This is a genomic window from Mesorhizobium sp. WSM2561, from assembly GCF_000513915.1.
GTDB classification, from domain to species: Bacteria; Pseudomonadota; Alphaproteobacteria; order Rhizobiales; family Rhizobiaceae; genus Mesorhizobium; species Mesorhizobium muleiense.
In genome coordinates this window covers 168,457-280,896 of record NZ_AZUX01000003.1, presented here as the reverse complement: position 1 = coordinate 280,896, position 112,440 = coordinate 168,457, and the positions used below count along the sequence as shown (strand labels likewise).

109 protein-coding genes, 1 tRNA gene and 2 pseudogenes (2 of these 112 cut by a window edge) are annotated in these 112,440 nt (G+C 62.6%); 67 read left to right on the top strand and 45 right to left on the bottom strand.

The features are described 5' to 3' along the window. Positions 1 to 132, top strand: the 3' end of a protein-coding gene (locus tag M727_RS0106290; RefSeq protein ID WP_027151956.1) for a single-stranded DNA-binding protein. It extends 384 nt beyond the left edge of the window; 132 of the gene's 516 nt are visible here — the last part of the coding sequence; the start codon falls outside the window, past its left edge; the stop codon is at positions 130 to 132. Between the two features lie 146 nt (positions 133 to 278). Then, entirely contained in the window at positions 279 to 704 is a 426-nt protein-coding gene (locus tag M727_RS0106285) for an OsmC family protein (protein ID WP_023801163.1), read from the top strand. Positions 705 to 778: 74 nt separating this feature from the next. Here the strand turns inward: M727_RS0106285 and M727_RS0106280 are convergent, their stop codons facing one another. Both M727_RS0106280 and M727_RS0106275 read right to left on the bottom strand, forming a co-directional pair. Further along, on the bottom strand, positions 779 to 1,408 hold the full coding sequence (locus M727_RS0106280) for a MarC family protein (RefSeq protein ID WP_027151955.1): 630 nt from the start codon (positions 1,406 to 1,408) through the stop codon (positions 779 to 781). 78 nt (positions 1,409 to 1,486) lie between these two features. Then, a complete protein-coding gene (locus M727_RS0106275; protein WP_027151954.1) occupies positions 1,487 to 2,023 on the bottom strand; it encodes a hypothetical protein in 537 nt (178 codons plus the stop codon). Positions 2,024 to 2,109: 86 nt separating this feature from the next. Between M727_RS0106275 and M727_RS0106270 the strand changes: the two genes are divergently transcribed. Together M727_RS0106270 and gyrA are read left to right on the top strand one after the other, a co-directional pair. After that, a complete protein-coding gene (locus M727_RS0106270) occupies positions 2,110 to 2,964 on the top strand; it encodes an AraC family transcriptional regulator (RefSeq protein ID WP_027151953.1) in 855 nt (284 codons plus the stop codon). A 192-nt stretch (positions 2,965 to 3,156) separates the two neighbouring features. Further along, positions 3,157 to 5,967 carry a DNA gyrase subunit A gene (gene gyrA / locus M727_RS0106265; protein WP_027151952.1) on the top strand — a complete coding sequence of 937 codons (2,811 nt, stop codon included), beginning with the start codon at positions 3,157 to 3,159 and terminating at the stop codon, positions 5,965 to 5,967. A gap of 60 nt (positions 5,968 to 6,027) precedes the next feature. On the opposite strand, the gene M727_RS39725 is transcribed toward gyrA, so the two are convergent. Beyond that, positions 6,028 to 6,180 (bottom strand): hypothetical protein, encoded by a 153-nt coding sequence (locus tag M727_RS39725; protein ID WP_084646649.1) that lies wholly within the window; start codon positions 6,178 to 6,180, stop codon positions 6,028 to 6,030. A gap of 325 nt (positions 6,181 to 6,505) precedes the next feature. Between M727_RS39725 and coaD the strand changes: the two genes are divergently transcribed. The 11 genes from coaD (at position 6,506) to M727_RS0106195 (ending at position 15,671) form a co-directional block, all read left to right on the top strand. Next, positions 6,506 to 7,006, top strand: a complete 501-nt coding sequence (gene coaD / locus M727_RS0106250; protein WP_027151950.1) for a pantetheine-phosphate adenylyltransferase — start codon at positions 6,506 to 6,508, stop codon at positions 7,004 to 7,006. Between the two features lie 75 nt (positions 7,007 to 7,081). Then, the gene (locus tag M727_RS0106245; protein WP_027151949.1) at positions 7,082 to 7,672 is read left to right on the top strand and encodes a peptidylprolyl isomerase; all 591 of its coding nucleotides are present in this window, start codon (positions 7,082 to 7,084) and stop codon (positions 7,670 to 7,672) included. Positions 7,673 to 7,700: 28 nt separating this feature from the next. Continuing rightward, positions 7,701 to 8,213 carry a peptidylprolyl isomerase gene (locus M727_RS0106240; protein ID WP_027151948.1) on the top strand — a complete coding sequence of 171 codons (513 nt, stop codon included), beginning with the start codon at positions 7,701 to 7,703 and terminating at the stop codon, positions 8,211 to 8,213. A 122-nt stretch (positions 8,214 to 8,335) separates the two neighbouring features. Beyond that, positions 8,336 to 9,448 (top strand): tRNA preQ1(34) S-adenosylmethionine ribosyltransferase-isomerase QueA, encoded by a 1,113-nt coding sequence (gene queA / locus M727_RS0106230; RefSeq protein ID WP_027151947.1) that lies wholly within the window; start codon positions 8,336 to 8,338, stop codon positions 9,446 to 9,448. Continuing rightward, entirely contained in the window at positions 9,445 to 10,575 is a 1,131-nt protein-coding gene (tgt, locus tag M727_RS0106225) for a tRNA guanosine(34) transglycosylase Tgt (RefSeq protein WP_027151946.1), read from the top strand. The genes queA and tgt overlap by 4 nt, the downstream gene beginning before the upstream one ends. 178 nt (positions 10,576 to 10,753) lie before the next feature. After that, positions 10,754 to 10,990: an Lrp/AsnC ligand binding domain-containing protein gene (locus M727_RS0106220; RefSeq protein WP_027151945.1), complete on the top strand. Its 237-nt coding sequence runs from the start codon at positions 10,754 to 10,756 to the stop codon at positions 10,988 to 10,990. A 171-nt stretch (positions 10,991 to 11,161) separates the two neighbouring features. Next, positions 11,162 to 12,574: a circularly permuted type 2 ATP-grasp protein gene (locus tag M727_RS0106215; protein ID WP_027151944.1), complete on the top strand. Its 1,413-nt coding sequence runs from the start codon at positions 11,162 to 11,164 to the stop codon at positions 12,572 to 12,574. 56 nt (positions 12,575 to 12,630) lie between these two features. Then, positions 12,631 to 12,990, top strand: coding sequence for a four helix bundle protein (locus tag M727_RS39720; RefSeq protein ID WP_084646647.1), 360 nt, complete (start codon positions 12,631 to 12,633; stop codon positions 12,988 to 12,990). 63 nt (positions 12,991 to 13,053) lie between these two features. After that, positions 13,054 to 13,995 (top strand): alpha-E domain-containing protein, encoded by a 942-nt coding sequence (locus tag M727_RS0106205; RefSeq protein WP_027151942.1) that lies wholly within the window; start codon positions 13,054 to 13,056, stop codon positions 13,993 to 13,995. Positions 13,996 to 14,112: 117 nt separating this feature from the next. Further along, positions 14,113 to 14,907, top strand: a complete 795-nt coding sequence (locus M727_RS0106200) for a transglutaminase family protein (protein ID WP_023801178.1) — start codon at positions 14,113 to 14,115, stop codon at positions 14,905 to 14,907. Positions 14,908 to 14,939: 32 nt separating this feature from the next. Continuing rightward, positions 14,940 to 15,671, top strand: a complete 732-nt coding sequence (locus M727_RS0106195; RefSeq protein ID WP_023801179.1) for a peptidase — start codon at positions 14,940 to 14,942, stop codon at positions 15,669 to 15,671. Here M727_RS0106195 and M727_RS42940 read toward each other — a convergent pair. Continuing rightward, positions 15,559 to 16,509, bottom strand: a complete 951-nt coding sequence (locus M727_RS42940) for a hypothetical protein (protein ID WP_245268485.1) — start codon at positions 16,507 to 16,509, stop codon at positions 15,559 to 15,561. The genes M727_RS0106195 and M727_RS42940 overlap by 113 nt on opposite strands. Before the next feature lie 98 nt (positions 16,510 to 16,607). Then, positions 16,608 to 16,683 (bottom strand) — tRNA-Lys (locus tag M727_RS0106175). 263 nt (positions 16,684 to 16,946) lie between these two features. Here M727_RS0106175 and M727_RS0106170 point away from each other — a divergent pair. Then, the gene (locus M727_RS0106170) at positions 16,947 to 17,513 is read left to right on the top strand and encodes a BA14K family protein (RefSeq protein ID WP_027151940.1); all 567 of its coding nucleotides are present in this window, start codon (positions 16,947 to 16,949) and stop codon (positions 17,511 to 17,513) included. Between the two features lie 61 nt (positions 17,514 to 17,574). Here M727_RS0106170 and glpK read toward each other — a convergent pair whose 3' ends face one another. From glpK to M727_RS0106100, 14 genes and pseudogenes are all read right to left on the bottom strand, one after another. Continuing rightward, complete coding sequence (gene glpK / locus M727_RS0106165; RefSeq protein ID WP_027151939.1) at positions 17,575 to 19,089, bottom strand: glycerol kinase GlpK; 1,515 nt, start codon at positions 19,087 to 19,089, stop codon at positions 17,575 to 17,577. 84 nt (positions 19,090 to 19,173) lie between these two features. Beyond that, positions 19,174 to 20,916, bottom strand: a complete 1,743-nt coding sequence (locus M727_RS0106160) for an ABC transporter substrate-binding protein (protein ID WP_027151938.1) — start codon at positions 20,914 to 20,916, stop codon at positions 19,174 to 19,176. 72 nt (positions 20,917 to 20,988) lie between these two features. After that, positions 20,989 to 21,270, bottom strand: coding sequence for a DUF2160 domain-containing protein (locus M727_RS0106155; RefSeq protein ID WP_027151937.1), 282 nt, complete (start codon positions 21,268 to 21,270; stop codon positions 20,989 to 20,991). 27 nt (positions 21,271 to 21,297) lie between these two features. Further along, positions 21,298 to 22,116 (bottom strand): carbohydrate ABC transporter permease, encoded by an 819-nt coding sequence (locus tag M727_RS0106150; RefSeq protein ID WP_027151936.1) that lies wholly within the window; start codon positions 22,114 to 22,116, stop codon positions 21,298 to 21,300. A 112-nt stretch (positions 22,117 to 22,228) separates the two neighbouring features. After that, the gene (locus tag M727_RS0106145) at positions 22,229 to 23,095 is read right to left on the bottom strand and encodes a sugar ABC transporter permease (RefSeq protein ID WP_027151935.1); all 867 of its coding nucleotides are present in this window, start codon (positions 23,093 to 23,095) and stop codon (positions 22,229 to 22,231) included. Positions 23,096 to 23,100: 5 nt separating this feature from the next. Next, positions 23,101 to 24,171 carry an ABC transporter ATP-binding protein gene (locus M727_RS0106140; RefSeq protein ID WP_027151934.1) on the bottom strand — a complete coding sequence of 357 codons (1,071 nt, stop codon included), beginning with the start codon at positions 24,169 to 24,171 and terminating at the stop codon, positions 23,101 to 23,103. A 13-nt stretch (positions 24,172 to 24,184) separates the two neighbouring features. Then, positions 24,185 to 25,267, bottom strand: coding sequence for an ABC transporter ATP-binding protein (locus tag M727_RS0106135; RefSeq protein WP_027151933.1), 1,083 nt, complete (start codon positions 25,265 to 25,267; stop codon positions 24,185 to 24,187). 28 nt (positions 25,268 to 25,295) lie between these two features. Continuing rightward, entirely contained in the window at positions 25,296 to 26,822 is a 1,527-nt protein-coding gene (glpD, locus tag M727_RS0106130; RefSeq protein ID WP_027151932.1) for a glycerol-3-phosphate dehydrogenase, read from the bottom strand. A 139-nt stretch (positions 26,823 to 26,961) separates the two neighbouring features. Continuing rightward, a complete protein-coding gene (locus M727_RS0106125; protein WP_027151931.1) occupies positions 26,962 to 27,729 on the bottom strand; it encodes a DeoR/GlpR family DNA-binding transcription regulator in 768 nt (255 codons plus the stop codon). A gap of 70 nt (positions 27,730 to 27,799) precedes the next feature. After that, positions 27,800 to 28,405, bottom strand: a pseudogene (locus tag M727_RS0106120) (pyridoxal-dependent decarboxylase); the annotation flags it as partial. Positions 28,406 to 28,503: 98 nt separating this feature from the next. Continuing rightward, positions 28,504 to 29,628 (bottom strand): DNA-processing protein DprA, encoded by a 1,125-nt coding sequence (gene dprA, locus M727_RS0106115; protein ID WP_027151929.1) that lies wholly within the window; start codon positions 29,626 to 29,628, stop codon positions 28,504 to 28,506. After that, on the bottom strand, positions 29,625 to 30,212 hold the full coding sequence (gene plsY, locus M727_RS0106110) for a glycerol-3-phosphate 1-O-acyltransferase PlsY (protein ID WP_027151928.1): 588 nt from the start codon (positions 30,210 to 30,212) through the stop codon (positions 29,625 to 29,627). Before plsY ends, dprA begins: the two co-directional genes overlap by 4 nt. A 146-nt stretch (positions 30,213 to 30,358) precedes the next feature. Next, positions 30,359 to 31,645, bottom strand: a complete 1,287-nt coding sequence (locus tag M727_RS0106105) for a dihydroorotase (protein ID WP_027151927.1) — start codon at positions 31,643 to 31,645, stop codon at positions 30,359 to 30,361. Continuing rightward, a complete protein-coding gene (locus tag M727_RS0106100) occupies positions 31,642 to 32,607 on the bottom strand; it encodes an aspartate carbamoyltransferase catalytic subunit (protein WP_027151926.1) in 966 nt (321 codons plus the stop codon). Before M727_RS0106100 ends, M727_RS0106105 begins: the two co-directional genes overlap by 4 nt. A 158-nt stretch (positions 32,608 to 32,765) precedes the next feature. Here M727_RS0106100 and M727_RS0106095 point away from each other — a divergent pair, with 158 nt between their 5' ends. The 3 genes from M727_RS0106095 (at position 32,766) to M727_RS0106085 (ending at position 35,411) form a co-directional block, all read left to right on the top strand. Then, on the top strand, positions 32,766 to 34,394 hold the full coding sequence (locus M727_RS0106095; protein WP_027151925.1) for a DNA alkylation response protein: 1,629 nt from the start codon (positions 32,766 to 32,768) through the stop codon (positions 34,392 to 34,394). A 127-nt stretch (positions 34,395 to 34,521) separates the two neighbouring features. Next, positions 34,522 to 35,100, top strand: a complete 579-nt coding sequence (locus tag M727_RS0106090) for a hypothetical protein (RefSeq protein ID WP_027151924.1) — start codon at positions 34,522 to 34,524, stop codon at positions 35,098 to 35,100. After that, positions 35,100 to 35,411, top strand: a complete 312-nt coding sequence (locus M727_RS0106085) for a DUF6105 family protein (RefSeq protein WP_027151923.1) — start codon at positions 35,100 to 35,102, stop codon at positions 35,409 to 35,411. Before M727_RS0106090 ends, M727_RS0106085 begins: the two co-directional genes overlap by 1 nt. Here the strand turns inward: M727_RS0106085 and ruvX are convergent. Then, a complete protein-coding gene (gene ruvX / locus M727_RS0106080; RefSeq protein WP_027151922.1) occupies positions 35,378 to 35,863 on the bottom strand; it encodes a Holliday junction resolvase RuvX in 486 nt (161 codons plus the stop codon). The two genes, M727_RS0106085 and ruvX, sit on opposite strands and share 34 nt — an antisense overlap. A 98-nt stretch (positions 35,864 to 35,961) precedes the next feature. Here ruvX and M727_RS0106075 point away from each other — a divergent pair, with 98 nt between their 5' ends. From M727_RS0106075 to M727_RS0106060, 4 genes are all read left to right on the top strand, one after another. Then, entirely contained in the window at positions 35,962 to 36,669 is a 708-nt protein-coding gene (locus tag M727_RS0106075) for a metal-dependent hydrolase (protein WP_027151921.1), read from the top strand. 176 nt (positions 36,670 to 36,845) lie between these two features. Beyond that, the gene (gatC, locus tag M727_RS0106070; RefSeq protein ID WP_027151920.1) at positions 36,846 to 37,133 is read left to right on the top strand and encodes an Asp-tRNA(Asn)/Glu-tRNA(Gln) amidotransferase subunit GatC; all 288 of its coding nucleotides are present in this window, start codon (positions 36,846 to 36,848) and stop codon (positions 37,131 to 37,133) included. A gap of 7 nt (positions 37,134 to 37,140) precedes the next feature. Next, complete coding sequence (locus M727_RS0106065; protein WP_027151919.1) at positions 37,141 to 37,599, top strand: GNAT family N-acetyltransferase; 459 nt, start codon at positions 37,141 to 37,143, stop codon at positions 37,597 to 37,599. Then, positions 37,599 to 39,164 (top strand): amidase family protein, encoded by a 1,566-nt coding sequence (locus M727_RS0106060; protein WP_027151918.1) that lies wholly within the window; start codon positions 37,599 to 37,601, stop codon positions 39,162 to 39,164. Before M727_RS0106065 ends, M727_RS0106060 begins: the two co-directional genes overlap by 1 nt. 35 nt (positions 39,165 to 39,199) lie before the next feature. Here M727_RS0106060 and M727_RS0106055 read toward each other — a convergent pair whose 3' ends face one another. Beyond that, positions 39,200 to 39,955 carry a DUF599 domain-containing protein gene (locus M727_RS0106055; protein WP_027151917.1) on the bottom strand — a complete coding sequence of 252 codons (756 nt, stop codon included), beginning with the start codon at positions 39,953 to 39,955 and terminating at the stop codon, positions 39,200 to 39,202. Positions 39,956 to 40,116: 161 nt separating this feature from the next. On the opposite strand from M727_RS0106055, the gene M727_RS0106050 reads away from it, so the two are divergent. The 4 genes from M727_RS0106050 to M727_RS0106035 all read left to right on the top strand — a co-directional run bounded on the left by M727_RS0106050 (position 40,117) and on the right by M727_RS0106035 (position 43,590). After that, positions 40,117 to 41,520, top strand: coding sequence for an L-serine ammonia-lyase (locus M727_RS0106050; RefSeq protein ID WP_027151916.1), 1,404 nt, complete (start codon positions 40,117 to 40,119; stop codon positions 41,518 to 41,520). A gap of 104 nt (positions 41,521 to 41,624) precedes the next feature. Then, a complete protein-coding gene (locus M727_RS0106045; RefSeq protein ID WP_027151915.1) occupies positions 41,625 to 42,062 on the top strand; it encodes a DUF1489 family protein in 438 nt (145 codons plus the stop codon). 98 nt (positions 42,063 to 42,160) lie between these two features. Continuing rightward, on the top strand, positions 42,161 to 42,892 hold the full coding sequence (locus M727_RS0106040; protein ID WP_027151914.1) for a hypothetical protein: 732 nt from the start codon (positions 42,161 to 42,163) through the stop codon (positions 42,890 to 42,892). Then, positions 42,889 to 43,590 (top strand): DnaJ domain-containing protein, encoded by a 702-nt coding sequence (locus M727_RS0106035; protein ID WP_198032604.1) that lies wholly within the window; start codon positions 42,889 to 42,891, stop codon positions 43,588 to 43,590. Before M727_RS0106040 ends, M727_RS0106035 begins: the two co-directional genes overlap by 4 nt. Positions 43,591 to 43,634: 44 nt before the next feature. Here the strand turns inward: M727_RS0106035 and M727_RS0106030 are convergent, their stop codons facing one another. Then, positions 43,635 to 45,065 (bottom strand): D-alanyl-D-alanine carboxypeptidase, encoded by a 1,431-nt coding sequence (locus M727_RS0106030; protein ID WP_027151912.1) that lies wholly within the window; start codon positions 45,063 to 45,065, stop codon positions 43,635 to 43,637. Between the two features lie 335 nt (positions 45,066 to 45,400). Between M727_RS0106030 and M727_RS0106025 the strand changes: the two genes are divergently transcribed. From M727_RS0106025 to clpA, 6 genes are all read left to right on the top strand, one after another. Further along, a complete protein-coding gene (locus M727_RS0106025) occupies positions 45,401 to 45,730 on the top strand; it encodes a phasin family protein (protein WP_027151911.1) in 330 nt (109 codons plus the stop codon). Positions 45,731 to 45,877: 147 nt separating this feature from the next. Next, positions 45,878 to 46,942 carry an ABC transporter ATP-binding protein gene (locus M727_RS0106020; protein WP_027151910.1) on the top strand — a complete coding sequence of 355 codons (1,065 nt, stop codon included), beginning with the start codon at positions 45,878 to 45,880 and terminating at the stop codon, positions 46,940 to 46,942. Positions 46,943 to 47,057: 115 nt separating this feature from the next. Beyond that, entirely contained in the window at positions 47,058 to 48,083 is a 1,026-nt protein-coding gene (locus M727_RS0106015) for a Fe(3+) ABC transporter substrate-binding protein (RefSeq protein ID WP_027151909.1), read from the top strand. 44 nt (positions 48,084 to 48,127) lie between these two features. After that, complete coding sequence (locus M727_RS0106010) at positions 48,128 to 49,804, top strand: iron ABC transporter permease (RefSeq protein WP_027151908.1); 1,677 nt, start codon at positions 48,128 to 48,130, stop codon at positions 49,802 to 49,804. A 407-nt stretch (positions 49,805 to 50,211) separates the two neighbouring features. Beyond that, complete coding sequence (clpS, locus tag M727_RS0106005; protein ID WP_023801212.1) at positions 50,212 to 50,538, top strand: ATP-dependent Clp protease adapter ClpS; 327 nt, start codon at positions 50,212 to 50,214, stop codon at positions 50,536 to 50,538. Positions 50,539 to 50,544: 6 nt separating this feature from the next. Continuing rightward, on the top strand, positions 50,545 to 53,010 hold the full coding sequence (clpA, locus tag M727_RS0106000) for an ATP-dependent Clp protease ATP-binding subunit ClpA (RefSeq protein WP_027151907.1): 2,466 nt from the start codon (positions 50,545 to 50,547) through the stop codon (positions 53,008 to 53,010). An 87-nt stretch (positions 53,011 to 53,097) separates the two neighbouring features. Here the strand turns inward: clpA and M727_RS0105995 are convergent, their stop codons facing one another. The 4 genes from M727_RS0105995 to M727_RS0105980 form a co-directional block, all read right to left on the bottom strand. After that, positions 53,098 to 53,532 carry an HIT family protein gene (locus M727_RS0105995; protein ID WP_027151906.1) on the bottom strand — a complete coding sequence of 145 codons (435 nt, stop codon included), beginning with the start codon at positions 53,530 to 53,532 and terminating at the stop codon, positions 53,098 to 53,100. A gap of 122 nt (positions 53,533 to 53,654) precedes the next feature. Continuing rightward, positions 53,655 to 54,872, bottom strand: coding sequence for a GNAT family N-acetyltransferase (locus tag M727_RS0105990; protein ID WP_027151905.1), 1,218 nt, complete (start codon positions 54,870 to 54,872; stop codon positions 53,655 to 53,657). A 56-nt stretch (positions 54,873 to 54,928) separates the two neighbouring features. Beyond that, positions 54,929 to 55,657, bottom strand: a complete 729-nt coding sequence (locus M727_RS0105985; RefSeq protein ID WP_027151904.1) for a glycerophosphodiester phosphodiesterase — start codon at positions 55,655 to 55,657, stop codon at positions 54,929 to 54,931. A gap of 7 nt (positions 55,658 to 55,664) precedes the next feature. Beyond that, positions 55,665 to 56,129, bottom strand: a complete 465-nt coding sequence (locus tag M727_RS0105980; RefSeq protein WP_027151903.1) for a RidA family protein — start codon at positions 56,127 to 56,129, stop codon at positions 55,665 to 55,667. Between the two features lie 138 nt (positions 56,130 to 56,267). Here M727_RS0105980 and M727_RS0105975 point away from each other — a divergent pair, with 138 nt between their 5' ends. The 17 genes from M727_RS0105975 to lpxB all read left to right on the top strand — a co-directional run bounded on the left by M727_RS0105975 (position 56,268) and on the right by lpxB (position 73,286). Beyond that, on the top strand, positions 56,268 to 57,095 hold the full coding sequence (locus M727_RS0105975; RefSeq protein ID WP_027151902.1) for a cell envelope integrity EipB family protein: 828 nt from the start codon (positions 56,268 to 56,270) through the stop codon (positions 57,093 to 57,095). Between the two features lie 98 nt (positions 57,096 to 57,193). Further along, positions 57,194 to 58,492, top strand: a complete 1,299-nt coding sequence (locus M727_RS0105970) for a hypothetical protein (RefSeq protein WP_027151901.1) — start codon at positions 57,194 to 57,196, stop codon at positions 58,490 to 58,492. A 101-nt stretch (positions 58,493 to 58,593) separates the two neighbouring features. After that, positions 58,594 to 58,872: a DUF4031 domain-containing protein gene (locus tag M727_RS0105965; protein ID WP_027151900.1), complete on the top strand. Its 279-nt coding sequence runs from the start codon at positions 58,594 to 58,596 to the stop codon at positions 58,870 to 58,872. Continuing rightward, positions 58,869 to 59,480 (top strand): LysE family translocator, encoded by a 612-nt coding sequence (locus M727_RS0105960; protein WP_027151899.1) that lies wholly within the window; start codon positions 58,869 to 58,871, stop codon positions 59,478 to 59,480. Before M727_RS0105965 ends, M727_RS0105960 begins: the two co-directional genes overlap by 4 nt. 177 nt (positions 59,481 to 59,657) lie before the next feature. After that, a complete protein-coding gene (rpsB, locus tag M727_RS0105955) occupies positions 59,658 to 60,455 on the top strand; it encodes a 30S ribosomal protein S2 (RefSeq protein ID WP_027151898.1) in 798 nt (265 codons plus the stop codon). A 117-nt stretch (positions 60,456 to 60,572) separates the two neighbouring features. Then, complete coding sequence (gene tsf / locus M727_RS0105950) at positions 60,573 to 61,496, top strand: translation elongation factor Ts (RefSeq protein ID WP_023801220.1); 924 nt, start codon at positions 60,573 to 60,575, stop codon at positions 61,494 to 61,496. 320 nt (positions 61,497 to 61,816) lie between these two features. Beyond that, positions 61,817 to 62,539 (top strand): UMP kinase, encoded by a 723-nt coding sequence (gene pyrH / locus M727_RS0105945; RefSeq protein ID WP_023801221.1) that lies wholly within the window; start codon positions 61,817 to 61,819, stop codon positions 62,537 to 62,539. A gap of 122 nt (positions 62,540 to 62,661) precedes the next feature. Further along, the gene (gene frr, locus M727_RS0105940) at positions 62,662 to 63,216 is read left to right on the top strand and encodes a ribosome recycling factor (RefSeq protein WP_077384157.1); all 555 of its coding nucleotides are present in this window, start codon (positions 62,662 to 62,664) and stop codon (positions 63,214 to 63,216) included. A gap of 32 nt (positions 63,217 to 63,248) precedes the next feature. Beyond that, positions 63,249 to 63,980, top strand: coding sequence for an isoprenyl transferase (locus M727_RS0105935; protein WP_027151897.1), 732 nt, complete (start codon positions 63,249 to 63,251; stop codon positions 63,978 to 63,980). Then, a complete protein-coding gene (locus M727_RS0105930) occupies positions 63,977 to 64,807 on the top strand; it encodes a phosphatidate cytidylyltransferase (RefSeq protein WP_027151896.1) in 831 nt (276 codons plus the stop codon). The genes M727_RS0105935 and M727_RS0105930 overlap by 4 nt, the downstream gene beginning before the upstream one ends. 134 nt (positions 64,808 to 64,941) lie before the next feature. Next, complete coding sequence (gene rseP, locus M727_RS0105925; protein ID WP_027151895.1) at positions 64,942 to 66,084, top strand: RIP metalloprotease RseP; 1,143 nt, start codon at positions 64,942 to 64,944, stop codon at positions 66,082 to 66,084. Positions 66,085 to 66,301: 217 nt separating this feature from the next. Further along, positions 66,302 to 68,674, top strand: a complete 2,373-nt coding sequence (bamA, locus tag M727_RS0105920) for an outer membrane protein assembly factor BamA (protein ID WP_027151894.1) — start codon at positions 66,302 to 66,304, stop codon at positions 68,672 to 68,674. A 181-nt stretch (positions 68,675 to 68,855) separates the two neighbouring features. Beyond that, on the top strand, positions 68,856 to 69,914 hold the full coding sequence (gene lpxD, locus M727_RS0105915; protein WP_023801227.1) for a UDP-3-O-(3-hydroxymyristoyl)glucosamine N-acyltransferase: 1,059 nt from the start codon (positions 68,856 to 68,858) through the stop codon (positions 69,912 to 69,914). Between the two features lies 1 nt (position 69,915). Then, the gene (fabZ, locus tag M727_RS0105910; RefSeq protein ID WP_023801228.1) at positions 69,916 to 70,374 is read left to right on the top strand and encodes a 3-hydroxyacyl-ACP dehydratase FabZ; all 459 of its coding nucleotides are present in this window, start codon (positions 69,916 to 69,918) and stop codon (positions 70,372 to 70,374) included. A 13-nt stretch (positions 70,375 to 70,387) separates the two neighbouring features. After that, positions 70,388 to 71,221 carry an acyl-ACP--UDP-N-acetylglucosamine O-acyltransferase gene (gene lpxA / locus M727_RS0105905; protein WP_027151893.1) on the top strand — a complete coding sequence of 278 codons (834 nt, stop codon included), beginning with the start codon at positions 70,388 to 70,390 and terminating at the stop codon, positions 71,219 to 71,221. A gap of 6 nt (positions 71,222 to 71,227) precedes the next feature. Beyond that, the gene (gene lpxI, locus M727_RS0105900; protein WP_027151892.1) at positions 71,228 to 72,130 is read left to right on the top strand and encodes a UDP-2,3-diacylglucosamine diphosphatase LpxI; all 903 of its coding nucleotides are present in this window, start codon (positions 71,228 to 71,230) and stop codon (positions 72,128 to 72,130) included. Next, the gene (lpxB, locus tag M727_RS0105895) at positions 72,120 to 73,286 is read left to right on the top strand and encodes a lipid-A-disaccharide synthase (RefSeq protein WP_027151891.1); all 1,167 of its coding nucleotides are present in this window, start codon (positions 72,120 to 72,122) and stop codon (positions 73,284 to 73,286) included. Before lpxI ends, lpxB begins: the two co-directional genes overlap by 11 nt. A gap of 103 nt (positions 73,287 to 73,389) precedes the next feature. On the opposite strand, the gene gltA is transcribed toward lpxB, so the two are convergent. Further along, a complete protein-coding gene (gltA, locus tag M727_RS0105890; protein WP_031255684.1) occupies positions 73,390 to 74,718 on the bottom strand; it encodes a citrate synthase in 1,329 nt (442 codons plus the stop codon). 181 nt (positions 74,719 to 74,899) lie between these two features. Further along, on the bottom strand, positions 74,900 to 76,324 hold the full coding sequence (gene gltX, locus M727_RS0105885) for a glutamate--tRNA ligase (protein WP_027151889.1): 1,425 nt from the start codon (positions 76,322 to 76,324) through the stop codon (positions 74,900 to 74,902). A 103-nt stretch (positions 76,325 to 76,427) separates the two neighbouring features. On the opposite strand from gltX, the gene M727_RS0105880 reads away from it, so the two are divergent. Next, the gene (locus M727_RS0105880; RefSeq protein ID WP_027151888.1) at positions 76,428 to 78,881 is read left to right on the top strand and encodes a ComEC/Rec2 family competence protein; all 2,454 of its coding nucleotides are present in this window, start codon (positions 76,428 to 76,430) and stop codon (positions 78,879 to 78,881) included. On the opposite strand, the gene lexA is transcribed toward M727_RS0105880, so the two are convergent. From lexA to M727_RS0105850, 6 genes are all read right to left on the bottom strand, one after another. After that, positions 78,875 to 79,627, bottom strand: coding sequence for a transcriptional repressor LexA (lexA, locus tag M727_RS0105875; protein WP_027151887.1), 753 nt, complete (start codon positions 79,625 to 79,627; stop codon positions 78,875 to 78,877). The two genes, M727_RS0105880 and lexA, sit on opposite strands and share 7 nt — an antisense overlap. A gap of 104 nt (positions 79,628 to 79,731) precedes the next feature. Beyond that, on the bottom strand, positions 79,732 to 80,937 hold the full coding sequence (gene glp, locus M727_RS0105870) for a gephyrin-like molybdotransferase Glp (RefSeq protein ID WP_027151886.1): 1,206 nt from the start codon (positions 80,935 to 80,937) through the stop codon (positions 79,732 to 79,734). Further along, complete coding sequence (gene moaC / locus M727_RS0105865; RefSeq protein WP_027151885.1) at positions 80,937 to 81,434, bottom strand: cyclic pyranopterin monophosphate synthase MoaC; 498 nt, start codon at positions 81,432 to 81,434, stop codon at positions 80,937 to 80,939. The genes glp and moaC overlap by 1 nt, the downstream gene beginning before the upstream one ends. A gap of 66 nt (positions 81,435 to 81,500) precedes the next feature. Beyond that, positions 81,501 to 82,352 carry an indole-3-glycerol phosphate synthase TrpC gene (gene trpC, locus M727_RS0105860; RefSeq protein ID WP_027151884.1) on the bottom strand — a complete coding sequence of 284 codons (852 nt, stop codon included), beginning with the start codon at positions 82,350 to 82,352 and terminating at the stop codon, positions 81,501 to 81,503. 4 nt (positions 82,353 to 82,356) lie between these two features. Beyond that, complete coding sequence (trpD, locus tag M727_RS0105855) at positions 82,357 to 83,367, bottom strand: anthranilate phosphoribosyltransferase (protein WP_023801239.1); 1,011 nt, start codon at positions 83,365 to 83,367, stop codon at positions 82,357 to 82,359. Next, positions 83,364 to 85,256, bottom strand: a complete 1,893-nt coding sequence (locus tag M727_RS0105850; RefSeq protein WP_027151883.1) for a SurA N-terminal domain-containing protein — start codon at positions 85,254 to 85,256, stop codon at positions 83,364 to 83,366. Before M727_RS0105850 ends, trpD begins: the two co-directional genes overlap by 4 nt. A 145-nt stretch (positions 85,257 to 85,401) precedes the next feature. Between M727_RS0105850 and tpiA the strand changes: the two genes are divergently transcribed. The 6 genes from tpiA (at position 85,402) to M727_RS0105820 (ending at position 91,255) form a co-directional block, all read left to right on the top strand. Then, positions 85,402 to 86,169 carry a triose-phosphate isomerase gene (tpiA, locus tag M727_RS0105845; RefSeq protein WP_027151882.1) on the top strand — a complete coding sequence of 256 codons (768 nt, stop codon included), beginning with the start codon at positions 85,402 to 85,404 and terminating at the stop codon, positions 86,167 to 86,169. Positions 86,170 to 86,474: 305 nt separating this feature from the next. Next, the gene (gene secG / locus M727_RS0105840) at positions 86,475 to 86,933 is read left to right on the top strand and encodes a preprotein translocase subunit SecG (protein ID WP_027151881.1); all 459 of its coding nucleotides are present in this window, start codon (positions 86,475 to 86,477) and stop codon (positions 86,931 to 86,933) included. A 211-nt stretch (positions 86,934 to 87,144) separates the two neighbouring features. Next, complete coding sequence (locus M727_RS0105835) at positions 87,145 to 88,263, top strand: L,D-transpeptidase (protein ID WP_027151880.1); 1,119 nt, start codon at positions 87,145 to 87,147, stop codon at positions 88,261 to 88,263. Between the two features lie 137 nt (positions 88,264 to 88,400). After that, positions 88,401 to 90,038 (top strand): CTP synthase, encoded by a 1,638-nt coding sequence (locus tag M727_RS0105830; protein WP_084646645.1) that lies wholly within the window; start codon positions 88,401 to 88,403, stop codon positions 90,036 to 90,038. 33 nt (positions 90,039 to 90,071) lie between these two features. Continuing rightward, entirely contained in the window at positions 90,072 to 90,611 is a 540-nt protein-coding gene (locus M727_RS0105825) for a DUF1697 domain-containing protein (RefSeq protein WP_027151878.1), read from the top strand. Between the two features lie 341 nt (positions 90,612 to 90,952). Further along, on the top strand, positions 90,953 to 91,255 hold the full coding sequence (locus M727_RS0105820) for a DUF982 domain-containing protein (protein ID WP_027151877.1): 303 nt from the start codon (positions 90,953 to 90,955) through the stop codon (positions 91,253 to 91,255). A 60-nt stretch (positions 91,256 to 91,315) separates the two neighbouring features. Here the strand turns inward: M727_RS0105820 and M727_RS42935 are convergent, their stop codons facing one another. Then, positions 91,316 to 91,843, bottom strand: coding sequence for a winged helix-turn-helix domain-containing protein (locus M727_RS42935; protein ID WP_348627154.1), 528 nt, complete (start codon positions 91,841 to 91,843; stop codon positions 91,316 to 91,318). On the opposite strand from M727_RS42935, the gene M727_RS0105810 reads away from it, so the two are divergent. Beyond that, entirely contained in the window at positions 91,827 to 92,357 is a 531-nt protein-coding gene (locus M727_RS0105810; protein WP_245268483.1) for a cupin domain-containing protein, read from the top strand. The genes M727_RS42935 and M727_RS0105810 overlap by 17 nt on opposite strands. 82 nt (positions 92,358 to 92,439) lie before the next feature. Here M727_RS0105810 and M727_RS0105805 read toward each other — a convergent pair whose 3' ends face one another. Further along, complete coding sequence (locus tag M727_RS0105805) at positions 92,440 to 93,132, bottom strand: TetR/AcrR family transcriptional regulator (protein ID WP_027151875.1); 693 nt, start codon at positions 93,130 to 93,132, stop codon at positions 92,440 to 92,442. Positions 93,133 to 93,254: 122 nt separating this feature from the next. Here M727_RS0105805 and M727_RS0105800 point away from each other — a divergent pair, with 122 nt between their 5' ends. From M727_RS0105800 to M727_RS0105790, 3 genes and pseudogenes are all read left to right on the top strand, one after another. Then, entirely contained in the window at positions 93,255 to 94,280 is a 1,026-nt protein-coding gene (locus M727_RS0105800) for an efflux RND transporter periplasmic adaptor subunit (protein WP_036261595.1), read from the top strand. A 6-nt stretch (positions 94,281 to 94,286) separates the two neighbouring features. Continuing rightward, a pseudogene (locus tag M727_RS35945) lies at positions 94,287 to 95,527 on the top strand (ABC transporter permease). After that, entirely contained in the window at positions 95,524 to 96,195 is a 672-nt protein-coding gene (locus M727_RS0105790; RefSeq protein WP_027151873.1) for an ABC transporter ATP-binding protein, read from the top strand. The pseudogene M727_RS35945 and the gene M727_RS0105790 overlap by 4 nt, the downstream one beginning before the upstream one ends. 68 nt (positions 96,196 to 96,263) lie before the next feature. Here M727_RS0105790 and otsB read toward each other — a convergent pair whose 3' ends face one another. From otsB to M727_RS0105770, 4 genes are all read right to left on the bottom strand, one after another. Further along, positions 96,264 to 97,025 (bottom strand): trehalose-phosphatase, encoded by a 762-nt coding sequence (otsB, locus tag M727_RS0105785; protein ID WP_027151872.1) that lies wholly within the window; start codon positions 97,023 to 97,025, stop codon positions 96,264 to 96,266. Continuing rightward, on the bottom strand, positions 97,022 to 98,782 hold the full coding sequence (locus M727_RS0105780) for a trehalose-6-phosphate synthase (protein WP_027151871.1): 1,761 nt from the start codon (positions 98,780 to 98,782) through the stop codon (positions 97,022 to 97,024). Before M727_RS0105780 ends, otsB begins: the two co-directional genes overlap by 4 nt. Positions 98,783 to 98,935: 153 nt before the next feature. Continuing rightward, positions 98,936 to 101,098: an amylo-alpha-1,6-glucosidase gene (locus M727_RS0105775; protein ID WP_027151870.1), complete on the bottom strand. Its 2,163-nt coding sequence runs from the start codon at positions 101,096 to 101,098 to the stop codon at positions 98,936 to 98,938. 43 nt (positions 101,099 to 101,141) lie between these two features. Beyond that, on the bottom strand, positions 101,142 to 102,203 hold the full coding sequence (locus M727_RS0105770) for a glycosyltransferase family 4 protein (RefSeq protein ID WP_027151869.1): 1,062 nt from the start codon (positions 102,201 to 102,203) through the stop codon (positions 101,142 to 101,144). A 214-nt stretch (positions 102,204 to 102,417) separates the two neighbouring features. On the opposite strand from M727_RS0105770, the gene M727_RS0105765 reads away from it, so the two are divergent. Further along, on the top strand, positions 102,418 to 102,720 hold the full coding sequence (locus tag M727_RS0105765; RefSeq protein WP_027151868.1) for a DUF982 domain-containing protein: 303 nt from the start codon (positions 102,418 to 102,420) through the stop codon (positions 102,718 to 102,720). A gap of 124 nt (positions 102,721 to 102,844) precedes the next feature. Here the strand turns inward: M727_RS0105765 and M727_RS0105760 are convergent, their stop codons facing one another. After that, the gene (locus tag M727_RS0105760; protein ID WP_027151867.1) at positions 102,845 to 103,585 is read right to left on the bottom strand and encodes a helix-turn-helix transcriptional regulator; all 741 of its coding nucleotides are present in this window, start codon (positions 103,583 to 103,585) and stop codon (positions 102,845 to 102,847) included. Positions 103,586 to 103,831: 246 nt separating this feature from the next. Here M727_RS0105760 and M727_RS0105755 point away from each other — a divergent pair, with 246 nt between their 5' ends. Further along, positions 103,832 to 105,583, top strand: coding sequence for a PAS domain S-box protein (locus tag M727_RS0105755; protein WP_245268476.1), 1,752 nt, complete (start codon positions 103,832 to 103,834; stop codon positions 105,581 to 105,583). A 57-nt stretch (positions 105,584 to 105,640) separates the two neighbouring features. On the opposite strand, the gene M727_RS0105750 is transcribed toward M727_RS0105755, so the two are convergent. Beyond that, positions 105,641 to 106,315 (bottom strand): response regulator transcription factor, encoded by a 675-nt coding sequence (locus M727_RS0105750; protein WP_027151865.1) that lies wholly within the window; start codon positions 106,313 to 106,315, stop codon positions 105,641 to 105,643. Between the two features lie 370 nt (positions 106,316 to 106,685). On the opposite strand from M727_RS0105750, the gene M727_RS0105745 reads away from it, so the two are divergent. Further along, positions 106,686 to 107,372 carry a class I SAM-dependent methyltransferase gene (locus tag M727_RS0105745; RefSeq protein WP_027151864.1) on the top strand — a complete coding sequence of 229 codons (687 nt, stop codon included), beginning with the start codon at positions 106,686 to 106,688 and terminating at the stop codon, positions 107,370 to 107,372. A gap of 84 nt (positions 107,373 to 107,456) precedes the next feature. Here the strand turns inward: M727_RS0105745 and M727_RS41390 are convergent, their stop codons facing one another. After that, positions 107,457 to 107,732 (bottom strand): hypothetical protein, encoded by a 276-nt coding sequence (locus tag M727_RS41390; RefSeq protein ID WP_198032602.1) that lies wholly within the window; start codon positions 107,730 to 107,732, stop codon positions 107,457 to 107,459. A 113-nt stretch (positions 107,733 to 107,845) separates the two neighbouring features. Beyond that, complete coding sequence (locus tag M727_RS0105735; protein ID WP_051505534.1) at positions 107,846 to 108,703, bottom strand: 3-keto-5-aminohexanoate cleavage protein; 858 nt, start codon at positions 108,701 to 108,703, stop codon at positions 107,846 to 107,848. Between the two features lie 94 nt (positions 108,704 to 108,797). Between M727_RS0105735 and M727_RS0105730 the strand changes: the two genes are divergently transcribed. Further along, entirely contained in the window at positions 108,798 to 110,120 is a 1,323-nt protein-coding gene (locus M727_RS0105730; RefSeq protein ID WP_027151862.1) for an aspartate aminotransferase family protein, read from the top strand. 10 nt (positions 110,121 to 110,130) lie between these two features. Here M727_RS0105730 and M727_RS41385 read toward each other — a convergent pair whose 3' ends face one another. After that, positions 110,131 to 111,003 (bottom strand): MurR/RpiR family transcriptional regulator, encoded by an 873-nt coding sequence (locus M727_RS41385; protein WP_027151861.1) that lies wholly within the window; start codon positions 111,001 to 111,003, stop codon positions 110,131 to 110,133. Positions 111,004 to 111,121: 118 nt separating this feature from the next. Between M727_RS41385 and M727_RS0105720 the strand changes: the two genes are divergently transcribed. After that, positions 111,122 to 112,105: a TAXI family TRAP transporter solute-binding subunit gene (locus tag M727_RS0105720; RefSeq protein WP_027151860.1), complete on the top strand. Its 984-nt coding sequence runs from the start codon at positions 111,122 to 111,124 to the stop codon at positions 112,103 to 112,105. A 180-nt stretch (positions 112,106 to 112,285) separates the two neighbouring features. Beyond that, positions 112,286 to 112,440 carry the 5' portion of a TRAP transporter permease gene (locus tag M727_RS0105715; protein ID WP_027151859.1) on the top strand. Its footprint extends 2,338 nt past the window's final position, so the window shows 155 of its 2,493 coding nt (coding positions 1-155); the start codon lies at positions 112,286 to 112,288; its stop codon lies beyond the right edge, outside the window.

The window sequence follows — 112,440 nt, the reverse complement described above, 5'->3', positions numbered from 1 at the left end:
GCCGGTGGCGGCAGCAGCCGCGGTTCGGATTTCGGCCAGTCCGGCCCGGGCGAGAGTCTCAATCGCGGCGGCGGTGGCGGCAAGGGTGGCGGCGGTTCGTCGCGCGAACTCGACGACGAAATTCCGTTCTGATCGCTTGGAGCGAGCGGCTCTGCGCGAGCTGACAGCCAGCCACTTGAGGCCACGCATTGGCGTCCCGAAAATCTGTCTCGGATTTTCGGGACGTTGTGCGTTTGAGCGGTGTGCGGTGTGCGGTGTGCGGTGAAAGGACGTATCAGGTGAAAGCACGGGTCAAATGGGTCGAGGAGCGCACTTTCGTCGGCGAGTCCGGTAGCGGTCACAAGGTGGTGCTGGGAACCGCGTTCGGACCGGATGGCAAGACGCCGGGGCCGAGCCCGATGGAACTGGTGCTGCTCGGCACTGGCGGCTGCTCAGCCTATGATGTCGTCCACATTCTCGAAAAGGGCCGCGAGGCGGTCGAAGACTGCGTGGTCGAGCTCGATGCCGACCGGGCGGAGAAGGAGCCGCGGGTGTTCACGCGCATCCATATGCATTTCATCGTCAAGGGCCGAGCGCTTTCGCATGACAAGGTCAGGCGGGCAATCGACCTGTCGATCGAAAAATACTGCTCGGCCTCGGCAATGATGGCCAAGACCGCCGAGATCACCCACGACTTCGAAGTTATTGATACGACGGCGAAGTAGGATAGTGGCGGCGGTTCGTGGCGTGAGCTGGGTGCCGAAAATGACGGCAATCAAGCGCGAGGCCGCTTTCATTTTCATGCTGCCATCAGCGCCTTGACGCCATCGGCGACGAACTGCACGGCGAGCGCCGCCAGGATGACGCCGAGCAGCCGGGTCAGGATCGAGCGGCCGGTCTGACCGAGGATCCGGTCGATGCGCTCGGCCAGCACGAACACCAGGTAAGTGATGACAAGGCAGATCGCGATGATGCCGACAAGGGCTGCCTGCGCGCCAAAACCTGGAAAAGAGCCGGACAGCAGGACGGTCGCTGAAATTGCGCCCGGACCGGCGATCAGCGGGATCGCCAGCGGAAAGGCGGCGATGTTGTGGATCATGTCCTTGGTGATGGCGACGTCGCCGATCTTTTCCTTGCGGTCCTGCCGGCGCTCGAACACCATTTCGAAGGCGATGAAGAACAGCAGGAACCCGCCGGCGACGCGGAACGCCGGCAGCGTGATGCCGAACACCGACAGGATCGATGCGCCGGCGATTGCAAACAGCGCCATCACCAGGAAAGCAATGATCGAGGCGCGGACGGAAACCTGGTTGCGCTCCTCGCGGTTCATGCCGCGTGTCACGGCGAGGAAGAGCGGCGCGAGGCCGGGCGGGTCGATGGTCACCAGTATTGTGACGAAGGCGTTGAACAGGCTGTCGAAGCTCGGCATCTCTGACCCTCCCCGCCGGGCCGTGCCCGAGACCCCAGCATTGGTAGAGCAAAGCGGCGTCAGGGGAAACCGTGCAGGTCAGCTGCTGGCGACGCGTCGCGCCAGGAACTCGACTTCGAGCCGCCAGGTCGCACCATTGTCCTGCGAGCGTTCGCCCAGCCAGCGGAACGAATCTTCGGTGATCCGGGAAAAACTCCAGCGCACCGCGGCGCCGGTGCCGTCGGCGCCTTGCTGGACGATGGTGTCGCCCTCGGCGCGGCCGAGCTGGCGGCTGTAATACTGGGTGCGCGGATCGCTCCAGAAAATATGCCAGGCGTCGACGCCGGGGTCATAGACGCGCAGTGTCGTGCCATAGAAGGTCCATTGGCCGAGCGAGCTCTGTGCGCCAGTGTTCCGCGCGGGCAAGATCCATACGTCCTGGATCGCGCGGCCCTCGAGCACCCAGCCGAAATGCACCTCGCCGCGTCCGGTCAGCACCTGGCCGTCTTCGAGATGGCGCGTGGCATCGAACGTCCAGGCGCCGACAAAGCGGCCGTAAAGGTTCAGTTTCTCGGCAAGGTCTGCGGCCTGCCCGTTGCTGTGCAGGGCTTCGGCAAAGGAGGATGAATTGAACATGGTTTCTGCCCACATTGTCAGGAGACCAGGAAGAATAGGCCCTGGCAGTCTTCTTGCGCTTGGGAAAAGTTGCTATCTTTCAAGGCATGACCACGAGCGTGCATGCACTGGCGTCCGGAAAAGGCTGGCAGGCGTCGGACGTGGTCTGCACTGCCGGCGTCGCTGATCGCCCGTTCGAGGAAGAGCATCGCAACTTCTGCGTCGCAGTGGTGACCAACGGCACCTTCCGCTACCGCGCACGCCAAGGCACGGCGATGCTGACGCCGGGCGCGATTCTGCTCGGCAACCCCCGCACTTGCTACGAGTGTGGGCACGAGCATGGCGCCGGCGACCGCTGCATCTCCTATCACTTCAGCCCGGCCTATATGGAACAGATCGTCGCCTACACGCCGGGCGCGAAGAAGCTGGCCTTCGAGACGCCGCTTCTGCCGCCCTTGCCGGCGCTGGCACGGCTGCTGGCCGAGGCGGAAGCCGCGCGCGAGATGGCCGACATCGAGGCGTTCGAGGAACTCGGACTGCGGATTGCCGGCGCAGCCGTCGCCTCCGGTATCACGCCCGCTGCCCGGTCACCGAGCCGCCGCGATCAGAAACGCGTTGCGGAGGCGGTGCGGCGCATCGAAAAGGATGCCGAAAGGCCGGTCTCGCTCGCCGAGCTTGCAAGCGAAACGGCGACCAGTCCTTACCATTTCCTGCGCAGCTTCCGGCATGTCGCGGGCATGACGCCCTACCAGTTCGTGCTGAAAACCCGGCTGCACAGGGCGGCGGTGCGGCTGCGCATGTCGGACGAGGCGATCTCGACGGTCGCCTTCGAAGCCGGGTTCAACGATTTGTCGACCTTCAACCGCCGTTTCCGCCGCGTGATGGGGGAGGCGCCCGGTGCCTACCGGCTCCGGCGGCGAGGCGATAAATTGCCGAACGCATCCGTGGTTCCGGCTTTGTGAAGCAAAAAATTGGCCTGCCAATGAGCTTTGCCCCGGCGGCCACGAAAGCGCCTCGGCCATATCGTCGCAATCAGTGATATCCTTTTGAAATCACCACAAAAACCGACACTGGAAAACTGCCGCGGACGTTGGAGTTTCGGCCCGGCTTCCTATATAAGCACCGAGTGATTCCCGATTTGATTGTGACCTGATTTGACCGACCAGAAGACACCGCGCGGCGCCGATGGCGGCCCGACCGGCATCGAGCCGATATCCATCATCGAGGAGATGCAGCGCTCCTATCTCGATTACGCGATGAGCGTGATCGTCAGCCGTGCGCTGCCCGACGTGCGCGACGGGTTGAAGCCGGTGCATCGCCGCATCCTCTACGCTGCCCATGAGAGCGGCTACCACTGGAACCGCAAATATGTGAAGTCGGCGCGCCCGGTGGCCGACGTGATGGGTAAATACCATCCGCATGGCGACGCCTCGATCTACGACGCCTTGGTGCGGATGGCGCAGGACTGGTCGCTGCGCGTGCCGCTGATCGACGGGCAGGGCAATTTCGGCTCGATCGACGGTGATCCGCCGGCGGCGATGCGTTACACCGAATCGCGGCTGACCAAGGTCGCGCATGAGTTGCTGGAAGACATCGACAAGGACACCGTCGATTTCCAGGACACTTATGATGCGTCCGGCAGCGAACCGAAAGTCCTGCCGGCGCGCTTTCCGAACCTGTTGGTCAACGGCTCCGGCGGCATCGCCGTCGGCATGGCCACCAACATCCCGCCGCACAATCTGGGCGAGGTCTGCAACGGCGCCATTGCCCTTATCGACAATCCGGCGATCGATCTGCCGGCGCTGATGGAGATCATTCCAGGGCCGGATTTCCCGACCGGCGGCATCGTGCTCGGCCGCTCCGGCATCTACAGCGCCTATTCGACCGGCCGCGGCTCGATCGTCATGCGCGGCCGCGTCAACGTCGAGGCGCGCGGCAACGACCGTGAATCGATCGTCATCACCGAGGTTCCCTACCAGGTGAACAAGTCGTCGATGATCGAGAAGATGGCCGAGCTGGTGCGCGACAAGCGCATCGAAGGCATTTCCGACATCCGCGACGAGAGCGATCGCCAGGGCTACCGTGTCGTCATCGAACTGAAGCGCGACGCGGTCGCCGACGTCATCCTCAACCAACTCTACCGTTTCACGCCGCTGCAGACGTCGTTCGGCGCCAACATGGTGGCGTTGAACGGCGGCAAGCCGGAATTGCTGACGCTGACCGACATGCTGAAGGCGTTCGTCGCCTTCCGCGAGGACGTGATCAGCCGGCGCACGAAATTCCTGCTGCGCAAGGCGCGCGACCGTGCCCATGTGCTGGTCGGCCTTGCCATTGCCGTCGCCAACATCGACGAGGTGATAAAGCTGATCCGCAGCGCGCCGGATCCGCAGACGGCGCGCGAGCAGTTGATGGAGCGGCGCTGGCCCTCGGGCGACGTCGAATCGCTGATCCTGCTGATCGACGATCCGCGCCACCGCATCAACGAGGACGGCACCTACAATCTGTCCGAGGAACAGGCGCGCGCCATCCTCGAACTGCGCCTGCAGCGGCTGACAGCGCTCGGCCGCGACGAGATCGCCGACGAGTTGAACACGATCGGCGACGAGATCAAGGATTACCTGGACATCCTGTCGTCGCGCGCCCGCATTCAGCAGATCGTCAAGGACGAGCTTGCCGCCGTGCGCGACGAGTTCGGCACGCCGCGCCGCACCGAGCTGTCCCATGGCGGGGCGGATATGGAAGACGAGGACCTGATCCAGCGCGAGGACATGGTCGTGACGGTCAGCCATTCCGGCTACATCAAGCGTGTGCCGTTGTCGCTCTACCGGGCGCAGCGCCGCGGCGGCAAAGGCCGCTCCGGCATGTCGACCAAGGAAGAGGATTTCGTCACCCGGCTGTTCGTCGCCAACACGCACACGCCGGTGCTGTTCTTCTCCTCGCGCGGCATCGTCTACAAGGAAAAGGTGTGGCGCCTGCCGATCGGCAACCCGCAGTCGCGCGGCAAGGCGCTGATCAACATGCTGCCGCTGGAGCAGGGCGAACGCATCACCACGATCATGCCGCTGCCCGAGGACGAGACCAGCTGGGGCGAGCTCGACGTGATGTTCGCCACGACGCGCGGCACGGTGCGCCGCAACAAGCTGTCGGACTTCGTCCAGGTCAACCGCAACGGCAAGATCGCCATGAAGCTGGAAGAGGAAGGCGACGAGATACTCGGCGTCGAGACCTGCACCGACAATGATGACGTGCTGCTGACCGCAAGCTCCGGCCAGTGCATACGCTTCTCGGTCAGCGACGTGCGCGTTTTCCAGAGCCGCAACTCGGTCGGCGTGCGCGGCATCGCCATGGCTGCCGGCGACCGGGTGATCTCGATGGCGGTGATCGAACATGTCGATGCGTCGCCGGCCGAGCGCGCCGCTTATCTCAAGCGGGTGGCGGCCGAACGGCGGCTCGCCGCCGGCATTGCGGCGGGCGAGGACGAAGACTTCCAGCTCACCAATGAGGAGGTCGGCGAGGAGACGGAGCTTTCCGACGAGCGCTACGAGTTCCTCAAGGCACACGAGCAGTTCGTGCTGACGGTGACGGAATATGGCTACGGCAAGCGCTCGTCTTCCTATGATTTCCGCCAGATAGGGCGCGGCGGCAAGGGCATCCGCGCCACCGATGTGTCGAAAGTGGCTGAGATCGGACGTCTGGTGGCAACTTTCCCGGTCGGCAATGACGACCAGATCATGCTTGTCTCGGATGGCGGCACCGTCATCCGCGTGCCGGTCAACGGCATTCGCTTCGCCAGCCGCGCCACCAAGGGCGTAACCATCTTCAACACGGCCGACGGCGAGAAGGTCGTTTCGGTGGAGCGGATAACGGAACCGCAGTCGGACGAGGAAGCCGAAGTGAGTGTCGAGGGCGACGCAACTCTGGATACCGGCACTGAAGGCGCTGGCCCGGACAATAACGCCGAGTAGTAGGTCTTGATGGGCAATGCCGGCCGGATGGACCGGCGCCGTCAACCGATAGTGGCCGGTCTAGAAGTGGCGTGAAGGCTTGCGGATACCGAAGCCTCCGAATCGCTTGGCATTGGACTTGGCGCGGACGCGCTCTGCTTCCTGATGCAGCCCGAATACGGTGGCGATCAGCATGGCGATGGTCATTGCGGTGGCGAGCATGTAGATCAGCATGTGCGTGTTCTCCTGCACCTAGCAACGATCAAATGGGGTTTTGGTTTCATCTTCTGAAGCTGCAATCTAATGAACGCTGCGTGAAGCCTTCGTGATCGGCCCATTCATTGGTCGTTCATCTCGGCCAAAAGGTTCACTCAAAGCGCATCGCGATTACCGTGGCTCAGGCGATGCGCTTTGAAGCCCCGTTTGGGTGGATGCCGTTGTTCCAAACCGCTGCGCACCCTCGGGTCAGGCCCCAAAGGCAGGCGTTTGCGGCGACTTGCATTGGCGGCTCGCCGATCGGATTTGCCTTTGCGAGAGAGGCTCGCTAGAAGCACCTGCCATGACCGAACGCATCGCCCTTTATGCCGGCTCCTTCGACCCGCCGACCAACGGCCATCTCGACGTGCTGAAGGCGTCGCTGGCTGTGGCGGACACCGTCTATGCAGCGATCGGCATTCACCCCGGCAAGAAACCGCTGTTCTCGTTCGAGGAGCGGGTCGGCCTCATCGAAGCTGCGACGAAGGCCGAATTCGGCCGCGACGGCGCGCGCATCAAGGTCGTCGCTTTCGACGGGCTGGTCATCGACGCTGCCAGGAAGCAGGGCGCCTCGATCATGATCCGCGGCCTGCGCGACGGCACCGATCTCGACTACGAGATGCAGATGGCCGGTATGAACGAGACCATGGCGCCGGAACTGCAGACGGTTTTTCTGCCCGCCAGCCCTTCGGTGCGAACCATTACCGCCACACTTGTCCGTCAGATAGCCTCGATGGGCGGCGACATTCGCCCCTTCGTGCCGGCGGCCGTGGCTGGCGCACTCACCGCCAAATTTGCGAAATAATGCATGTCGCCCAAACGTGGAACCCGGTTTTGGGGCAACGACATGCGTGAAACAAAGGTTTTCGGAGAAAGATCCATGCAGCTCAAAAGGCTCGCCACCTGTTTTGTCGTTCTTTTCGGTCTTGTGACCGCCTCCGTTTCGGCGTTCGCCGCCGATCCGGAAAACACCATGATCATCACGCTTAAGGACGGCGACGTGACCGTCGCGCTCAGGCCCGATCTCGCGCCGAAGCATGTCGAGCAGATCAAGAAGCTGGTGCGCCAGGGCGCTTATGACAACGTCGCTTTCCACCGTGTCATCGACGGCTTCATGGCGCAGACCGGCGACGTGAAGTTCGGCAACATGAAGAACGGGTTCAGCGCCGACGCTGTCGGCACCGGCGGTTCCGATCTTCCCGACCTGCCGGCCGAATTCTCGAAGACCGAGCGCTATCAGCGCGGCGTGGTCGGGATGGCCCGCTCGCAGGACCCGGATTCCGCCAATTCGCAGTTCTTCATCATGTTCGCGCCGGCGCCGCCGCTCGATGGCCAGTACACCATCGTCGGCAATGTCGAGAACGGCATGGAGTTGGTGGACAAGATCAAGAAAGGCGACGCGGCGCAGAACGGGGTCGTCACCGATCCCGATCGCATGATCAAGGTGCGCATCGCCGCCGACGGCAAGTAAACCCATTTATTTCAAAGGATATTCTGAAATGGCCGAGATCAAGGACCGCGAGAACGCACTCATCATGGAAACGACCAAGGGCAAGGTCGTCATCGAACTGTTTCCCGATCTGGCGCCTGGCCATGTCGGCCGCATCAAGGAACTGGCGCGCGAAGGCGCTTATGACGGCGTGGTGTTCCACCGCGTCATCGACGGCTTCATGGCGCAGACCGGCGACGTGAAATTCGGCAATTCCAGCAAGCCCTCTTTCGCACCGGCGCGCGCCGGCACCGGCGGCTCCGACAAGCCCGATCTGAAGGCGGAGTTCTCCAACGCCAATCATGGCCGCGGCACCTGCTCGATGGCGCGCTCGCAGAACCCGAACTCGGCCAACTCGCAATTCTTCATCTGCTTCGACGATGCCGCTTTCCTCAACCGCCAATACACGGTCTGGGGCCAGGTCATCGAAGGCATGGACAATGTCGACAAGATCAAGCGCGGCGAGCCGGTGCCGGATCCCGACAAGGTCGTGTCGCTGAAGGTCGCGGCCGACGTGAAATGACCTCCTCGGCTGTCGCGGCTATCACTCGGATGCTTGCCGCGGCGGCCGCTCCGGCGCTGGCGACGGGGTCGATCGCTGGCGCCTGGGCGGTGGCCTGCCCGGAATTTTGAGGCGGGATTTTCTTGCGCGTCGAACTTTTCGACTTCGATCTGCCGGAGGAGCGCATCGCGCTTCGACCGGCAGAACCGCGCGACAGCGCCAAAATGCTGGTTGTCAGGCCGGGTGAAGGTCTCGAAGACCGGACGGTGCGCGAGCTGCCGTCGCTGCTCGAGACCGGTGACGTGCTGGTCTTCAACGACACCAAGGTCATTCCGGCACAGTTGAAGGGCATCAGGCGGCGCGGCGAAGCGGCGGCGCAAATCGAAGCCACGCTGCACATGCGGGTGGCGCCGGACCGCTGGCTGGCTTTCATGCGGCCGGGCAAGCGCATCGCCGCCGGTGACCGCATCCATTTCGGCCATGACGCCAATTCCTGCTTTCTCGGCCAGCTCGATGCCACGGTGATCGAGAAGGGCGAGGCCGGCGAGGCTTTGCTTGGTTTTGACCTCTCAGGCCCATTTCTCGACGAGGCTCTGCACGCCGTCGGCCATATTCCGCTGCCGCCTTATATCGCTTCGAAGCGCGACGACGACGAACGCGACCGCAGCGACTACCAGACCATCTATGCCAGGGAGGAGGGGGCTGTGGCGGCACCCACTGCCGGCCTGCATTTCACGCCCGAGCTTTTCGCCGCCCTCGATGCCAAGGGCGTCGAACGGCGCTTCGTCACCCTGCATGTCGGCGCCGGCACGTTCCTGCCGGTGAAAGTCGATGACACCGCCGATCACAAGATGCATGCCGAGATCGGTTCGGTCAGCCCGGAAACTGCCAAGGCGCTGAACGCGGCAAAGGCGCGTGGCGGGCGCATCATCGCCGTCGGCACGACATCGCTGCGCCTGCTGGAGAGTGCCGCGCGGGAGGACGGCACGCTGGCCGGATGGTCGGGTCCGACCGACATCTTCATCACGCCCGGCTATCGCTTCAAGGCCGCCGACATGCTGATGACCAATTTCCATCTGCCGCGCTCGACGCTGTTCATGCTGGTTTCGGCGTTTTGCGGTCTGGAAACGATGCGTGCGGCCTATGCGCATGCCATCGAGAACCGCTACAGGTTCTACTCCTACGGAGATGCAAGTCTGCTGTTCAAGCAGGAGAACGATGGACGCGCGCCCGGTATAGAACAAGGAATTCAATGACTAAAGCGTTCACCTTCAAGGTGCTGGCGACTGACGGCAAAGCGCGGCGCGGCTCCATCACCATGCCGCGCGGAGAAATCCGCACGCCGGCCTTCATGCCGGTCGGCACCGGCGGCACGGTCAAGACCATGTATATGGATCAGGTGCGCGGCGTCGGCTCGGACATCATCCTTGGCAACACCTATCATCTGATGCTGCGGCCGGGCGCCGAGCGTGTGGCGCGGCTTGGCGGTCTGCATGAATTCGCCCGCTGGCCGCACCCGATCCTGACCGACAGCGGCGGCTTCCAGGTGATGTCGCTGTCGAAGCTGAGGAAACTGACCGAAAAGGGCGTCACCTTCCGCTCCCATATCGACGGCGCCGCCTATGAGATGTCGCCCGAGCGCTCGATCGAAATCCAGGGACTGCTCGGCGCCGACATCCAGATGCAGCTCGACGAATGCACCGCGCTGCCGGCCATGGAGAAGGAGATCGAGCGGGCGATGGAGCTGTCGCTGCGCTGGGCCGAGCGTTGCAGGACGGCGTTCGGCGACCAGCCGGGCAAGGCGATGTTCGGCATCGTCCAGGGCGGCGACGTACCGGCCCTGCGGCTGCGCTCGGCGCAGGCGCTGAAAGCGATGGACCTCAAGGGCTACGCGATCGGCGGGCTGGCGGTCGGCGAGCCGCAAGCGGTGATGCTCGAAATGCTCGACATCACCTGCCCGGAGCTGCCGGCGGACAGGCCGCGCTATCTGATGGGTGTCGGCACGCCTGACGACATATTGAAATCGGTGGCGCGCGGCATCGACATGTTCGATTGCGTGATGCCGACACGCGCCGGCCGTCATGGCCTCGCCTATACAAGGCGCGGCAAGGTCAATCTGCGCAACGCCCGCCATGCCGACGATCCGCGGCCGCTGGACGAGGAGAGCGACTGCCCGGCCGCCAGAGACTATTCACGCGCCTACCTGCACCATCTGGTCCGCTCGCAAGAGGCGCTCGGGGCGATGCTTCTGACCTGGAACAATCTTTCCTACTACCAGAAGCTGATGCAGGACATTCGTGCCGCCATCGAAGCCGGTATCTTTGAGGCGCGGGCGGCGGAGATTTCCGAGGGCTGGGCCAGGGGCGATATCCCGGCGATGTGATCGAGCCCTCAGGTGCTCAGCAGAGATGCACGGTTTGCGCCCGCGTACATCCGCCGTTTGGCTGCACTAAAGCTTCCCCCAGGTCGGCTTCTGCCTGAGCGCTGTCCTGATGCTTGAAAGCCGGGCGGCAGTCTGCCACAAGGGCGGCCTAAGCGTGCAAGCTGAGCAGGATCGGGCAATGAAGGCATTTTTCGTGCAGATAAAGTGCGATCTGGGCAAGTCCTATGACGTTGCCGGCGCGTTGGCCGATGCCGAGATCGCCTCGGAAATCTACTCGACAGCCGGCGACTACGATCTGCTCGCCAAATTCTATGTCGACGACGATGAAGACATCGGCCACTTCGTCAACGAGAAGGTGCAGATTCTTCCCGGCATCAAGGACACGTTTACGGTCGTCACCTTCCGCGCGTTCTGAGCGGCGCCTGCCGCCTGCCCGGGCACAAGGCAAAGCCTGACCCAGCCATATCGGCGCTGCCCTAATTTTAGGCAGGTCGCGACATACTGATCGCCAACATCCTCCAAATCATCGATTGCGCTTGATTTTCTCCGGTGACGCCAGTGAAATGGCCTCATAGGGAGTAAGCGATTGGCAGCGTTCGACGAAATGCTTCCGGAAATCTCCGGATTGAGAAAACCGTATTCGGCTTACGATCGCTGGCTGAAGGAGCAGGATCCGGCCAGGCTTACCGAAAAGAAGCAGGACGCCGAACGCGTCTTTCGCAAGACCGGCATCACCTTTGCCGTCTATGGCGAGCAGGAAGCCTCCGAGCGCCTTATCCCCTTCGACATCGTTCCGCGCATCATTTCCGGCAATGAATGGCGACGGCTGACGCAAGGCATCGAGCAGCGTGTCCAGGCGCTGAACGCCTTTCTCGACGATATCTACCACCGCCAGGAGATTTTGCGCGCCGGGCGCGTCCCCAAGGAATTGATCGCCAAGAACGAGGCATTCCTGCCGGAGATGATCGGAGTGCGGCCGCCGGCCGGCGTCTACACGCATATCATCGGCGTCGATATCGTTCGCATCAGCGAGAACGAATTCTACGTGCTGGAGGACAATGCGCGCACGCCGTCCGGCGTCTCCTACATGCTGGAGAACCGCGAGACGATGATGCAGCTCTTTCCCGAGCTGTTCCAGCAGATCAAGGTGCGGCCGGTGGAAAACTATCCGCAGCTCTTGCGCCAGTCGCTGGCGGCAGTGCGGCCGCAAGGCACCAATGGCGCGCCGACCATTGCCGTGCTGACGCCGGGCAGCTTCAACTCCGCCTATTTCGAACATGCCTTCCTTGCCGACCAGATGGGCGTACAGCTTGTCGAGGGGCAGGATCTGCGCGTCGTCGATGGCCACGTCGCGATGCGCACGACCGAAGGCTACAAGCAGATCGACGTGCTTTATCGAAGGGTGGACGATTCTTTTCTCGATCCGCTGACCTTCCGCCCGGACTCGGCACTGGGTGTGCCGGGCATCATGGATGTCTACCGTGCCGGCAACATCACCATCGCCAATGCGCCGGGAACCGGCATCGCCGACGACAAGGCGATCTATTCCTACATGCCCGAGATCGTCGAATTCTACACCGGCCGCAAAGCAATCCTCGGCAACATCCCGACCTGGCGCTGCTCGGAGCCGGGCAGCCTGAAATACGTGCTCGAACATATAGACGAGCTGGTGGTGAAGGAGGTGCATGGCTCCGGCGGCTACGGCATGCTGGTCGGGCCGGCGGCGACCAAGAAGGAATGCGAGGATTTTTCCAAGAAACTCGCGGCAAGACCGTCGAACTACATCGCCCAGCCGACGCTGGCGCTGTCGACCTGTCCGATCCTGACCGACAAGGGACTGGCGCCGCGCCATGTCGATCTCAGGCCCTACGTGCTGGTATCCGATCGCATCCAGATCGTGCCGGGCGGGCTGACGCGTGTGGCGCTGAAGGAAGGCTCGCTGGTGGTCAATTCGTCCCAGGGCGGCGGGACGAAGGATACGTGGGTGCTGGATGATTAGAGTGGGAAGTAGCGAGTAGGGAATAGCGAATAGCGAATAGGGGGTGTGCGACGGCGATCAATTCTTACAGGGACCTGATTGTTTGGAAGGCAGCCATCGAATTGGCGGTAGATTGCTATTCTGTGACGACAGGGTTCCCGAGCAAGGAAGCATACGGAATGACCTCTCAGATAAGGCGCTCGGCGGCGTCAATCGCAGCAAATATCGCGGAGGGTCACGGACGAGAAAATACGGGAGCCTTCATTCAATTTCTGCGCATTGCTCAAGGTTCTCTTAAAGAATTGGAAACGCACCTGATATTGTCCGGGAGAGTGGGCTTGGTGGTTGAGAAAGAGGGTGGTCGGTTGCTTAACCAAACCGAAGAGATCGGAAAAATGTTGCGTTCGAGGATCAGGAGTCTGCAACAAAAGTCATGAAGTGTTATTTCCCCTATTCGCTATTCGCTATTCGCTATTCGCTCGACATCGAGGCAGATTGATATGCTTCTCGGCCGCACCGCCAACGGGCTCTACTGGATGAACCGCTACATCGAGCGGGCGGAAAACATGGCGCGGCTGGTGGATGCCGGGCTGCGGATGGCGCTGACCCGCACCCAGAACGCCTCCGAAGAGTGGAATTCGGTGCTGCTCAGTGCCGGTTCGGACGCTGCCTTCACGCAGAAATATTCCGACTATACCGCCGCCAACGTTGCCGATTTCCTGCTGCGCGACACATCCAACCCGTCGAGCACGATGACGTCGATCGAAACGGCCCGTAACAATGCCCGCATGGTGCGCACTGCATTGACGCGCGAAACCTGGGAAAGCATCAACGAAGCCTGGATGTCGCTGAAGCGCATGCTGGCCAAGCCGATCGACGAACGCGACCTGCCCAGCGTGCTCGACGCGATCAAGCGCGAAACGGCACTGATCCGCGGCTCGTTCTACGGCACCATGCTGCGCAACGAGATCTTCGATTTCTCGCAGCTCGGCACCTATGTCGAACGCGCCGACAATACGGCTCGCATCCTGGACGTGAAATACTACGTGCTGTTGCCGTCGATCTCGTGGGTCGGCTCCACGCTCGACAACTACCAGTGGGAATCGATCCTGCGTTCGGTGTCGGCGCATCGCTCCTATCGCTGGGTCTACGAGACCGACTACAAGCCGAGCAACATCGCCGACTATCTGATTCTCAACGTTCGCATGCCGCGCTCGCTGACCTTCTGCTACCGTTTCCTGACGGAGCATCTCAGATTCCTGGGCGACGATTATGGTGAGCGCCATGCCTGTCATGTGACAGCCGGCAAGACCCAGGCCATGCTGGCCGCCGGCTCGATCAAGGACATATTCGACGCCGGCCTGCATGAATTCCTGGCCAATTTCATCCGCGACAACATCAGGCTCGGCGACGAGATCGCGCAGGACTACAGGTTTTATTGAGCATGATCCCGGAAAGTGGAAGCCGGTTTCCGGAAAAGATCATGCTCGGGGGACGAGCGTGATCCCGGAAGGTGGAAGCCGGTTTCCGGAAAAGATGATGCTCAGGGGACGAGAGCAATGCGGCTGAAGATCACTCACCGGACCGAATACCGCTACGATGCGCCGGTGCACTATCTGTTGCAGCGGCTGCGGCTGCTTCCAGTCAGCGGACCGACACAGACCGTGTTGTCCTGGGCGCTGAAGATCGAAGGGGCGCGCGAAGAGGTGCGCTTCACCGACCATTTCGGCAACGACACGCGGCTTTTGAGCGTCGAAGGCGAGCGCGATTTCATCACCGTCGAGGCATCGGGCGAGGTGGTGACACGCGACACATCAGGCGTCAGCGGGCCACATCAGGGTTTCGCGCCGCTGTGGTTGTTTGGCCAGGAAACGCCATTGACCACGATCGGCGGCGGTATTCGCGAACTCGCGGCCTCGGTCGGCGAGGGGGCCGATATCGAAAGGTTGCACCGGCTGATGGCGGTGATCGGCGAGCGCGTCGCCTATACGATGGGCACCACCAACGCGGCGACCCCGGCCGAGGACGCGCTGGCGCTCAAGACCGGCGTCTGCCAGGACCACAGCCACATCTTTGCCGCCGCCGCGCGGGCCATGGGGTTTCCGGCCCGCTACGTCAGCGGCTATTTGATGATGGATGCGGCGGTCGAGCAGGCGGCGAGCCATGCCTGGGCCGAAGCGCATGTTGCGGGCCTTGGCTGGGTCGCGTTCGACGTCGCCAACGGCATTTCGCCCGACGAACGCTATGTGAAGGTGGCAACCGGCCGTGATTACCGCGATGCCACGCCCGTATCAGGAATTCGACTGGGACAAGCGGAAGAACAGCTTGCGGTGACCGTCACCGTGGAGCAGTAATCCCCGGCAAGATTTGCTGCCAAAGGGATTCGATGACCTATTGCGTCGGCTTGAAGATCGATCGCGGGCTCGTGTTCATGTCGGACACGCGCACCAATGCCGGCATGGATTCGATCTCTACCTTCAAGAAGATGCATGTCTGGGAGCAGCCGGGCGAGCGCGTCATCGTGCTGATGTCGGCCGGCAATCTGGCGACAACGCAAGCTGTCGTCAGCCTGCTCGACGAGCGCACCAAGGCGGTGGCCGATCGCCACGCCACGCTGCTTGAAACGCCGTCGATGTACCAGACGGTGCGGCTGGTCGGCGACACCGTCAAGGAAGTCATCGCCAGTTCGTCGCCGGCGGGCGAAAAGGCCGATTCCTACTTCAATGCCTCCTTCATCCTCGGCGGCCAGATCAAGGGCAGCGCGCCGCGGCTGTTCATGATCTATCCGGAAGGCAATTTCATCGAATCGACCGAAGACACGCCGTTCTTCCAGATCGGCGAGACCAAATACGGCAAGCCGATCATCATCCGCGCCTATGAGAAGGCGATGAGTTTCGCCGAGACGGTGAAACTGCTGCTGGTGTCGTTCGACTCGACGCTGAAATCGAACCTGTCGGTCGGTCTGCCGCTCGACCTGCTGTTCTACGAAAAGGACGCCTTCAAGGTCAGCCTGAAGAAGCGGATCGCCCAGGACGACCAATATTATCGGACGATCTCGGACGGCTGGTCCAATGCACTGAAGGCTGCTTTTGCGAGCCTGCCTGACTTTCCCGAGTGAAAGCCTCCGTTTTTCGTGCTCTTTGATCGCTGGGCTCGATTTGACGGAGAGCAAGATGAATAGCAACGAATTCCGGGAATGGTCGCTGCGCGCGGCCGAATGGGGTGCCGACTACAGGAGCACACTTCGCGAAAGGCCGGTGCGGCCGCTCGTCGAGCCGGGCGAAATCTCCAGAAGCATCGACGTCTCGCCGCCGGAACATGGCGAAACGATGCAGGCAATCTTCGCCGACTTCGAGCGCAAAATCCTGCCCGGCATGACGCATTGGCAGCATCCGCGCTTCTTCGCCTATTTCCCGGCCAATGCCGCACCGGTCTCGGTGGTGGCCGAATATCTGGTCTCGGTTATGGCCGCGCAATGCATGCTCTGGCAAACTTCGCCGGCAGCGACCGAACTCGAGACGCGCGTCGTCCACTGGATGCGTCAGGCGCTCGGCCTGCCGGAATGGTTTTCCGGCGTCATGCAGGATTCGGCATCGTCGGCGACGCTCGCCGCCGTGCTGACCATGCGCGAGCGCGCGCTCGACTGGCAGGGCAACAAGAAGGGCCTGCAGGGCCAGTCGATATTGCGCGTCTATTCTTCCGATCAGGTCCACACCTCCATCGACCGGGCGATCTGGGTGTCGGGCGTCGGTGAGGACAATCTCGTGCGCATTCCGGTTGCCGGCCGCTTCCGCGCCATGGATGTCGCAGCTCTGGAAGCGGCTGTCGTCGCCGACCGGCAGGCGGGCATGCTGCCGGCCGGCATCATCGCCTGCGTCGGCGGCACCAGCACCGGCGGCACCGATGATATCGCCGGCGTCGCCGCGGTGGCGAAACGGCACGGCCTCTATCTGCATGTCGATGCCGCCTGGGCCGGATCGGCGATGATCTGTCCGGAATACCGGCATTTCTGGGCGGGCGTGGAGCAGGCGGATGTTGATTTTCAGGTAAAAAATGGTGAGCGCGCAGGGATTCGAACCCTGGACCTACTGATTAAAAGTCAGTTGCTCTACCGGCTGAGCTACGCGCTCCCGCGGGCTCAGGATGCCGCCCTCGAAATTGCGCGGAACATAGGGAGAGTGTCACGAACGGTCAACCGGAAAAAGAGGCCTCGCGAGCCGGACTTTTCGCGGTCTGCTGACGCCTCGCAAACCGTCTCGACAAGATCGGAGTGGCTGTCTCGCACAAATGCCGAGACCTATTACAAATCAGCAGCTTGCTATTTTTCGCGGAACAATTGCGCAACATCCCCGTTTTTATCGCTACAAGGGACGACGTGTTCAAGGAGAAGACCATGAACAGGATCATGTCGGGCTTGCTGGCGACTGCGCTGTCAGCGTCATTCGCTGTAGCACAAATCGTGCCCGTCAACGCCCAGCCCATCTATGTGCCGCTAGGCCAGAATGTCTCGTCGGATGTCCAGACTGTCGAACACAGACGATGGAGGCGTGGTTTCGACCGCGATTTCTCCCGTCGCGATTTCCGCCGTGAGTTCCGTCGCGATTTCCGTCGCGATTTTTCTCGCCGCGATTTCCGCCGCGATTTTTCTCGTCGCGATTTTGACCGCCGCGATTTTCGTCGTTTCGCCCGTAACGACGATTTCAGGTATTATCGCGGCTATCGCGGCTATCGCTACTATCGTCCTGGCTATCGTCGCTACAACGACTTCTGGTTCCCGCTGGCGGCCTTCGCCACTGGCGCGCTGATCACCGGCGCGATCATCAACAACCAGAGCCGCCGCATCTATCGCGGCGATGCCCACGTGGAGTGGTGCTACAGCCGCTACAGATCTTACCGGGCCTACGACAACACGTTTAAGCCTTACTACGGCCCCCGCCGGCAGTGCATCTCGCCCTATTGATAAGCCAGGGCAGAGTTGAATAAAGCTTGTTGAAGAGCCTGCGCCGGCAACGGCGCAGGCTTTATCTTTTCGGTGCGCGAATCAACAGCGGGCTCAGTGTCCGGCGCACAGCATGGCGCCAACCCGCCAGCTTTGCGGAACGGACCGATGCATCCATGTCCGGTCGAAAACGTCGCTCCAGCGCCCAGCTCCTGGCGAATTCCCTTGTCTTCGGCCAGACGCCCGCCTTCGAGCCGGCCAGCCATGCCGCGCCGAGCGCCGTCGTCTCCAGGATGGTCGGACGGTCGACCGGCGCATCGAGGATGTCGGCCAGCCGCTGCATCGTCCAGTCCGACGCCACCATACCGCCATCGACCCTGAGAACGGTCTTCGCTGACGCGCCCTTCCAGTCCTTGCGCATCGCATCGAGCAGGTCGCGCGTCTGGAAGGCGACGGATTCGAGTGCGGCACGGGCAAATTCCGCCGGGCCCGAATTGCGGGTCAGCCCGAAGATGGCGCCGCGCGCCTCGGCGTCCCAGTGCGGCGCGCCAAGCCCGACGAAAGCCGGCACCAGATAGACTTCCTGGGTCGGGTCGGCGCTCGCCGCCAGCACGCCGCTCTGCTCGGCCTTGCCGATCACCTTGATGCCGTCGCGCAGCCATTGCACGGCAGCACCGGCGATGAAGATCGACCCTTCCAGCGCATAGGTGGTCTTGCCGTTCAGCCTGTAGGCAATGGTCGTCAACAGACGGTTCTTGGAGCGCACCAGATCACTGCCGGTGTTGAGCAGCGCGAAGCAGCCGGTGCCATAGGTGGATTTCATCATGCCCGGCTCGAAACAGGCCTGGCCGATGGTCGCCGCGTGCTGGTCGCCGGCCACACCGAGGATCTTTATCTCTGCGCCGAACAGGCTTTTCTCTGTGATTCCATAGTCGTCGGCGCAATCCTTCACCTGCGGCAGCATTCTTGCCGGTATACCGAGAATGGCCAGGAGCTCGTCGTCCCAGGCATTCTTTTCGATGTTGTAGACCAGCGTGCGCGAGGCGTTGGTGGCGTCGGTAGCGTGAACCTTGCCGCCGGTCAGCCGCCAGATCAGAAAGCTGTCGATGGTGCCGGCCAGCAATTCGCCGTTCTCGGCACGTTTTCTGGCGCCCTTCACCTTGTCCAGCATCCAGGCGATCTTGGTGCCGGAGAAATAGGGATCAAGCAGCAGGCCGGTCTTCCTGGTGAACTTCTTCTCCAGCCCCTGCTTCTTCAATTTCTGGCACAGCGGCGCGGTACGGCGGTCCTGCCAGACGATCGCGTTGTGGATCGGCCTGCCGGTCGCCCTGTCCCAGATGACGACGGTCTCGCGCTGGTTGGTGATGCCGATGGCTGCGATATCGGCGGCCTTTCGCCCGGCAGCAGCCAAGGCTGCCTTGCAGGTCGAAATGACCGTGTCCCAGATTTCCTCTGGATCGTGCTCGACCCAGCCGGAGGCCGGATAGTGCTGGGCAAACTCCTTTTGTCCGCTGCCCACGAGTTTCATGGATCCATCGAACACGATGGCGCGGCTGGACGTGGTGCCCTGGTCGATCGACAAGATGTATCCGGTCATGCTGTCTACCCCTCAGTTACAACGAAGGGAGACGGCTCGCGCCGCCTCCCTGTGGTCTCTTTCCGCTTTGGCGGTTCGGCAAGCCTACTGGGTGGTCCAGCGCTTGATCAGTTCCTCATAGACGATGGTCTCGCCTTTCGGCTTCTCGTTCTCGAGTTTGGCCTTAGGACCGTTCGGCTTGCCCAACCATTCGGTCGGATCTTTCGGCTCGTTGAGTCGCGGACCACAGCCGCCATAGACCTTAGCGGACTCGTCGGCGGCCTGCATGCGGGCCATCGTGATGTCCATTTCCTCAGCGAGGCGGTCCATCGCCTGCTGCGGCGTGAACGCCCCGGAGTTCACGTCGCCGATCTGCTGCCACCAGATCTGGGCGAGCTTCGGGTAGTCGGGCACGTTGATGCCGGTCGGCGACCAGGCGACCCGGTCTGGAGAGCGGTAGAACTCCACCCAGCCGCCGAGTTTGGGCGCACGGTCGGTAAACGACTGATGCCGAATGTCGGAATCGCGGATCAGAGTGAGCCCGACATGGGACTTCTTCAAAGACACGGTCTTAGACACGACGAACTGCGCATAAAGCCAGGCGGCCTTGGCACGATCGGCCGGGGTCGATTTCAGGATCGTCCAAGAGCCCACGTCCTGATAGCCGATCTTCTGCCCTTCCTTCCAGTACGGGCCGTGCGGCGACGGGGCCATGCGCCACAACAAATTGCCCTCATCATCGACCGTGTTGTTGCCTTCCGACTTGGGCTTCACCATGTCGGCGAGGAAAGCCGTGTACCAGAAGATCTGCTGGGCCACGTTGCCTTGGCTCAGCGCGGGCAGCGACTGGTAGAAATCGTAGCTCGCTGCTCCGGGAGGCGCAAAGTTGCGCAGCCACTCATCCCACTTTGCGATGGCATAGACCGACGCCGGACCATTCGCCTCGCCACCGCGCGAAACGCTCGCGCCGACCGGATTGCAGGTGCCCGCCTCCATGCGAATGCCCCATTCGTCGATCGGGATGCCATTCGGCTCGCCGGGGCTGCCAGTGCCGGCCATGGACAGCCACGCGTCAGTCATGCGCCAACCGAGATCGGGTGCGCGCTTGCCGTAGTCCATGTGTCCGAAGACCTGCACGCCGTCGATTTCCTTCACGTCCTTGGAGAAGAATTCGGCGATATCCTCGTAGGCGGACCAGTTCACCGGGACGCCGAGATCGTAGCCATACTTGGCCTTGAACTTTTCCTTGAGTTCCGGCTTGTCGAACCAGTCCTTGCGGAACCAGTAGAGGTTGGCGAACTGCTGGTCCGGGAGCTGGTAGAGCTTGCCGTCCGGGCCGGTCGTGAACTTGATGCCAATGAAGTCTTCGAGATCGAGCGTCGGAAGGGTGACATCCTTGCCTTCGCCGGCCATGAAATCGGTGAGATTCACGGCAAGCTGCAGCCGCGAATGAGTGCCTATCAGGTCGCTGTCGTTGACATAAGCGTCATAAAGGTTGCGGTTGGTCTGCATCTGTGTCTGCACCGCCTGGACGACTTCGCCCTCGCCGAGGATCTGGTGGTTGACCTTGATGCCGGTGATCGCCTCGAACGCCTTGGTGAGCACGGTCGATTCATAGGTGTGTGTCGGGATACCTTCCGACAGCACGTTGACCTCCATGCCGGCGAAGGGTTTCGCGGCATCGACAAACCATTGCATTTCGGCTTCCTGAGCCGAGCGATCGAGGGTCGAAAGGCCATTGATTTCCGTGTCAAGGAATGTCTTGGCTTCGTCCATGCCTGCGTAGGCCTGACTGGCCCCGAGCAGCAGGACTAGTGCCGTTGTCGATGTTAGTAGGTGACGTCGCATGAGGTTCCTCCCATTTCGGTTTCAAGTGCGATCGGAGCGGTCGTTGCGCGGCCGCTCCAACAGTTTCTCCCCCTAGACGAATCGAAAAACGCCGATGGCGTAGACGATCGAGAGGGCGAGTGCCCACCACAAGTTGGGTCCGACAAGACCCAGCCAAGCGAGATGGATGTAGGCGCTGCCTAGCAGCGAAATGAACAGTCGGTCGCCACGCGTCGTGTCGAGGCCGAGAATGCCATGGCGCGGCGCTCCGCCAGGACTGGCCCACTCCCACACGGTCATCCCGACCAGAAGAAGCAGGATCACGCCGAAGAAGGTGGCGGTCTGCCAAGTCCAGGCCATCCATGACAGATCCATCGTCTTTACTCCTTCCCTGCGCCGCCGCTAGACGCGGCCGAGCGCAAACCCCTTGGCGATATAGTTCCGGACGAACCAGATGACGATCGCGCCCGGCACGATGGTGAGCACGCCGGCGGCCGCCAGCAATCCGAGTTCGTAGCCCGATGTGCTCGCCGTCCGGGTCATCACGGCGGCGATCGGCTTCGCGGCGACAGACGTCAGCGTCTTGGCGAGCAAAAGCTCGACCCAAGAGAACATGAAGCAGAAGAACGCCGTGACACCGATGCCGGAAGCGATCAGCGGCATGAATATCTTCACGAAGAACCGCGGCCAGGAATAGCCGTCTATGAAGGCCGTCTCGTCGATCTCCTTCGGCACGCCGGACATGAAGCCTTCGAGAATCCACACTGCGAGCGGTATGTTGAACAGGCAGTGCGCCAGCGCAACGGCCCATGGCGTGTCGAAGAGATTGATGGCCGAGTAGAGCTGGTAAAACGGCAGCGCGAAAACCGCCGGCGGCGCCATGCGGTTGGTCAGCAGCCAGAAGAACAGGTGCTTGTCCCCAAGGAAGCGGTAGCGCGAGAAGGCATAGGCAGCGGGCAGCGCCACGCTGACCGAAATCGCAGTGTTGATAAATACATAGCTGATGGAGCTGATGTAGCCATTGTACCAAACGGGGTTGCTGAGGATCTCGACATAGCTCGCCACCGTGAAACTGCGGGGCCACAATGAAAAGCCGCCGAGGATTTCGTTCGTCGTCTTGAACGACATGTTGAGCAGCCAGTAGATCGGCAGCATCAGGAAGATGATGTAGACCGTCGGCACGAGCCAAAGGAAGCGCGCCTCCCGGCCGCGTCCGCTCATTACGCTCGCCGACTGGAGACCCGCCGCATTCGACGCCGGTGGCGGCGTTGTCTGCTCTCGCATCAAAACGTCGCCCCTTTTATCCCCAAGGCCTTCCTTCACTGATGTCATCTCAGCCCTCCGCTTCGGATTGGGTCATCAGGGTGTAGAAGAGCCACGACACCAGCAGCGTCATCAGGAAGTAGATGATGCTCATGGCCGCCGCGATTCCGAGGTTGAATTCGCCGAGCGCTGCCTTGACAAGATCGATCGACAGGAAGGTCGTGGCATTGCCCGGTCCCCCGCCTGTCAGTACGAACGGTTCAGTGTACACCATGAAGGAATCCATGAACCGCAGCAGCATGGCAATGGTCAGCACGCGCTTCATCTTGGGCAGCTGGATAAAGCGGAACACCGACCAACGTGATGCACCGTCAATCTTTGCAGCCTGATAGTAGGCGTCGGGGATCGAGACGAGGCCTGCATAGGCAAGCAGCACCACCAGCGAGGTCCAATGCCATACGTCCATCAGGACGACGGTGAACCACGCCGCCAGCGGCTGGCTGGTAAAATTGTAGCTGATGCCCATCGCGTTGATAACATAGCCGAGCAGCCCGATGTCCGGCAGCGCAAAGATGTTCCACATGGCGCCGACGACGTTCCATGGGATCAGCAACGGCAGCGACATCAACACCAGGCAGACCGCGACCCATGGGCCGGAACGCGGCATGGCAAGCGCCACCGCCACGCCTAGCGGCACCTCGATCAGCAGGATTAACCCGGTGAAGGCGAACTGGCGCAGGAGCGATGCGTGGAAGCGCGGCGAATTAAGCACTTCCTGGAACCACTTAACGCCTTCAAAGAAGAACAGGTTGTTTCCGAACGTCTCCTGAACTGAATAGTTGACCACCGTCATCAGCGGGATGATTGCGTTGAACGCCACCAGCACCAGCACCGGCAGCACCATGAACCACGCCTTGTTGTTCCAGGTCTTATCCATGGAGTTCAGCCTCCCATCTCGACGCGCCAGGAATCGGCATAGATATTGATGCCGGCCGGGTCGAAAGCGATCTTCGGATCGGCGGGAATGTCCTCGTCCTCGCCGATGATCGCCGCGATGTCGCGGCCTTCGAAACTGGCGCGCACCACCTTGTGGCGGCCGATATCCTCGACCTTGCGGATTGAAACCGGCATGCCGCTGGCGCCAAGCCTGATATATTCGGGGCGGATGCCGAGTTCGATCGCACCGGTGATCCCGGCCCTGGGCGCGCCCGGCAATTCGATCGTCTGGCTGCCGAGCCGCGCGCTCCTGCCTTCGACCGCGACCGGCATGACGTTCATGCCCGGCGAACCGATGAAATAGCCGACGAATGTATGCTTGGGACGTTCGAACAGTTCGGCTGGGGAGCCGATCTGAACGATCTCGCCCTCATACATGACGACGACGTTTTCGGCGAAGGTGAGTGCCTCGGTCTGGTCGTGCGTGACATAGACCATGGTGAAGCCGAAGCGCCTGTGCAGCTGCTTCAACTGCGAGCGCAGCACCCACTTCATATGCGGGTCGATGACGGTCAGCGGCTCATCGAACAGGATTGCGTTCACGTCAGAGCGCACCAGCCCGCGTCCGAGCGAGATCTTCTGCTTCTGGTCGGCGGTCAGCCCCCTCGCCTTTCTCTTGGCCATATCGGCCAACCCAGTCATTTCCAGGGTCTCGCGCACCTTCCGATCGACGTCGGGCTCCGGAACGCCGCGGTTGCGCAACGGGAAGGCCAGATTGTCGTAGACGGTCATGGTGTCGTAGATGACCGGGAACTGGAACACCTGAGCTATGTTGCGCTCCTGCGTCGACAGATTGGTCACGTCCTTGCCGTCGAACAGAAGCTCGCCGTGCGACGGATACAACAAGCCGGAAATGATGTTGAGCAGCGTGGTCTTGCCGCAGCCCGACGGCCCCAGCAGCGCATAGGCGCCGCCGTCCTCGAAGGCGTGATGCACCTCCTTCAGCGCATAGTCCTTATCCGACTTCGGATGCGGCCCGTAGGCGTGGCGGATGTGATTGCAGTCAATGCGCGCCATGTGCCCTCCTCCCTCAAGCCGCCAGCATCTGTGGCGGCGCGGCCGAGCGGCCGTTCGCGTCGAAAACCATGATGTGCCGCGGGTCGATGAATACCTCGATGAGCTGGTCCGGCTCGAACACGAAAATGCCGTGCTCAAGCATGACCCAGCGGACATCGGCGAAATCGAGATGCACAAAACTTTCAGAACCAGTGATTTCGGTGACCGACACCTTGGCTCTCACCGCCACCGCCGACGGGCTCGGCCGGGCAAGAGAGAGATGGTGGGGCTGGAAGCCGATCGTGTAACTCGTATCGGCAATACCGGCGAGTTCAGCCGGCACCGGGAGGCTCACCCCACCTTCAAGAAGGAAGCTCGAACCGCTCTTCTTCAGCACGATCGTGTTGAGCGGCGGATCGGCGAACGTCTTGGCCGTGACGAGGTCGTTCGGCCTGCGGAAGACGTCGATCGTCGGGCCGAACTGGGTGATGCGGCCTTCGGAAAGCGTCGCCGTGTTGCCGCCGAGCAGCAAGGCTTCGTGCGGCTCGGTCGTGGCGTAGACGAAGATGGTACCGGTCGCCGCGAAGATCTTCGGCAATTCCGCGCGCAGCTCCTCGCGCAGCTTGTAGTCGAGGTTGGCGAGTGGCTCGTCGAGCAGCACGAGGCTGGCGTTCTTGACGATGGCGCGGGCCAGCGCGGTGCGCTGCTGCTGGCCGCCGGAGAGGCTGAGCGGCGTGCGGTCGAGAAAGGGCGTCAGCTTGAGAAGGGCTGCGGCATCGCGCACCTCCTTGTCGATCTTTGCCCGCTCGGTCCCGGCCACCCTCAGCGGCGAGGCGATGTTCTCGTAAACGGTCATCGCCGGATAGTTGATGAACTGCTGGTAGACCATGGCGACGTTGCGCTTCTGCACCGGGATGCCGGTGACATCCTTGCCATCGAACCAGACCGAGCCGGATGTCGGCACGTCAAGGCCGGCCATCAGCCGCATCAGGCTGGTCTTGCCGGAAAGCGTCGGCCCGAGAAGGACGTTGAGCGAGCCGTGCTGAAGCGTCAGCGAGACGTCGCGTATATGCTCCATCGCCCCGACCGTCTTCGTCACGTTTCTCAGTTCCAGCATGATGCCTCCTCCCAGGCTTTCTGCATGACTATTCGGCAGCCGCGACATGGCGCCGGCTTATCCCGCGCATGAATTCATCGAGCGCTGCCGCCTGCTCGCGGCTCAGTTGCAGGCCGCGCTTGGTCCTGCGCCACAATACATCTTCGGCCGTCATCGCCCATTCATTTTGAACGAGGTAGCGCACCTCGGCCTCGTAGAGATCGGCGCCAAAGTTGCGGCCAAGGTCGGCATTCGACCTGGCGAGGCCCAGCAGCATCCTCGCGCGAGTCCCGTAAAGCCGGGTCAGGCGGCGCGCCAGACGCGCATCGAGGAACGGATAGGCCGTCTTCAGTTTCGCCACTTCGGCGTCGAAGCCGCTCGCCGGGAAATCGCCGCCCGGCAGCGGCGCGTTTGCCGTCCACGGTTTGCCGCGCTTGCCGAGAAAACCCTCGATTTTCTCGAGCATCGATTCCGAAAGCCGGCGATAGGTGGTGATCTTGCCGCCGAAGGTATTGACGATCGGCGCCGTGCCTTCGCCGCCGTCGGTCTTCAGCACATAATCGCGGGTCGCTTCCTGCGCCTTCGAGGCGCCGTCGTCATAAAGCGGGCGCACGGCGGAATAGGTCCAGACGATGTCCGAACGCTTGACCGCCTGCGCGAAATATTCGCTCGCCGCGGCACAGAGGTAATCGATCTCGGCATCGCTGATCTTCACGTCATGCGGGTCGCCGGAAAAGTCCTGGTCGGTGGTGCCGATCAGCGTGAACTCATCCTCATAGGGGATGGCAAAGATGATGCGGCCATCCTTGTTCTGAAAGAAATAGGCGCGCGGATCGTCGAATTTCTTGCTGATGACGATATGGCTGCCCTGTACCAGCCGGACATTGTGCACGTCGTTCAAGCCGACCGTAGCCGACAGCACGTGGTCGACCCATGGGCCGGCGGCGTTGACCAAAAGCCGCGCCTTGACCTCCTCGGTGTCGCCGGTCTGCGTGTTTTCCAGCCTGACCGTCCAAAACTCGCCTTCACGGCGTGCGCCGACGACTTTCGTGCGGGTTCGGATCGTTGCGCCGCGATCGGCGGCGTCGCGGGCGTTCAACGCCACCAGCCGCGCATCGTTGACCCAGCCGTCGGAATATTCGAAGGCCTTGCGAAACAACGGCTTCAGCGGCTTGCCGGCTGGGTCGTTCGCCATGTCCAGCGTCTTGGTCGCCGGCAGCAATTTGCGTCCGCCAATGTGGTCGTAGAGGAAAAGGCCGAGCCTGATCAGCCAGGCCGGGCGCAGGCCGTTGGCATAGGGCAGCACGAAGCGCATCGGCCAGATGATGTGCGGCGCGTTCTTCCAGAGGACCTCGCGCTCCATCAGCGCCTCGCGCACCAGGCGGAACTCATAGAACTCCAGATAGCGCAAGCCGCCATGGATCAGTTTGGTCGAGCCCGAGGACGTGCCGCTGGCCAGATCGTTCATCTCGGCAAGAAACACCGAGAAGCCGCGCCCAACCGCATCGCGGGCAATGCCGCAGCCGTTGATACCGCCACCGATGACGAAGATGTCATGGATCGGGGATGCGCTCACAAAAAGTCCTCCCGGATTTCGCATTGCAGCATTTTTAGGTTTTTACGAAACCGTGTCGGAATTATTTCGAAATAGGAACGAATGTCAAACGAAATATAAACAGCGGGAGTTGCCGCAACGGCACCATCAACGGTCCCATCTAGGAGAGCGAGGTTTCGATCAGTTGAACCTCTGCTTCCTGGCAGATCTTGCGCACCGACGGGATGTCGCAGCGGTCGGTGATGAAAGTGTTGACCTGCGACAGGTGGCCGATGCGAACCGGCGCCGTCCGCTCGAACTTGGTCTGGTCGGAAACGAGGATGACATGCCGGGCATTGGCGATGATCGCCTGCGCCACCTTCACCTCGCGAAAATCGAAATCGAGCAACGCACCGTCATGGTCGATCGCCGAGGCGCCGATCACCGCGTAGTCGACTTTGAACTGCCTGATGAAATCGACCGCCGCCTCGCCGACCACACCGCCGTCGGAACCGCGCACGACGCCGCCGGCAATAACAACTTCGATGGAAGGATATATACGCATCCTGTTGGCAACATTGATATTATTGGTGATGACCATCAGGCCGGCATGATCGAGAAGCGCCTTGCTGACCGACTCCGTCGTGGTGCCGATATTGATGAACAGCGAGGCGTTGTCCGGTATCAGCCTGGCTGCGGCGCGACCGATCGCCTCCTTCTCGTCGGCGGCGATCTTGCGCCGCGCCTCATATTCCATGTTCTCGATGCCGGACGGGAACAGCGCCCCGCCATGGATACGGGAAAGCAGGCGCTGGTCGCACAGATCGTTGAGGTCCTTGCGGATGGTCTGCTGCGTCACGTTGAAATGCGTTGCCAGTTCGTCTACCAGCACGCGGCCATTGTCCTTGGCCATCTGGATGATCTCGGAATGACGCGGCGACAGATACATCGGTGACCTTCCATTTTCGTTTTCCTTGTCTATAGCGAAAAACGAAAGCGGTGAAAAGGCATGGGGCCGGCTAACGAAAAATGCATGCGGCCAAAGACAAACCTCGACGCAACTTCGCCGACCAATTTCCGGCCAGCCGGCGAGCGATTTCGGTGATGACCTCGAATGCGGTGTCGACATCCGCCGCCGTCGTCTCGAACTGGCCGACCTGAAAGCGGATCGCGACCTGCCCGTCCACCCGTGTCTGCGTCAGGTAGATGCGGCCATCGTCGTTGATCGCGTTGACCAGCCGCAGATTGTGTTCGTCCGAATCGGTGCCGGCCGCCCGATGCCGGAACGAGAACAGCGACAGCATCGGCTCCGAGGCGATCTCGAAATCCGGTTCCCTGGCCAGCCGCTCGGCCAGCCCTTCGCTCCAGGCGACATGGTTGCGAATCCTGGTCCGCAGATCTTCCAGCCCGTGGGCGCGCAGCAGGAACCACAGTTTCAGTGCGCGAAAGCGCCGCCCGAGCGGCACCGACCACTCGGAATAGTTGATGATGCCGTCGCGCCCATGCGTCTCCAGGTAATCCGGCTTGATGGCCAGCGTCCGCACCAGGTCTTCCGGCCGGCGGATGAACTGCACCGAGCAGTCGAACTGCGCGCCCAGCCATTTGTGCGGGTTGAAGACGATGGAAGGTTAGCGTTGCTGTTTCCCGGTCTAAAGCGAGATGCTTCATGACGCCTTGGGTTTTCCAGCGGCGTCGAGCCAGGTTCTCTCGAGGATCGTCTCGATCACACCAGCGAGACATTGCCGCCGGCGTGGCGCTCCAGCCGGCCGGCGAGGTCGAGTTCCAGCAGCACCATGAAAACCTGGGCGGGATGCAGGCCGGTGTGGCGGATGATTTCGTCGATCGCCACCGGCGTTGGGCCGAGCGCTTCGATGACGCGGGCGCGGTCGTCTTCGCCGGGTGGCGGTGTTGCCGAAAAGTCGGGCGGCTCTTCGAGCAGCGGCATCCTTGGCGCCAGTGCGCCGACCAGCGGCGCGATCGCACCGGTAATGTCCGATGCTTCGGTGACCAGGGTGGCGCCGTCCTTGAGCAAGGCGTTGGCGCCCGCGGCGCGCGGATCGAGCGGCGAGCCGGGGACGGCGAAGACCAGCCGGCCCATCTCGCCGGCAAGCCTGGCGCTGATCAGCGAGCCGGAACGCAGCGCCGCCTCGACCACGACCAGCCCCAATGCCGCACCGGCGACAAGGCGGTTGCGGCGTGGAAAATCCTGGGCGCGCGGCTGCCAGCCGAACGGCATCTCTGAAATGATGGCGCCGCCGCGCTCGGCAATCTCGTTGCACAATGCGGCATTCTCGGGCGGGTAGGGCAGGTCGAGGCCGCCGGCCAGCACACCGATCGTGCCTGACGCAAGGCTGCCCTGATGGGCTGCCGTGTCGATGCCGCGCGCCAGGCCGGAGACGATGCCGAAGCCGTCGCGGCCGAGTTCGGCGGCGAGCGTCCGCGCCATCTTGATGCCGGCCAGCGAGGCGTTGCGGGCGCCGACTATGGCGACCGCCGGCAGCCGGAACACCGCGCCTTCGCCCTTGACCGCGAGCAGCGGCGGCGGATGGTCCATGCTTTTCATCAGCGGCGGATAGTCGGCCTCGCCAATGCCGACGAAGCGGGCGCCGGCGCGGCGGGCAGTCTCCAGTTCCGCCTCGGCCTCGGCCATCGTCGGGATGCGGACGCTCTTTCTGGCGCCGCCCGAGACCATCAGCTCGGGCAGCATCTCGAGCGCCGTCTCGGCCGAGCCGAAGCGGTTGATCAGGTCGCGAAAGGTGGCGGGGCCGACATTCGGCGTGCGGATCAAACGAAGCCAGCTCAACCGCTGCCGGTCGCTGAGCCGCGTCCCGGCGGCGCGCTGGCTCACTCCCTGGCTCCGATCTTGTTCTCGGTGCCGGCCAGCAGCCGGGTAATGTTGGCCCGGTGTTTTATGATGACGGTCAGGCTCATCAGCGCGAACAGCCCGGCAATCTCGGGCGTGCTGAGGACATAGAGCGCGATCGGCACGACGATTGCTGCCGTCAGCGCCGCCAGCGAGGAATAGCGGAACAGGAAAGCCATGGCCAGCCAGACGACGGCAAAGATCAGCGCCACCTGCCAGGCAAGAGCGATCAACACGCCGAGATAGGTGGCGACCCCTTTGCCGCCCTTGAAACCGAGCCAGACCGGGAAGAGATGGCCGAAGAAGGCGCCGAAGCCGGCCCAGAGCCCGAGCTCCGGGGCAAAGTAACCGGCGATCAGCACCGCCGCCGTCCCTTTCAGCGCGTCGAGCAGCAGCGTGGCGGCAGCCAGGCCCTTGTTGCCGGTGCGCAGCACATTGGTGGCGCCGATATTGCCGGAGCCGATGTTGCGGACGTCGCCAAGGCCGGCGGCACGGGTGATCAGGAGGCCGAACGGGATCGAGCCGAGCAGATAGCCGAACACCAGCGCCAAGACGATGCCGTAAGCCATTGTTCCCCCGGATATGCCCTAAAGCGCGTCGCGTTTGACCGGCCTCATGCGACGCGCTTTAGGTTGCTGTTTTATGCATGTCGTTATCGCAAAACCGCTGCGCACCCTCGGGTCAGGCCCGAGGGCATGCTTTTGCGCGACATGCATTAGGCCGAAAACACTGTGCGGCCCGCCACCATCGTTTGCAAGACCTTGCCCTGCAGCCGCGCGCCTTCGAAACAGGTGTTTTTCGAGCGCGAACGGATGCCGCTTTCGCTGACGATCCATGGCTCGTCGAGATCGACCAGCGCAAGGTCGGCGACCGCACCCGGCTTCAGCGTGCCGCCGGGCAGGCCGAACAGTCTTGCCGGCGCAGTGGACAACGTCTCAACCAACCTGAGCAGCGTCATATCGCCATTGTGGTAGAGCCGCAGCGCCGCGCCGAGCAGCGTTTCCAGTCCGATGGCACCGGCCGCGGCGTCGGCGAAAGGCAGCCGCTTGGTGTCGACGTCCTGCGGGTCGTGCGAGGATACGATGATGTCGATGGTGCCGTCCTTGACCGCCTCGATCATCGCCAGCCGGTCCTCCTCGGCGCGCAGCGGCGGCGTCAGCCGGAAGAAGGTGCGGTATTCGCCGACATCGTTCTCGTTGAGCGACAGATTGTGGATCGAGACGCCTGCTGTGACTTTGGCGCCGTCGGCCTTGGCCCTCGTTACCGCGTTTGCCGCCATCGCAGTCGAAATCTTGGCCGCGTGATAGGCGCCGCCAGTCAGCCGCGCCAGCGCAAGATCGCGCTCCAGCGGAATGGACTCGGCCTCGCGCGGAATGCCGGCAAGGCCGAGCCAGCTGGCATAGAGGCCTTCGTTCATGACGCCTGACGAAGCGAGTTCGGCGTCCTGGGTTTCATGCGCGATCACGCCGCCGAAATCGCGCGCATAGGTCAGCGCGCGGCGCATCACCAGTGCGCTTGCTATGGTGTGCCGCCCGTCGGTGAAGGCGATCGCGCCGGCCTCGCGCAGCAGGCCGAATTCGGTCATCTCGCGGCCTTCGAGCCCCTTGGTGATCGCCGCCGCCGGAAAGATGTTGACGACGGCCGTATCCTTGGCGGTGCGCAGCACGAATTCGACCAGCGCGACATTGTCGATCACCGGGTCGGTGTCGGGCATCATGACGATGGAAGTGACGCCGCCGGCCGCCGCCGCCACGCTGGCCGAAGCGATGGTCTCGCGATGTTCGCCGCCCGGCTCGCCGATGAAGACGCGCGCATCGATCAGGCCGGGAATGATTGCCTTGCCGGCGCAGTCGATGACATTAGCATCTTGCGGAGCGCCCTGGTTCAAGGCCGCCTTGCCGGCGGCGACGATCTTGCGGCCCTCGACAATGACGGTGCCGACCTCGTCAATGCCGCGCGACGGATCGACGATGCGGGCCCGGCTGAACACCGTTGTGCTCATGCGCCGCGGCCCTCATAATTGCGGCGGGGATCGAGCAGCGCTTCCATCACCGCCATGCGCACGGCAACACCCATCTCCACCTGTTCCTGGATGACGCTCTGCGGACCGTCGGCGATTTCCGAGGCGATCTCGACGCCGCGGTTCATCGGGCCGGGATGCATCACCAGAGCGCCGTCCTTGGCCGCCTTCAGCTTCTCGGCGTCGAGGCCGAAATAGTGGAAATACTCACGCACCGAAGGCACGAAGGCGCCTTCCATGCGCTCGCGCTGCAGCCGCAGCATCATCACCACATCCGCGTCCTTGAGCCCTTCGGCCATCGAACGGGTGACGATCACGCCCATTTTCTCGATGCCGGCGGGCAAAAGCGTCGACGGCGCCACGACGCGCACCTGCGCGCCTAGCGCATTGAGCAGCATGATGTTGGAGCGCGCCACGCGCGAATGCAGGATGTCGCCGCAGATCGCCACGATCAGCTTCGACAGCGGGCCCCTGGCGCGGCGGATGGTCAGCGCGTCGAGCAGCGCCTGCGTCGGGTGCTCATGGGCGCCGTCGCCGGCATTGATCACCGAGCAGCCGACCTTTTGCGCCAGCAGCGCGGCGGCACCCGCCGACTGGTGGCGGATGATCAGGATGTCGGGGTGCATGGCGTTCAGCGTCATCGCCGTGTCGATCAGCGTCTCGCCCTTTTTCACCGAGGAACTGGCCACCGACATGTTCATGACGTCGGCGCCGAGCCGTTTTCCGGCCAGTTCGAACGACGATTGCGTCCGGGTCGAAGCTTCGTAGAACAGATTGATCTGGGTGCGGCCACGCAGCGTCGAGGCCTTCTTCTCCGACTGCCGCGAGATCGCGACCGACCGGTCCGCCCTGTCCAGCAAAAGCTCGATGTCGGCGAGGGAAAGATCGCGGATGCCCAGAAGATGGCGGTGGGGGTAGAGTGGCAGGGACGAAGCGTCGGTCATCTCAAGGCGCTGCTATAGGGTGGAGGACCTTTGGCTGCAAGCACCAGCTTTGGATTGCGGCCTTTCTCCCCGGTATTTTCGTCGCGCTCGTTGCGCGGCTTGGGCTATATCTAGCTGATGGCTTCGGATTCGTGGCCTTGTGATGATAAGGACAGTGTGTGACCGACGACGTGACGAACCAGCCGCCGCCGCTGGCAGGCGGCAACGCCTGGCGAGGCGATCCGTTGCTGATCCAGCTTGCCGAGCGTTTTTCCGACCCGGTGCGCAAGGATGTCGATGGGCTTGGCCGTTTCGTGCTGACGCAGGAGGCGCAGGAATTGGCTCGCCTCGCCAATGTCGAGACGCCGAAGCTCAGGACCCATGACCGCCAGGGCCGGCGCATCGATCTGGTCGAGTTCCATCCAGCCTATCATGCGCTGATGCGCCGGTCGGTGGCGAACGGGCTGCATTCGTCGGTCTGGGAAAATGGCGATGCCGAGATCGGCCGCCGCCATCAGGTGCGCGCCGCCCGTTTCTACCTGACGGCGCAGCTCGAAACCGGGCATCTCTGTCCCATCACCATGACCAGCGCCTCGCTGGCAGCGCTGATGGCAAGCCCAAAACTGTTTCGCGAATGGGCGCCGCGGGTGACGACACGCAAATACGACCAGAGCCAGAAGCCGCCGGTCGAAAAAGCCGGGCTGACGCTCGGCATGGGCATGACCGAGAAGCAGGGCGGCACCGACGTCCGCGCCAACGTCACCAGGGCCGAGCGCGCCGGCAGCAGCTTCTATCGGCTGACCGGCCACAAATGGTTCATGTCGGCGCCGATGTCGGATGCGTTCCTGGTGCTTGGACAGGCGCCGGAAGGACTCTCGTGCTTTCTCGTTCCGCGCATTCTCGGCGATGGCTCGGGCAACGGCTTTCGCTTCCAGCGGCTGAAGGACAAGCTTGGCAACCGCTCCAACGCCTCGTCCGAAGTCGAGTTCGTCAATGCCATCGGCGAGATGGTCGGCGAGCCCGGGGCAGGCGTCAAGGCGATCATGGATATGGTGACGCTGACCCGGCTCGACTGCGCGATCGCCTCGTCGGCGATCATGCGAGCCGGGCTGGCCGAAGCCGTCCACCACACCCGTCACCGCCAGGTGTTTGGAACCAATCTGATCGAGCAGCCGCTGATGCAGCGCGTGCTGGCCGACATGGCGCTCGACGTCGCCGCCGCCACCGCGCTGTCATTCCGACTGGCGCGCTCGTTCGACGAGGCGGCCGGCGATCGCGGCGAGGCGGCTTTTGCGCGCGCCATGACGCCGGTCGTCAAATACTGGGTCTGCAAGATCGCGCCGCCGCTGCTCTACGAGGCGATGGAATGCCTCGGCGGCAATGGCTATGTCGAGGAGGCGCCGCTCGCCCGCTACTATCGCGAAGCTCCGGTCAACGCGATCTGGGAGGGATCCGGCAACGTCATGGCGCTCGACGTGCTGCGCGTGCTGGGGCGTGCACCCGGACTGTTCGAGGAGGTGCTGGCCGGCATCGATCGCGATCTCGGCGCCGGCGGGCGCGGCACCGTCGGTGTGCTCAAGGCAGCAATGCAGGTCGCGGCAACCGATGAGGGCTCGGCCCGTCTGCTCACCGAGCAACTGGCGCTGTCGGCGGCGGCGGCGGAGCTTCGCAGGCTGGGGGCAGGGCGGATCGCCGACGCGTTCGTCGAGACGCGCCTCGCCGGCCAGTGGCGCAACACCTATGGCATGCTCGATTCACGCCATGACGCGCGCATGATCATCGACACGCTCTATCCGCCGGTCACCTGAGAAGGCTTCGGGACGGATTTCCCTCGTCGATCGCTGCTCTGTGGAAAGCCGTTAACCTTAACAAATGGTTTCCATTGCGGTCGCAAGCTGCAAAGCCCACTGTCCTGTTTACCGAAGCAGGAACGCTATGCGGCACATATTGAGCTCCTTTCTGGCCTTGCACTGGGCGGTCGTTTTCGCCCTGCTGGCGTTCATCTGCATCGACGGGAATCGCGGCGTTGCGGCAGCGCTTGGCGTGCTCGGCGTTGCCGTCCAGAACACCCGCTTCGTCGACCTCGAAAACGCTATCGTGGTGGCGCCGCTTGCCGTGGCATTGCTTATCGTCGCGGTGCTGTTCTGCTGGGCTTTTGTCGAGACTCTATTCAGCATCCCGACAAATCCGGACGCCACCGACAGCGTTGTGCGGGTGGCCTTCATCTCCGCCTCCGGCGTGCTGTCGCTGATCGTGGTCGGCGGCGCCGCGCAAGGCATCAACGGGCTGTTCATGGCCGTCGCGGTGCAGCTGGCGGCACTGCTGGCTTCCTATGTCGCCATGCTCGCAGAGCGGCGGTCGGCTTTTGCCGCAGTGGATCCGGGCACCGGCGAAATCCGTGCCGCAGCGCATGTGATGGCGAAGGCGGCGGCGCACAACTCGGCGCTCTCGCGCATTTCCGGCCGGCCGGACACAAACTTGAGGCCGGACACGAACTTGAGGGATGGCCGCTGATGCGCACCTTGTTCGCGCTGTGGGCGGCCCCGCTCGCTCTGTTCTGGGGCTGGTTCTTCCTGTCGCTCAACGACATCAATTTCGGCTATGTCATGCTGAGCCGTCAATTGCATGACCTCGTCTTCCAGCTCTATGGCGAGATGCTTGGCATCGATCCGGCGCTCATTCCCGGCATGGTGGCAAAGGCCTGCATCCTCGACAGCTTGCTGCTGATGGCGTTTTGGGCGTTTCGCCGCCGCCGGGTGATCGGAGGCTGGATCAGGATAATGCGCGAGCGCTATCTCGACCAGGCGTCGACGCCGAGCGCCTGAAGCCGGTCGAGCGCGCCCTGCAGAATAAAGGCCGCCGCGGCCGAATCGATCTTGCCGGCGCGTTTGCGGCGCGAAAAATCCATCTCGATCAGCGTCCGCTCGGCCGCCACCGTCGACAGCCGCTCGTCCCACAAAACGAAGGGCAGGTCGGTCACCCCAGCCATGTTACGGGCGAAGGCGCGGGATTTCTGGGCGCGCGGGCCTTCCGACCCGTCCATGTTGACCGGCAGGCCGAGCACCACGGCCCCGACATTCTCTTTCTCCAGCAAGGCGAGCAGCACTGCGGCATCCAGCGAGAATTTCCTGCGCATGATGACGGGACGCGGGTGGGCGAAGGCAAAGCCCCGGTCGGAAACCGCCACGCCAATCGTCTTGTCGCCAAGGTCGAGCCCGGCCAGCGTCTTGCCGCCGCCGAGCCGCGCCGGCAACTCCTCGATGGTGATGATGCTCAACGGCTTTCCTCGGATACGTCCTCAAAGGACGCTGTGGGACTTTAATTTCACTGCCGGCGTTCTATCCTTTGGCGAAGCAAAAATCGAGGAAGGCTTTCATGAAACTGACCTGGTACGGACATTCCGCATTTCGCGTCGAAACCGCCGACGCGAAAATCCTCATCGATCCCTACCTGATCGGCAATCCGTCATGGACGGGCGGCTGGGAAGGACCGGCGGAAGGGGTCACGCATGTCCTGTTGACCCACGGCCACAGCGACCACATCAGCGGTGCGCTCGAAGTGCTCGGGAAAAGCGGCGCCATGCTGGTCGCCAATTTCGAGGTCTGCATGTACCTGGTCGGCAGGGGCGTCAGCGACAAGAAGATCAATCCTGGCAATATCGGCGGCACGATCGATTGCGGCGGCTTCACCACCACCTTCGTCCAGGCGCTGCATTCCTCGTCGTTCCCGGGCGACAAGGGCCAGAACACCTATCTCGGCAATCCCGGGGGCCTCGTGCTGCATTTCCAGGAAGACAAGACGCTCTACCATATGGGCGACACCGACATCTTTTCCGACATGGCGCTGATCAACGAACTGCACGAGCCGAAGATCGGCATCGTGCCGATCGGCGACCGCTTCACCATGGGCGGCGCGGTGGCAGCCCTTGCCTGCCGGCGTTTTTTTCAGTTCGAGACGGTCATTCCCAGTCACTTCGGCACGTTTCCCATCATCGACCAGACCGCCGACAAGTTTGTCGCGGGGTTGGAGGGATCCGGCGTGAAGGTTGCGTTGCCGGAGATCGGCGGGACAATCACCCTGTAGAGCATGCACCTTGTAGAAGCATGCACCTTGTGGAGCATGCCAAAGGCGCAAGCTGTTCGCTGCGACGGCGTTGCGCTGCCATCGACCTTCCGGGCCGGTTCTCGGCACGATGCATGTTGCGCGGCACGCGCCGCGCCGCTATAGCGCGGACTGGTTTTCCCGAGGCACAAGCAAATATGTCCGTTGATCTGCAGACAGTGAAGCGCGTCGCGCGGCTCGCCCGCATTGCGGTGAGCGAGGCGGATGCCGAGCGCATGACCGGCGAGTTGAACGCCATTCTCGGCTTTGTCGAGCAGTTGAACGAGGTCGACGTCTCCGGCGTCGAGCCGATGACGTCGGTCATTCCGATGGAGATGAAGAAGCGCCCGGACGTTGTCACCGACGGCAGCAAGGCGGCCGACATCGTCGCCAACGCACCGGCCACCGAAGAGAATTTCTTCCTCGTTCCGAAGGTCGTGGAGTAGCGCGCCGATGGCAATCGAGATCGCCATCGAAACGCCGCTGCAGGACGACGTGCGCGGGCTGGTCAAGGAGCTCAACGACACGCTGCTGGAACTGACGCCGCCGGAGCACTGCTCCCACATGACCGTCGAGCAGATGGCCGACAACGACACGACTGTCTTCATCGCTCGCGACAACGGCCTCGCCATCGGCTGCGGCGCGCTGAAGCGTCACGACGGCGCCGTCGGCGAGGTCAAGCGCATGTACACTCGGCCGTCGCATCGCGGGCAGAAGATCGGCGCCGGGATCGTCGAGCGAATCGAGGTGCTGGCGCGCCATGAAGGACTGAAGCGTCTGGTGCTGGAAACCGGCGACCGCCATCCGGCTGCGTGGACCGTCTATGAACGCGCCGGTTTTTCGCGCTGCGGCCCGGTGCTGGACTATCCCGATTCCGGGTGGTCGGTGTTTTACGAAAAGAGCCTTGCCTGATGAGCGACCTGACCCACCTGACGATTTCGCAGGCCCGCGCCAAGCTGCGCGCCAGGGAAATCACCGCAACCGAGATCACTGAAGCCTATCTCCAGGCAATCGAGCGGGCCAATCCGGCGCTCAATGCCTATGTCGTCGTAACCGATGACAAGGCGCGCGAGATGGCCAAGGCCTCGGACGCAAAGCTTGCGAAGGGCGAGGGCGGGTCGCTCGAAGGCATTCCGCTCGGCATCAAGGACCTGTTCGGCACCGAAGGCATCCACACCCAGGCCTGCAGCCATGTGCTGGACGGCTTCAAGCCGCACTACGAATCGACCGTCACCGCCAATCTGTGGGCCGACGGCGCCATCATGCTCGGCAAGCTCAACATGGACGAGTTCGCCATGGGCTCGTCCAATGAGAGCTCCTACTACGGCCCAGTCGTCAATCCATGGCGGCGTTCGCGCGTCGACACGATGGTGATGCCGACCACGCATCAGGGCGATGGCGGCTTTGTCTCGGCCGGCGGCACCAGAACCGCGCGCACGCTGGATAACGCCCAGCTCGTGCCGGGCGGCTCGTCGGGTGGCTCGGCCTCCGCCGTTTCGGCGTTCCTGTGTGCCGGTGCCACCGCCACCGACACCGGCGGCTCGATCCGCCAGCCCGCCGCCTTCACCGGCACGGTCGGCATCAAGCCGACCTACGGCCGCTGCTCGCGCTGGGGCATCGTCGCCTTCGCTTCGTCGCTCGACCAGGCCGGTCCGATCGCCCGCGACGTGCGTGACGCCGCGATTCTCTTGAAATCCATGGCCTCGGTCGATCCGAAGGACACCACCTCGGTCGACCGCCCGGTGCCGGATTACGAGGCGGCGATCGGCAAGCCGATCAAGGGCATGAAGGTCGGCATCCCGAGGGAATACCGCGTCGACGGCATGCCCGATGAGATCGAGGCGCTGTGGCAGAAGGGCATTGCCTGGCTGAAAGATGCCGGCGCCGAGATCGTCGACATTTCGCTTCCGCATACCAAATATGCGCTGCCGGCCTATTACATCGTCGCGCCCGCCGAAGCCTCGTCGAACCTAGCCCGCTATGACGGCGTCCGTTACGGGTTGCGCGTGCCGGGCAAGGACATCGTCGACATGTACGAGAAGACCCGCGCCGCCGGCTTCGGCCGCGAGGTCAAGCGCCGCATCATGATCGGCACCTATGTGCTCTCCGCCGGCTACTACGACGCCTACTATCTGCAGGCGCAGAAGGTGCGCAACCTCATCAAGCGGGATTTCGAAAACGCATTCACTGCCGGCGTCGACGTCATCCTGACGCCGGCGACGCCGTCGGCGGCCTTCGGCATCGCCGACGAGGACATGGCCGCCGACCCGGTCAAGATGTACCTCAACGACATCTTCACGGTGACCGTCAACATGGCCGGACTGCCGGGCATCGCCGTGCCCGCAGGGCTCGACGGCAAGGGCCTGCCGCTCGGCCTGCAGCTCATCGGCCGGCCGTTCGACGAGGAAACCTTGTTCCAGACCGCCCATGTCATCGAACAGGCGGCGGGTACGTTCCAGCCGGAAAAGTGGTGGTAGTGTCGTCTCCCACCTGAAGGGGTGAGGGGCGTCGCCTACCGGCTGTCGGGCCGCATCGATCGGCTTTTTCCCGGACCGGATGTCGGCTCGGGCGGCTGACCGATCACGGCTTGCCGTGCCGCCGAGAAGAACTGGCGACGCACCAGAACCGCCAGCAACAGCAGCGTCGACAACACGAATACTTTTGGGTCGACGAACCAGCCGAGATAGCCGATCGAGAAGAACACGCCGCGCATGCCGGAATTGAAATGTTTTCCGGCCAGCATGTTCATGCGTGCCGCCCGCCATACCGCCGTCTCGCTGACCGGGTTGCGTGAAGCCTCGCCGTGCGGGATCGGCACCGCACCGATCAGAATCGAGCAATAGTTGAACAGCCGGTAGGCCCAGCCGAACTTGAAAAAGGAATAGGCAAGGATCAGCACCAATCCGAACACCTTCATCTGAAAGGCGGAGCGGGACGACGTCGCGCCGAGCGGCAGGTCGCTCAGCACCGAAACAACCTGATCGGAGGCGCCGAGCAGGGCAAAACAGCCGCCGATCGCAATCAGCGAACTGGAGGCGAAGAAGGCGGTTCCCTGTTGAAGGCCGGCCATGATGGCGGTGTCGACAATGCGGACCTCGCGTTCGGCCATGTTCCGCATCCAGGCTTGACGCTGGACGTTCATCGCCGTCGTCAGCGACATGCGCCGGACCAGCTTTCCGTCGGAGGCGAGCGTATGCAGCACCCACACGAAAACGAAAAAACCCAGCGCAACGAGGTCTGCCGTCGACAAATGGAAGGAATCGCCCATGCAACCCTCTTACCACAAGCGGTGGCGGCGCTTCGATGGCGGAACGCAACGATGTCGCTGCCGGAGCAAACAAGGTCGGCAGGTGCAGCGCCGCAATCTTCGAAAGAGCGGAAACATCACAGGAATTCCTATATGTAGATTCCAACAGGAGAGAGCGGCGCGTGTTCCTTTCGGTTTTCGACCTGTTCAAGATCGGCATTGGACCATCGAGTTCGCACACGATGGGACCGATGACGGCTGCGCGGCGTTTTCTCGACGAGGTCGCGGGAGACGACTGGCCACGCCCGGCCGGCGCCAAGGTCGACCGCATCGCCGCCAGTCTGCACGGCTCGCTTGCCTATACCGGCATCGGCCATGGTTCAGATCGCGCCGTCGTGCTCGGGCTTGCCGGCCAGACGCCGCAGACGGTAGACCCCGATCAGGCGGACGGCATCGTCGACCGCATCGCCGCCGAGAAGCGGATTTCGCCGCCCGGGCATCCGTCCTATCGCTTCGACCCGGCCACGGATCTGGTGCTGGATCGCAAGACGCCGCTTTCCGGCCACGCCAACGGCATGGCCTTCTCTGCCTATGATGCCGACGACCGCCTGCTGCTCAAGCGTATCTACTATTCGATCGGCGGCGGCTTCGTGGTTTCCGAGGAGGAGCTGCAGCGGATGAAGGCGAAGGGTTCGGTGACGACGGAAGGCAAGAAGGTTCCATACCCCTTCAAGAACGCTGTCGAGATGCTGTCGATGGCCGCGAAAAGCGGTCTTTCCATCGCCGACATGAAGCGCGTCAATGAAGAGACGCAGATGTCGCGCGAGGAGCTCGACGCCGGTCTCGACGGCATCTGGAGAGCCATGAAGAGCTGTATCGAGCGCGGCCTGTCGCAGGACGGCATCATGCCGGGCGGCCTGAAGGTGCGCCGACGTGCGCGTCAGTTGCATGACAAGCTGCAGGAGCAGTGGCGGCAGAACCGACCCAATCCGCTGCTCGCCAACGACTGGCTGTCGATCTATGCCATGGCGGTAAACGAAGAGAACGCCGCCGGCGGGCGCGTCGTCACCGCGCCGACCAATGGTGCTGCAGGCACGCTGCCGGCGGTGCTGCGCTACTGGCTGCATTTCCACCCCGAGGCCGACCAGCCAAGCATCCGCGATTTCCTGCTGACGGCGGCAGCGATCGGCGGCATCATCAAGACCAACGCTTCGATCTCGGGCGCCGAGGTCGGCTGCCAGGGTGAGGTCGGTTCGGCCTCGGCGATGGCGGCAGCGGGGCTGTGCGCCGTGATGGGCGGCACGCCCGAGCAGGTCGAGAACGCCGCCGAGATCGCGCTTGAGCATCATCTCGGCATGACCTGCGATCCGGTCGGCGGGCTGGTGCAGGTGCCTTGCATCGAGCGCAACGCGCTCGGCGCCGTCAAGGCGGTGACTGCCGCGTCGCTGGCCATCAAGGGCGACGGCGTTCATTTCGTGCCGCTCGATGCCGCCATCGAGACCATGCGCCAGACCGGCCTCGACATGAACGAGAAATACAAGGAAACCAGCCTCGGCGGACTGGCCGTCAATATCGTGGAATGCTGAGCCAAGCCTTGCACTGTGGATTGGCACCGTGGAGGACAGCGGCGCTGTGGAGAAAGTCGATTGGGCCAGTTGACGCCTTCGCGCGCCGGACTAAACCTTGATCCATGTCCCTCAATCTCATAAAGCTCTGCGTTGGCTGCGACAGCGTCGAAGATCTCGAAGAGTGGATCGCCTTCCGCCTCGACGAACGGCGGCGCGCCGGTGAACCGGTCGAGCACTACCACACCACCCGCATGATGCCGACGCGCGGCGCCGAGGTCACCGATGGCGGTTCCCTCTACTGGGTAATCAAGGGCAACGTGCAGTGCCGCCAGTTGATCACCGAAATCCGTCCTTTCACCGATGACGAGGGTATCGGTCGCTGTCACCTGATCCTCGATCCCGCGGTCGTGCCGACTGAATGGCAGCCGCGCCGCGCCTTTCAAGGCTGGCGCTATTTGAAACCGTCGGACGCACCGGCCGATCTCTCCAGGGGCAAAGCGGGATTGGTCGAAATGCCGCCGAAACTCAGGCGCGAGCTTGCCGATCTCGGCCTTCTCTAGGAAGACCCCCAAAATTCAAAGCTGCGGTGATCGCCAGCCCTCCAGATCGCCTCATGCTGGGCTTGCAAGCTGTGTGACAACGCCACATCTTGAATGTCATGAGCGACAAGAAGCAGCCCGTGCCCGCAAAGGCCAATCCTGCGCCGGTCGAATCCCAATCGAGCAGCGGCGAGATCGATGCGTTTATCCGTCAGGCAAGGACGCTGGCTGCGTCCGCGACCGGTACTGGCAGGCTGATCCTTTCCCTCGACGCGACGATGAGCCGCCAGCCGACCTGGGATCTCGCCTGTGCGCTGCAGGGCGAGATGTTCGACGCCGTCGGCAAGGCCGGGGCGCTCAAGGTCCAACTGGTCTATTTTCGCGGTTTTGGCGAGTGCCGCTCATCCGCATTCGTCACCGATACGAGCGCGCTGAAGCAGCTGATGACGCGGATCGAATGCCGCAGCGGCCACACCCAGATCGGCAAGGTGCTCGCCCATGCGCTGAAACAGACGGCGGCGGCCAAGGTCAACGCGCTGGTCTATATCGGCGACGCGATGGAGGAAAATATCGACGATCTGGCGGAAAAGGCCGGCAGCCTCGGCCTGCACGGCGTTCCTGTCTTCGTCTTTCAGGAGGGCCATGATGCCGGCGCGGAAAAGGCGTTCAAGGAAATCGCGCGGCTGTCCAAAGGCGCCTGGTTTCGATTTGACCGGCGGGCCGCAGCAACCTTGGCCAGCCTGCTATCGGCGGTCGCCGTGTTTGCGACCGGCGGGCTGAAGGCTCTGGAGGCCAGGGGCAGGCCGGAAGACCGGCTGATGATCGAGCATCTGCGGAGCGGCAGGAAATGATGGGCGCGACTATCGCATTCGTGGCGTTGCTTTTGGTGCTGCTCGGCGTGGCCATGGTGTTTCTGCGCGCCGACCCCGCGAAACTCGCAAGCTGGATGAAGACAGTTGGGCCTGTCCTGCTGGCGCTGATCGGCGTCGCCGCGCTCCTGGTTGGACGCGCAGGCATCGGCGGCTTGATCCTGTCGACGGCGCTCGCCTGGTATGGCTCGATGCGGATGAAGCGGCCGACGGCGAAACTGGAGCCGGGCAAGTATTCGACGGTGCGCACCGCGGCCCTCGAAATGGAGCTTGATCACGATACCGGCAATCTGGAGGGGCTCGTGCTCGCCGGCCGCCATGAAGGCAAGATGCTAGGCACGATGAGCCTTGCGGAATTGCAGCAGCTTTATCGCGAACTCCCCGGCGACCCGGAGAGCCGCCAGCTGCTAGAGACGTATCTTGACGGCAGATTTCCCATCTGGCGCAAATACGCGGAGGCGAATGGTGGCGACGGGCTGGGTGTTTCGCCAGGTTCGGGCGCCATGACTAAGGAGGAGGCCTACAAGATCCTTGGTCTTGAAGCGGGGGCCGCCGCGGCGGATGTCCGCAAGGCGCACCGCCGCCTGATGCAGCGCCTGCACCCCGATCTCGGCGGCACTTCGTTTTTGGCGGCGCGGATCAACGAAGCCAAGGACGTCTTGCTCTCCAATCACAACTAGTCTCCTTCGACGCAGAATTCTTCCGGGAGATGGTTCGACGCCGCCTACTGGTGGACGGCGTAGCACTCGATTTTCTTTTTCTTCAGGGCGTTGCAGGCTTTCGAGGCGGCAGTCTTCGAGCCAAAGCCGAACCGGGCGCGGTAGTAGGTGACGCCGCCCTTCTCGAAGGCGACGGTGAAGCCCACAGCATCGGCCAGGACCGAAGGCGCCTGTTTGCTCGTCTCGTCCAGGAGAGCCTGGGCTTCGGACTGTTTTGGCGAAGAGGCGACCTGGACTGCCCAGCCGGACGGCACCGATGCCGTGTTGACGGGATCGACCTTTGCCGGTTCGCCATAGGCTGCTGCGACCCGTGCGGTCGCCACATCGTCCGCCGTGGTCGCGGCCACTGTTTCGACCTTCCTGGTCTGAGAGACGGGCCGGGTCTCAACGACAGGGGTGGCTTCTTCAACGACGGGCTCGGTTTCCTCCACCAGAGAGGCAATGGCATCGCCGTCCGGGGCCTCGTTGTACGCCGCATCGTCGTCCGGCCTGCTGTCCGGCGTCGGCGCGTCGCGCTTGGGCAGGAATACTTTCGCCAGCGCGGTGATCGGGTTGCCACCACTGGCCTTGGCGATCAGCATGCCGCTGCCGCGCGACGACGCCTTCGGCAGGTAGGTTTTGATCAATGCGGCCATCTGGTTGTCGCGGCTGCCGCCGGATTTCCCGCCTATGACCACCGCGACGATGCGGCGATCGCCGTCGTCGAGCGAGGAAACGAGATTGTAGCCGGAGGCGCGGGTGTAGCCAGTCTTGATGCCATCGACGCCCTTGATGCGTCCAAGCAGCCGGTTGTGGCCGTTGATGCGCCTGCGGCCGTAGAGAAAGGAACGCTGCGAGAAATAGCTGTAATACTGGGGAAAATGCTCCCGTAGCGCGATGCCGAGCACCGCCATGTCGCGCGCGGTGGTGAACTGACCGGGATTTGGCAAGCCGTGGGCGTTGCGGAAAACGGTCCCCTTCATGCCCAGGGCCCGCGCCTTGGCCGTCATCATGTGGGCGAAATTGGCTTCATTGCCGCCGAGAAGTTCGCCGATTGCGGTTGCCGAGTCGTTTGCCGACTTGGTCACCATCGACAGGATCGCGGTCTCGACCGTTATCGCGCCGCCCCGTTTGACGCCGAGTTTGGTCGGCGGTTCGGCAGCAGCATTGGCCGAGAAGACGACCCGGGAGTTCTTGCCGATCTTGCCGTTCGCCATGGCCTCGAAGGCCAGGTAAAGCGTCATCATCTTGGTGAGCGAGGCGGGATAGCGTCGGCCATCGGCATTCGAAGAGTAAAGCACCTTGCCGGTCTTGGCGTCGATGACGATGGCCGCCGACCTCGCCGCCATGGACGAAGCAGCGCCGGCAACGACGAAGGTCATCGCCAAAGCGAGGATCATGATCGTTTTCAAGGAGGACGCGGATTTGGAGAGAATGCCCGACAACGCCTGACGCACCGATGGTTCCTTTGAATTTTTGTTGCGGTGGAGGCGGCAAAGGGGTCCTGCCTCACTTCAAGCCAAGCTATCGCGGCCAGCGTTACCAATCCGTTTATGGTAACCGCGGCGTTCACCATTTTCTTCGAGCTTGAGCTTTTCTTTATTCGAATCTTAGCCATTTCCCGACGGTTGCGCCGATTTGCTGGCCGGATGGCCGGGCACCCGGTGAAACCCACACTCGGTAAAAAACTTGACTTTTTGTGCAGTGCACAATATATTACTTGCATTGCACAACGCGGCCCGGGAAAAGGCCGCGTCCACCGCTCAAGGGCAACTGGCAAGGGATTGCGTGAATGACCCAGACCTATGAAGATTTCAGCAAATACGGCAAGGAGTTTGCGGATAGCGGCTTGAAGAGCTTCGCATCCCTTTCCAAGGGCGCGCAGGCCATCGCCACCGAGGCGGGCGAGTACACCAAGAAAAGCTTCGAGGCCGGCAGCGCAGCAGCCGACAAACTTTTGTCGGCCAAGTCGCTGGAGAAGGCGATCGAGATCCAGTCCGATTTTGCCAGGCAGTCGTACGAAGCCTTCGTCACCGAAGCCACCAAGATCGGTGACCTCTATGCCGAACTCGCCAAGGAAGCCTACAAGCCGTTCGAATCGATCGTCGCAAAGGCGAAATAATCTCGCTATAAGATGTGAACACGGCCCTTTGGCCAGCAAGACGGACCCGGTCGCGAACGTGCGGCCGGGTTTTTTTCATGGCATTAAGTTTCCAGCCGATCGACGCTGATCTAAACAGCTATGAGCCAGCTTGTCGGAGGGCGAATGATGCATGGGTCGATAAATGATGCCGGCGCTCCGCTAACGCTGGAACACATCAGCCGATGCTTCGGCGACACCCAGGCGCTGGATGACGTTTCGCTTTCGATTGCGCCTGGAGAGATCGTCTGCCTGGTCGGCCAGTCCGGTTGCGGCAAATCCTCGCTTTTGCGGATCATTGCAGGCGTAGATACTGCGGACAGCGGAAGAATTCTGCTCAATGGCATTGAGATCGCGGGCGCGAACAGCTTTGTCGAGCCCGAAGACCGCAACATCGGATTCATGTTCCAGGATTATGCCCTGTTCCCGCACCTGACCGTCGAGGAGAACGTGGCCTTCGGCCTCAAGCGGCTGTCGCGGCGCGAGGCGAGCGCCCGTGCGGCCGAGGTGATCGCCCGAATCGGCATCCAGGCGCTTTCCGGCCGTTACCCACACACGCTTTCAGGTGGCGAGCAGCAGCGAGTCGCACTGGCGCGGGCGCTTGCCCCAAAACCCGTCATTCTCCTGATGGACGAGCCTTTCTCGAACCTTGATCGTGGCCTGCGGGAGCGGGTGCGCGAGGAGACCATTTCAACGTTGAGAGCCTTGGGGACGACGGCGATCCTCGTCACGCACGACCCGGAGGAGGCCCTTTCCGTCGGTGACCGGGTTGTGCTGATGCAGGAGGGGCGGGTTGTGCAGGTCGGGACGGGCTACGATATCTATGATCATCCCAACTCACTCTACGCCGCCGAATTCTTGTGCCCGTGCAACAGGGTAGAGGGCATCTACCGCGATGGCCGGGTCGAAACGGTGCTGGGCACCTTTCCAGCCCGGCTCGATCTTCCGGAAGGCGGCAAGGCGTTTGCCTGCATCCGCCCGCAGGCTGTCTCCCTTTCAGGTCCCGACGAAGGTCTGCCGGCGCTTGTCGTCAACCGCTCTTTTCTGGGTGAGATCGAACAATTGCTGGTCAGGATCGAGGGCGTTGCTGACCTCTTGCGCTTGCGCACCACCAGCCGGATCGATGTAAAGCCGGGGGAGCCGATCCATCTGACCATAGATCCAGGCGGCGTCCTGATATTCGCTGCGGCATAAGTCGCGAGCGCTTTGGTCGCAAAGTAACTTGACTAAATTAGTCACATATGATCGAGCAATTCTCGGGCTGTCAACCAATGCCGGCCGCACCAATCAATTAATGGAGGACCGCTTCATGAAGAGCCTTTCCACATTGCGACTCGCCCTGGTGGGCGGCGTCTTCGCCCTCGCTGGCGGGGCCAGCGCCCTGGCGGCCGAACTGAACATCTACACCACGCGTGAGCCTGGGCTGATCCAGCCGCTGCTTGAAGCCTTCACCGCCTCGAGCGGCGTCAAGGTCAATACAGTCTTTATGAAAGATGGTCTTGCGGAGCGTGTGGCCTCGGAAGGGGAAAGTTCACCTGCCGATATTCTCATGACGGTCGATGTCGGCAACCTCGCCGACCTGGCCGAAAAAGGCCTGACGCAGCCGGTCGAGTCCGATGTTCTGAAAGCCGCGGTCCCGGACAACCTGCGTGACCCGGCCAACAACTGGTTTGCTCTGTCGATGCGGGCCCGCGTACTCTACGCGGCCAAGGATCTCGATCTTGCCGCGTTCAACTACGAGGACCTGTCCGATCCAAAATGGAAGGGCAAGGTCTGCATCCGGTCCGGCCAGCATCCCTACAACACCGCTCTTTTCGCCGATTACATCGCACATCACGGCGCCGAGGCGACGGAAGCATGGCTTGCCGCCGTCAAGGGGAATCTCGCCCGCAAGGCGGGCGGCGGCGATCGCGATGTGGCCAAGGACATTCTCGGCGGCATTTGCCAGATAGGCATCGCCAATTCCTACTACGTCGGACTGATGCGCTCCGGCAAGGGCGGTGAGGAGCAGGTCGCCTGGGGCGACGCGATCAAGGTCGTCCTGCCAACGTTCAAGGATGGCGGCACGCAGGTCAACGTCAGCGGCGCGGCCGTCGCAAAGCATGCGCCGAACAAGGGTGAGGCGGTCAAGCTGCTGGAATATCTGGTCTCCGACGACGCCCAGACACTCTATGCCAAGGCAAATTTCGAATACCCGGTCAAGCCCGGCGCTCCGATCGACCCGACCATCGCCTCGTTCGGCGAGTTGAAAGTCGATCCCGTGCCGATGACGGAAATCGTCAAGCATCGCAAGCAGGCAAGCGAACTGACCGAGAAGGTCGGCTTCGACAACTGATGGGCGATCCGGGCGTGGGCAGTGCTGCGCCCGGTGATCTCCCGATGTCGGATGTCGACCTGCGAAGAGCCTCCACTGTGAAGGTCGCCCGGTACTGGTCCGGGCGACTGTGGTTCATGGCGACCGTGCTTGTCGCTGTGCTGGTGGCCACTCCGGTTCTCGCCCTTATCTGGCAGGCGCTGCGGGGATCGAGCGGGCTCTGGCCGCATCTCCTCGCCTATGTGCTGCCACAGGCCTTCCAGCAGACCACGGCGCTGCTCGTCGGCGTCGGTGTCCTCGTCACGCTTCTTGGCACCTCGACGGCCTGGCTTGTCACCGCCTATGACTTTCCCGGCCGCAGGTTTCTCGAATGGGCGCTGCTCCTCCCGCTCGCGGTGCCGACCTACATAATCGCCTACGTCTATCTCGATCTTCTCCATCCGATCGGCTTGGTCCAGGGTGCGGTCAGAGCCGCCCTTGGCTACACCAGCCCACACGAATTCCGCCTTCCCGACATCCGGTCGATGGCCGGCTGCATCGTACTGCTCGGCTTCGTGCTCTACCCCTATGTGTACCTGACGACGCGGGCGATGTTTCTCACCCAGGCGGCCAATCTGGTCGAGGTGTCGCGCACGCTTGGAAGTGGCAAAGGCGGCGTCTTCTGGCGCGTTGCGCTGCCGCTGGCACGTCCGGCGATCGCCGTCGGCGTCAGCCTCGCGCTGATGGAGGCGCTGAACGACATCGGTGCCTCGGAGTTCCTGGGCGTGAAGACACTGACGGTCTCGGTCTACACGACATGGGTGACGCGGTCCGACCTGCCGGGCGCGGCGCAGATTGCGCTCGCCATGCTGTCATTGGTGGTCGCGCTCGTCACTATCGAGCGTTGGGCGCGCCGTCGTCAGCGTTATTGGTCGAGCGCACAAAAGGCGCGGAATTTCACACCGCATCGTCTCGGCACCGTTTCCGGTCTGCTGGTTTTTGCGCTCGGCCTTTTGCCGGTGTTCATCGGGTTCATCGCCCCGGCGAGCTATCTTGCCGTCGAGGCGTGGAAGCGCGTCCGTTTCGCAGGGCTGTCGCCCCGGCTCTTGTCGGAAACGCTCAACACCGTCACCCTGTCGGCCATGGCCACGCTCGCCATCCTCCTCTTCGGCGTGGTCATCGCCTATACGGCGCGCTCGCTTCCCGGCCGTGTCACGGCGGCTTTGCAGCGGATTTCCACGGTCGGCTATGCGATGCCCGGCACCGTGGTGGCCATCGGAATATTGTTGCCCGTCGCGGCCCTCGATCAGATGATCGACCGAACCGCGCTCGTATGGCTGGGCGCGCCAACCGGCCTGCTGCTGATCGGGTCCGGAGCAGCGCTCGGCTACGCCTATGTCGCACGCTTCCTGGCGATTGCGGTCGGTTCGGTCGAGGCGGGCTTCAGCCGCATTCCGCGCTCGTTCGATCACGCCGCGCGCAGCCTCGGCCAGAATGTGACTGGCACATTCCGGCATATTCATCTGCCGCTTTCGAAACCGTCGCTCGTCGCTGCGGGCTTGCTCGTGTTTGTCGATTGCATGAAGGAGTTGCCGGCGACGCTTCTGTTGAGGCCGCTTAATTTCGAGACCTTGGCGACGCATCTCTACGGCGAGGCGGCGCGCGGGACCTACGAGGAAGCCTCGATCGCGGCACTTGCCATAGTTCTCGTCGGCATCTTGCCTGTCGCTGTTCTCGCTCGTGTTGGACGATGGAAATCCTGAGTGTGTCCGGCCTAAACAGACTCGCTGGCACCTAAAGCGCGTCGCGTTTGACCGGTCTCATGCGACGCGCTTTAGGTTGTTGTTTTATGCATGGCGTGATCGCAAAACCGCTACACACTTTTGCGCGACATGCATTAAAGCGCGTCTGTTGGCTGACGCATCCACGATAAACCGCCAGTGCTCCACGCCTGTCGGATCGTGCCGATGCCCTCGATTTTGAAATCAGGGGCTCTGCTGCCTTCACGATTTCGAAAAATCGGTCAAGTTTGGCCACCTAGCCATATTGTCAGCTAAACAGAAGGGCTTAAAATCATTCATCGAACACCTACATGTCGAACGCGCATGGGGATTCGAAAAGGCAGGGTTACGTGACGACAGGTTTGACTGCCACAACAGATGTGGTGCGGATGCAAAACGGCAGCGACGGCAACGAGACCGGTCGCGGCACGGCCGTCATCACGCGCACCAAAACCAAGACCAAGAAGCCTAGCCTTTACCGGGTCCTCATTCTCAACGACGACTACACGCCCATGGAATTCGTGGTTCACGTGCTGGAGCGTTTTTTCCAGAAGGACCGTGAAGCCGCCACACGCATCATGCTTCATGTTCACAATCATGGAGTGGGCGAGTGCGGGGTCTATACATTCGAGGTGGCCGAGACCAAAGTGTCTCAGGTCATGGATTTCGCCCGACAGAATCAGCATCCGCTGCAATGCGTGATGGAGAAGAAGTGAGGTAACATGCCGGCTTTCTCCCAAGGCCTGGAAAAGGCGCTTCACCAGGCGCTGACGCTCGCCAATGAGCGGCACCACGAATACGCAACCCTTGAACACTTGCTGCTCGCGCTCATCGACGACACCGAGGCGGCCGCGGTCATGCGCGCCTGCAACGTCGATCTCGACGAGTTGAAGCATACGGTTCTCACCTATATCGACACTGAGCTCGACAATCTCGTTACCGGCTATGACGAGGATTCCAAGCCGACGGCCGGTTTCCAGCGCGTCATCCAGCGCGCGGTGATCCATGTGCAGTCGTCCGGCCGCGAGGAAGTCTCCGGCGCCAACGTGCTCGTTGCCATCTTCGCCGAGCGCGAGAGCCATGCCGCCTATTTCCTGCAAGAACAGCAGATGACCCGCTACGACGCGGTCAACTACATCTCGCATGGCATCGCCAAGCGCCCCGGCGCATCCGAGACGCGGTCGCCGCGCGGCGCCGATGACGAGCAGGGCCAGAGCGGCGCCGAGCCGCAAGAGGACGGCGGCAAGAAAAAGCAGCAGCAGGACGCGCTGACCGCCTATTGCGTCAATCTGAACAACAAGGCCAAGGCCGGCAAGATCGATCCGCTGATCGGCCGCGAGTCCGAGATCAACCGCACCATCCAGGTGCTGTGCCGCCGCTCCAAGAACAATCCGCTCTATGTCGGCGACCCCGGCGTCGGCAAGACGGCGATCGCCGAGGGCCTCGCCAAGCGCATCGTCGAGGGCGACGTGCCGGAAGTGCTGCACAACGCCACCATCTTCGCGCTCGACATGGGAACATTGCTGGCCGGCACCCGCTATCGTGGTGATTTCGAGGAGCGGCTGAAGCAGGTCGTCAAGGAGCTCGAGGATTATCCGGGCGCGGTTCTGTTCATCGACGAGATCCACACCGTGATCGGGGCAGGAGCGACGTCTGGCGGCGCCATGGATGCGTCGAACCTGTTGAAGCCGGCGCTGTCGTCCGGAACGATCCGCTGCATCGGTTCAACCACCTACAAGGAGTTCCGCCAGTTCTTCGAGAAGGACCGCGCCTTGGTGCGGCGCTTCCAGAAGATCGACGTCAACGAACCGACCATCGAGGACGCCATCGAGATCATGAAGGGTCTCAAGCCGTATTTCGAGGAGTTCCACAAGGTTCGCTACACGGCTGAGGCGATCAAGGCTTCGGTCGAACTGTCGGCGCGCTACATCAACGACCGCAAGCTGCCGGACAAGGCGATCGACGTGATCGACGAGACCGGCGCCTCGCAAATGCTGGTGCCGGAGGCCAAGCGCAAGAAGACCATCGGCATCAAGGAGATCGAAGCGACGATCGCCACCATCGCCCGCATTCCGCCGAAGACGGTTTCCGCCGACGACGAGAAGGTGCTGGCCGGTCTCGACATCGAGCTGAAGCGCGTCGTCTACGGTCAGGACACCGCGATCACGGCTTTGACCTCGGCGATCAAGCTGGCGCGGGCCGGCCTGCGCGAACCGGAGAAGCCGATCGGCTCCTACCTGTTCTCGGGGCCGACCGGCGTCGGCAAGACCGAAGTGGCAAAGCAGCTCGCGGCCTCGCTCGGTGTCGAGCTGATCCGCTTTGACATGTCCGAATATATGGAACGCCACACCGTCTCACGGCTGATCGGTGCGCCTCCCGGCTATGTCGGCTTCGACCAGGGCGGCCTGTTGACCGACGGCGTCGACCAGCATCCGCATTGCGTGCTGTTGCTGGACGAGGTCGAGAAGGCGCATCCGGATCTGTTCAACATCCTGTTGCAGGTCATGGACCATGGCAAGCTGACCGACCACAACGGCAAGCAGATCGACTTCCGCAATGTCATCCTGATCATGACCACCAATGCGGGCGCCTCGGATGCGCAGCGCGCGGCGATCGGTTTCGGCTCGACCAAGCGCGAAGGCGACGATGTCGAGGCGATCAACCGGCTGTTCACGCCGGAGTTCCGCAACCGTCTCGATGCGATCATCCCGTTCGGCTCGCTGCCGGTGCCGGTCATCCACCAGGTGGTGCAGAAGTTCGTCATGCAGCTCGAGGCCCAGCTCTCCGAGCGTGGCGTCACCTTCGACCTGTCGCAGGAGGCGATCGCCTGGCTGGCCGAGAAGGGCTATGATGAGCGCATGGGAGCACGGCCGCTCGGCCGCGTCATCCAGGAGCACATCAAGAAGCCGCTGGCCGACGAGGTGCTGTTCGGCAAGCTCAAGAAGGGCGGCACGGTGCGTGTCACCGTCGACAAGAAAGAGACCGGCGAAACCGGGCTCAAGCTCGAGTCACTCGCCGACGAGGCGCCGGTCAAGCCGAAGAAGGAAGAACCGGACGACACGCCGAAGCCCAGGAAAGCTGCCGGCAAGAAGCCGGCCGCGAAAAAGGCGGTCGCGCAGAAGGCGGAGCCCAAGGGCAAGGATGGCAGCAAGCGCAGCCTGGTGCCGCAACTCCCCCGCAAGGGATGATGGCCCTGAAAGCTAAAAAAAAGCCCCGGAAACGGGGCTTTTTTGCTTCGAGGGGCTGGTGGGCGGTCGGACGTGCGACGCCCGACATCAGTTTGTCAGCGCCGTCCGTATCTTGCCAGCGTTCTCAGCCAACACTTCCGGCTTCTCCATCTGCCCACTATGCGGCTTCAAAGGGATGCCCTCGAAGCGTGGAATGACATGGACATGGAGGTGGTAGACGGTCTGGCCCGAAGCAGGCTCGTTGAACTGCAGGATGGTGACGCCATCGGCGCCGAAGGCCTTCTTCACCGCCACCGCCACCTTTTGCACGACGGCGAAGAGTGGGCCGAATGTTGCCGGATCCGCGTCCAGCAGGTTGCGCGACGGTGCCTTCGGCACAACCAGCGTATGACCCGGCCCTTGCGGCATCACATCCATCAAGGCGACAACCGCGTCATCTTCATAGACGCGATGCGACGGGATTTCACCGCGCAGGATTTTCGCGAAGATATTGTTGCTGTCGTAGGTGGTTTTTTCGGCCATGGCGTGCGCTCCGGATTGTGCCTTGCTCCTACCGCATCGACCCGACAATCGGAATCGATTTTCGGAAACTACGATGCTTTCGAGCGTACTTTGTGCGTCCAATTGGACGCACGTCGCTCTAACTAATCGTCCGCCAGATCCTTGCGGAACGGGGTGTGCTCTTCGAGATAGCCGGCCATCCGCTCCACTTCGCGGCGCTCGCGCCTGAGATAGTCGGCGACCGCGTTACGCAAGCCGGGATGCGCGATGTAATGCGCCGAATGCGTTGTCACCGGCCTGTAGCCGCGCGCCAGCTTGTGCTCGCCTTGCGCGCCGGCTTCGACCACCTTCAGCTTACGGTCGATGGCGAAGTCGATCGCCTGGTGATAGCAGACCTCGAAATGCAGGAAGGGGTGGTCCTCGATGCAGCCCCAGTTGCGCCCGTAGAGCGCATCGGAACCGATGAAATTGATAGCGCCGGCAATGTAGCGTCCATTGCGCCTGGCCATCACCAGCAGGATGTCGTCGGCCATGCGCTCGCCGATCATCGAGAAAAACTCGCGGCTGAGATAGGGCCGCCCCCATTTCCTGCTGCCGGTATCCATGTAGAAGGCAAAGAAGTCGTCCCAGACCCTTTCGGTCAGGTCCTTGCCGGTCAGCCAGTCGATCGAGATGCCGTGAGCGAGCGCCTCGCGCCGCTCCTTCCTCATCGCCTTGCGCTTGCGCGATGCCAGAGTGGCGAGAAAATCGTCGTAGGTCGAATAGCCCTCATTGAAGAAGTGGAACTGCCGGTCGGTGCGGTGCAAAAAACCCGCCGCTTCCAGCGCCTCGACTTCCCTCAGCTGCGCGAAGGTCACGTGCGCGGAGGAAACGCCGAGTTTTTCCGTCACCGCCTTCAGGCCGGCCGCCAAGCCGGCCTTCACGGCGCGACTGTCCTCGCCCTTGTTGACCAGCAGGCGAGGGCCGGTGACCGGCGTGAACGGCACGGCGCATTGCAGTTTTGGATAGTAACGCCCGCCGGCGCGCTCGAACGCGTCCGACCAGCCGTGATCGAATACATATTCGCCCTGGCTGTGCGATTTCAGGTAGCAGGGAATGGCACCGAGCAGCTTTCCCTGCGCTGTCTCGAGCCTGAGATGATGGCTCTGCCAGCCGGTGCGCCGCACGGCGCAGCCGGAATCCTCAAGAGCGCTCAGAAAAGTGAATGAAACAAGTGGGTTGTATCCGTTTTCTGTATCGCCGCGTGAGGTCCCGCCGAGGCCATCCCATTCGGCGCAGGTGAAGGCTCCGATGCCGGAGGCAACCCGGATCGCATACGCTCCATTCGCCGTTTGCCCGTCGCCTTCATCGCCTTGATCCATGAGGCCTATTTAAGCTCCGTGCCGGTCCATGCAAGCACAGTTCATGCAAGCTCGGTTCAGGCGACCTGCACAAGATCCGGCTCAAATCCTTCGAACGTCATCTGGTCGGCATATCTGAAGGTCAGGTCGACCGCCGGTTGGTCGAGCACGGTCCAGGTGATGACCGGCATTTTGAGCCTTTCGCGCACGAAACTGACAAACTGGTTCGGCAGGTCGCCGGCGGCGTAGGAGGCGAAGGCGATGTCGTGCGCCAGCATGGCGAAATGCGCCTCGATCAGCTTGACTTCGTTGCCATAAGCGGTCAGCCCGCCCGGAATGCCGGGCGCGTGTTTCGGGAAGTCGCGGATCAGCCAGTGGTCGAACGACATGATCGCCGCCTTGCCCTTGTAGTTCTTGAGCATCTTGCCGACGCTTTCCACCAAGCCTTCGTCACGGCCGGGAACGCCTTTCAGTTCGACGACCACCGGCACGCGACCATCGACCAGGTCGAGGGCCTGCTGCAGCGTCGGCAGACGATCTGATGTGCCGCCGATCTTGAGGGCCGTCATTTCTGCTGCCGTGCGCTGCCAGACGAAACCGTCCTGGCCGGTCAGCCGCTTCAGATCGCTATCGTGGATGATCACCGGGATGCGGTCTGACGACAGATGCACATCGCATTCGATCGCATAGCCGCGTTCAGCCGCAGCGGCAAAGGCGGAAAGCGTGTTCTCCCAGCGCGTCTTGTTCATGTCGTGGAGGCCGCGATGGGCAATGGGTCGGGCGGTCAGCCAGGAAAGGTCGGTCATGCCGGGCTCATTCGACTTCGAAGATGGCTTCGATTTCCACTGCGGCATTAAGCGGCAGGGAGGCGGCACCGACGGCGGCGCGAGCATGCCTGCCGGGATCGCCGAGCACTGCAACCAGTAGATCCGAGGCGCCGTTGGCAACCAGGTGCTGCTCGAAAAAATCCGGCGCCGAGGCGACGAAGACGGTGATCTTGACTACGCGGCGGATTTTCTCGAGATCGCCAAGTGCTGCCTTTGCCTGCGCCAATATGTTGATCGCGCAGTATTTTGCCGCTTCCTGGCCGGTTGCGATGTCGACATCACGGCCGAGCAGGCCGCTCGCCTGCAGCTTGCCCTCGCTGAGCGGCAGCTGTCCGGCGATGAACAGCAGATTGCCTGACCTGCAATAGGGCACGTAGTTGGCGGCGGGCGCGGCAGCGACCGGAAGCGTCACGCCGAGATCGCTTAGCCGCTTTTCGATTGTTTCACTCATGGTATTTCCCTATTGCTTGATGACGCTGCGCAGGCCGGGCCGAAATTGCAATTTTTGCCTCGCTTCCGCCACGACTTTTTTTAAGCTGGACCCTCTTTCCCTGCGGCCTGCCATCAGGCGCGATGATCGGAGCCCCTCATGCGCGCAACACGCCTCGCATTCCACGCTGTCCTGCTGCCAGCGGTGTTCTCGATGGCGCCGGCTTTTGCCGTGCCGGCGCTGCAGGCGCATCGCGCGGTTTACGATCTGACCCTGGACAAGGCCTCCGACCGCTCCGGCATCACCGGCATTTCCGGCCGCATGGTCTATGAGTTCAACGGCTCGCCTTGCGAAGGCTATACGGTGAAGTTCCGTTTCGTCACCCAGATCGTCACCAACGAGAATACAAGGCTGACCGACCAGCAGACGACCACTTTCGAGGACGCCGAAGGCAAGACCTTCTCGTTCGTGACAAAATCCTTCGTCGACCAGACTCTCGACAAGGAGGTCAAGGGCACCGCGACGAAGGAGACAAACGGCCTCAAGGTCGACATCGACAAGCCGGAGAAGAGCAGCGTCGAACTGCCGGCCACACAGTTTCCGACGCAGCATCTGGCCGAACTGATCGACAAGGCCGAAAAGGGCGAAAATTTCTACGAAACCAACCTGTTCGACGGTTCGGAAGATGCCAACAAGGTGATGACCACCACCGTCGTCGTCGGCAAGAAAGCCGATGCCGACAAGACCGATCCGGAAGTGCCGGCACTGGCAAAACTCGCCACTGACAAATACTGGCCAGTCGACATCGCCTATTTCGACAGCACCGACAAGTCAGGCGAGGAGGTGCCGGAATACCGGATCAGCTTCAAGCTGCATGAGAACGGCATCACGCGCGACCTCGTCATGGACTACAACGACTTCTCGATGACCGGCAAGCTGGTCAATCTTTCGCTGTTCGATCAGACGAAACCCTGTCCGCCGAAATAGAGCCTTGGGTTAGCCACGCCGCAGGGCGGCGGCCCATGACTTGAACACGCCGCAATTGCATTTCAACCTCTACGCCGAGGGGTCGATCGGGGGGTGGGTTGAGCAAAATCGATGTGTTCGTGGCGCCGACGCCCAATCCGGCGCTGATCAGGATCATGACTGTCGTCAACCGGGTCGTCATGCTGCGTGGCATTCCCGGGTTTCGCGACCTGTTGCCGTTCAACCGCGTGGCCGGATTGCGCGGTGTCGCCAATGTCCGCCATATCGACTTTCCCGACGACGACCGGCAGCGGCTGAAGGCCTGTTGCGGCGCAGGCAAGGCAACATTCATCACGCCCAACCATCCGGAATTCTTCACCGACTGGATGATCGACAAGGAGATCGTCTCGCGGGTCAGTCCGCTCGCGGCGTCCTGGGCCACGCATGGCGTCGTCAACGGCCTCGGCCGGATCATGCAGAAATTCTGGCTGGCCAACAATCTGATCGCCCAGATACCTGGCAACAGTGGTGCTGCCAAGGAACACTCGATCGACTGGGCACTGAAAGGGCATGGCGTTCTCTTGCATCCCGAAGGCGGCGTCGGCTGGCATGGGAATGTCGTCGCTCCGCTTCTTCCGGGGGCGGTCGAGATGGGGTTCGAAGCGCTCAAGCGCGGTCGCGCCATGGATCAGGATTTCAAAGTCTGGATCGCGCCGGTCGTCTGGAAGCTCGCCTTCACCAAAAATGTCGAGCCGGCGCTGGCGCAGGAATGCGCCTATGTCGAGAAAAGCCTGAAGATCGAGCGCCGTGCCGCCGATACGCTGCCGGAGCGCGTCCACCATATCTATGCGACGCTGCTGTCGCGCGAAGAGATTGCCTGCGACATGGCGTCCGACAAACGGGCTTCGTACGCTATGCGTCAGACGCAATTGCTGCTCGAATTGAGCCGGCGCCTGGGGGAGGGTATTTCGGTCCATCCCGGCGCCAGCGAGATCGCCGAGCTTTTGCGCCGGGCGCGCCGCTGGCTGCGGGAAGGCACCGGCGACGCCGAGCGACAAAAACAGATCCGCTCGGTGGCGGACACGATCCAGCGTCTCCAACGCGTCGGACCGTGGGCCTCAGCCAAACCGCGCATTGCGCAAGAGGAGATCGCAGAGCATCTGAAGCGTATCCGCAACGATTATTGCAAGGGCACGCTGCGCGACACGGTCAATTGCTTCGTACCGCAACCGGCCGGGCCGCGCTGCGCGCATATCCGGGTGCCGGAGCCGTTGGGATTGCACGCCAATCCTGGCTCGATCGACGATGCCCTCGCCGAACTGCACCGGCGCATGCAGGAGACCATCTCCACGACCGTGGCCGAACTCGAAGCCGCCGGCAGCTTCATTTTCTATCCGAATCCCTTCTATCATCGCTAGGATTGGCATCTCTAGCATTGGCCTCGCTGACGTTGGATCTCGGCTGCGGGTGAGCTGCTGCTCCGCTGGTCGGCGCAAGATGAAGGAGTACGGCAAGCCTCATGGCGGTCTATGTCGACGCGGCGATCTGGAAATGGGTCGGCCACCGCTGGTGTCACCTGCTGGCCGACGATACCGACGAGCTGCATCGTTTTGCAGCACAGCTCGGCGTCAAGCGCTCGTCCTATCAGGGGCCGCCGAAGACATCGGCGCCGCATTATGACATAACCGGCTTTGAGCGCGACCGCGCGGTGCGGCTAGGCGCCGTCGAATGCAGCCGCGAGGAGATCGTTGCTGTTTTCCGGCGTGTCCGGGTGCCGAAGGGGAAGATACGACCATGACGTTGACGGCATTTCTGGCTTACTGCGCTGCGATCACATTTGCCGCCGCCACGCCTGGCCCGGCGGTATTCACGGTCATTGCCAACGGCGTCTCGCGTGGGTTCGTTCGCGCGTTCCTGGCTGGCCTCGGTATCGCCGCTGGCGACGCGGTGCTGGTGACTTTGGCGCTGCTCGGTCTCGTGGCACTGGCACAGACCTTCGAATGGGTTTTTCTCATCCTGAAATATGCGGGTGCTGCCTATCTGATGTTTCTTGGCATCAGGATGTGGCGATCGGCTTCCGCGCGATCGGATGGACTGGAGGTAACGCAGGCAAGACTGTCTCGATCGTTTTACCTCGGCATCTCCATCTCATTGGGCAATCCCAAGGCGATCCTGTTCCACGCATCCATCATGCCATTGATCCTCGATCTCAATGCAATGAGCTTCGCTGAGGGGCTGCTTGTGGTTGCGGTCGTGGTCGGCGTCAACATTAGCACAATGGGCGTCTATGCGGTGCTTGCCGGGCAGGCTTCGAGCTGGTTCAAGACGCCAAGGCGGATGCGCTTGATGAACAGGTTTGCCGGCGGCGCCATGATCGGCACCGGTGCGCTGATCGCCGCACGCTGAGCCGCAAGACACCGCAGCGCTTGCGTTTGCCGCGCATCCCCTCTATATGCGCGCTCATTCCACACACGGACTTTGGTGTCTGCCCGGGAGAAATCCGGCTGAAACCTCCGGTGGCGTTCGAGGACAAAGTCCAGAAATGCCTGTGTCCGTGGAGGCTAACCGGAAAAGGACATAAGAATGGCTCTGCCTGATTTCAGCATGCGCCAGCTTTTGGAAGCTGGCATTCACTTCGGCCACCAGACCCACCGCTGGAACCCGAAGATGGCGCCCTATATCTATGGCGCCCGCAACAACATCCACATCATCGACCTCTCGCAGACGGTGCCGCTGCTGCACCAGGCGCTGAAGCAGGTTTCCGACACCGTCGCCAAGGGTGGCCGCGTGCTGTTCGTCGGCACCAAGCGCCAGGCGTCCGACATCGTCGCCGACGCCGCACAGCGCTCGGCCCAGTACTATGTCAACTCCCGCTGGCTCGGCGGCATGATGACCAACTGGAAGACGATCTCGAACTCCATCCAGCGCCTGCGCAAGCTTGACGAGATGCTGGCTGGCGAGGCCCAGGGGCTCACCAAGAAGGAGCGCCTCAACCTCGACCGCGAGCGCGAGAAGCTCGACAAGGCGCTGGGCGGCATCAAGGACATGGGCTCGACGCCAGACCTGATGTTCGTGATCGACACCAACAAGGAAGCGATCGCCATCCTCGAGGCCAAGCGTCTCGGCATCCCGGTCGTCGCCATCATCGATTCCAACTGCGACCCGGACAAGATCGATTTCCCGATTCCGGGCAATGACGACGCGGCCCGCGCCATCCAGCTCTATTGTGATCTGATCGCCAAGGCTGCAATCGACGGCATTGCTCGCCAGCAGGGCGCGCTTGGCGTCGACGTCGGCGCTTTGGCCGAGGCTCCGATCGAGCCGGCACTCGAGCCGACGCCGGCCGCCGAGACACCGGCCGCCCAGACACCGGAAGCGTAACAGCGAAGGCCGGTTTCGGCCTTCATCTTTCTCATATTTTGGCGCGCTGAGCGCTGGCGCCAGGCGCATCATCGAGGACCGGTGGTGCGTCGGTGCATTTTAAACGAAGAGGCGACAATGAGCATTTCGGCTGCACAGGTCAAAGAACTCCGCGACTTGACCGGCGCGGGCATGATGGACTGCAAGATGGCGTTGAACGAGACCAACGGCAACATGGAAGAGGCCGTCGACTGGCTGCGCAAGAAGGGCATCTCCAAGGCCGACAAGAAGGCCGGCCGTACCGCGGCCGAAGGGCTCATCGGCGTCGATTCCGGCGTGCGTGAGGCGGCGGTCGTCGAGGTCAATTCCGAGACCGACTTCGTTGCCCGCAACGCTGCCTTCCAGGAGATCGTCGCCAATGTCGCCAAGGTGGCGCTCGCCTATGGCGGCAAGACCGAGGCCGTTGCAGCCGCCCCGTATCCGGGTTCCGACAAGTCGGTTGCCGACACCATCAAGGACGCTGTCGGCACCATTGGCGAGAATCTTGGCTTCCGCCGTTCGGCCAAGCTCACCGTCGAGCAGGGCGCCGTCGCAACCTACGTCCACAATGCGGTTGCCGACGGCCTTGGCAAACTCGGCGTGCTGGTCGCCATCGAGACGTCAGGCAACGCGCAGGCCGCCAACGCCTTTGCGCGTCAGGTCGCCATGCATGTCGCCGCCACCAACCCGATGGCGCTGACCGCGGAAGAACTCGACCCGGCGGCGGTCGAGCGCGAGAAGGCGATCTTCGCCGACCAGGCGCGCCAGTCCGGCAAGCCGGAAGCGATTATCGAGAAGATGGTCGAGGGCCGCCTGCGCAAGTTCTACGAAGAGGTCGTGCTGCTCAAGCAGGCTTTCGTGCTCAATCCCGACATCACCGTCGAGAAGGCGCTGCAGGATGCCGAGAAGGAAATCGGCGCACCGGCCAAGATCACTGCCTATCTGCGCTTCGCGCTCGGCGAGGGCATCGAGAAGGACGAGACCGATTTTGCGGCGGAAGTCGCGGCGGCGGTCAAGAAGTAAAACGCACTCTATCTTTCTGAAAGACTTTACGGCCGGGTGTCCGCGAGGATGCCCGGCCGATTTCTTGCGCGGTATCGATGAAGGCCAGGCGTCGGCGACAGGCCGGCTGGCTATCTGCTCATGCCCGGATCTGCTCATGCAAGGATCTGCACGCACAAGTTGCATTTGCCGGTGTAAGCCAATGGCTGGAAGAGCGTTTGCCGGTTCCGGCGCCGCGTGACATCGCAGCGCCCTTCGTGTATCGGAACGCCAAATGTTTCGGGGCAGCGCCTGCGCGGGAAGCCGCCCCGGCGCGTCACACGCATAATGATGAGGACCAGATGACGGTGAAGCCCCTCTACCGACGTGTCTTGCTGAAAGCGTCGGGCGAAGCGCTGATGGGTGAGCAGCATTTCGGCATCGACGTGTCGGTGGTCGATCGCATCGCCGCCGACATCGCCGAGGCCCGCACCCTTGGCATCGAGGTCGGGGTCGTCATCGGCGGCGGCAACATCTTTCGCGGCGTCGCCGTTGCCTCCAAGGGCGGAGATCGCGTCACCGGCGACCACATGGGCATGCTCGCCACCGTCATCAACTCGCTGGCGCTGCGCACCTCGTTGAACAAGATCGGGGTCGACGCGGTGGTGCTGTCTGCAATCGCCATGCCTGAGCTTTGCGAGAGCTTTTCGCAGCGCCAGGCGACCGCCTACATGAACCAGGGCAAGGTCGTCATCTTTGCCGGCGGCACCGGCAATCCGTTCTTCACCACCGATTCGGCCGCGGCGCTGCGCGCGGCGGAAATCGGCGCCGACGCGCTGTTCAAGGGCACCCAGGTCGATGGCGTCTATTCCGCCGATCCCAAGAAGGACCCGCATGCGACCCGCTTCGAGCGCATCAGCCATGGCGAAGTCATAAAACGCGGTCTTTCGATCATGGATACGGCCGCGATTGCACTTGCGCGCGAAAACAACATCCCGATAATCGTCTATTCGATCCACGAGAAGGGTGGTTTCGGTGATATTCTGAGGGGCGGCGGGCGTTGCACGGTCGTCACGGACGACTGATCAGGAGCCCGATGCCGAACCGAAGGTTTTCCGTAGGCGAAAAACGGGAACCGGTTTTCGGATCGAGGCTTGAATACGGGTTACCCTGAAGTGAACCCGGCTAGCGGGTCGAGGAGACGATGATGAGTGGCGAATACGATGATCTCAAACGGCGCATGGACGGGGCGATCGCTGCGTTCAAGCACGATCTGGCTTCGCTGCGGACCGGCCGCGCGTCGAGCAACCTGCTCGACGCGATCCAGGTGCAGGCCTACGGCACCACCATGCCGATCAACCAGGTGGCAAACGTGTCGGTGCCGGAGCCGCGCATGATTTCGGTTTCGGTCTGGGACAAGTCGATGGTCGGTGCGGTCGATCGCGCCATCCGTGAATCCAATCTCGGCTTCAATCCGATCGTCGACGGCACCAATCTCAGGATTCCGCTGCCCGAGCTCAACGAACAGCGCCGCAAGGAACTGGTCAAGATCTCGCATGGTTATGCCGAGAATGCGCGCATCGCCGTGCGCCACGTGCGCCGGGACGGCATGGAATTCCTCAAAAAGGCGGAAAAGGACGGCGATATCAGCGAGGACGATCATCGCAAGCGGTCCGACCAGGTCCAGAAGCTCACCGACGAGATGATCGGCACCATCGACCATCTGCTTTCCGATAAGGAAGCTGAAATCATGCAGGTTTAGGGTCTGGCCACTGCTGGCTCGAAAGCGAGAACATGACAAGCCCCGCGCATGTCGCGATCATCATGGACGGAAACGGACGCTGGGCCAAGGCGCGTGGCTTGCCCCGGCTTGCTGGGCATCGTGCCGGCGTCGAGGCGCTGCGCAACACGGTGCGCGCCGCTCCTGGCCTTGGCATCTCGTTCCTCACCGTCTACGCCTTCTCGTCGGAAAACTGGTCGCGGCCGAAGTCCGAAGTCAGCGACCTGATGGGCCTGTTGAAAATCTTCATCCGCCGCGACCTCGCCGAACTGCACCAAAATGGCGTGCGGGTCAGGATCATCGGCGACAGGGCAGGGCTGCAATCTGACATCAGGAGCCTGCTTGAAGAGGCCGAAACGCTGACCGTCCGCAACGACGCGCTGACCCTGGTCATCGCTTTCAACTATGGCGGACGCGACGAGATCGTGCGCACCGCGCGGAAGCTTGCCGCGGCGGTGGCGCGCGGCGAGCTCGACAGCGAGGCGATCACGGCCGAATCCTTTGCCGGCTCTCTCGACACCCAGGGTATTCCGGATCCGGAACTGGTCATCCGCACCAGCGGCGAGCTCAGGCTGTCGAATTTCCTTCTGTGGCAAGCGGCTTACAGCGAACTTGTCTTCCTGCCTTGCTACTGGCCCGATTTCAGCCGCGAGCATTTGGCTGACGCATTGCGCGACTTTGCCGGTCGCGAGCGCCGTTTCGGCGGGCTTGGCGCTGAAGGCGTCGCCGTGACAGCCAAGGGATGAGCAACCTTCAGCTTCGCGTTATTTCTGCCGTCGTGCTTGCGGTCGTCACTCTCGGCCTGACCTGGCTCGGCGGACTGCCCTTCCGGCTGCTTTGCGCCGCCATGACGATCCTGATCTTCTACGAATGGACGCGAATGTGCCGCCCGGTCGCCGCCACGGGTCTTGGTCTTCTGCCGGAAGCGCTGCTTCTGGTTTTCGTCGGCGCCTTGGTCGCCGGCCTGCCGGCGTCCTGGCTGCTGCTTCTTGTGGCGGTGATGGTCGTTGTCACCGTGGTCGTGGCTTCGATGCGCCAGCCTTCGATGCGCCAGGCGGGACAGTGGGACGCGTCCGGCCTTGCCTATGCTGGCATTTCCGGCTTGTCACTTGCTCTTTTGCGCGACGGCGACCATTCCGGCCTCGTCGCCATTCTCTTCCTGTTCGCGGTGGTTTGGGCGACCGACATAGCAGCTTATTTCGTCGGCCGCGCTGTCGGCGGGCCGAAGCTGGCGCCATCGATCTCGCCGGGCAAGACGCAGAGCGGGGCGCTCGGCGGCGCCGTCGGCGGCGTGGTTGCCGGGCTGCTTCTGGCCGCGGCGGCCGGAGCCGGCAATCTGGCAGTGCTCGGCGTCGTCGCGCTGGTGCTTTCGCTCGTCTCCCAGGCTGGCGACCTTTTCGAATCATGGGTGAAGCGGCGCCACAACCGCAAGGATTCGGGCACGCTGATACCGGGCCATGGCGGCGTCATGGACCGGGTCGACGGGCTTGTCGCGGCGGCTTTCGCCCTGTACGTCATCGGCTGGATTTCGGCGACCGCCGACCATCCGGCACAGTGGCTGTTTCCAGCTTGATCGGCATTGGCTCTTTATCGGCATTGATTCGGGGGCCTGGTTTCTTGACCTGCGCAGGCTGCGCCATGGATACGCTTGGATTGATGCCACAGTCGCGGTACCACCGTGCTGCGGACGAATTTTGAGGACATGAATTGAACGAGATTCTTCACGCGGTTTTCAACACGGAGGGCTTTGTCCTCGGCACGCTGGTGCCTTTCCTGTTCGTGCTGACCGTCGTCGTGTTCGTTCACGAGATGGGCCATTATCTCGTCGGCCGCTGGTGCGGCATCGGCGTGAAGGTCTTTTCGATCGGCTTCGGCCCGGAACTCTTCGGCTTTAATGACAGCCATGGCACGCGCTGGAAACTCTGCGCCATTCCACTCGGCGGCTACGTCAAATTCGTCGGCGACATGAACGCCACCTCGAGCCAGCCCAGTTCGGAGGAGATCGAAACGCTGACAGCTGCCGAACGCAAGGTCGCTTTTCACACGCAGCCGGTCTGGAAGCGCGCGGCAACTGTGGTGGCCGGCCCGCTGTTCAATTTTCTGCTGACGATCGCCGTCTTTGCGGTGCTGTTTTCCGCCTATGGCCGGCCCGTGCTGGAGCCAATGGTGGCTGAAGTCACCGCGGGCAGCCCAGCGGCCAGGGCCGGCATCCTGCCCGGAGACCGCTTCGTCAGCGTCGACGGCAGCAAGGTCCAGACCTTCGCCGACGTCCAGCGCCGGGTCTCGGGCCGCGGTGGCGACCCCATCACCTTCGTCATGTTGCGCGACGGCAAGGAGATCACCGTTACGGCGACGCCGGAATTGATGGAGCAGCAAGACGGGCTGGGCAACAAGGTCAAGGTGGCGGTGATCGGCGTCGTCAACAACCAGGAATTCGGCCAGCCCAGGCTGATCACTTACAGCCCGGTCGGAGCGGTAGGGGCGGCGGTCGAGGAGACGGGATACATCATTCAGCGCACCGGTCAGTTCCTGCAGCGTTTCGTTGTCGGTCGCGAAGACAAATGCCAGCTGGGCGGCCCAATCAAGATCGCAAAGATGTCGGGGCAGGCGGCAAAACTCGGCTTCGACTGGCTTGTGCAACTTGTCGCGCTGCTGTCGGTCGGGATCGGTATTCTGAACCTTTTGCCGATTCCTCCGCTCGACGGCGGCCATCTCCTGTTCTACGGCGTGGAGGCCATCATTCGGCGACCGGTGTCGGAACGGATGATGGAGTTGGGCTACAGGGCTGGCCTGCTTCTCGTCTTGGGCTTCATGGGGTTTGTTTTCTGGAACGACCTGTTTGGATGCTGAAATCATGAAGAAATTTGGCTTCAGCACAGCCCATGTTGAGACGCCGTTTACCATGCGTGGGGATATGCGTGACGCGAAAGCCACGCAATTGGGTTAAGTAAATACAAATTAACCAGGAGCCTTGCGTGTAGGGAAAATCCGGTTAATACGGTAGGGGAAATTACCGCACGTCCGGTTTTCTCGCCGTGGGGACTTCGAGAAAAGGTACAAAAGCCCGATGAAGGCAGCATCCAAGTTTCTGAGCGCCGCGTCCGCGGTGGCCCTGTCCGCCGCCCTGGTCGTACCAGGTGCGCTCGCAGTGCAGTTCGTTGCCACATCGGCGGCCGAGGCCGCTGTTGTTTCAAGAGTTGAAGTCAGCGGCAATCAGCGTGTCGACGCCGAGACGATCCGCAACTACGTCACGATCAAGCCCGGCAGGCCGTTTTCCAGCGCCGATATCGACGAGGCGGTCAAGGCGCTGTTCGGCACCGGGCTGTTCTCGGACGTCCAGATCAACCAGGTCGGTTCGACGCTGGTCATCAAGGTTTCCGAATATCAGGTCGTGAACCAGGTGCTGTTCCAGGGCAACAAGAAGCTCAAGGACAACGCGCTGGCGGCCGCGGTCCAGTTGAAGCCGCGTGGAACATTCTCTCAGCAGGCGCTCGATGCCGATGTCGAGGCGGTCAAGGCTGCCTACAGGCGTATCGGCCGCGACGACGCCGCCGTGACCACCCAGATCATGGATCTCGGCGACAACCGCGTGAACGTGGTGTTCAACATCAACGAAGGCGGCCGCACGCAGATCGCCGCGATCAATTTCGTCGGCAACAGCGCCTACTCGAGCCGTCGCCTGTCCGACGTCATTTCGACCAAGCGCTCGACCATCCTTTCGTTCGTGCTGCGCGACGACGTCTATGACGAAGACAAGCTCAACGCCGACCAGGAGTTGCTGCGCCGTTTTTATTACAATCACGGCTATGCCGACTTCCAGGTGATTTCCGCGGTCGGCGAACTCGACGAAACCACCAACAAATACACGGTGACCATCACCGTGCAGGAGGGCGAGCGCTACACCTTCGGCGACATCAGCGTCGAGAGCACGATTCCCGAGGTCGACGGCGCATCGCTGCAGTCGGTGGTCGAAACCCACAAGGGCGATGTCTACAACGCCGAGAATGTCGAAGACACCATCATCGCATTGACCGAGAGGGTCGCCGGTTCCGGCTATCCCTTCGCCCAGGTGACGCCGCGCGGCGACCGTAATTTCGAGAACCACACCATTTCAGTGGTCTATACGATCGACCAGGGCACCAAGGCCTATGTCGAGCGCATCGAGATTCGCGGCAACGACCGGACACGCGACTATGTCATTCGCCGAGAGTTCGACGTGAGTGAGGGCGATGCCTTCAACCAGGTTCTCATCCAGCGCGCGAAGAAACGGCTGGAAGCGCTCGATTTTTTTGAGAAAGTCGAGGTTTCGACCGTGCCCGGCTCTGAGCCGGACCAAGTGGTGCTGGTGGTCGACGTGGTCGAGAAATCGACCGGCGAGTTCTCCGTCGGCGCCGGCTATTCGAGCGGTGGCGACACCGAAGGCCCGACCGTCGAAGGATCGATCAGCGAACGCAACTTCCTCGGACGCGGCCAGTTCATCAAGCTCTCGGCGGGCGGCGGCAAGAATTCGCGCGACTACAGCTTCTCCTTCACCGAGCCCTATTTCCTCGGGCGGCGCATTGCCGCCGGTTTCGATGTCTTCAACCGGACCAGGGAACGCGACGACTACAAGAGCGAGACGCTAGGCGCGACAGTGCGCTTCGGCCTGCCGATCACCGACGACATCTCGACGCAGCTGGCGTACAATATCTCCCAGGAGAAGTACGAGCTCGACGAAGACTGCGAGACCAACGGCGACTACGACCCCCTCAAATGCAACATTTCTACGGCTATCCTGGACGGCATCGCGGAAAGCCCGTGGCTCAAGTCGTCGGTCAGTCTCGGCCTGGTCTACAACACCATCGACGACATGAAGAACCCGCACGAAGGCATCTTTGCCAATGTCACCACGGAATTCGCCGGCCTCGGTGGCGACGCCAAATTCGTCAAAGTGACAACGCGTGGCAGCGTCTACCAGACATTGTCCGAGCAGCTTGATCTGGTGGGGGTGATTTCCGGCGGGGCTGGCCATATCCAAGGCTACGGCGGCGATGGCGACCTGCGCATCTTCGATCATTTCCAGAGCAACGACCGCATGATCCGTGGCTTCGCTTACGGCGGTATTGGGCCGGTCGACAATGAAGACGCCGACGACCATCTTGGTGGCACCACCTATTTCAATGCCTCGGCGGAAGCCCAGTTCCCAATGCCGGTCATTCCGGAAAGCTTCGGCCTGCGCGGCGCGGTGTTCGCCGACGCGGCGACGCTCTATGGCAGCAAGATCGATGCTTCACTGGTCGATCAGTCCACGGTCGACATGCAGTGGCGTGCCTCTGTCGGCGTCGGCCTGATGTGGGCGTCGCCCTTTGGCCCGATCCGCATCGACTATGCGATCCCGGTCCTCAAGGAGGACACCGACGAGGTGCAGGAATTCAACTTCGGCATATCGTCCCGGTTCTAATAGGTGGGCAACGATAACTTCCGGGCCGTAGCGGTCCGGAAGAAAGTAATTCGACACTACGGCGCCGCGCGTCCTCCTGGACGCGCAAAGGACGCTGCAGGGCTTTGATTTTGCGCATTATCCTTTCCGAAAATCGATTTCGATTTTCGGGGTCGTGCGCTAGCTGGATATAGCTTCTGGAATGACCGATCCGGTGTTCTTCGCGCCATCACGCCGGTATACGGCTGGCGAAGTCGCGAATCTGACCGGCTCGGTGCTTGTCGATTCCGACCTCTCCGATAGATCGATCGAAGCCTTGGCGCCGGCAAGCGAAGGCGGCGAGCACGCTCTTGTCTTTGTCGATGGCAGACGCAACTTCGCGCTGATGCAATCGCTGCGAGCAGCGGCGGTTCTATGCCCCGCCGAATTTGCCGGCAAGGCGCCGGCGGGTATCGCGGTTCTGATCCATCCGCGCCCGCAACAGGCTTTCGCGATGGTCGGCCGCCTGCTTTTCCCGGCGGCTGCGACACCGGCGCCGATGACCGGCGAAACTGGTATCTCGCCGCATGCCCATATCGATCCATCGGCGCGCGTCGAGGCCGGCGCGATCGTCGAGGCCGGCGCGATCATCGGCCCTCGCGCTTCTATCGGCAGCGGAACCGTCATTGCTCCTCATGCCGTTATCGGTCCCTCCTGCCAGTTCGGCCGCGACGGCTATGTCGGCCCAGGCGCCAGCATCCAGTACGCGCTGATCGGCAACCGTGTCATCATTCATGGCGGCGCCCGCATCGGCCAGGACGGTTTTGGCTTCGTGGCCGGCGCCAAGGGCCCGGAGCGCGTGCCGCAAATCGGCCGGGTCGTCATCCAGGACGACGTCGAGATCGGCTCCAATACCACGGTCGATCGCGGCGCCATGTCCGACACGATTATCGGTCAAGGCACCAAGATCGACAATCTGGTCCAGATCGCTCATAACGTCCGCATCGGCCGCAATTGCATAATCGCCGGCCTTTCGGGTATTTCCGGTTCCGTAACGGTGGGCGACAACGTCACCATGGGTGGCGGTGTCGGTCTTGCGGATCACCTGACGGTAGGGACAGGGGCCAAGCTTGCTGCAAGAAGCGGGTTCATGAGCAACGTCCCCGCAGGCGAGATTTGGGGAGGGTACCCGGCGCAGCCGATGGCGGAAGCCATGCGGGAGATCGCGGCTCTGCGAAGACTGGCCAGGGCGCGCAAATCGGGCGACGGAGGGAAGAGCTGAGATGGTTGCGGCGACAACGCTCGAGGCGGTCGACATATTGGGGCTGATGAAGCTCCTGCCGCATCGCTATCCGTTCCTGATGATCGACCGCATCATCGATATCGATGGCGACGAGTCCGCCACCGGCATCAAGAACGTGACCATAAACGAGCCGCATTTCCAAGGTCATTTCCCGGATCAGCCGGTCATGCCCGGCGTGCTGATCGTCGAGGCGATGGCGCAGACGGCCGGCGCCATCTGCATCCGCAGCCTAGGCACCGAAAAACCGTCGCTGGTCTATTTCCTGACCATCGACAACGCCAAATTCCGTAAACCGGTCGTTCCCGGCGACCAGTTGAAGATCCATGTGAAGAAAATCAAGAAACGCGGCAACCTTCTCAAATTCGCCTGCGAGGCTCTCGTCGACGGCGTCAAGGCCGCGGAAGCCGAGATCTCGGCGATGATGGTCGCGAGCGACTGACGATCGAATGCTTATGAAAATCCAGACAGTCATCCATCCATCGTCGGTCATCGAGGCCGGCGCAAAAATCGGCGAAGGCGTCCGCATCGGGCCATTCTGCCACATCAGCGCCGACGCGGTGCTCGGCGACCGCGTCGAACTGGTCAGCCACATCTCGGTGATGGGCGCGACCACCATCGGTGCGTCGACCAAGGTCTATCCGATGGCGACACTGGGCGCGCCGCCGCAGAATACCAAGCACAAGGGCGGCCGCACCACGCTGGTCGTCGGTGAGAACTGCACGATCCGCGAAGGCGTGACCATGCACCTCGGCACCGATTCCAGCCGCGGCGAGACGACGATCGGTGACAACGGCAACTTCCTTGCCTACGCCCACATCGCCCATGATTGCATCGTCGGCAAGAACGCCACCTTCGCCAATCAGGCGACGTTGGGCGGCCATTGCGAGATCGGCGACAACGTCTATATCGGTGGTCTCAGCGCCGTTCATCAGTTTGTCCGCGTCGGCGACAACGCCTTTCTCGGCGGTTGCTCGGCATTCGTCGGCGATGTCATTCCCTACGCCATCGCCGTCGGCAATCGCGCCAGCCTTCGCGGCCTCAACATCATCGGCCTGAAGCGCGCCGGCCTGCCGCGCTCCGAGATCCACACGCTGCGCAAGGCCTACAAGACGATCTTCGATCGCTCCCGAACCGTCGGCGAAAACATCGAGTTCGCCAAGGCGGAATTCACCTCGTCACCGACCGCCATGAAGATCATCGATTTCATCGCCAGTCGCGGTAAGCGGCACTACGCCGTCCCGTCGCTCAAGGCCGGCGGCGGCGACGATGCCGATGACGAAGATTGAGGGCAGATGACGAAGATTGAGGCCAGCCGGACGGGCCTTGATCTCGCGCCAGACGCCAGGGTCGGCATCATCGCCGGCGGCGGCAGTTTGCCGGTCGAAGTCGCCAGGGCGCTTGTTGGGCAAGGCAAGTCTCCCTTCGTGGTAATAGTGGCGGGCGAGGTCGACCGGATAGCCGACTTCGACGCCTATGAGCAGGCGACGTTGAGGCTGGAGGATGTCGGCTCACTGCTGCCGACGCTCAAAAATAGTCATGTTACCCATTTGGTGACAGCGGGCCATATCACACGCCGCCCCAGGCTGAGCGCCATGCGCCTCAATCTCGGCCTGCTCGCCTGGGTGCCCAGCCTTCTTGTCGGCGTAACCCAAGGCGACGACACCGTGTTGAAACTATTCGTGCGAAGGGTCGAGCGCAGCGGCATCAAGGTGGTCGGCGCCCATGAGATCGTGCCGGAACTGGTCGCCGCCGAAGGCGCGCTGACCAAGGCAGCGCCGCGGAAATCCGACTGGCGCGACATCAAAGCGGCCCACGCAGCGGCAATGGCCATCGGCGCGCTGGATATCGGTCAGGCGGCTGTTGCGATCGGCGGCCGCGCCATCGCGCTGGAAGGCATCGAGGGTACCGACGGATTGCTCGATCGAACACTGCAGTTGCGCGGCCATGGCAGACTGGCCGGCAGAACGCGCGGCGTCCTGGTCAAATGCGCCAAGCCTGGCCAGGAGTTGCGCGCCGATCTGCCCTCCATCGGCCCGCAGACGATCGAGGCGGCGCATGCCGCCGGACTTGCCGGCATTGCCATCGAAGCCGGCCGCTCGCTGGTTCTCGAAGGCCCGACAGTCGTCGCTCGCGCCAACGCGCTCGGCCTGTTCGTGATCGGCCTGCCTGCTGCGGAGCCGACGCATGGCGACTGAGCGACCGCTGAAGATCGCCATCGTCGCCGGCGAAGAATCCGGCGATCTGCTTGGCGCCGACATCGTCGAGGCGCTCAAGCGCATGACCGGCCGCGAGGTCCGGCTCGTCGGCATCGGCGGCCGGCATTTGCAGGCGCTCGGCCTCACGCCGCTGTTCGACGGCGGCGAGATCGCGCTGATGGGATTGAGCGCCATCCTGCGCGATCTGCCGCGCCTGATACGACGGATCAGCCAGACGGCCGGTGCGGTCGCCAATGAAAAGCCCGACTGCCTCATCACCATAGACAGCCCGGATTTTTCGCTGCGCGTGGCGAAAAAGGTGCGTGCCGCCGATCCGGCAATCCCGATCGTCCACTATGTCTGCCCGAGCGTCTGGGCATGGCGGCCGGGCAGGGCGGTGGCGATAAAACCGTATGTCGACCACATCCTCTGCATCCTGCCTTTCGAAGTGAGGGAACTCGCCCGCCTCGGCGGCCCGACCGGCACCTATGTCGGCCATCGCCTTACCCACGATCCGGGCGTACTCGGCGCCGCCAAGGCGCAAAGCCTGCCGCGCGACCTGTCCGACGATCGTGTGAAGACACTGCTTGTGCTGCCCGGCTCGCGTCGCGGCGAGGTGCGACGGCTGGCCGGCCCGTTCGGCAAGACGATCTCGATCCTTCGTGCGCGCGGACACCGCTTGCGCCTGCTGTTGCCGACGGTGCCGCATGTCGCCGACCTGGTCAGGGCTTCGGTGGCAAGCTGGGACGAGAAGCCGGAGATCCTCCTTGATCCCGAGCGCAAATGGCAGGCCTTCGGCAAGGCCGATGCAGCGCTGATCGCATCGGGAACGGTGTCGCTGGAACTGGCGCTGTCGGGTGTGCCGATGATCTCCTGCTACCGGCTCGATCCGGTCATGCGGATGGCCCAACGCCTGATCACCGTATGGAGCGCCTCCTTGCCCAATCTCATCGCCGACCGCCCGATCGTGCCGGAAAGCTACAACGAATATGTGCGACCGCACTACCTGGCGCGGCAGTTGGAGGCGCTGTTTTCCGACACCGCCTATCGTGCATGGCAGAAGGAGGGTTTTGCCGAGGTGGCCAGACGCATGGCCGTCGACAGACCGTCCGGCGACATCGCTGCGGGGGTCGTGATGAGGTGTATCAAGCGGTGAATGGTGAAGTGGTGAATAGTGAATGGTGAATGGTGAATGGTCGTGCTTGACCATAGGCCACAAAGAGACCCCGCTTCACTATTCACTATTCACTATTCACTATTCACCGTTTAGCAATCGGCACGTAGTCGCGTTCCGGCGCACCTGTATAGAGCTGGCGCGGGCGGCCGATCTTCTGGTGCGGGTCCTCGATCATCTCCTTCCACTGCGCGATCCAGCCGACGGTGCGGGCGACCGCGAACAGCACAGTGAACATGGTGGTGGGGAAGCCCAGCGCCTTCAGCGTGATGCCGGAATAGAAATCGACGTTCGGATATAGCTTCTTCTCGATGAAGTAGGAATCGGTCAGAGCGATCCTTTCCAGTTCCATGGCGATGTCGAGCAGCGGATCGTCCTTGATGCCGAGTTCGCCCAAAACCTCATGTGCGGTCTTCTGCATGATCTTGGCGCGCGGATCGTAGTTTTTGTAGACGCGGTGGCCAAAGCCCATCAATCGGAACGGATCGTTCTTATCCTTGGCGCGGGCGATGAACTCCGGGATGTGGTCGACTTGGCCGATCTCGCCCAGCATGTTCAAGGCTGCCTCGTTGGCGCCGCCATGGGCCGGTCCCCACAGGCAGGCGATGCCGGCGGCGATGCAGGCGAACGGATTGGCGCCCGACGAGCCGGCGAGGCGAACGGTCGAGGTCGAGGCGTTCTGCTCGTGATCGGCGTGCAGGATGAAGATGCGCTCCATCGCACGCGCCAGCACCGGGTTGATCTTGTATTCCTCGCACGGCACGGCAAAGCACATATGCAGGAAGTTGGCCGCGAAATTCAGCTCGTTCTTCGGGTAAATGAAGGGTTGGCCGATGTGGTATTTGTAGGCCATCGCCGCGATCGTCGGCATCTTGGCGATCAGCCGCATCGATGCGACCATGCGCTGGTAGGGGTCCGAGATGTCGGTGGAATCGTGATAGAAAGCTGACAGCGCACCGACCACGCCGCACATCACCGCCATCGGGTGGGCGTCGCGGCGAAAGCCGGTGAAGAAGCGCGACATCTGCTCGTGCACCATGGTGTGGCGCGTCACCCGGTAGTCGAAATCGTCCTTCTGCGCCTTGGTCGGCAGTTCGCCGTAGAGCAGGAGATAACAGACTTCGAGGAAGTCGCCGTGCTCGGCCAACTGGTCGATCGGATAACCGCGATGCAAAAGGATGCCGGCATCGCCATCGATGAAGGTGATTTCCGACTCGCAACTTGCCGTCGAGGTGAAGCCGGGATCGTAGGTGAAGGCCCCGGTGGTGCTGTAAAGCGCGCCGATATCGATGACGTCAGGTCCGACCGAGCCGCTTCGCACCTTGAGTTCGTGAGTTTTGCCGCCGAATTCAAGTTTCGCGGTCGACGCGTGGGTTTTGCCGCCAAATTCCATTTTTGTCGCAGCTTCGGACATTGCAAACTCCTTTTTGTTTTCTCATGTCGGCAAAGGCAAAATTTCTGCAACGCAACACGTCGAAAGTATCGGAGTTCGCGCGTTTGCGTCCGCAATTGGATTTGCGTGCCAAATTGGGCCAAGACCTAATGTTGCACTGCGAAACCCACCTTTCAATGCCAATCTTCTTGGGCCAGTTTTGCTAATCGATTTGATCCGCGACGCGCGCCAGGCTTTCCTCGCGGCCAAGCACGGCAAGCACGTCGAACACGCCGGGCGAGGTGCTTTTGCCGGTGAGCGCCGCGCGCAGAGGTTGGGCCACAGCGCCAAGCTTATGGCCGCCGGCGAGCGCATATTGGCGGATCGCCGCTTCGGCCGCTGCGGCCGTCCAATCCCCTGAAATCGCCTTCAGCGCCGCATGGGCGCCCCGCAGGATCTCGCGCGCCTCACCGCCGAGCAGCGCCGCCGCCTTCTCGTCGATCGGCAGCGGCCGCTCGGCAAACAGGAAGGCGGCACCGTCAACCAGCTCGACCAGTGTCTTGGCGCGCTCCTTCAAGCCGGGCAGGGCGGCCAGCAACTGCGCCTTGCGGGTGTCGTCGAGGCGCGCTGCGATCGCCGGGCCGCCTTCGAGATAGGGCAAGGTGTTGATGAAGATATCGAGCAATTCGGCGTCGTTCATGCGCCGCATATGCACGCCGTTCAGTGCCTCGAGCTTGGCGAAATCGAAGCGGGCGGCCCCCTTGTTGACATCGCCGATGTCGAACCACGCAATCATGTCGGTGATCGACATGACCTCGTCGTCGCCGTGGCTCCAGCCGAGCCGCGCCAGGTAGTTGAGCAGTGCCTCGGGCAGATAGCCCATGGCGCGATAGGCTTCGACGCCGAGGGCGCCGTGCCGCTTCGACAGCTTGGCGCCGTCGGCGCCATGGATCAGCGGGATATGCGCCATTGACGGCACCTCCCAGCCCAAGGCTCGATAGATCACCATTTGGCGGGCGGCATTGGTCAGATGGTCGTCGCCGCGGATGATGTGGGTGATGCCCATGTCGTGGTCGTCGACGACGACGGCATGCATATAGGTCGGGTTGCCGTCCGAGCGCAGGATGATGAAATCGTCGAGGTCCTTGTTGGGGAAGCGGACTTCGCCCTGCACGCGGTCATGCACCACCGTCTCGCCTTCGGCCGGCGCCTTGATGCGGATCGCGCCTCTGGCGCCAACCGGTGCCTCTGACGGGTCGCGGTCGCGCCAGCGGCCGTCATAGCGGGGAGGCAAGCCCTTGGCCCGCGCACTCTCGCGCATCGCCTCCAGCTCGGCCGGCGTCGCATAGCAGTGATAGGCTTTGCCGAGGCGCACCAGCTCCTCGGCGACCGCGCGGTGGCGCGGCGCGCGCTCGAACTGCGATACCGGCTCGCCGTCCCAGGTGAGGCCGAGCCAGGAGAGCCCATCGAGGATGGCAGCGGTTGCCGCATCGGTCGAACGCTCGCGATCGGTGTCCTCGATGCGCAGCAGCATCCTGCCGCCAGTGTGTTTCGCGTACAGCCAATTGAACAGCGCCGTGCGTGCCCCGCCAATATGCAGGAATCCGGTGGGCGAAGGGGCAAAACGGGTGACGACCTTGTCGGACATGAAACTCTCGGGGCAAGCGCAGGAAACGGATGTGGCTGCGCGGACTTTCGCGCGTTGCGCGTTCATGTAGCATAGGAGGTCAAGGGCGCAAGGGGCGAACCCTATGGCTGGACCAGGCCGCGGCGTGGACGAGAGCGAGGGCGCGAACGCAAGCGTCAGCGAACGATCGCTGTTCGCCGACGTTCCCCACGAGCCGCTACCCGTTTCGCTGCCGGCGTCGCCGCCGGGCATCCAGCCTCTTTGGCCGGACCGCTCCGCGCCGATACCGGCTCCAGCACCCGGCCCTGTCATTCGTTTTCGCCGACTGCTCAGCCATCTTTCACCATCCGGTGTCCGCAACAGCGTGGCCTCCGCAGCCGGCCTGGAACTCGACCGCGGCGTCGCCTTCCTGCTGGTGCCGGTTTTTCTGGCATGCGGGGTGATCGTCTATTTTTCGCTTGCCGTCGAACCGGACTTTGCCCAGCCGATTGCCGTCGTGGTCCTCACGGCATTGTGTGCGGCCGTCACGCGCTCACGCCGCAAAACGCACCTGTGCTTCATGGCAGCGTTGCTGTGCGCGTTTGGTGTGCTCGCCGCCAAGGTTGAAACTTGGCGCGCCGGAACGAAGATGCTCGGTTCGGAAATCCAGACCCGGCTGACCGGCCGTGTCGTCAGGCTCGACCAGATGGCGAACGGCCGGATCAGGCTGACCATCGACGTGATGTCGACCGCCCGGCCGACACTGCGTTATGCACCCGAACGTGTCAGGGTGTCGGCACGCAAGATTCCCGCTGAGATGACCGCAGGCTCGGTGGCAACCGGCTATGTGAGGCTTCTGCCTCCGACTGGCCCGGTCAGACCGGACAGCTTTGACTTTTCCTTTGACAGCTATTTCGCCGGTATCGGTGCCAGTGGCTTTTTCCTCGGCAGTCCAAAGATCGTCGTCTCCGAAGATGCACCGTTAACCGCACGCCTTTCTTCGTCGATCGAGAAGGCGCGCGAAACCATCGCCGACCATATCAGGGACAGCATCGGTGGTGCCGAGGGGGAGATTGCCGCTGCGCTGATCGTCGGCGTGCGTGCCGGCATCCCCGAAGAGATAAACGAATCGATGCGGCGCACCGGCATCTACCACATCATCTCCATTTCCGGCCTGCACATGGCGCTTGTCGCCGGCACCGTCATGGGATTGCTGCGCAGCGCCTTTGCGCTATTTCCCGACTTTTCGTCGCGCCGGCCGGTCAAGAAATATGCGGCTGCTGCCGCACTCGTCTCCATCGCTGCCTATCTGATTTTCTCCGGTATCGTGGTCGCGGCTGAACGCAGCTTCATCATGCTGGCGGTAATGCTTGTCGCCGTGCTGTTCGACCGGGCGGCACTCACCATGCGCAACCTGGCGATTTCGGCCATCGCCGTCATCGTCGTGTCGCCGCACGAGGTGGTCGGCGCAAGCTTCCAGATGTCCTTCGCTGCGACTGCGGCTCTCGTGGGCGCCTATGCCGGTTGGTCCGCCTTTCGTGCCGACAAGGCCAAGGCGCCGCGACAGCGACGGTCACCGGCCGCTTTCGTCACGCGCAAGCTCGTCGCTGGGGCAGGCACCATCGCAATGACCTCCATCATTGCCGGCAGCGCCACCGCGCTCTTCGCCATCTGGCACTTCCAGCGCGTCTCGCCGCTCAGCCTGTTCGCCAATCTGGCCGTCATGCCGATCGTCACGATCGTCATGTTCCTGGCCGTCCTCAGCGCCTTGGCAATGCCTTTCGGCCTCGACGGCCCTTTCCTCTACATGATGGGCAAGGGCCTGACGGCGATGATTGCAATTTCGGGATGGATCTCGGAGCGTTCGCCGGTCGATGCAGTCGGCCTGATTTCGTTGCAATCGGTTCTGCTGGTGACGGTCGCCTTGGTCATCGCCACGATGGCGACGACGTGGCTGCGGCTTGCGGCACTTCCCTTTGCGCTCGCCGGCCTGCTGACGATTTCCGAGACGCGCACCCCCGACGTGCTGATCTCGGAGGATGCGCATCTGGTGGCGCTGCCGATCGGCGGCGGCGAACTTGCCGTCAACCGGGTGCGTTCGAACGAATTCACCACCGACAACTGGAAACATGCGCTGGTTTCAACAACGATCGTCGAGCCGGAGACATTCGAAAAAGGAGATGTGCGGTTCGACATCGCCGATCCGGCCGACCTGCCGCCGGGAGCGCCTTTCACCTGCACTGCCGGCCTGTGCCTGGCCCGGCATCCGTCCGGCGCGCTCATCGCGCTCGCCGACAACCGTAAAACCGCGCGGCCGGCCTGTGCCTTTGCGGATTTGATCGTCATCGACGATGCCACAGCCTATTACAAACCCTGCCGCAACCCGCTGGTTCTCGTCGTCACCAAACGGCAGCTCGCTCGCATGGGCAGTGCCGCCGTCTTCTTCGATCCGCTATCGGCGACGACGCGCGCAGAAATCCGTTTTGCCGTCAGACAGCCATATAGGCCTTGGCATGAGCAGCGGCGGTTTTCGCGCGAGGCGAGGGGCCTGCCGCCGTACCTCAGGGCCGAGAAACCCAAGAAGCCTGCCGTTCAGTAACGCCGGATCAGTCCGACGAGCTTGCCCTGCACCTTGACCCGGTCCGGCCCGAAGATGCGCGTCTCGTAGGCCGGATTGGCGGCTTCCAGTGCGATCGAGGCACCTTTGCGGCGGAATCGTTTCAGCGTCGCTTCCTCCTCGTCGACCAGAGCGACAATGATCTCGCCAGGCTGGGCGGTGTCGGCGTTGCGGATGATGACCGTGTCGCCGTCGAAGATGCCGGCCTCGATCATCGAATCGCCCTTGACCTCCAGCGCGTAGTGCGTGCCGCCGGTGATCATGTCCGGTGGCACCGAGATCGAATGCGTCTGGTGCTGGATGGCGTCGATCGGCACACCGGCAGCGATGCGGCCCATCACCGGTATGGAGACGGTGGCAACGACGTCGTCGTCATTGCCGGCCGCACGCATGCGCGAAGGCGCCGGCTTGATCTGGCGTCCGAGGCCGCCCTGTCCAAGCCCGCCCTGGCCAAGGCTGCCTTGAATGACGCTCGGCGAGAATTTGCGCGCCGCATTGAGGCCCGGCGCGATCGAATCGGGCAGGCGCAGCACCTCCAGCGCGCGGGCGCGGTTGGGCAGGCGGCGAATGAAACCGCGTTCCTCCAGCGCCGTGATCAGCCGGTGGATCCCCGATTTGGAGGCGAGGTCGAGCGCTTCCTTCATCTCGTCGAACGAGGGCGGAATGCCGCTTTCCTTCAGCCGCTCGTGGATGAACATCAGCAGTTCATGTTGTTTGCGTGTCAGCATCGCGACCCCCAACAGAATCAGAAAAACAAACCCAGAACAAACACTATCTGTTCCAGTTGTGTTCCGCAACCATTTAAAGTTTAATGAATGTGTTGACGTTTTGTTCAGCGTAGCATCAGCACGCTGCAGGCGGCGCCCGCTGCGGTTGCGGGAGCGAATGGCTCGCGCACGACCAGTCCGTTGGCGTCGGCCAGCATTCTGAGCATCGAGGAATCCTGGATACTGAACGGCGTTGCCTCAAGCGTGCCGGCTTCTTCCTTCACCACCGCGCGTACATAGTCCTGCCGGAGATCGTTGGCCGGCATGGCGGCGCCGAGCCGCGCCTGACGCATGTCCTGGCGGAAGGCGCGGCCGCCGAGCCGCGCCAGCAGCGGCTTCAGAAAGAGCTGCGTGCAGACCAGGCTGGCCACCGGATTGCCGGGCAGGCCGATGCAGCGGATGGCGCCCAGCCGCCCGAACATCAGTGGCTTGCCGGGCCGCATGGCGATTTTCCAGAAATCGAGCGCCATGCCTTCGCCGGTTAGCACGTCATGGACGAGGTCGTGGTCGCCGACCGAGGCGCCGCCCAGCGTGACGATGACGTCCGCGCCTGCGTCGACCGCTTTTCTCACCAGCGCGGCGATCGCCTCCTTGCGGTCGGGGGCGATGCCGAGATCGAGTGCGCTGGCGCCGACCGAGCGGGCCGCGGCGGCGACGCCATAGGCATTGGAGGAGATGATCTGGTCGGGGCCGAGGTCGCTGCCCGGCGGCAGCAATTCGTCGCCGGTGGCGATGATGGCGACCAGCGGCCGTTTCACCACGCGGACCTGCTGGTGGTTGGCCGACGCCGCCAGCGACAATGCCGCCGGATCAAGCAGGCGGCCTTTCTCCAGCAGCGCGTCGCCCTGCGAGAAATCGAGCCCGAGGCGGCGGATGTTGCGGCCTTCAACCGTCGGCGCGGTCACTTCGACGATGCCGCCGCCGAGGTCGCGGACATTCTCCTGGATGACGATGGTGTCGGCGCCCGCGGGAAGCGGCGCGCCGGTGAAGACGCGCACGGCCTGCGCCGGGCCGACTGTTCCGGCAAAGCCTCGTCCGGCCGGCGCCATGCCGATCACCGAAAGTCTCGCGGGCACGGACGCGACATCGTCGGCCCGCACGGCATAGCCGTCCATGGCTGACGCGTTGAATGGCGGCTGGGTGCGGAGCGCGATGAGCGGCCCCGCCAGCACGCGGTCGGCGGCGTCCATCAGGGCGACGCTTTCAGCCTGCAAGGGCGCAGCATCCGCAAGCAGGCGCTCGAGCGCCTCGGCGACCGCAAGCAGCGCCATTATCGGCCTGCCCCCTGGGCGTCCGCCTTGTAGTCGCCGGATTTGCCGCCGGTCTTTTCCACCAGCCTGATGCCGGAGATCGCCATGCCGCGATCGACCGCCTTGGCCATATCATAGATGGTCAGGCAGGCGACCGAGACGGCGGTCAGCGCTTCCATCTCGACGCCGGTCTTGCCGGTGACGCGGGCCAGCGCCGTGACCTTCAGGCCGGGCAGCTTCGCGTCCGGTTCGATGTCTACCGATATCTTGGTCAACAGCAGCGGATGGCAGAGCGGGATCAGCTCATGCGTCCTCTTGGCCGCCATGATGCCGGCGATGCGCGCCGTGCCCAGCACGTCGCCTTTCCTGGCATCGCCGTCGAGAATCATTTTCAGCGTTTCGGGCCGCATCGAGACAAGACCTTCGGCGATTGCCGTGCGGGTCGTCTCCGCCTTGTCGCCGACATCGACCATATTGGCTTCGCCTTCCGCGCCAAGATGGGTGAGGGCGGCGGACATCGTCAGGTCACCCTGGAGCGACGTGCGTCCGTTTGGACGCCCAAAGCACGCTCTAGGGCTTTGTATCTATGCATCATGCTCTCCGAACATCGATTCCGATTTTCGGGCAGATGCATTGGCGGGCGCCTTGCCCGTCAAAAGCAGATGCGTCGCAGTGGCCACGTCATGTTGCCGCATCAGGCTCTCGCCGACGAGGAAAGTGCCAATGTCGCTCCGTTCCAGCCTGCGGCAGTCCTGGTGCGAGAAAATACCGCTCTCGCTGACCAGCAGCCGGTCGGCCGGCACCATCGCCGCGAGCCGCTCCGACGTCTCGATGCTGGTTTCGAATGTCCGGAGATTGCGGTTGTTGATGCCGATCAGCCGCGACGACAGTTTCAGCGCGCGTTCCGTCTCGGCCTCGTCATGCACCTCGACCAGCGCGTCCATGCCGAGCTCGAAAGCCGTCGTTTCGAGTTCCCTGGCCACGGCGTCATCGACGCTCGCCATGATGATCAGGATGGCGTCCGCGCCCCACGCACGGGCCTCGAACACCTGATAGGGCTCGAACAGAAAATCCTTGCGCAAAGCCGGCAATGTCACGGCGCTGCGCGCATCGGTGAGGAATTCAGGCGCCCCCTGGAAAGACGGCGCATCGGTCAGCACCGACAGGCAGGCAGCCCCACCTTTGGCATAGGCCTGGGCCAGCGCCGGCGGATCGAAATCGGCGCGGATCAGGCCCTTGGACGGGCTCGCCTTCTTGATCTCGGCGATCAGCGCGAAACTGCCGGATTTGCGTTTGGCTTCAAGGGCCGAGAGAAAGCCGCGCGGTGCATCGGTAGCCCTCGCCCGTGCCTTGATTTCGGCAAGCGGCACCCGCGCCTTCGCCGCCGCGATCTCGTCGCGCTTGTAGGCTTCGATCTTGCGCAGGATATCAGACACGGCGCTATCCGTTTGAAATCTCGACCAGCCGGTCAAGCACCTTTAGCGCCCGGCCGCTGTCGATGGCTTGCGCCGCCGTCGCCATGCCATCGGCAAGCGTCGTCGCCTTTCCCGCCACCACCAGTCCGGCGCCGGCGTTCATCAGCACCGTATCGCGAAAGGCGCCGGCAGCGCCGCCCAGCATGTCGCGCAGCGCCTGGGCGTTGTAGGCGGCATCGCCGCCGCGCAACTCGTCCTTGGTATGCCGCTTCAGCCCGACCGCTTCCGGGGTCAGCGTAAAGCTGCGGATCTCGCCGCCGACCAGTTCGGCGACCTGGGTTTCGCCGGTGGTGGTGATCTCGTCATAGCCGTCGCCATGGGCGACCCAGGCGTGGTCGGCGCCCAGTGCCTTCAACGTCTCGGCCACCGGCATGATCCATTCCGGCAAGAAGACGCCAACCATCTGCCTGACGACACCAGCCGGATTGGAGAGCGGGCCAAGCAGGTTGAAGATTGTGCGGGTGCCGAGCTCGGCGCGGATCGGGCCGACATGCTTCATCGCCGGATGATGCGCCGGTGCGAACATGAAGCCGACGCCTGCGTCGTGGATGCAGCGGCCGATCGTTTCCGGCGGGATGTCGAGCTTGACGCCAAGCGCGGTCAGCACGTCGGCGGCGCCGGTCTGCGAGGACAGTCCGCGATTGCCGTGCTTGGCCACCGGCACGCCGCAGGCGGCGATGACGAACGCGGATGCGGTCGAGATGTTGACGCTGTGCGAATTGTCGCCGCCGGTGCCGACGATGTCGATGGCGCCAGCCGGCGCGTCGACGCGCAGCATCTTGGCGCGCATGGTGGCGACGGCGCCGGAAATCTCGCTCACCGTCTCGCCGCGCACGCGCAGCGCCATCAGGAAGCCGCCGATCTGGCCGGGCGTAGCGTCGCCCGACATGATGATGTCGAAGGCATCGCGCGCTTCCTCGAAGGAAAGGGAGCTGCCAGCGGCGACCTTGGCGATATGGGTCTTGAGCGCGCTCATCTGGTCAGGGCTTGGGCAACGGCGGTTTGGTCGATGCGAACGTCATATTGCGTCTGCAGCTGCGCCACCAACTGGTCGAGCAGGTCGTCGGACATGCCGGCGGTGAACGATTTCTGCTCGTCGTCCGGCACCGAGCTGGCGTCGGCTCCGGCAGGCTCGAACACTTCGGCAATCCTGAACAGGATCTGTCCGTCGCCGGTGGGCGAGGGGATCAATCCGGTCCCGCCTTCGCCTTCGCCGAACATCGCAGCCGCCCCTTCCTTGCCGAAATCGGCGTCGTCCGCCCCGCGCTTGACGCCGCGCTTGGTCTGCTTCTCAAGCTTGAGCTCGCTCGCGATCACGTCGAGCGTAGTGCCGGCCTCGAGACGCTTTTCGAGCTCCTGCGCTTTTGCGGTGAGCCGCTTGGTCGTTTCCGCCGCCGTCCAGTCGGCCACCACCTTCTGGCGGACTTCATCCAGCGTGCGGTCGCGGGCCGGCGTGACCGAATCCACCTCGTAGAACACGAAGCCGTTGTTGGCAGTGGTGAGGTCGGGATTCTCGGTGCCGGGTTCGGCATCGAACACCGCCTTGATCAGCTCCGGCGATTCCGGCAGATCCTTGACGATGGCGCCGTCCGGCCTCAGGCCGGTGCGATCGATCGCGTCGACGGTGACGACCTTCAGCTTCAGTTTTTCGGCCGCTTGCTCGAGCGTGCTGCCCGAAGCGCGGCTGTCTTCGTAACTGTCATGCACGTCGAGCAGAATGCGGCTTGCCTCGCCCAGCGCCAGGTCCTTGCGGATGTCGGCGGCCACTTCGGCCAGCGGCTTCACCACTTCGGGCTTGATCTCGGTGACGCGCAGCAGCACCGGACCGAAGGCGCCCTGAACGACCGGGCTGACTTCGTTGACGTTGAGCGCAAACGCCGCATCCGCCACCGCCTTGTCGGCGATCTTGTCCTTGGACAGCGTGCCGAGCAGCGTGTCGGCCTGCGTCTTGCCCTCGGCGGCGACGAGTTTGTCGAATGTCGCGCCGGTCTTGAGTGAATCGAGCGCGGCCTTCGCGGCATCGGGCGTTTTGAACACGAGCTGTTCGATGGTGCGCGTTTCCGCCGTGGTGTAGCGCCCCTTGTTCTTGTTGTAGTCGTCGCTGACCTGCTGGTCGGTCACGGCACTCGCATCCATGATGTCTTCCGGCTCGAGCCTGACATAGGAGAATTTGCGGTATTCGGGCGCCGCATAGGTCTTCTTGTTTTCCTCAAAATAGGCCGAAAGCGTAGTGTCGGATGGCGCTTCGATCGGCTCGACCAGCGATTTCGGCAACGTCAAATAGTCGATGGTGCGGTCTTCGCCACGATAGAGCGCGACCGCCTTCAAGAACGTATTCGGGGCCTTGAGGCCGTCCGAAACCGCCTCGACGATCTGCTGGCGCACAGCCACCTGGGCGCGATTCCTGAGATAGTCTTCCGGCCGCATGCCGACCTGTTGCAGTATGTATTCGAAAGTCCTTCTGTCGAAGTTGCCCCCGGGACCCTTGAAGGCCGGGTCTTCATGCGTGAGTTGGGCCAGCCGGTCCTTGGACAGCCCAAGCCCGAGCTTGCGGGCCTGCTCATCGAGGACTGCCCCCGACACGAGTTGCGCCAGCACCTGGTTGTCGAGGCCAAGCGCCGTCGCCTGCTCGCGGCTGATGCGCTGGCCGAATTGCTGCGACATCACGCTGATCTGCCGGTCATAGGCCAGCCGATACTCGTTGATCGACACTTTGGTGCCTCCGGCCGTGACAACGGCGTCGTGGCCTGCAAAACCACCGACCATCTGTCCGGAAATGCCCCAGACGGCGAAGCTCAACACCAACAATATCAGCAGCGCTTTCGCGATCCAGGTCCCCGCCGCGCTTCTCAAGATACCAAGCATGGTCAATTCCGATTTTTTCGCGCATTTCGCATGCGCCGAGTCTGAAACAAGCGCAATAGCGTCCTTCCGGCCGACTGTCGATTGCTTTGTGGGCTGAGTTTGGTAGTGAGGACGCAGCCGAATATTGCCCGGAGAAGCAAATCCCATGACGCTTGGAATCCGCCCGCTGGTCGCCGGCAACTGGAAAATGAATGGCACCAGCGCCTCGCTCAACGAACTCAGGATGATCGGCAACGGCTTCATGAGCGGGCTCGATGCCGAGACCGAAGCGCTGGTCTGCGTTCCGGCGACGCTGCTTGCGCATGCCGCGGAGATCTTGTCGCGCACGCCGGTCCGGGCCGGGGGCGAGGATTGCCACACCAAGGAGAGCGGCGCCCATACCGGCTGTATTTCGGCCGAGATGCTGAAAGATGCGGGCGCCAGTCACGTCATCGTCGGCCATTCCGAACGCCGCGCCGATCACAATGAGGACGACGCCATTGTCCAGGCAAAGGCGTCCGCCGCGTGGCGCGCCGGGCTGGTTGCCATCATCTGCATCGGCGAGACGAGAGCCGAACGCGAGGCGGGCGCTACGCTCGACGTGCTGTCGCGCCAGGTCGCCGGCTCGGTGCCGCCGAACGCCACTGCATCGAATACCGTCATCGCCTACGAGCCGGTATGGGCGATCGGCACGGGACTGACGCCGACCGCCGCCGACGTTGCTGAGGCGCATGCGCATATTCGCGAAAAACTGTCGGAAAGGCTTGGCAGCGCAGCGGCGAAGATGCGCATCCTCTATGGCGGCTCGGTCAAGCCGTCGAACGCGGTCGAACTGCTTGGCGTAAAAAATGTCGACGGCGCGCTGGTCGGCGGCGCCAGCCTGAAGGCGGCGGACTTTCTCGGCATTGCCGAAGCCTATCGAAATATCTCCTAAAGCGCGTCGCGTTTGGCCGGCCTAATGCGACGCGCTTTAGGTTGTTGTTTTTACGCATGTCGTTATCGCAAAACCGCTGCACACCCTCGGGTCAGGCCCAAGGGCATGCTTTTGCGCGACATGCTTTAGCATCGAAAGGCTGTCGGGCACTTCGGATACTGTGCCGCAGCGGAAAATGTTGCAACGGCCGCATTGCTTCCCATATTCCGGCCACGGGCTTGGAATTGCCGTCAAAGCATTGTATTGAGCCGCCTCCAAATCACCGGTCGTATCAGCGGCCGCGCAAGGCTTTGCCAGGATAAATTATGGAAACCGTACTGATCGTCGTCCACCTCATGGTCGTGCTCGCTCTTGTCGGCGTGGTGCTGCTGCAGCGCTCCGAAGGCGGCGGCCTCGGTATCGGCGGCGGATCGGGCTTCATGACCGCACGCGGCGCCGCCAACGCGCTGACGCGGGCGACGGCGATCCTGGCGGCGGCGTTCTTCGCCACCTCGCTGACCTTGTCGATCGTCGCCCGGTACGGCGAGAAGCCGATCGATATTCTCGATCGCGTGCCTGTGACGAACGGTGGGGGCGGCGTGCTCAACCAGTTGCCTGGCACCACGACGCCGACACCGCCGTCCGGCAGTACGGCGCCAACACCGCCTTCCGGCAATGATGCCGCAGCCCCGGCCCCCGCTGCACCGCCAGCGGCGGGAGCGACCACGCCGCCGGCCACAAACGGCGCTACCCCGCCAGTAACACCGCAGGTTCCAAACCAGTAATCAGCAGACGTCCGGCGCCGCGATCTGTTGTTGTTTGAACACAGTCGCGGCAAATGCCGCACGATCACGAGGATTCGACCGGGCGCGGCACGCCAGGGCGCTTGAGGCGTCTCCGATTAATCGATTATAGATTGCGCGCGGCACATTCGGGGTCCTTGGGGGACGCCGGGCGACGCCGTGGCAACAAGCATTGAACGATCGGATCTTCGCCATGCAGCTTCGCAGCTTCATTTTAGCCGGCCTTTGGGCCGTGCTCAGCCTTGGTGCGCCCGCTTACGCGGCCATGCCGGCGGGCAATTCGGCCCCTAAATCCGCAGTCACAACTGACTTCGTCTACGTCGCCGCCAAAAGCGACACGGCGCAACTCAAGCTCCTCAAGAAGAAAAAAGACCCGAGCGCGGCAGATCTTGCCCAGATCAGGAAGATCGAAGCCAAGATCGCGGCTGACAAGCAGTCTGCTCGAGTAAAGGCGATCGAGGCAAGGAAGCTGGCGATGCGCGAGGCGGCCAAAGCCAAGTCGGACGCGGAACGGCAGGCGTTTCTTGCCAGGAAGGGCCTCGTCAAGAAGGATAAGTCCGCTGGCAAGGCCAGGCTGGCCGATGCCAGGCCGGTCAAGATCATCGACCCGATTCAACCCATCGCCGCAATCCAGTCGGCCGAGGCAATTCCCGCCGAGGCCATGAACGTCGCGCTGACCGGCAACAACGGCGAATTGCGCAGCGAGCCGGTCGGACAGAAGCCCCAGCGCGTCGGGCTGTTCGCCGGCCTGTTCGGCGGCACGTCCTCGTCGATGTCGCTGCTCCCCGAGACCCGCGCCCTCGATGCCGCGCTCGCCAGCAAGGAAGCCAGGAAGCAGTTCAAGGTGAAGCCGGAGTTCGTGCCGCAAGAGGTCGAGTTCACCGGCTATAGCCCCGGCACCATCGTCATCGATACGAGTGCGCGCCGCCTCTATCTCGTCGAATCCTCCTGGACCGCCCGCCGTTATGCGATTGCGGTCGGTCGTGACGGCCTGCAGTTCAAGGGCACGGTCGCCGTCGGCGACAAGCAGGAATGGCCCCGCTGGATCCCGACGCTCGACATGCAGAAGCGTGAGCCGAAGAATTACGGCCGGTACAAGGACGGCATGCCCGGCGGCGGCGATAACCCGCTCGGCGCGCGCGCCATCTATCTCTACGACGGCAAGAAGGACACCCATCTGCGCATTCACGGCACCATTGCGCCGCAGTCGATCGGGACGAGCTCCTCCAACGGCTGTTTCCGCATGATCAACGAGCACGTCATGGACCTTTATCGCAGAGTGAAAGTGGGCACCAAGGTCGTCATCATCTGACGCCTTGACGGGTCAAACAAAAGGGCCGGCCTCGCCGGCCCTTTTGTTTTGGTTCGAGCATCACCAGGGCGCCTTCTTGGGAAAAAGCCTTCGCGGCGGTTTTTTCTCTGGCGGAATCAATTCGGCCGCGTTAAGCGATGACTCCCATGGCGCGATATGTATTCATCACAGGCGGCGTGGTTTCCTCACTCGGAAAAGGCATCGCTGCAGCGGCCCTTGGGGCTCTCTTGCAGGCGCGAGGCTATCGCGCGCGCATCAAGAAGCTTGATCCCTATCTCAATGTCGATCCCGGCACGATGTCGCCATACCAGCATGGCGAAGTTTTCGTGACGGATGACGGCGCCGAGACCGATCTCGATCTTGGCCATTATGAGCGCTTCACCGGCCGCTCGGCCAACCAGCAGGACAACATCACCACGGGTCGCATCTACAAGAACATCATCGAGCGGGAGCGACGCGGCGATTATCTTGGCGCCACCGTGCAGGTCATTCCGCATGTCACCGACGAGATCAAGAATTTCATTCTCAACGGCAATGACGATTATGACTTCGTCCTGTGCGAGATCGGCGGCACCGTCGGCGACATCGAGGCGATGCCGTTTCTGGAGGCGATCCGCCAACTTGGCAACGACCTGCCGCGCAACAACGCCGTCTACGTGCACCTGACGCTGATGCCCTATATTCCAACGGCGGGCGAATTGAAGACCAAGCCGACCCAGCATTCGGTCAAGGAATTGCGCGGCATCGGCATCGCGCCCGACATCCTGCTGGTCCGCGCCGACCGCCCCATCCCCAGGGAAGAGCGCCGCAAACTGTCGCTGTTCTGCAATGTGCGCGAGAGCGCCGTCATCCAGGCGCTCGATGTGCCGCACATCTACGACGTGCCGATGGCCTATCACAATGAAGGACTGGATTCGGAAGTGCTCGCCGCTTTCGGCATCGATCCGGCGCCGAAGCCGCGGATGGAGCCCTGGCAAGCGGTGTCCAAACGCATCCACAACCCGGAAGGCGAGGTGACCATCGCCGTCGTCGGCAAATATACAGGCCTCAAGGACGCCTACAAATCGCTGATCGAGGCGCTGTCGCATGGCGGTCTCGCCAACCGCGTCAAGGTCAAGCTCGACTGGATCGAGAGCGAGATATTCGAGAAGGAAGACCCGGCGCCGTGGCTGGAAAAGGTCCACGGCATTCTGGTCCCCGGCGGTTTTGGCGAGCGCGGCGCTGAAGGCAAGATCCTTGCGGCGAAGTTCGCCCGCGAGCGAAAAGTGCCGTATTTCGGCATCTGCTTCGGCATGCAGATGGCCTGCATCGAGGCAGCGCGTTCGCTGGCCGGCGTCAAGCATGCCTCGTCGACCGAATTCGGTCCTACCGAGGAACCGGTCGTCGGCCTGATGACGGAATGGCTGAAAGGCAACATGCTGGAGAAGCGCAGGGAAACCGGCGACCTCGGCGGCACCATGCGGCTCGGTGCCTATCAGGCGGACCTCGCCAGGGGCTCGAAGATCGCCGAGATCTATGGCGACACGCAGATTTCCGAGCGCCACCGCCACCGCTACGAGGTCAATGTCGACTACAAGGAGCGGCTCGAGGATTGCGGCCTGGTTTTTGCCGGCATGTCGCCGGACGGCGTGCTGCCGGAAACGGTCGAATATCCCGACCATCCCTGGTTCATCGGCGTGCAATATCATCCCGAGCTGAAAAGCCGGCCGCTTGACCCGCACCCGCTGTTTGCCAGCTTCATCGAGGCGGCGGTGGAGCAGAGTCGCTTGGTCTAAATCGACAGGCTATCGTGAGATATCCGGGCTAGCATGCAAACCTACGTCGCTTTGCTTTACAGCATCGTCCTGGGCGAGGGGCGGCGTGTCGTCATGTCCGATCTCAGGGCCATGACAGAAGGCTTGGGCCTGAACGACCCGCGCACGCTGGTGGCGACCGGCAATCTGGTTTTCGAAACGAAAGAAACAGAGATTGCCGCGCTGGAGCGCCGATTGGAGACGGCGTTCCAAAAGACCTTCGGCCGCCATGTCGACATCATCGTGCGCCGCGCAGATGACTGGTTGAAGCTTGCGGCCGGCAATCCGTTTCCCGCCGAATCGGCTGCCGCCGCGGATCAGGTAGCGGTGCGCGTGATGCGCAAGCCCGTTCCCGCTGAGGCCGTCGCGGCGCTGGAGGCCTATATCGGCAAGGATGAGCGGATGCAGGCCGTCGGCGGTGACATCTGGATCTTCTTTTCGCGCGAGACGCCAAGCTCGCGTCTTTTGGCGGCGATAAGCCATAAACGGCTCGGCATCGGCACCTCGCGCAACTGGAACACCGTGCACAAATTGGCCGAGATGGTCGGGGCATAGATCTCCCCCAAACAAGGGGCGACTTGTGTCAAGCCTTCGCGTGCCGGCTCCGGCGGAACTCGCCGTCTTCCCTGTCGAGCGCCTTCACGCGAGGGAACTGGCAACCGATTGATTTGCCGACTTGCCCAAAAGGCATTCAATGACAGTCGCGCCTATCGGCGCGTAACGGTTGATCGCTTCGCTTGTCACGTTTGGTGATTCGATTTCGGTCGAGTGATGTGAAAGACTTCGTTTTTGGCCCGACTTTTTTCACCATCGGGCCCTGTTTGCCGGAAACCACATGGTCAACAGTAAGTTTAAAAGGTTCGATCAGGCACATAGCGATCGACCGGGAGGAAACAATGGATCGCCTGCAATTCTTTACGCCTGTGCGGATTTCGCGCGGGCAGGAAAGTCCTGCCGAAGAAATTGATAGCGTAGCCGAAGCGATGGAGTTCTTGCGTAGATGGCCAATCGGCCGGCGTGGGCCAGTCTACCAATGCGCAGTGAATTGCTGCTCCGCGGCTCTGGCGGGCAGGATGTCCGCAGAGGAAGCAAGGAAGGCTTTTACCGGCTTCGCCCGCATCACGCGCTTGCTCGACGACGACATGGCTCTGCCGATAGGCGGCGGCAATGTTGATAGCGTGCATGCGCTGAGGCGATGAACGTTCCTATTTGGCCCCTGCCAGTAACGGGGCGTCGGCAAAGTCACAGCACCTCGAAAGTCACAGCACTTCGACCGGGGCAGCGAAGACGTAGCCAGCGCCCCGCTCGGTGACAATGAGTTTCGGCTCGCTCGGGCTGACCTCGAGCTTGCGGCGCAGTCGCAGTATCTGCACATCGATACTGCGGTCAAACACCTCTTCGTCGTGAATCCTGCTGGCAGCGAGAAGCTGCTCGCGGCTCAGGATTTGTTGCGGCAATTGCAGGAAGGCTGCCAGCAGGTTGAACTCGCCGGCGGTCAGCGGCGTCGCTTCGCCGACAGGCGACCTTAGGCGCCGCATCCGCATGTCGAGTTCCCAGCCGGCAAAGCGGTAACGCTTGGGCTTCTTGCCAGGCGACTGCTGGCGTGTTGACCCCGATCGCCGCAGCACGGCGCGAACGCGCGCAAGCAGTTCCCTGAGGCTGAAGGGCTCGCCGAGCGACTGCGCAGCGAGGCAGTCGAACAGCAGATGTGCATTATGCGCCCCTTGTCGGCGCATGGGCAAATACGCCGGCATGACGAAGGAGAGATCGATGCTCGACACTGCCATCAGCGAACACGCGGGGCATTTCGTCGATCCATACAATGTCGAGATGCTCGACGTGCTGGGACCTGTGGTCCAGTTTCTTACACCGCCGCGCGATGACGAGCCTTGCGTCATGCGCGGCACCATCCCGCCGGGTGTTGTCGTGCCGTTGCACAGCCACGCCGACCCGGAGACCTTCATCCAGATGTCCGGCGAGATCCAAGGGCTTTCGCAGTCGCCGGAAGGCTTCGTCTGGGTAGCCATCCGGCCGGGCGATATTTTCCACGTGCCGGGCGGGGCGAAGCACGCCTTTCGGAACCTGTCGACCGGGCCGGCCGTGATGATCCTCGTCAGCACGTCAACGATCGGCCGTTTCTTCCGGGAAATCGGCAAGCCGATCACCGGGGAAAGCAGGCATTCTGATCCTCCGTCAGCCGATGCGATGCAGCATTTCCTGAAGACTGCCGCGGCATATGGCTACTGGAACGCGACGCCGGAAGAGAATGCGAGTGTAGGTCTTTCACCAACGCCCCGCTGATCTGGAAGCGCCGGCAAAGCTTCCACGGCAGCACGCGGAGTCGCTGCGGCGATCTGTCAGGCGCGGTACCTGGCTCGGCGGCTTACGGGCCTGCTTCGAGGAAAGCCCTGGCAAACCCGGGTTGCGCTGCTTCTATCGTTCCATCGGGCAGCTTCAAAAGCCGGTCGATCGCGATGCCGTAGAGCCGCAGCCGATCGTCGAGCAGCCGCGCCGCCTCGTCGATACTGCCCTGCTCGGCCTTCAGCAGGGCGCGGTGCATTACATTCCGAAAGATCAGCCGCAGTTGCAAGAACATCTCGGCGAAGGCTTCCGGGTCGGGCACGTCGAAGATGCCTTCGTCGCTGCCTTTCCTGAGCAGATCGGTGATTATCGGCATGGCCAATTCCCTGGCCGCCTGGTCGACCCGATGGAAGAGGGCAAGGTTCTCGGGCCGGAACAGGACGAAAAATGTCTTGCGCATTTGCGGGGCAAGCTCGACGTTCAGCCGCCGCGAGCCGGCAAACAGGGCATTGAGCCGGCCAAGCCCATCGAGTGAGGGATCGTTGAGCACCGGCTGCAACTCGGTGAAGCTGTCGCGGGCAAGACGTGTGGCGAGCGCCTCCAGCAGGGCCTCTTTCGATGCGAAATAGTGGTAGAACGCGCCCTTCGACACGCCGGCCTCGCGGATGATGTCGTTCACCGTCGTGTTGTCGTAGCCGCGCTCGAAGAAAAGCCGCTGGGCGCAGTCGAGGAGCTCGGCGGATCGTATCTCCGGCGACTTTATCACTCGGGGCAAATCGAACCTCACAACGTGCAGGTGGAGCAAGAGGAGCACGAACCGGAGCTTTATGCAACTTTTATAGACCGACGGTCGGTCTGGTGCTACTATCTGTCACCGCAGGACATTCGGATTCGATCATGAAGGAGAGTCTCTTGCGACGGATACGCTGGACGGCCAGCATCGTTGTTGTCGCGGCCGCGGCTGCTTTCGGCGCCTGGTATCTGTGGCAACCGGCCAAGGTTTCGGTGGTGACGCCACAACGCGGCGACGCGGCGGAAATCGTTTACGCGAGTGGCTCCGTCGAGCCGCGAACCTGGGCCAAGGTAACTCCGGTGGTTCGCGAAAGGATCGTCGAGCAATGCAATTGCGAGGGGTCGAGGGTTGCACAAGGCGACGTGCTCGCCAGGCTTGACGACAGCGAGGCCCGGGCCGTGCTTGGCGAACTCGAGGCCCGTCAAGCGCTTGCCCAGGAAGAGCTCCGGCGGCTGACGGTGCTTGCCGAAAGGCGTGCGGCGAGCCAGCAGGCTCTCGATCGTGCGCAGAGCGAGCTCGGCCAGATCGAAGCGCTGGTCGCCGGACAGAAGGCGCGACTTGACTCCTACGTGTTACGCGCGCCGAGCGCCGGCGTCGTGCTCAGGCAGGACGGCGAGGTGGGTGAGGTCGCCGAACTCGGCACGGTGTTATTCTGGGTCGGCGAGCCGAGGCCGCTCCTGGTCGTCGCCGAGGTCAACGAGGAGGACATACCCCGGGTCGAGGTCGGCCAGCGCGCGCTGCTTAAATCCGACGCGTTCCGCCAGCAGAACCTGGAAGCCGTGGTCGACAGCATCACACCCAAGGGCGATCCGGTGACGAAGACCTTTCGCGTCCGTTTCCGCCTGCCGGACGATACGCCGCTTCGTATCGGCATGTCGACCGACGTGAACATCGTCATCCGCGTTTCGAAAAATGCGCTGTTGATCCCGTCCGTTGCCGTGGACGGGAATAAGGTGTTCGTCGTCGAAGGCGACAAGGCCTGGCGACGTGAAATCCGAACCGGCATTCGCGGCACCAATGGCATCGAGGTCCTGTCGGGGCTCGATGAGAAGGCTCGCGTCATCTCGCCCTATCCCGCCGACCTCGCCGACGGCGCGCGCGCCAACATCACCGGCGCCCAGGAGCGATGAAGCACGATGCCGCTCATCTTCGACATCGCCCTCACGCACATTGCCGGCCGCGGTCGCCAGACGTTGGTTGCCGTGATCGGCGTTGCGGTCGGTGTCGGATTCTCCATTGCCATGGCGGCGCTGATGCAGGGTGGGCAGACGATTTCGTCAGGCAGCTCGTCGACACGATGCCGCATATCGACATCACCGACGAGCAGCGCACAGCCCGCCGTCAACCGGCCGAGGATGCTTTTGCGACTGTGGCGATTTCCGGGCTCAGGCCGCGCGACGATCGCCGTGGCATCATCAACCCGACCGCCGCGACCTCCTGGCTGGAGAGCTGGATTCCCGGTCGGTTCGCGGCAAGCCTCAAAACGCAGGGTGTGATCCGCTTTTCCAGCCGCGAAGTCGGCGCGGCGATCATTGGCATCGAACCGGAGCGCGAGTCCGGCGTGTCGCCGATTGTCGGAAACTTCGTCGAAGGCAGCTTTTCGGCGCTTGCCGCGGGCGGCAACAACGTGCTCATCGGCGACACGATGGCGAGCCGGCTCGGCGCCGGGTTCGGCGACACGATAACGGCGGTTTCTGCCGAGGGACTGTCGCGCAACTTCAAGATCGCCGGCCTGTTCCACACCGGCACCACCGCGCGCGACGAAGGCGAGGCCTATGTGCTTCTGAAAAACGCGCAGATCCTCTCGGCGCGTCCGAACGCCATCAACGAGATCCGCATCAAGCTCGACGATCCTGACCGCGCTCCGGCGGTGGCGCAGCGTGCCGAGGCCGAACTGGGCTACAGGGCGGTGGCGTGGCAGGAGGCCAATGAATCGATCCTCGAAGCGCTCGTCGTACGCAACGTCATCATGTACACCGTTGTCGGCGCGATCATGCTGGTCGCTGGCTTCGGCATCTACAACATCATCTCCACCATCACGCACGAAAAGGCGCGCGACATCGCCATCATGAAGTCGCTTGGCTTCCCGGAGTCCGACATGCGCCGGCTCTTTCTGCTGGAAGGCGTCGCGATCGGCGCTGCCGGCTCCGTGCTCGGCGGGCTGCTCGGCGTCTCCATGACCTATGCGCTGTCGCTGGTGCGTTTCGAGATCGCCGCGACCGGCCAGGAGATGACCCGGCTGCCGATCGCCTGGAGCTTGATGCACTACGTCATCGCGTCGGCTTTCGCGCTGGGCTCGGCGGCAGTGGCCGGCTACCTGCCGGCGCGTCGTGCGGCGCGCCTGAACCCCGTCGAGATCATCAGAGGCGCGTCATGAGCGCACTCATCGAGACCGAGAAACTCACCCGCGTGTTGCCCGAGACGGTTCCCGTCACGCTGGTCAAGGACATCACGCTGGCGATCAACGAAAGGGAATTCGTCGCCGTCACCGGTCCCTCCGGCTCCGGAAAATCGTCATTGCTCTATCTGCTCGGGCTGCTCGACCGGCCGACCGCCGGGACGTTGACAATAGGCGGCCGCGACGCCGAGCCGATGAATGAAAGGGAGCGCGCGCGGACCAGGCTTTCGATGCTGGGCTTCGTGTTCCAGTTTCATTTTCTGCTGCCGGAGTTCACGGCGCGCGAAAATGTCGAAATACCAATGCGCAAGCTTGGCCGTCTGGCGCGGCATCAGATGCGGGAACGGGCCGGTGAGCTGCTTTCATCCCTGGGGCTCGGCGAACATCTCGACAAGCGGCCTGACCAACTCTCGGGCGGCCAGCGTCAGCGCGTCGCGGTAGCACGCTCGCTCGCCAACGACCCGCCGCTTATCCTTGCCGATGAGCCGACAGGGAGCCTCGACAGCAAGAGTTCCGAGCAGGTCTTCGCAATCCTGGAGAATCTGGTGCGCGAGCGCTGCAAGACCGTCGTGGCAGTTACGCATGATCTCGACATGGCGGCGCGTATGGATCGCCGCATTCACATCGTGGACGGGAAGATCGGCTGAACCGAAACCAATCGGCGTTGATGGGATCAGGCATGGCGCGAGCCTGTCCAATGATCACCGGGTCGCGATCAGGACACTCGCGCTGCGCCGAAATTGGCCTCGAGCCAGGCTATTGCCTCGGTCACGTCGTCGAGACCATAGCTTGCAACCGTCGGCCCGCGCGGCTTCACGCGGATAGAGATGCCGTTGGCCTCGTTTATTGCCTCGAAACCGTTTTCGTCCGAGGTGTCATCTCCGAGGAATACGGGCCGCCGGCCGGCAAAGGGCTGGATTTCCATGAAACGCCGGATGGCAGCTCCTTTGACGGCTTCCAGCGGCATGAGTTCAACGCCAGCGTTTCCCGCAATCACGCGGTACCCGGGCGGGAGCTGCGTCAATGCCTGTTCGACAAGCTGCGTTGCCCGGGCAAGCAGTTGCGGCGCAGCGCGGGTATGGATGGCCAAGACCGGCCCCTTGCGCTCGACATAGACCTTGCGTCCACCCAATTCGGCCTCAATCTCGTCGGCAAGAGCCGCGATATCCGCCGGAGCGTCGGCAATGTCGACTTGACCGTCCGGCCTCAACCGATGCTCGAGCCCGTACAGCCCTGCAACGCGCAGCTTCAGGGGATGAAACAATCTGTCCACGGCAGCGACCGAACGTCCGGTGATGAAGGCGAGGGCGCCGCCCAGCCTTCGCTCGATATTTCCGAGAAGCTGACGCAGTTCATCACCGACGAAGACAGCGTCGGGATGAGCGGCATGTTCCAGCAAGGTGCCGTCGATATCGAGAAAAAGCGCCCATTGCCCTTCCGGCAGGTCGGGGGCCAGCGGCAGTCGAAGGTCCGTCACGACGCCGCCTTTCGTGCCCGCTCGAAGATGGAAACGACGTTGTTGCTGTTGGATGGCCGCTCGCCGTTGCCGGTCACCCCGCGCTTGCGAAGGCGCGCAGCGTCCAGCAGCATGCTGCCGGCCCAGCGATAGACGTTGTTGTCGCGGACCATCTCGCGCATGGGGCGCATGCGCTCGCGCTGCTCGTCCGGTGCCATGGTCAGCGCCTGCAGCAGCGCCTCGCTCATCATGGTCGCATCAAAGGGGTTGACGATCAGTGCCTCCAGGAGTTCGCGCGAAGCGCCGGCAAAGGTGCTGAGCAGCAGCACGCCCTGTTCGTCGTCGCGCGCCGCGACGAATTCCTTGGCCACCAGGTTCATGCCGTCATGCAGGCTGGTGACCATGCATATGTCGGCGGCGCGATAGATCTCGTAGACCTGCTCCTGCGAGTGATGTTCGGCGAGCATCAGGACGGGACTGTAGTTCTCGCCGCCATAGCGCTGGTTGAGCTCTTCGGCATGGCGAAGGCATTCGTCATGAAGTTGCCGGTAGGCCGGCAATGTGCCCCGGCTCGGCGCCGCGACCTGCAGGAAAACCACTTTGCCTACCCATTCGGGATATCGCGTGAACAATTCGTCCAAGGCCTGAAAGCGATCGGGAATGCCTTTGGTGTAGTCGAGGCGCTCGACGCCGACGCACAGTTTGACGTTCGCCGGCAGCCCGAATCTTTCGCGGACACGGGCACGGCATTCCTCGACAGCCGGCAATCTTGCCAGCAGTTCGGCCGGCCATTCTATGGAAATGGGGTAAGCGTGGACCAGCGTCGTTTGCCCGCCATGGGAGATCGCCGCGTCCGCCCGTTCTATCCGGCTTTCCAGGATGCGATCGACGCTCTCGGTGAAATTATTGGCATGAAACTGCGTATGGAAGCCGATGATGGAGCTGCCGAGCAAACCTTCCAGGATCCGTTCACGCCATGGGCAGATGCTGTACACTTCGGAGTTGGGCCATGGGATATGCCAGAAAGTAATGATGATCGCCTCGGGCAGGCGCTCACGGATCATGCGCGGCAAGAGCGCGAAATGGTAGTCCTGAACCAGCACGATCGGCCGCTCGTTGCGCGCTTCGGCAACCACCGTATCGGCGAACTTCCGGTTGACGGCCTCATAGACCTGCCAGTCCGAGGCGCGAAAAATCGGGCGGGTGAAGGCGATATGACAAAGCGGCCACAGACCTTCATTGGCGAAGCCTAGATAATAGGCCTGGTATTCTTCCTCGGTCAGCCAGACCCTGCGCAGCGTGTAGGACGGATTGCCGGGCGGCACCTCGACCCGGTCGTTCTCGTCGACGGTGAGACGGTCCGCTGTTCCGCCGCCATACGCAATCCAGGTGCCGGCACAGGCGCGGGTGATCGGCTCAAGTGCCGAAACCAGCCCGCTGGCCGGCACCAGGAGCTCGATGCCATCATCCCTGGTGTTGTGGATGTAGGGCTCGCGGTTGGATACGACGATCACCTGCGTCTCCGGCAGATCGTCGGCCAGGATCTTGCGCAACGTGTCGGGCGACCATGTGATCAGCGCTGCATCGGCCGAGTGGCCATTCTTTTCAAACTCCCGCAGCACCGTGCGAGCCGCTTCCGAAGCCAGGTCATCGCCTGAGGAGGATGCGGCCGCAGGTATGTGGCGCCGGCGGGATATCGAGAACACCAGGGCAACAGCGGAAAGGCCAAGGCTTGCAATGATTAGAACCCAGAGTACCTCTATGCCAAAGTCTGACATGGGAACAACGATCTTCTCCGGCCGGTCGGTGGCCATTTTGTTTGTTTTTCGAAATTCGCAGCCGCTAATCAGCTGCCGTGCGTCGGAACGCTCGGACGGGCCATCGGTTCCGCTAATTGCAGCCCCGCGGCTGGTTCCATGCGAAAAGCCAAGCTAGGTCCGCACGACGAGCGGCACCAACCCCTCATGCCGTTCGGCGAGAAAGGCGACGACCCTGTCGCCGACACGCTGGAATGTCAGATCCACCTTCCTGGTGCCAACGCCAAGATGCCTCAGCGTGAGCGTGTCGATACCAATCGGCAGCCTGGGACGGGTGACGTGGATTTCGCCGTCCCAGCCGTCGATCTCGAGGCCGAGGCAGGCCTGCATCAGCATGAAGGCAGAGCCAGCCGACCACGCCTGCGGCAGGCAGGCGACGGGATAGGCGATCGGCGCTTCGCCCGGCGCGCGGGTAAAGCCGCAGAACAGTTCGGGCAGCCGCATGTTGAAATGGACAGCCGATTCGAAGGTGCTGCTCATCAGCCGGATCACGCTTTCACGCTCGCCAAAGCGTGCCAGACCGGCGCCGCACATGGCAGTGTCATGCGGCCAGATCGAGCCGTTGTGGTATGACATCGGGTTGAAGAACACAGCATCGTCAGCGAGCGTCCTCAGCCCCCAGCCGGAATGGAAGGACGCCGAAAGCAGCTGGTCGGCGACCATCTGCGCCCGTGCCGGCGCGGGGAGGCCGACATAGAGAAGGTGGCCGACATTAGACGTCCGCACCTTGCAGGGCTCGCCGGCACCGTCGATCGCCAAGGCATAGAAGCCGAGATCGTCCAGCCAGAAATGGCGTTCGACAGCGGCGCGCATGGCCTCGGCGCTGCTCTCCCAATGATCGGCCCTGTCGATCTCGCCGCGGCGACGGGCGAGCGCCGCCAACCCCTGGAACGCGGCAAAGGCATAGCCTTGCACCTCCACCAGGGCGATCGGTCCCCTGGGGGTTCGGCCGTCGGCATGGAAGACGGAATCGCTGCTGTCCTTCCATCCCTGGTTGGCGAGGCCGGACTCGGCGGCACGCTGATAGGTGACGAAGCCGGTCGGCCGGCTTGCCTCCTCGATCCATTCAGCCGCAGCGCAGAGCGACGGCCACAGGCCGTCGACGAACGCCATGTCACCGGTACGGTCCGCATAGGCGCAGGCGAGATGGATGTAGAGTGGCGTCGTGTCGACACCGCCATAGTAGCGGCCGAAGGGGAGTTCCCGCAGCGCCGCCATTTCGCCTTTGCGGGTCTCGTGCATGATCTTGCCCGGCTGCGAATCGCTGAACGGCGATGTCTCCGTCGCCTGGTGCTGGGCAAGGAAGGCCAGCACGCCTCGCGCCAAGCCCGGGTTGAGCCACAGCATCTGCAAGGCGGAGATCACGCCGTCGCGGCCGAACGCCGTCGAAAACCAAGGGATGCCCGCATAGGGGTAGGGTCCGGTCGTAAGCTCGGTGGTCAGCAGCGCCACATCCGCGCGGGCGCGCTCGACCCAATCGTTGAAGACGCGCCCGGAACTGTGCATCGTAGCACCATGGCGGCGCTTGGCCCGCATGCCGAAGCGAGCCCGGGCCGCGGCGGCGCGGAAGCGATCGCGGTTCGGCGTTTCCGCCATTTCGGGACCGACTTCGACATACAGCACCTTGCTGCTGCGCCTCGTCACGGCAATCAGGAAGTCGGCTCGGTCGCCCGTCAGCTGGTCCGGCGCCTGCGAGAACGATATCGCCGACATCCGCGCCAGCCCGTCCAACCCGTCGTAGCGAAGCAGCACGCAGGTCGCGTCCGTCTTGGCAGCATGGGCCATGCCGCGCTTCAGCCTTGTCGATCCGCGCACTTCGAACATGTCGCGGAAATCGGCGGCAAAATACAGCGAAACGCGGATGGTGGAGTGTTCCTGGCTGTAGTTGGAAAGGGTGATGCGTTCAAACAGCCGGTCCTGCCAAAGCAGCCTGACGCGTTCGATATGGATCGCGCCCTGCGGAATGTCCCGGCCGCGGACGCTCTGCATCGGCAGATTGGTCAGGTTGGAGGTGAAGAGCACATTGTCCTGGCTGAGCGACGCACCGAGCAGCGATGTCTGCCGGTCGCCGACGGTGAGCCGGAATTCGGAAAGCACTCGCGTGTCGTCACGGAAGAAACCGTCGCCGGCGCCGCGGATATCGCCGTAGGCGTCGGACACGGCAAAACAATCGCCTTGCTTGAGGGCGAACAGCCGATGCGGCTCTCGAGGTGCGGTGGCGTCCAGGGACGCAAGTGCTACCGCGGGATCAAGCTGGCGCTCGTCGAGTTGGGCCATTCTCTACATATCCCTCTCGTTTCGCCCCCTGAGGTAATGCCGCTCACGACGCTCTTGCTTCGGCCGAGGCGCCGATCAGGCGCGCATAAGCGGAAACATAGTCGCGGGTCATTCTTTTGGCAGAAAACCGCCTTTCGAAGACAGTTCGCACCTTCCGCCTGTCGAGCCGCAGCAGGTCGGGCAACGACGCAACCGCGCCTTGCATGGAATCCACGATAAAACCGGTCACGCCTTGATCGACGATTTCCGGCAAGGCGCCGGATTTCCAGGCGATCACCGGCGTGCCGCAGGCCATCGCTTCTATGACGGCAAGACCGAACGGCTCCGGCCAGTCGATCGGGAATACGAGGCCGGCCGCCTTGCCGAGGAATTCCGCCTTCTTGTCTTCCTCGATCTCGCCGACATAGTCGACACGATCACCATCGACCAGCGGCTCGACCATTTTGCGGAAATAAGCCCGGTCGTCGTCGCCGATCTTTGCTGCAAGCTTCAGTTTCAGCCCCGAGCGCAGCGCGATCTCGATGGCACGATCCGGACGCTTGTCGCGCGACATCCGGCCAAGGAAGGCGAGGTAGGGCTCCCCTGGGCTCGGCTCGAAAACCGGCTTGTAGAGTTCGGTCGGCAGCCCGTGGTGGATCGTCGCCAGCCAGTTGGCGTCGGCCAGCCCCGTCCTTTGGCTGCCGGACACGGAGATCATCGGAAAGCGCGGAAAACGCTCATAGGCCGGCGCCAGATCGACGTAGTCGAGCCTGCCATGAGGCGTCGTCACCGTCCGCTCATGGATGTGCTCGAAGAAGGAAAAATGCAGGAAATGGCTGAGGTGGAAGTGAATGATATCAAATTCTTGAGCTCGTTTCCTCACCTCGGAAAGCATCGAAAGGTGCGCGGCTGTCTCGGATTTCAGCGGGCTTGGGTCAAGACGTAGCGCACGCTCGCGGCACGGCACTAATTTTGCCGAGGTCCTTGTATCGCCACTGGCGAACAAAGTTACGTCATGGCCTAGCTCCACCAACCCTTCAGTCAGATAGGAGACAATGCGCTCCGTGCCTCCATAGAGCCGAGGCGGCACGGATTCGTGGAGCGGCGCCACATGGGCTATTTTCATAGGCTGGCATTTCCCAGAAAGATCATCGCTGGTGTCGAAATGCACCACTCCCCCGAACGTTCCGCAGCGGCAAGAAGTCGGGCGATGACTGGCGATTCACCTAGCCGGCCCGCTGCCGTTTATCAAGGCCGTGGGGTTTTTTCCGGGAACCAATTGGCTGACCGTGAATTTAACTAGGTTCGATCGAACGCATCGCGATCGACGGGAGGAAAAGATGAATCGCCTGGAATTCTTTACGCCGGTGCGAATTGCGCGCGGGCACGGAGAGCCTGTGGAAGAAATCGACAATGTCAGCGAAGCGATGACGTTTTTGCGCCACTGGCCGAAAGGTAGGCGCGGCCCGGTGTATCAATGCGCGCTGAATTGCTGCGCTGCGGCACTGGCAGGTCAGATGTCTGCCGAGGAAGCAAGAAAGGCTTTTAAGGGCTTTGCCCGGATCACCCGGCTCCTGGATGACGACATAGCGCTGCCGATACGCGGCGAAAGGACGGACAGCGCATACACGCCGAGGCGATAGACGCCTGCGCTCCCAGGTGCCAGTTTACCGACCAGCCCAGTTGGCGAGCAGCATTACCGCGACAGCGGCGATCTGCGTCGGTGCGCAGGATGCCCGGGCGCCCGGATCCAGGCCGACCCCAAAATCATGGCAAGACCGAAATGCGCCCCAGAAGAGCCACCAGTTCCGCCTGACGTCTCGTTTCGGTCTTGGCGAACAGCGAGGCAAGCTGTGAGCGGATCGTGGTGCGGCTGAGCCGCCAGCTGCGGGCGATCTCCAACGGCGCATCGCCCTGAGCCAAACGCAGAGCCAGATGCGTTTCCGCGGTCGTCAGGCTAAACATCCTTTGCAGTGTCTGAGGGTTTGGCCCCGACCTGTTCACACGGCCAAGCAATGCCACGATGCTCGTTCCATCGGGGGCGATAAGACCGTTCTCTTTCAGTACCACCGGCCTGTCACCTGTGTTGCGGATCACCACCCAGGAAAGGGAGCCGGGCAGGAAAGGCGCCGGGACATTTGCGACCAGCCGCCTTAGGGCTGCCGAAAGCACACTGGCTGTATCAGCCGCTTCGCCTTTGTGCTCCAGAGTGGGGCGCTCCGGCGTGGGGCGCTCCAGCGTGGTTAGAGCAGCCGCGTTCCATTCGATTACTTTTCTATCGCGGTCTAGTACGAGATAGCCACAGCCGAGGCGATCAAGCATGCCGGTGACGGATTCCAGGCTGCGTCTCCTTGGTTCGTCGCCCTCTGTCTCCGGCCGATCGGATGCACGAGCCGAAGGATAAGCATAGGAGGGCCGCGTCACCTGCGCGTCAGGGTTATACTTGGTTCCGGTCGTGATGTACCGGTCGCCCACAACGGCATCACTGTATCTATCGATCATAGCCATTTTCCAACCTCCCCAAAGGTCCATCAGCCCGTAGTAACTTGCCCGGGATTTACGAACAGTCTTCTTGCGCAGGGCTCGCAAAAAATGCGCTCCCTACTGTCTTGAAACTCGTTATATTCGGATGAGTTCTGTTCGCCCCTGTTTGATAAAATGCGCGCTGTGATAGTGGTATGGCAATCCCGCAGTCGGACTAGGTTGTACGTTTTTTGCTCTAGTCTCGATGGCCTAGTCAAAAGGTAGTAGTCTATGTCGATGAACTGGCAGTCGCGCAGGTCGGATTTGAACCCAACAGGCAGACTGCTAACTCACATTGCCTCCGCATCGGTGCTGGCTGCAACGCTGATATTTGAAACAAAAGCGTCAGCATACATCGGAGAAGGGTCGAGTTTCCTGGAATTTATTCCAGCTATTATTATCATTTCCTACCTTGAAGACCGTGGTCCTGCGCTTGCGGCGACGGTCCTGATGGTGGCTGCCGGCTTGTGGACACGAAGCACCCTGCATGGTCAGATCTCCGGCGAAGATTGGGCGCGCGCCATTCTGCTTCTGATTTCCGGTGGCGTGATTGCCATGACATTCCATCGGCTGCGGCAGGACGTGCGTGAGCTGCTGGAGGTAGCCGAAGCCAGGCTCGCTGCCGTCGAAGCAACCGAAAGCCGCTATCGTTGGGCTTTCGAGCGCGCCGCCATGGGGTTCGCAAACATCAACGAGAAAGGTGAGCTGCTGCAATCCAACAGACGCCTCAGCGAGATGACAGGCTACGAGGAGGACGAGCTTGCCCAACTGCAGCTGGAGACACTCGTTCACCCGGACGACCGTGATGCCTTGGCGCAATTGCTGGCTGGCCTGGGCAAAGACTCTGCTTCGTTCGCTTCGGAGGTGCGTCTGTCAAGAAAGAACGGTTCGGCATTCTGGGCGCGGCTAACGCTGTCTTTGTCCGTGCCCGACGGGGTTCTCTCAGAGACCATTTTCGTGGTGGTCGACGATATCTCGGGACGACGAGCCGTGCACGAAGCGCTTCGGGCTCAGAAGGAGTGGCTGGATCTCGCTTTGTCTGCTGGACGCCTGGCCACGTGGCGGATCGACCTTAAAGACGGCATCGTCACCGGTTCGGGTGCGTTCTGGGACATTCTCGGACTGCCCCCGGCCGGCAGCCGCCGGTTGGAGGAACTGTCGGCCGTCGTTCATCCGGCGGACTGGCCAAAGCTGGCTGTATCGAGAAAGCTCGCATCGGTCACCAACTACGACGTCGAGATTCGCGTCCGACGACCGGACGGACATATCCGCTGGGTTGCTCTGCGCGGAATGGAAGAGAAATACGATGATCGTCTACAGCGGCTCGGCGTGGCCGCCGACCTGACCGAGCGACGGCAAACCACGCTGCTGCGTGCCGCGGCAAAGAAGCGGGAGCGCATCATGCTCGAGCAACGCCACAGGTTCATCAACCTGTTCCCGGTGATCACGGCACTGGTGAACATGGTCAATGATCCCGAGGACAATATCGCCAGGTACAAGGAGACGCTCATCGACAGGATTCGTTCGCTCGAGGCAACGCATCTGCTCCTTTCGGGCAACAGCAGCGGGTCGGGGATGCTTCACGATCTCGTTGTCCAGGAGCTGCAACCGTATATGGGGACGCGCGAAATATCTGTCGGCGGTCCCACGGTTACGATGTCGGGAGGCGCCGCCGAGAGCTTTGCGATGATTGTTCACGAGCTTGCGACCAATTCCTTGAAACATGGAGCGCTTGGCGATTCAAAGGGCCGGGTCGAGGTAAATTGGACGTTCGCATCGGAAGATGCAGGCAGTGACATCGTGTTCGACTGGGTGGAATCAGGGCGGCGGCGGCGGCCTGCAAAAGTTGTCCGCCATGGTTTCGGTTCGATGATAATCGGAGTGGATGGGGCGCCGCTTGTCGGTCACTCTCCCAAGCTGGAGATGACGGATCACGGGCTGCGCTATTCGCTGCGGCTGTCGCGCAAGGAAATCGGACCTTGACGCCATCGGAAGCGTTTAACAGCGCCCCTTGCGTATCAAAAGAACGTGGTGCTCTAATTAATGGATATCCCTCGTTAACCACGTCTTCAGCATAACGGCAGCCTCCGTCCGATTCCGCACCCCAAGCTCACGCAAAACGGCAGCGGCATGGATTTTCGTCGTCGCTTCGGCAATCTCCAGATCGCGCGCGATTTCCTTGTTCGAATAGCCTTCCGCCATCAGCTTCAGGACCTCCTTTTGCCTCGAGGTCAGCCTGCCAAGATTGCCGGTGGTGGTGCGTCGGTGCGGGACAGGCTCGGCGGGAGCAGGTACGTGAGGTGTTGGCGCAGCACCGGGGCGCGACAGAAGTGCAGGGACGTAGATGCGGCCCGAGAGGATTTCGTTGACGGCCATGACGACCTCCTCGTCTTTTTGCGACTTTACGATATAGCCGTGGAGACCGATCGACAGAGCCGTGAGTATCTCCGAGCGTGAGTCGTTTCCGGAAACGATGGCAAATCGCGTATCCGGATAAGCCGACAGAATGCCGCTGAGCACTTCCTGATTGAACAATCCCGGCATGTTCAAGTCCAGGATCGCAAGATCAACGGACGCCTGCTCGGCCAGCAGACTGAGCGCGGCGTCGAAACACGACGCCTCGAATATCTCCACACCTGGAATGCCTGCGCTCAGAGCCAAGCGCAGGCCACGACGATACAGGCCGTGATCGTCGGCGATGACGATTCGATACATTGAACTACCCCAACGAAACCTGAATGGATTGAACGGTCACCGGCCTTTGGAGTCGTGGCCAATCACTCGTCATTCATCCAGTCAACGCCAGCGGTGCCCCAACACCGCAAGCCCAGCTTGCTAATATAATCCTAAAAGGCAGGTAAGGCTCCTCTTTTTTTGAACCCCGTCAACGGGAGCCGCCGAACACGTCGAATCATCCGTTCCTATCCTCCAGGACCATGTGCCAACGCCTTGAGACAGCGCCGACAGCTCGCGATCGCCAATGCCCATGGCGAGGCGTGTTTTTCGATTGCCGATCGGGAACTTAGTGATTTAACTTCCACACAATTGTCGGGCACCGCGACCGGCAAGACGGAAGGGGGCTGTCGTGAGCGAAGAGATCAGTGTTGCCGAAGCCTACCGCAAAGGCCGCACCATCTTCATGGGGCTGGAGTTGCTCATCGCGCCCGGTGCGCTCGTTCCCCGGCCGGAGACGGAGTTGCTCGGCACGACAGCACTTGATGTTCTGCGGCAAATGAACCTGTCGGCGCCGCGGGTTGTCGACATGTGCTGCGGGGCCGGCAATCTGGCCTGCGCCATTGCGCATTACGCCCCTGCCGCGCAGGTCTGGGCGAGCGATCTCACCGATGGATGCGTCGAGGTCGCGCGCCGCAACGTCGCCCATCACGACATGGCAGATCGCGTGTCGGTGCTTCAGGGTGACTTGTTCAGTGCTTTCTCGGGCTTGGAGCTCGACAGCACGATCGACGTGATCGTCTGCAACCCGCCATACATTTCGGAAAAGCGGCTCGAGGGCGACCGCGCGCATCTGACCGAGTTCGAGCCGCGTGAAGCGTTTGCAGCCGGCCCCTACGGCCTGAGCATCCATATGCGGGTGATCAAGGACGCGCCGCGCTACTTGCGGCGCGGAGGCATCCTGCTCTTCGAGGTCGGTCTCGGCCAGGACCGGCAGGTCATGCGTTTGCTGGAGCGCTCCAAGTCCTTCGAGGGGATCCGGGCGGTCACGAACCAAGCCGGCGAGGGAAGGGTGGTTGTGGGACATACTACGCCGTGAGCCTCAGCCATGCCGCAACGGCTGGGTCAATTCGCAGTGTTCACGCTTCTGGCGCGCTCCAGCAAAAAGCAAAAAAGGTGGCGCTTACTCGCGTCCCTGATCAGCTTTTTGGGCTTTTCTTGATTTATTCGGTGCTATTACAAGCCCGCTGTTGTCCGGGTTTGCGTCGGAGACAAAGCTGTATGCAAAGATGTGTCCCCGGTTCTCGTCGGTTACTCGGATCCAATCCTTTTCCCACCTTCGCAGCGTAACATGTCGATCTGTCGACATGGCGGCGGCTTTGAAGGGGCTCGGCGCGTTGATGACACGCACCGTAATCACGTCATCGCCCTCCATTTGTTCGACGAGGTACGTCTGCATAAAGGCCTCCCCAGCGCCCGTTGCAACCTTAACGTCAGCCAAAAAGTTCGGTTGCAGCGTAGCAAAGAGATTTTCGACAAATGTGACGAACCGACGAGGCGCGCGGGCGAGGGTTAGCCCTGGATCGACCAAGCGGCGCGCAGGTCGTTGGCTTGGGCGATCCTGACGCCGCAACCAGTCAGAGCGCCTTTGGTCGCTGTTACGAGCGCGGCATTGTCCTTGGCAGTCGTGCCGTCGGCCAGGGTAAAATTGTTCTCGAAGCCGACGCGGGCATGACCGCCCAGCAGCGCACCGGCCGTAACGCAAGCGGTTTCCTGCCGACCGAAGGCGCAGACCATCCAGTGCGCGAAGCGCGGGCGGTCCTGCGCAAGGAAGGGCAGCAGATCGGCCGGTCGCGAAACCTGTCCCGGCGTGTAGCGGCCGAGCACATAGAGCACCGGGATGTCGTTGAAAGGCACCAGCCCGCGCTGCTGCATGGCGGCCAGGGCCGACGCCTCTTCGGGCGCGTAAAGGATGATCTGAGGGGCGATCCGCTCGCTCTTCAACCACGCCAGGAACTGCGCGAAAGCGGTCTCATGGGCGGCGTCCGGCACCAGTTCACGCAGCGCCAGCGAAACCGCCTCAGGGCGGGCAGCGCGCACCACCGCCATCTGCTCGGCCGGCTGGTAGCGGCCGATCGCTTCGCTGGTGATCTGGATGATCAGCCGCTCGCCCACCGCATCACGTATCGCTTTCGTCGTCTCGCGATAAGCGTGCGCGTCGAGCAAATGGCCGCCGTCGCGGTCGCGGACATGGGTGTGGATCATGGCGGCGCCCGCCTCGAGGCAGGCGGCGGCGGTCCGGGCCAATTCCCAGGGGCCGATCGGCAGAGCAGGGTGGTCTTGCTTGCCACGCCGCCCACCATTCGGCGCAACGGCGATTGCCGTCGGTGCGATAAGTCCGGAGCCGGTCGCGTCCCTGTTGGCGGTCATAAGCTCAGTCCAATTGTTTCAGTATTGCGCAGTGTGTAACATATGTTGCATGATAGGTTCGCTGCAAATCGCGCCATCGTCAATCGGGGAAGGCATGACACACATCCTGCACCGCCAGATCCATGCGAGCCTGCCCGTCGCGGCGGGCGGCAAGGGCATCGAACTGTTCGACCGCGATGGCCGCGCCTATATCGATGCGTCAGGCGGTGCGGCGGTTTCCTGCCTCGGCCACGGCCATCCCGAGGTGACGGCCGCGCTCCATGCGCAGGCCGACAAGCTCGCCTATGCCCACACCAGCTTCTTCACCAATGAGCCGGCCGAGACATTGGCCGACAAGCTCGTCGCCGGCGCGCCACAAGGTATCAGCCACGTCTACTTCGTGTCCGGCGGCTCCGAGGCGGTGGAGGCGGCGGTCAAGATGGCCCGGCAGTTTTTCGTCGAGACCGGCAGGCCAGAGCGGCGAAACGTCATCGCCCGCCGCCAGAGCTATCACGGCAACACGCTCGGTGCTCTCGCTGCCGGGGGCAATGAGTGGCGCCGTGCCCAATTCCGCCCTTTGCTGATCGACACGCATCACATCGACCCATGCTATGCCTATCGCTACCAGAAAGCCGGTGAGAGCGAGGCGGCCTACGGACTGCGCGCCGCCCAGGCGCTCGAGGATAAAATTCTCGAACTCGGTCCGGACACTGTCATGGCCTTCGTCGCGGAACCTGTGGTCGGCGCGACCGCAGGAGCAGTGCCCGCGGTTGCCGGCTACTTCAGGCATGTCCGTGAAATCTGCGACCGCTACGGTGTGCTCCTCATCCTCGATGAGGTGATGTGCGGCATGGGCCGCACCGGGACGCTGCACGCCTGCGAGCAGGACGGCGTCGCGCCCGACCTGATGACGATCGCCAAAGGCCTCGGCGGCGGCTACCAGCCCATCGGTGCGGTGCTGCTTTCGCGCCGCATCTTCGACGCTTTCGCCGAAGGCTCCGGCTTCTTCCAGCACGGCCACACCTATATGTGCCATCCCATGGCCTGCGCGGCGGCGCTCGCCGTCCAGGAGGTGATCGATCGCGACGATCTGCTTGCCAATGTCCGGGCGATGGGAGCGCATCTTTCGCGGCGGCTGGGCGAATGGTTCGGCAACCATGCCCATATCGGCGACATCCGCGGCCGTGGCCTTTTCATGGGTATAGAGCTGGTCGAGGATCGCTCGACCAAGGCGCCCTTCGAACCGAAGCGGAAGCTCAATGCGACGATCAAGCGCGAGGCGATGGCGCGCGGACTGCTGGTCTATCCCGCAGCGGGAACGATCGACGGCCTGCGCGGCGATCATGTGCTGCTGGCGCCGCCCTTCATCATAGACGCCGCGGCGATCGACGCGGTTGTTGAACGGCTCGGCGACGCGATAGACGCTGCGGTGGCATAGCCAGCGGCCTTCATTCCGGCAGATAGGCCCCGAACGCCTGTAACTCCAGTTCCGTCTCCCTGACGCGAGCCGCCGCGGCCGGCCCGCTGCGCGCCAGCATCGTTGCGGCCAGCGCTTCCACGATAGCCATGGCTGCGGCTACCGACGGGAAGAAGGACGGGCTGTCGGTGGAGAATCGCAAGACAACCTGCGCATGCCGCGCGATCGGAGCGGCCATGCTGTCGACGATCGCGACAATCGGAACGCTGTGTCGTTGCGCAGCCTCCACCACCGGCCCGAGTTCACGCGAATAGGGCGAAAAGCCGATCGCGACGACCGCTTCCTTCTTTCCAAGCGCTGCGAGTTCCGCCTCGATCGCACCGCCGTCGCCGCCGAGCAGCGTGATCTCGCGCCGAAACATCCGGCAGAGATAGACGAGCGCGTGGGCGGGCGCGCGGCAGCTTCGGAACCCGGCGACACGTATGCGCTGAGCCTTCTCAAGTATCGCGCAGGCCCTTGCGATTTCTTCGCTGCCGTTGACCGCTTCGGCGGCCGCCAGATTGGCCACCGTCGTCCTCAGCGATTCGGCGAAGATCGCTTCCGACCTGCGCCTGACAAGCGCATCGGCCCTTGCCGCGAAAGGCGCCTTGCCGGAGCGCAGCCGGTCCTCGAACGGCTTGCGCAGCGCCGCCCAGTCGCCAAAACCCAGTCGCCGCGCCAGTCGCACGAAGGTCGTCGGTGTCACCTCTGATCGCGAGGCCAGCACCCGCATGGACACCAGCGCCACCTCGTCGGGATGATCGACCAGGAAACGCGCCGCCTTGCGCAGTTCCGAGCTCAATCCGGGGAGTTCGGTCAGTATGCGCGCCAAAAGCGCGTCGAAACCCATCTCCCGACTGTCCATTGTAACAAGCATTTCCCTTGATTGATAAAGCGCAACAATCGTAGCATGCATCGACGTGCCTTGACACCAAAACACCGGACGGCCGCGACGGCACGCAAAGTACCAAAGGGAGAACCAGATGAAACATGCCCGGACTGCACGCCTCGGAGCGCAGATTGCCGCCTTGTCGGCGGCGCTGCTGTTTTCGGCCAGCGCAATGGCGCAGCAGAATTTCGTTACCATCGGGACCGGTGGCGTCACCGGCGTCTATTATGCCGCCGGCGGCGCTATCTGCCGGTTGCTCAACAAGGATCGCAAGACACACGGCATCCGCTGCTCGGTCGAATCGACCGGCGGATCGGCATTCAACGTGAACACGATCAAGGAAGGCGAACTCGACTTCGGCATGGCGCAGTCGGACGTCCAGTACAACGCCTACAAGGGGCTGGAATCGTTCAAGGAGGGAGGCCTCCATACCGACCTGCGCGCGGTTTTCTCGATCCATCCGGAGCCGTTCACGGTGCTGGCGCATCCCAATGCCGGCGTGACGAAATTCGAGGACTTCAAGGGCAAGCGTTTCAACGTCGGCAATCCCGGTTCCGGGACGCGCTCCTCCATGGAACGTCTGCTCGGTGCGATGGGTTGGACGTTGGCCGACTTTTCGCTCGCATCGGAGCTAAAGGCGGACGAGCATGGTCCGGCGCTCTGCGACGGCAAGATCGACGGATTCTTCTACGGCGTCGGTCATCCTTCGGCAAACATTCAGGATCCGACCACTACCTGCGCTGCCAAGCTGGTGCCGTTGACCGGGGAAGTCGTGGACAAGCTGGTCGCAGAAAATCCCTACTACGCCAAGGCGGTGATTCCGGGCGGGCTCTACGCAAACAATCCCGACGATACCGGGACTTTCGGTGTGCTCGCCACGCTGGTCACTTCGGCCAAGGTTCCCGATGAGAGCGTCTATCAACTGACCAGGGCGGTGTTCGAGAACTTCGATGAGTTCAAGTCGCTGCATCCGGCCTTCGCCAATCTCGATCCCGCCAAGATGGTTGCGGAAGGAAATTCCGCGCCGCTCCATCCGGGCGCTGAAAAATACTTCAAGGAGAAGGGCTGGCTGAAGTAGGCTTCGTGAACTGACGACAGACCGGCGGGTCAGCGGACTCGCCGGGGCCATCCGCAACAGGAGGCGTCATTGAGCGAGGTGAAAGAACAACCGGCCGGCGTCGATCTCGAAGAGCTCGAACAGCTTGTCGCGGAGGCTGATACGGGTGGCCGGCATCCGAGCGGAACAGTCGCTCGAATCCTGCTCTGGGTTGCAGTTGCCTGGTCGCTTTTCCAGCTCTGGTACGCTTCGCCTTTGCCGTTCGTGTTCGGCTTCGGCATCCTCAATGATACGGAAGCGCGCGCCATCCATCTCGGCTTCGCGCTGTTCTTGACCTTCCTCGCCTATCCGGCGCT

Excerpts from the sequence above, each read along its gene's own strand:
- M727_RS0106280 (WP_027151955.1), bottom strand. The coding sequence starts at position 1,408 with ATGCCGAGCTTCGACAGCCTGTTCAACGCCTTCGTCACAATACTGGTG.
- M727_RS0106275 (WP_027151954.1), bottom strand. The coding sequence starts at position 2,023 with ATGTTCAATTCATCCTCCTTTGCCGAAGCCCTGCACAGCAACGGGCAG.
- M727_RS0106270 (WP_027151953.1), top strand. The coding sequence starts at position 2,110 with ATGACCACGAGCGTGCATGCACTGGCGTCCGGAAAAGGCTGGCAGGCG.
- M727_RS39725 (WP_084646649.1), bottom strand. The coding sequence starts at position 6,180 with ATGCTGATCTACATGCTCGCCACCGCAATGACCATCGCCATGCTGATC.
- coaD (WP_027151950.1), top strand. The coding sequence starts at position 6,506 with ATGACCGAACGCATCGCCCTTTATGCCGGCTCCTTCGACCCGCCGACC.
- M727_RS0106245 (WP_027151949.1), top strand. The coding sequence starts at position 7,082 with ATGCAGCTCAAAAGGCTCGCCACCTGTTTTGTCGTTCTTTTCGGTCTT.
- M727_RS0106240 (WP_027151948.1), top strand. The coding sequence starts at position 7,701 with ATGGCCGAGATCAAGGACCGCGAGAACGCACTCATCATGGAAACGACC.
- tgt (WP_027151946.1), top strand. The coding sequence starts at position 9,445 with ATGACTAAAGCGTTCACCTTCAAGGTGCTGGCGACTGACGGCAAAGCG.
- M727_RS0106220 (WP_027151945.1), top strand. The coding sequence starts at position 10,754 with ATGAAGGCATTTTTCGTGCAGATAAAGTGCGATCTGGGCAAGTCCTAT.
- M727_RS0106205 (WP_027151942.1), top strand. The coding sequence starts at position 13,054 with ATGCTTCTCGGCCGCACCGCCAACGGGCTCTACTGGATGAACCGCTAC.
- M727_RS0106200 (WP_023801178.1), top strand. The coding sequence starts at position 14,113 with ATGCGGCTGAAGATCACTCACCGGACCGAATACCGCTACGATGCGCCG.
- M727_RS0106195 (WP_023801179.1), top strand. The coding sequence starts at position 14,940 with ATGACCTATTGCGTCGGCTTGAAGATCGATCGCGGGCTCGTGTTCATG.
- M727_RS42940 (WP_245268485.1), bottom strand. The coding sequence starts at position 16,509 with ATGCAGATAGAGGCCGTGCCGTTTCGCCACCGCGGCGACGCCGGCGAT.
- M727_RS0106170 (WP_027151940.1), top strand. The coding sequence starts at position 16,947 with ATGAACAGGATCATGTCGGGCTTGCTGGCGACTGCGCTGTCAGCGTCA.
- glpK (WP_027151939.1), bottom strand. The coding sequence starts at position 19,089 with ATGACCGGATACATCTTGTCGATCGACCAGGGCACCACGTCCAGCCGC.
- M727_RS0106160 (WP_027151938.1), bottom strand. The coding sequence starts at position 20,916 with ATGCGACGTCACCTACTAACATCGACAACGGCACTAGTCCTGCTGCTC.
- M727_RS0106155 (WP_027151937.1), bottom strand. The coding sequence starts at position 21,270 with ATGGATCTGTCATGGATGGCCTGGACTTGGCAGACCGCCACCTTCTTC.
- M727_RS0106150 (WP_027151936.1), bottom strand. The coding sequence starts at position 22,116 with ATGAGCGGACGCGGCCGGGAGGCGCGCTTCCTTTGGCTCGTGCCGACG.
- M727_RS0106145 (WP_027151935.1), bottom strand. The coding sequence starts at position 23,095 with ATGGATAAGACCTGGAACAACAAGGCGTGGTTCATGGTGCTGCCGGTG.
- M727_RS0106140 (WP_027151934.1), bottom strand. The coding sequence starts at position 24,171 with ATGGCGCGCATTGACTGCAATCACATCCGCCACGCCTACGGGCCGCAT.
- M727_RS0106135 (WP_027151933.1), bottom strand. The coding sequence starts at position 25,267 with ATGCTGGAACTGAGAAACGTGACGAAGACGGTCGGGGCGATGGAGCAT.
- M727_RS0106125 (WP_027151931.1), bottom strand. The coding sequence starts at position 27,729 with ATGTATCTGTCGCCGCGTCATTCCGAGATCATCCAGATGGCCAAGGAC.
- plsY (WP_027151928.1), bottom strand. The coding sequence starts at position 30,212 with ATGGCTTACGGCATCGTCTTGGCGCTGGTGTTCGGCTATCTGCTCGGC.
- M727_RS0106105 (WP_027151927.1), bottom strand. The coding sequence starts at position 31,645 with ATGAGCACAACGGTGTTCAGCCGGGCCCGCATCGTCGATCCGTCGCGC.
- M727_RS0106100 (WP_027151926.1), bottom strand. The coding sequence starts at position 32,607 with ATGACCGACGCTTCGTCCCTGCCACTCTACCCCCACCGCCATCTTCTG.
- M727_RS0106090 (WP_027151924.1), top strand. The coding sequence starts at position 34,522 with ATGCGGCACATATTGAGCTCCTTTCTGGCCTTGCACTGGGCGGTCGTT.
- M727_RS0106085 (WP_027151923.1), top strand. The coding sequence starts at position 35,100 with ATGCGCACCTTGTTCGCGCTGTGGGCGGCCCCGCTCGCTCTGTTCTGG.
- M727_RS0106075 (WP_027151921.1), top strand. The coding sequence starts at position 35,962 with ATGAAACTGACCTGGTACGGACATTCCGCATTTCGCGTCGAAACCGCC.
- gatC (WP_027151920.1), top strand. The coding sequence starts at position 36,846 with ATGTCCGTTGATCTGCAGACAGTGAAGCGCGTCGCGCGGCTCGCCCGC.
- M727_RS0106065 (WP_027151919.1), top strand. The coding sequence starts at position 37,141 with ATGGCAATCGAGATCGCCATCGAAACGCCGCTGCAGGACGACGTGCGC.
- M727_RS0106060 (WP_027151918.1), top strand. The coding sequence starts at position 37,599 with ATGAGCGACCTGACCCACCTGACGATTTCGCAGGCCCGCGCCAAGCTG.
- M727_RS0106055 (WP_027151917.1), bottom strand. The coding sequence starts at position 39,955 with ATGGGCGATTCCTTCCATTTGTCGACGGCAGACCTCGTTGCGCTGGGT.
- M727_RS0106045 (WP_027151915.1), top strand. The coding sequence starts at position 41,625 with ATGTCCCTCAATCTCATAAAGCTCTGCGTTGGCTGCGACAGCGTCGAA.
- M727_RS0106040 (WP_027151914.1), top strand. The coding sequence starts at position 42,161 with ATGAGCGACAAGAAGCAGCCCGTGCCCGCAAAGGCCAATCCTGCGCCG.
- M727_RS0106035 (WP_198032604.1), top strand. The coding sequence starts at position 42,889 with ATGATGGGCGCGACTATCGCATTCGTGGCGTTGCTTTTGGTGCTGCTC.
- M727_RS0106025 (WP_027151911.1), top strand. The coding sequence starts at position 45,401 with ATGACCCAGACCTATGAAGATTTCAGCAAATACGGCAAGGAGTTTGCG.
- M727_RS0106020 (WP_027151910.1), top strand. The coding sequence starts at position 45,878 with ATGCATGGGTCGATAAATGATGCCGGCGCTCCGCTAACGCTGGAACAC.
- M727_RS0106015 (WP_027151909.1), top strand. The coding sequence starts at position 47,058 with ATGAAGAGCCTTTCCACATTGCGACTCGCCCTGGTGGGCGGCGTCTTC.
- M727_RS0106010 (WP_027151908.1), top strand. The coding sequence starts at position 48,128 with ATGTCGGATGTCGACCTGCGAAGAGCCTCCACTGTGAAGGTCGCCCGG.
- clpS (WP_023801212.1), top strand. The coding sequence starts at position 50,212 with ATGCAAAACGGCAGCGACGGCAACGAGACCGGTCGCGGCACGGCCGTC.
- clpA (WP_027151907.1), top strand. The coding sequence starts at position 50,545 with ATGCCGGCTTTCTCCCAAGGCCTGGAAAAGGCGCTTCACCAGGCGCTG.
- M727_RS0105995 (WP_027151906.1), bottom strand. The coding sequence starts at position 53,532 with ATGGCCGAAAAAACCACCTACGACAGCAACAATATCTTCGCGAAAATC.
- M727_RS0105990 (WP_027151905.1), bottom strand. The coding sequence starts at position 54,872 with ATGGATCAAGGCGATGAAGGCGACGGGCAAACGGCGAATGGAGCGTAT.
- M727_RS0105985 (WP_027151904.1), bottom strand. The coding sequence starts at position 55,657 with ATGACCGACCTTTCCTGGCTGACCGCCCGACCCATTGCCCATCGCGGC.
- M727_RS0105980 (WP_027151903.1), bottom strand. The coding sequence starts at position 56,129 with ATGAGTGAAACAATCGAAAAGCGGCTAAGCGATCTCGGCGTGACGCTT.
- M727_RS0105975 (WP_027151902.1), top strand. The coding sequence starts at position 56,268 with ATGCGCGCAACACGCCTCGCATTCCACGCTGTCCTGCTGCCAGCGGTG.
- M727_RS0105965 (WP_027151900.1), top strand. The coding sequence starts at position 58,594 with ATGGCGGTCTATGTCGACGCGGCGATCTGGAAATGGGTCGGCCACCGC.
- M727_RS0105960 (WP_027151899.1), top strand. The coding sequence starts at position 58,869 with ATGACGTTGACGGCATTTCTGGCTTACTGCGCTGCGATCACATTTGCC.
- rpsB (WP_027151898.1), top strand. The coding sequence starts at position 59,658 with ATGGCTCTGCCTGATTTCAGCATGCGCCAGCTTTTGGAAGCTGGCATT.
- tsf (WP_023801220.1), top strand. The coding sequence starts at position 60,573 with ATGAGCATTTCGGCTGCACAGGTCAAAGAACTCCGCGACTTGACCGGC.
- pyrH (WP_023801221.1), top strand. The coding sequence starts at position 61,817 with ATGACGGTGAAGCCCCTCTACCGACGTGTCTTGCTGAAAGCGTCGGGC.
- frr (WP_077384157.1), top strand. The coding sequence starts at position 62,662 with ATGAGTGGCGAATACGATGATCTCAAACGGCGCATGGACGGGGCGATC.
- M727_RS0105935 (WP_027151897.1), top strand. The coding sequence starts at position 63,249 with ATGACAAGCCCCGCGCATGTCGCGATCATCATGGACGGAAACGGACGC.
- M727_RS0105930 (WP_027151896.1), top strand. The coding sequence starts at position 63,977 with ATGAGCAACCTTCAGCTTCGCGTTATTTCTGCCGTCGTGCTTGCGGTC.
- bamA (WP_027151894.1), top strand. The coding sequence starts at position 66,302 with ATGAAGGCAGCATCCAAGTTTCTGAGCGCCGCGTCCGCGGTGGCCCTG.
- lpxD (WP_023801227.1), top strand. The coding sequence starts at position 68,856 with ATGACCGATCCGGTGTTCTTCGCGCCATCACGCCGGTATACGGCTGGC.
- fabZ (WP_023801228.1), top strand. The coding sequence starts at position 69,916 with ATGGTTGCGGCGACAACGCTCGAGGCGGTCGACATATTGGGGCTGATG.
- lpxA (WP_027151893.1), top strand. The coding sequence starts at position 70,388 with ATGAAAATCCAGACAGTCATCCATCCATCGTCGGTCATCGAGGCCGGC.
- lpxI (WP_027151892.1), top strand. The coding sequence starts at position 71,228 with ATGACGAAGATTGAGGCCAGCCGGACGGGCCTTGATCTCGCGCCAGAC.
- lpxB (WP_027151891.1), top strand. The coding sequence starts at position 72,120 with ATGGCGACTGAGCGACCGCTGAAGATCGCCATCGTCGCCGGCGAAGAA.
- gltA (WP_031255684.1), bottom strand. The coding sequence starts at position 74,718 with ATGTCCGAAGCTGCGACAAAAATGGAATTTGGCGGCAAAACCCACGCG.
- gltX (WP_027151889.1), bottom strand. The coding sequence starts at position 76,324 with ATGTCCGACAAGGTCGTCACCCGTTTTGCCCCTTCGCCCACCGGATTC.
- M727_RS0105880 (WP_027151888.1), top strand. The coding sequence starts at position 76,428 with ATGGCTGGACCAGGCCGCGGCGTGGACGAGAGCGAGGGCGCGAACGCA.
- lexA (WP_027151887.1), bottom strand. The coding sequence starts at position 79,627 with ATGCTGACACGCAAACAACATGAACTGCTGATGTTCATCCACGAGCGG.
- glp (WP_027151886.1), bottom strand. The coding sequence starts at position 80,937 with ATGGCGCTGCTTGCGGTCGCCGAGGCGCTCGAGCGCCTGCTTGCGGAT.
- moaC (WP_027151885.1), bottom strand. The coding sequence starts at position 81,434 with ATGTCCGCCGCCCTCACCCATCTTGGCGCGGAAGGCGAAGCCAATATG.
- trpD (WP_023801239.1), bottom strand. The coding sequence starts at position 83,367 with ATGAGCGCGCTCAAGACCCATATCGCCAAGGTCGCCGCTGGCAGCTCC.
- M727_RS0105850 (WP_027151883.1), bottom strand. The coding sequence starts at position 85,256 with ATGCTTGGTATCTTGAGAAGCGCGGCGGGGACCTGGATCGCGAAAGCG.
- tpiA (WP_027151882.1), top strand. The coding sequence starts at position 85,402 with ATGACGCTTGGAATCCGCCCGCTGGTCGCCGGCAACTGGAAAATGAAT.
- secG (WP_027151881.1), top strand. The coding sequence starts at position 86,475 with ATGGAAACCGTACTGATCGTCGTCCACCTCATGGTCGTGCTCGCTCTT.
- M727_RS0105835 (WP_027151880.1), top strand. The coding sequence starts at position 87,145 with ATGCAGCTTCGCAGCTTCATTTTAGCCGGCCTTTGGGCCGTGCTCAGC.
- M727_RS0105830 (WP_084646645.1), top strand. The coding sequence starts at position 88,401 with ATGACTCCCATGGCGCGATATGTATTCATCACAGGCGGCGTGGTTTCC.
- M727_RS0105825 (WP_027151878.1), top strand. The coding sequence starts at position 90,072 with ATGCAAACCTACGTCGCTTTGCTTTACAGCATCGTCCTGGGCGAGGGG.
- M727_RS0105820 (WP_027151877.1), top strand. The coding sequence starts at position 90,953 with ATGGATCGCCTGCAATTCTTTACGCCTGTGCGGATTTCGCGCGGGCAG.
- M727_RS0105810 (WP_245268483.1), top strand. The coding sequence starts at position 91,827 with ATGCTCGACACTGCCATCAGCGAACACGCGGGGCATTTCGTCGATCCA.
- M727_RS42935 (WP_348627154.1), bottom strand. The coding sequence starts at position 91,843 with ATGGCAGTGTCGAGCATCGATCTCTCCTTCGTCATGCCGGCGTATTTG.
- M727_RS0105800 (WP_036261595.1), top strand. The coding sequence starts at position 93,255 with ATGAAGGAGAGTCTCTTGCGACGGATACGCTGGACGGCCAGCATCGTT.
- M727_RS0105790 (WP_027151873.1), top strand. The coding sequence starts at position 95,524 with ATGAGCGCACTCATCGAGACCGAGAAACTCACCCGCGTGTTGCCCGAG.
- M727_RS0105780 (WP_027151871.1), bottom strand. The coding sequence starts at position 98,782 with ATGTCAGACTTTGGCATAGAGGTACTCTGGGTTCTAATCATTGCAAGC.
- M727_RS0105775 (WP_027151870.1), bottom strand. The coding sequence starts at position 101,098 with ATGGCCCAACTCGACGAGCGCCAGCTTGATCCCGCGGTAGCACTTGCG.
- M727_RS0105770 (WP_027151869.1), bottom strand. The coding sequence starts at position 102,203 with ATGAAAATAGCCCATGTGGCGCCGCTCCACGAATCCGTGCCGCCTCGG.
- M727_RS0105765 (WP_027151868.1), top strand. The coding sequence starts at position 102,418 with ATGAATCGCCTGGAATTCTTTACGCCGGTGCGAATTGCGCGCGGGCAC.
- M727_RS0105760 (WP_027151867.1), bottom strand. The coding sequence starts at position 103,585 with ATGGCTATGATCGATAGATACAGTGATGCCGTTGTGGGCGACCGGTAC.
- M727_RS0105755 (WP_245268476.1), top strand. The coding sequence starts at position 103,832 with ATGTCGATGAACTGGCAGTCGCGCAGGTCGGATTTGAACCCAACAGGC.
- M727_RS0105750 (WP_027151865.1), bottom strand. The coding sequence starts at position 106,315 with ATGTATCGAATCGTCATCGCCGACGATCACGGCCTGTATCGTCGTGGC.
- M727_RS41390 (WP_198032602.1), bottom strand. The coding sequence starts at position 107,732 with ATGCAGACGTACCTCGTCGAACAAATGGAGGGCGATGACGTGATTACG.
- M727_RS0105735 (WP_051505534.1), bottom strand. The coding sequence starts at position 108,703 with ATGACCGCCAACAGGGACGCGACCGGCTCCGGACTTATCGCACCGACG.
- M727_RS0105730 (WP_027151862.1), top strand. The coding sequence starts at position 108,798 with ATGACACACATCCTGCACCGCCAGATCCATGCGAGCCTGCCCGTCGCG.
- M727_RS41385 (WP_027151861.1), bottom strand. The coding sequence starts at position 111,003 with ATGGACAGTCGGGAGATGGGTTTCGACGCGCTTTTGGCGCGCATACTG.
- M727_RS0105720 (WP_027151860.1), top strand. The coding sequence starts at position 111,122 with ATGAAACATGCCCGGACTGCACGCCTCGGAGCGCAGATTGCCGCCTTG.